The sequence below is a fragment of the Chroococcus sp. FPU101 genome, assembly GCF_017312365.1.
Lineage (GTDB): Bacteria > Cyanobacteriota > Cyanobacteriia > Cyanobacteriales > Microcystaceae > Chroococcus.
Genome location: NZ_BLJI01000013.1, coordinates 1 through 115,343, shown reverse-complemented (window position 1 = coordinate 115,343; position 115,343 = coordinate 1). Strand labels below are relative to the sequence as shown.

Sequence of the window (115,343 nt, the reverse complement as noted above, 5' to 3'; positions counted from 1 at the left end):
CATCAGGTGTAGAAATTATCACCTCGGTTTCTTTGATTTGCATATTGCACCCTAATCGGTTCACTATGGGTATTAGGGTAGAATTATACAGTCTTTCTAAATCATAACCGAACGAGCCTCATCGACTTTAATCGTTGTTCTCGTGATAAACTTAGCCTCATCAGAAATCGACAGTAAATCGGGTCGAGGTGGGTCGCCAAAACTATTGACAACCCTATCTCAACTCGTAAGTATCTTCGTAGTCTACCAGTTCGATTTCTGTACCATCTGGATCATTAACATAGATACGGGTTTTTGTCTCAGGAGACTTAAACACGGTGTATTCAATCCCTTCTTCATCCAAGAGTGCTTTCATCGTTTCCCCATCTTTAATGACAAAACCGATATGCTCTAAATGTCCAGTGGATTGAGTGACTTCAATATTTTTAGGTGGTTGATTCAAGGCGAGATAGAATTGATGATCGCCAAAATGTTGCCAACGCCAGCCTCCCTCTACACCTTCAGCCCGTACTGTCCAGTCGGGGAATAGGGTTTGGTAAAACTCGCGTGTCTCGTCTAGATTACGACAGGTTTGATTGATATGTTCAAAGCGTCGGAATTGCATGATCTTTTACCTCGTCACTTTATAAATAATTTTCTTTATAAACTAGGATAAAGGATCAGTCTTGACTTTGTAAAGATTTTTCTTTAATTTGTTAATATGACTACACAATTTTCAAAAAAAGCAACTAACACTAAAACACGACGAGCGATCTTGAATCTGCTTAAACAAGAGGGCGCAATGGATTCACAAGCCTTAGCCTCGCGTTTAAAGATTTCGGCGATGGCAGTCCGACAACACTTGTATGCGATGCAGGATGAAAATTTAATTACCTATACTGAAGAATCACGCGCTATGGGCCGTCCTGCTAAATTGTGGCAGTTGACGAAAGAGGCTGATCGCTTTTTCCCCGATGGCTATGCGGAGTTAACTTTAGGATTGATGAATTCAGTCGTAGAAGCCTTCGGAGAGGAAGGGTTAGAGCGATTGCTGGATGTGAGAACTCGCCATCAAATCGGGGTGTATCAGTCAACAATTGAGGGACAAAATTTAGCAGAAAAATTAGAAGCTTTAGCGGATGTACGAACAGAAGAAGGCTATATGGCTGAGGTACAATCCCTTGATGACGGTTCTTTCATTTTGGTTGAAAATCATTGCCCTATCTGTGCGGCGGCTACAGCTTGTACGGGACTCTGTGCAAGAGAACTTGAAGTTTTTCAAACGGTTTTAGGGGAAGATGTGAAGGTGGAACGCACAGAACATATTGTGGCAGGGGCAAGGCGTTGTGCTTATCGAGTTGATTGCTCAGTAAACGGACAACAGCCATAAAGATTTTTCTTTCAAATATTCTTGAGACTCATTGCTCAAGGAATTAGTTTTGAGTAGTGTTAATGGTTATGTAAAGTTTTTGAGGTTTTTGCTCCATACTTTTGGCAACTGATTCTCGTACCAAATTTTGGAGTTCAAGCACCGTTATTTTCGAGTTGGGTAATTGCTCAAAATAGACCGTGATTTCAATGACACCATTGTTGTTATTGTAAGAAACCAAAGGACTAACCCCCAGCTTTTTCTCGACTGTTGTACCGATCGCTTCAGTTTGTTCGAGTAATTGCTGAATCATCTTAACCATAGTACAGGAAGGCAAAGCAAATAATAAGAGCAAACTAATCAGTAAATTAGAGAGATTAAGTCTTTTCATTAGATTTTCTCGATAATTTAAAGGAGCAAGTTTTAAAAATAATTTCTTTACTGATCAATCAGGCAATTAAAAACAAATTATGATAGCTTTTAACAAACTCTAATCTATCTAGCCATTTAAACCTCAAAAATCTTGAGTTAGCAAAAAATAAAGTAATGGTATAGCTAAACACAATCGTAAATCCTCACAGCTTTTTTACTCGATTCACTTACCATAAGTTATCTTTTAAGTATAAATTCCCTATCCAACAAAACTTTATATTCTTGTCAAATAGGGATACTACCTAGTTTTTTCGATTTAATGGGGCTTTAATTCCCTTAATCATCGAAGCGCAATGTACTATTTGCACATTTAGCTGCAAAATTAACATCTGGAGGAAAAGATAAAGCCGCTTGATTAAGACAAAGCCGATATTGATATAGATGCAAAGAACAGTTTCTAGCATATATCTGCAAATTTGCGTCGTTAGGATTTGCTTGTGCCATGTTTATCACTTGATTACAGGTTTGTACGAATTGCATTGCTTGTGGGCCTATTGTTTCTACTTCTGGAATAGAAAATTGTTGTGCGTTAGCTGCTGTTGTGAAGCAAAAAACTGTGATTGGACTGATACAACAAGCAACTAAACTGTTAATTAATTGAGGTTTTTTCATAATAGTTTTGTAAGCTAAAGATAAATTTAATTTATTTTCTACAAAACTATCTATTTCCAAAGTGGAGAAGGTGATGCAAAAATAAAAAACAATACTAATTTTGGCGTAGTTTTTCTTGGGGGTGCTTATCTAATTATTTCAACGATATTTATGTTAAATGTTTATAAAATAATAAAAGCTCCATAGGCACATTATACCTATAAACTTTTATATAAATTATTTAGTAATTTCGATAAATTTTTATATAGAAGTGAGCTAATTTTAAAAACCAACTTATTTTCTAGTTTGGCTAAAGCAAATTAAACACGGCTGTCAATTCGCTCAAAGATTTTAAACACATTTTTATCCTCAATATCAGATACATCTACTCCGAAAACTTCTTGAATCTTTTCTTCCAATTTAGTCACGTCGTTAAGAGCCTCAAAATCATAGAGAGTTGATTCATCGGAAATAAACGCCCAGCCCACCTCAAGTACTAATTCAACAAATTGATCGGCTGTTTCGCTATGTGACTGAATCCCCTCTTCTAAGGCAAATACAAGAGGTTTATGGTTAAGATCCTCTATAATTTTTGTAATCTCATCTTGATCTTTAACCTGTTTCCAATGGCGAGGGATTGTCATTTGTTTCTCTTTTTTCTTTGAGTTGTGGTAGTTTAATGAATTCTCTGTCTTAAATCGGTTATGGATTATAATCTAACAGAGTGACTTAGGGTGTGAAAATAATTTTATGTAACTAATAACGTCGATTTTTGAGAATTACTTGTTTTAATTGGCTGTTAGATATCTCAGTACTCGTGCCTCTCTTCCATTCCCAAAATTAATTAATTTGTACATATACATTGAAGTATCAGAGCCTTCGTATGTAAGCGTAATCACTGAACCAACTTTTGCATCAATTTTATTTTCGTACCACACGTAGTATTGATTGCCGTTATTAAATTGAATTAAGATTTTGTATGCTGCATATGTAGCATCCCAATTAAATCCTCGAATGACCGTTACAGACATTGTTTCTACAGCATACGCCGCAGAAGAAGTCAGTAAGACAGAAGAGGTTAGCAGTAGCGTAGCAGGAATTGAAACTTGCCAAGTTCCTATAGCAAGAAGTAGTGCTAGTAAATTGCGAACTTTTTTAGAAAATCGACCCATCCGTTTGGTAGAATTTAATTCAGATTCGGCTGTAGCTTCGAGCGAATGATGATTAGTATTGATTGGCTGAAAGTTCATTTTAATTATTCCTAATGAGATTAATTGCTATTGCTAGTAAATTTTGCATTTCTCCTTAACTGCTATTACTTACTTCTTGGAAAAACAAGGTTATGCAATTACTCAAAAATTCAGCAAAACAATAATCTTTTTAATCTATAAGTACAAGTGCATTACTCTTTGATGCGAATGGTAATGCTTTGGGTGCTATACAAATTGCTACACTCAGTACAGGTTTAAGTAATAACTAATCAAAATATATTTGTTACGGCTTGTTTTTCATCACAGCAGACTAAAATTCTAACCTAATTCATTTACTAACAAACACACGGTGAACATTGTCCCAAGTAAATCACCATGATCTTGAATAGGACTTTTGACCTTAATTTCTCCCCCCATTTGTTCGATTAATTCTTTGGCAATGGCTAACCCTAAACCAGTTCCTGGGATGTCTCCTTGTGCTTGTACTCCTCGATAATGACGTTCAAAAAGATGTGTTTGATCCTCTACTGGAATTCCATAACCCGTATCACTAATAATGATTTCTAGAGTAGTTGGCGAAACTTGTGCAGAGATGGTAACTACTTCCCCTTGTGGTGTGTATTTCAAAGCATTATCAATTAAATTACTTATAACCTCTCGCAAAGCTTTAGAATTAGCTTGAACAAGAGGCAATTTCTCTGGAATATTCGAGTTTAAAGTAATTTTCTTCTCTTGTGCGATCGCTTTTCCTGAACTGACTAAGGGTTCTAAAATATCAGTCACAGAAACAGATTCTAGTGTAACCGACGAACTTGGCAATAGAAAGCGCACCGATGATTCATGTTTATCTTCTTCTGTCAATCCTTCGGTTAAAGAACTTAATTCAATAATCGGTGTTTCTGAGGTGCGTTGTTCGATTTCTGCTTCAAACTCTTGTAATAGTTCCTGAAGCCGATCGCTTTCTCTTAAAATACCTTGAATAATCGGTTGATTGGTATCATCGGCTAAAAAACGCTTTAACAACAACTTTCCAAAGGTTTTCAAAGCAGTCAACGGATTACGGAGTTGATGCAATAAATTATCAAGACGATCTCGTTCTAATTCCCGTTGTTCTTGTTGTTCTTTTAACTGTTCGTGATACCATTTCTGTCGTTGCTCCAAAAAACAGGCTATAGCTAGAGTTTCGGCGATTTTTTCAATTTGGTCTAATTCTTGCTGATTCCATTTTCGTTCATTGCGTCGCGTTACCAACAAACCCATCATTCTCTGTTCATACACTAACGGTAAAATAATTTGTCTTTCCTGTTCTAAATCTTTTTCCCAAACTGCCAGCGATTCTGATTCTATTGCTAATGGTAGATTCGGTGAACCCGCTAGAGGTAACGCCAAGGGTGAAGTACTTTTTAGCCAAATTTTCGGTAATTCCTGAAAATATTCATTTTGCACCGTAATTGACTCTCTTGACGGATAGACCACAACTGGGATAAGCTGAGTTTCCCGACTGTTCACCCACCCCTTAGTCAGATAAACAATTCCCCAAGTAGCTTGTAACTCTTGTGTCAGTAAGACCATTTGCGCTTGACACAGCGCAATAAATTCTGGACTGGGACTGAGGGAGTGAGGAAGCGAATGAGACATATCTTAAGAAATTTTTAATATTGTTAAGTTTTGTATCAAGTTTGCGTAAAGCCTAAAAAATCGTTGTTGTATTTAGTCTATACTCAGTCTACATTCTAGCCAACTTTCCTAATTCAGTTTAAGCTTAAAGAGGCGGTTGATTTTCTAAAATAGAACGGATATAATTGCAACGGCTTTTGTAACTATGATTACAGAGATTAGCCGAAATAGGAGGTAATAGGGTTGGCAAGAAAACGGAAACGCAAGAGTCGCCGCCGTCAAGAAGGACGCAAAATATTGGAACTCGTACCCCAATATAGTATTGAAAGTGGCGAAGATAAACCAGTAACTGCCGCAAGAAAATATATACAATCAGTAGGTATAAGTCCACCAGCTTTATTGGTAGTTAAGCGGAATGAGCATACTACAGACCGCTACTTCTGGGCTGAAAAGGGTTTATTTGGAGCGCAGTATGTCGAGGAAAACCACTTCCTCTTCCCCAGTCTGCGTGATCTCCAACCTCAACCTCAAGCTAAAACACCAGTAGCAACTGTCTTAAAAGTATAATTCATCACCCGCTAGGGAAAATAATTATATCATAATGAGAGGACTTACGAATTTTCTAGATATTCTAGAATAAATCTCGTAAGTCCTTAAAATTTTTCATGAAAAATCAATCATTACTTTAATCAATCATCGCGGCATATAAACTAGCCCCAATCAGACCGACTTTAGGATTAAGCACAACAAATACAGGTATCTTTTCCATTAAGGGGCGCAACCGTCCTTTATGTTTGAAAGTTTTCATAAAGTCCCCGTTTTGCAAAAGAGGTAAAATCTTTGGTGCGATGCCACCTGCTACATAAAGCCCACCATAGGGAAGTAATTTAAGGGCTAAATTCCCTGCTTCTGCGCCATAAGCTTCAACAAATAGCCGCATCGTTTGTTCACAGAGATGATCATTTTGAGCTAATGCTGCTTTTGATACCTCCGCCGCTAAATCAATTGTGGCCTCACTGTCGGGTAACCCAAGTTCACGTTCCCAGATTGCGTAAATTTTCTTCATTTCGGGGGTTTCGCTCATGCCGTCCTGACTTCTTAAAAATTGATAAATCGCCGTAATTCCTAACCCAGAAACCACCCGTTCTACAGAAACACGGTCAATATTATATAGGGAGCGAAGATAAGTCAGAAGGCGAAATTCTAAGGATGAACGCGGGGGAAAATCAGCATGAGATCCTTCACTACTATAAACTTGATAGCGTCCATTGGGTAAAGGAATTAAAAACCCTTCACCAAGTCCTGTACCTGCCCCAAGAACAGCGATCGGAGCCTTAGAATCGCGTGGTACATTTTGTAGAGTATAGATATCGTCATCCACTAATCCTAAAACACCATAACCAATTGCAGCAAAATCATTAATCAGATGCACAACTCGAATATCTAATGTTTGTTGTAAGCGTGTTCCACTCAAAGACCAATCAATATTTGTCAGTTCAGATGTATTATTGACGACTGGCCCTGCAATACCAAAACAAGCTTTTTCAATTTTAGGAAAACTACCAATTTTAGCTAAGGCTTGGGCTAAAAATTGCTTGACCATCGGAGCTAAATCGGGATAATCTTGGCTAGGATATCGCTCCTCATACAAAGTCGTTTGAATCGGTAACTGAGATGGTTCTGAGGTTGTTTCAGATTGAACTAGACGTAAAATCGTTTTTGTTCCACCGATATCGCCCGCTAACAAAATCGACATAACTCAATTATCCTATTACTCTATCCTTATTTTAATTAACGCTGATTTAAGGTTAGAGATAGCAAATTCTCCGAATAATCTTAATATTTATGATGTGCGTTCGCGGAGCGTGCCTACGGCATCGCCAATTGCCGTTAATTCTCGACCCCCAAAAATCGCTTCACCATGCCGATAAAACTTAAATTCCAAAAAGTTATAAAAAGGATCTTCGAGAAAAAAGCTACGATGTTCTGTTAATTGACCCAAAAACCGTAATTTAGGCTCTATATAAAACGATAAAGCTTTTTCCCTTGCTCGGTGTAACAGATTTTCCCAGTCTGTTTCGTCACTAAAAATTAAACCAAAATGGCGCGGATAAATTCCTTGTTGCGGGGTAAGAGGTTCGTCGGTCACATGGGCTACTACCTGATGACCATAAAACTCTAAAATAAGTGCGTGATGATTTTCCCGTCCCACTTTACAGCCTAGCCCATCGCAATAAAAAGCTTTTGCACTTGGGATATTATTAATCGGAATTGCTAAATGAAAGATGACTTGATTATCCATTGCCTTAAATTGCCGTGACAAATTTATTTTCGCCAAATATGATTAATCTATATCAATCGATTGGGGACTATTGCCATTATTATTTGAGCTATGATCGGGAGAACTCATCATGCCCTGTTGTCCTAGCCAAGACTTTAACGGTTCGTCAGTAATTTTTAAACGGAGTAAACCAGAGAAAAAACCGCCAGCAAAAGCGATCGGCTGTTGAATTAATTCTTTCATGAGGGGCTGCAATTCATCTAGAAACATAAAAACGACTCCTAAAGCTTAATTTTTTTATCTTAGCAATTTATTTCTCAGTGTGAGGCAACATCTATAAAATAACACTTTTGTAGAAAGCGGTGAGGTAGATTGTTTGATAAAATTAAGTTGATTATAGCCCTCCAAACTTCAAAATGACTCAATTGCGTTTTTTAAAATCTTGTATTTGTTTTATTTTAATTATTTTTATTTTATCAAGTTGCAGTTTTAAACAAGCCGAGCAAAAACAACCGCTTAAATTGACATTTTGGCATGGCATCAACCCCCCACCTAACCGAGAAGTCTTTCAAAAACTTTTAGACCAATTTAATCAACAAAATTCAGATATTCAAGTTGAGGCTTTTTATGTAGGACAGAGCGATCAACAACTTCCTAAAATTTTAACGGCTGTTGTCGGGAAACAACCACCTGATCTGCTTTGGTACACTCCGCAATTAACTAGCCAACTTGTAGAATTAGATGCTATTGTTCCTCTAGAAAATTGGTTAAATAACTCACCACTAAAAGCAGAAATTATTCCGAGTTTATTTGAAACAATGGAACTTGATCAGAAAATTTATTCCATTCCATTCGCCACAAATAATACAGCCATTTTTTACCGACCGAGTTTATTTGAAAAAGCAGGAATTAAAACTATACCGCAAACGTGGAAAGACCTTCAACAAGCAGCCGAAAAATTAACTAAAGATTTAGATGGGGATGGTAAAATTGATCAGCATGGGATGTTATTATCTTTAGGAAAAGAAGAATGGGTGGTTTTTGTTTGGTTACCGTTGATGTATAGTGCAGGTGCAGAATTATTACAAAACAATCGACCTAATTTAGTTCAAACTGGAATTATTGAAACTTTAGAATTTGTCTCTAATTTAGTGAAAAATAATCTAGCGATTTTATCATCTCCAGAACGAGGATATGAATTAGATAATTTTATCAATGGGAAAGTAGCAATGCAAATCACAGGGCCTTGGACATTAGGGCAATTAAATCAAACCACAGTCGATTATAGTGCTTTTCCTATTCCTAAACAAAGAAAACTGTCGGCTGTATTAGGAGGAGAAAACTTATTTGTCTTGAAAACAACACCCCAAAGAGAAAAAGCTTGTTTAAAATTTTTAGAATATATTTTAAGTGAAAAATTTCAAACTTCTTGGGCAATTGAAACAGGATACCTACCTATTAATCTTAAATCACAACAGAGTGAAGAGTATCAAAAATTTGTCGAAGAAAATCCAGTTTTAAAAATATTTATAGACCAAATGGCATGGGTTCGCTCACGCCCAATTATGTTAGGATATAATCATCTATCAGAAAACTTAGGGAGAGCAATCGAATCATCACTGCTAGGTGAACAAACTCCTCAAGAAGCCTTAGAAACCGCCCAAAAACGCTTAGAATTGATCCTACAAGACTTACCCTAAAAAACGCTTTTTCACCACTGAATGACTATTGATTTTCGCAACATTAATATCCTTTGGGGATCAGTTTTAGTCGAAACCTTGCATCGTCTAGGACTCAAAACAGCCGTAATTTGTCCAGGTTCTCGTTCAACTCCTTTGGCGATCGCATTTGCCCAACATCCCGAAATTGATGCTATTCCTATTTTAGACGAAAGATCAGCCGCTTTTTTTGCTTTAGGACTGGCTAAACAACAGGGAATACCCGTCGCATTGGTTTGTACTTCAGGTACAGCAGGGGCGAATTTTTATCCCGCAGTCATCGAAGCAAAAGAAAGTCGAGTTCCCTTATTGGTATTAACCGCAGACCGTCCCTCAGAATTGCGTTATTGTCATGCAGGACAAACGATCGATCAGCTTAGGCTCTTTGGTCATTTTCCCACATGGCAAGCCGAATTAGCCACCCCAGAAGCGAATTTAGAAAAATTATCTTATCTACGTCAGACGATTATACACGCTTGGGGACGATCGCTTGATCCAACTCCTGGTGTAGTCCATCTAAACATACCTTTTCGAGATCCTTTACCTCCGATCCCGCAACAGATAACCCAAACTATCCAAGCGCAATGGGATGAAACAACATTTTTTTCACATCTAGAGCAAAGCGTCAAGCTTTCTCAGATTTTTTCGACAATTCCTTACAGTACATGGCAATCTATAGAAAAAGGAATTATTATTGCAGGAGTTGATCAATCGAATCATCCTCAACAGTATTGTCAAGCGATCGCAACTTTAGCCCAATACTTACAATATCCCGTTTTAGCTGAAGCATTATCACCCATCCGAAATTATTCTGATCTTAATCCTTATCTCATTTCTACCTACGATCTGATTTTAAGAAATTCTGAAATTGCCGAAAAACTAACACCCGATATCGTTATCCAAATTGGTGAACTTCCTACCAGCAAAGAGTTAAGAACGTGGTTAGAAAAAATTAATCCTACTCGTTATGTCATTACTCCTTCTCCTGATAATTTAGATGCTTTGCACGGACGAACAATTCATCTACATACTAACATTAAACAATTTACAGAATTACTACAGATCGAACCAATTCTAACCCCATCTCTTTATTTTAAACAATGGTCTGATTTAGACCGACAAATTCAATCTAAAATGACTCATAAGATGAATGAAGTCAATCATTTAGTTGAAGGAAAAGTAGCTTGGTTATTACCTCAAATCTTACCAGAACAAACACCGATTTTTATTGCGAATAGTATGCCCGTTAGAGATGTAGAATTTTTTTGGATGCCGAATTCTAAAAATTTCTATCCCTATTTTAATCGAGGTGCCAATGGGATTGATGGAACGTTATCAACCGCTTTAGGAATTAGTTATAAAAATAAAAGTAGTGTTCTCTTAACTGGGGATTTAGCTTTATTACATGACACTAATGGCTTTTTAATCAAACGAAAGATGATTGGCTCATTAACAATTATTTTAATTAATAATAATGGTGGTGGAATTTTTGAAATGTTGCCTATTGCTAAATTTGAGCCGCCCTTTGAAGATTTTTTCGCTACTCCACAAAATATTGATTTTAAACTTTTATGTCGGACTTATGATGTTCAGCATTATTTAATTAAAAAATGGTCAGAGTTAATTGATTTACTTAACCCTTTACCCTCTGAAGGATTCAGAGTTATAGAAATTCCAACCCATCGAAAAGAAAACGCTCAATGGCTAAATGAAACACTAAGTAATCTAGCTAAAAATCTTGACTATTAATTTAAAAACGTCTGGTTTTTTCAATACCATAAAAAATCCCTGATAAAATTGATAAAGCAAGTAAAACTAAAATAACTCCACCAGGAATAAACGTTAATATACCTAACCCTCTGAGTAAATAAGTAATCAACGTAAGTGCTATCAAACTGATGAATAAACGAGCGAGTATAGACATATCAATAAAAATTTTTAGTTTTGTAATCATCTTTATTTTATCCTGTTTTATGACATTTCCTGCTCATGCTTCTTTTTGCCGAAATTATAATAATCAGTTGGTGTGTATTATTTCAATTAAACGAAGTGCAAAGAACTACTGGGAATATCGCGCATCAATTAGTGTTAATGGTAAAGTTAGACCAATAGAAGTTTATAACTGTCGGCAAAAAATTAGAATACAAAATAATCAAACAATCATTCCTTTTAAAGAGAATGACGCAGGTGAATTCATTTGTAGCTTTTTTAAAAAATAAATTAAAGATTAATGCCCATGATACTATTAGATAAACTACGCCATAAATACCAAGAAGCAATGGTACGATAAGGATGCCAACTTTCTCCGATTTTCATTACTGTTTCAGGTGAGGGAATCTTTTCTAATTCATATAAATTTTGTACAGCGCGACGGATTCCTAAATCACCTGATGGTAAAATATCCAAACGTTGTAGCCAAAAAATTAAAATCATTTGTGCTGTCCATTGTCCAATCCCTTTAACTTGAATTAGAATTTCAATAACTTGCTCATCATCTAGTTTTTCTAATTCATCAAAGATTAAAGGATTGTCTGATAGATATTGCGCTAAACTTCTTAAATAACGAATTTTATATCGAGAAAGTCCAATTTTGCGTAAGTCTTCATCAGATGCTTGTAATAATGTTGTTACCTGAAGCGGTTCTACTGAAGCATATTGAAGAATTAATCGATCGTAAATTTTATTAGCCGCAACTGTTGAAATCTGTTGTGCAATAATCGCCCAAACTAAAGCAGAAAGCAAATTTGTTTTAGGAGTAGCACTTGCAAAATGACATTCACCAACTTGAGTAATTAATTGGCTTAATTTCGGGTCTTTTTCTTGTAAATAGCGAACTGCTTCTTTATACTTCATATTTAGACCAAAATTGATGTAAACAGATGTCATTTATTAAATCGTTATGTTATTTTCTCCTCGCAGGTTTTTGTGAAATTGGTGGCGGTTATTTAGTTTGGTTATGGTTGCGCGAGGGTAAAAGTTTTTTTGTTGCTATTGCAGGATGGCTTCTTTTAATCCTATACGGAATTGTCCCTGCTTTGCAACCTGCTAACTTTGGGCGTATTTATGCTGCTTATGGTGGGGTTTTTGTCATTTTATCTTTACTTTGGGGTTGGAAAATCGATAGAATACCGCCAGATTTTCCCGATTTAATTGGTTGTTTTTTAGTCGCTTTAGGTGTCGTAATTATGATGTATTATCCAAGAGGATAGCTTGCAGAATTCCTAAAAACTCGATTAGAGTAAGAAAAGAAACGATTAAAATTATTTTCTTTTGCTTGTTATGACCATTTCTCCCATTGCATCGGATATCATACCTAAAACTTGGCTCTGGAAAGGCTATTCTATTACTTATCAGCAGACTGGAGAAATTGGCCCCGCAGTCATTTTAATACATGGTTTTGGTGCATCTTGGGGACATTGGCGAAAAAATCTCCCAGTATTGGGTGAAAACTGTCGCTGTTATGCAATAGATTTAATAGGGTTTGGAGGATCAGCGAAACCAACCCCAAATCAAGAGATTAGTTATACATTTGAAACATGGGCGCAACAAATATCTGATTTTTGTCGAGAAATCGTCAAAAGTCCCGTTTTTTTAGTCGGTAATTCCATTGGATGTATTGTAGCGATGCAAACAGCCGTCGATTATCCAGATTTAGTGACAGGAGTAACCGCACTGAACTGTTCACTTCGATTATTACACGAAAAGAAACGAGCTTCAATTCCTTGGTATCGAAATATTGGTGCGTCTTTTGCTCAAAAAATTCTTAAAAATCGTGCCATTGCTCAATATTTCTTTCAACAAATCGCTAAACCTAAAACGATTAAAAAAATCCTTCTACAAGCTTATAAAAATGCCGAAGCAATTACCGATGAGTTGATTGATATAATCTTAAAACCTGCTCAAGACACTGGCGCAGTTGATGTATTTATCGCATTTACAGGCTATTCTCAAGGCCCCTTAGCAGAAGATTTATTACCTCTAATTTCTTGTCCGACTTATCTATTGTGGGGAACTGAAGATCCTTGGGAACCCATTGAATTAGGAAAAAAATTAGCAGACTATCCATCTGTAAAACAGTTTATCCCACTCGAAGGATTAGGACATTGCCCGCAAGACGAAGATCCAGCTAGAATCAATCAGATTTTACAAGAATTAATCAGAAAAACCTATGATACTGCTAAAATATGAGCCACTTGCCAATTTACCAACGGCTGAGGATTTGCCCGACTCAGACGATACACCAGTGGATAACGAATTACAGGATCTAGTACCTGGTCTATTAAAATTAATTTTAGCCTCACTGTGGGCCGAGCGCATGGATTGGTTTTTTGGCGTGGATCTGGGAATATACTATGATCCGAATGAACCTGCAATTGTACCTGATGGTTTCTTGAGTATTGGCGTTCCTCGTATTATTAACGAAAATCTACGACTGAGTTATGTTTTATGGATCGAACAAAAATTACCTACCTTAGTTATTGAGGTTGTTTCTCATAAGCGTCGCGGGGAATATTCCAAAAAGAAAGACTTCTACGCAGAAATGGGCGTATTGTATTATGTCGTCTATAACCCTCTCAGAAAAAGAAAACCGCGTCTAGAAGTTTATCGCTTAGAAAATGGGCAATATCAACGTCTAGACGGTGAACCTGTGTGGTTAGCAGACATTGGACTCGGTATCGGACGACAAAAAGTCACCCATCAAGGCGTAAATCGAGAATGGTTACTCTGGTATGATATCAATGGTCAACCCTATCCCACTCCCGAAGAACAAGTAGAAATTAGTAGACAACAAGGAATACAACAAGGGCGACAAGAACTGATTTTACGACAAATTAATTTAAAACTCGGCGAAATCAATTCTATTCAAGAAGCAAGAATCAGACAGCTAACCATATCTCAGCTAGATGAATTGGGAGTCCAATTATTTAACTTTTCTAATCTAAATGAGCTAGACGAGTGGTTGCGGCAGTTATAATATTCGCTATAAAAATTAGACATGAAATTATTACCCTCGACACTCATCAAAGTCTTGAAATTTATAACATTACGCCGAAAATTCAAGACCTCTTAGCAACTACCGATATTCAAAACGGTCAAGTTCTGGTTTTCTCGCGCCATACTACCACTGCAATAGTCATTAACGAAGACGAAGAGAGACTGCTAGAAGATATTAAAACTTATTTGAGAAAACTCGCCCCCGAAACCGACAAATATTTACACAACGACTTACACTTACGCATTGTTCCAGAAGATGAACCTATCAATGCACATTCGCATCTGATGGCAATGACCCTCAGTACCAGTGAAGATATAAGTTCTACACTTGTGTTACACTAAACCAAGAGAAATCAAGGTTTTAAGGTTTTAAGACGCTTTATCATTATCAATAAAGCCTATTGGGTTGGTCACTGTTGGTCATCTTTGAACAATTAGTGACTAGAAAATGAGTAGAAAAAACCAAGAACTAAACCCACCAAAAAGAAGAAAAACCTCTAAAGGCGATGTTAGTGTTCAAGTGGACAAAGATCGCCTGAGACTCTATTGGAGGTTTCAAGGAAAGCCTTGCTTTCTATATTTAGGACTTCCTGATTCTAAAATTAATCGCTCAGTAGCTCAAGCCAAAGCTCATCAGATTACAATCGATCTGGCCACTGGGAATTATGACCCAACCTTAGAGAAGTATTTACCTCAATCTGTATACAGTCCTAACAAGTCAACAATCTGGGAGTTATACGAGAAGTTTTGGGCATGGAAAAGTAAAACTGAGTCGATTACGACACAGCGATCCTCGGGTAATTACAGGTATGCGATTAAGCTTGTCCTCAGATATCAAAAAGTTGATGATTTAGCAGTATCTGGTGTATCACAAGATTTTGTTTATGGTTTTGTTAAATGGGCAAAAACTAAAATATCTCATGCTACTTTGACAACTTATTTATGTCTGCTAAAAGCCATCTGGGATTATGCCAAGCTTAACCCTAACCCTTGGAATGTAACAACAAAAGCCCAAAAGCTAAAAACCCCACCATCGCCTTTTACTCTAGATGAAGTTCATCGAATTATAGACGCTTTCCATAATCACACTACATTGTTTTTCTATGGCGATTTTGTCGAGTTCTTGCTGTGTTCTGGAATGAGGATCGGTGAAGTAGCTGGTTTGAAGTGGAATCATGTACGAGAAGACTGTACACAGATCTGGGTGTCGGAATGCTTGACTAAAGGACAAACCAGACCTGCTAAATCAAATAGCGATCGTACTATTAATTTATCCCCTAGATTAACAAATATGCTTCTTAAAAGGCGTTCTGATTATTCTCATCTATCAGAATATGTTTTTCTATCAAGTCGAGGTTTGGCTATTGATTCTGCCAATTTTAGACAACGATGGAGAAAAGTTTTAGACAGCTTAGGTATCACTTATCGAAAACCTTACCTAACCAGAAAAACTTTTATTAGTCATTGTCTAGCAAAAGGAATGAACCCTGTAGATATAGCCAAAATGACAGGCCATGATGTGGCTGTTTTGTTCAAACACTATTCAGGTGTGATTGAAAATTTAAGCTTACCAGATGTTTTTTGAGGTTATTTAATAAGCTTTAAAATTGATTAAGTTATCATTTTTTAAAACAAACAAGCTAACATTATTAATAGCAGTTTATATATATGTTTTTATATAAATTAATCTGTTTTTCAGTAACTTGTTAAGTTAAGGAATGATACAAAACGCCCATATCTAGAAAAATATTTTTTGCAAATATGGAGAGTTAAAGTTATTATTTATTAGTCAATTAAACGAGCATAGTGCATTAATGAGTACACCAACAAGAATAGGAAGACCTAAAGTTATTCACGAGGAGCTAGTCCCTCTGTACATACGAATGACAAAAGGTGAAAGACAAGCCATAAAATTAGCGGCCTCTCAAAAAGGAATGACGATTAAAGAGCTAGTTTTAAGTCTTGGTAAAAACGTTAATCTCTAAAAAATTACCTAAAATGCTAATTGAACATCAGAAAAACTTGTTGCCACTTCCTGAAATAGAGCAACCTTACCATTATGAGTTTACAGGATGTACGAATCCTTTTTTGTTAGTCATGTTGGCCAGTCATCAAGGTTGTATTTATCGTTCAGACTCTGCGATTTTTGTAGAGCGAGTTTGTGTCATTCATTGGGTGATAAAGTTACGGTTTAACAGCAAATATAAGCTACCTATGAATCGAGAAGTAGCTAATTTTTATAAGCCTGCTGGGATACTATATTCTGACATTTTAAGAGCCAGTGAACGGCTTCATAGTTTCACGGGAGATGAGTATCAAAATGCGGCTCACTGGTTTCGATTAATTTTATGCGAGCAACGCTTAGGAGGGTTGAATTTAGGCACTAAAACTAATATATTACGAGGGATTAGAAAAGATAATCAACTACTTAGCAAATACCAAAACCCATTTGAGGAAGAATTTCCCCATACAAAAAGGCTTTTTGATTTGCTACTAGCCAAATCTGAACTACACGACATCATAAGAAAAGAAGTTTTAGAGCCGATTAAAAAATCACGTAAGGCTTACGCTACTGACTACCATCGAAACGGAGAGTGTCAACCGTGTACCTTTATTCAAGGAAAAGAATATCGCCAGATGTCAGGCAGTGGTTCAGGTAGACATGAGCTACAAATTCTCTGCACTTTTGAACAACTTCAAAAAGAAATGATTTCTAGAAACCTTATCTAGCAAGCATTACAAGCCTTAAATGTAAGTTGTTTTCGATTTCTATTTTCGTGATAGTTTTAGATTACTGAAAAAAAGGTGAAATATCTATGCAATTTGTTGTTTTGTCCTGTCAAAACGTTAATCTCTAAAACTTTGGCTAACCTACTAAAACCTAAAAAACCAAATGTCTGATTTCTCTTTTATCAAACGAACCGAACTGACTCAATATGTTAGTCTGTCTCGTTCCAAAATTAAATCTATTATCGTTCTGGACAATGGATCGAAGGTGTTCACTTTACCCGTTACTCTAGTCGAATGAATCTATTCAATCTCCAGTTAATACAAGATTGGTTAGTTAATAAATCAGACCCAACGGCTCATCAACGAGCAATAGACAACTATCTGGCTAATCTCCCATCTAACCAGAATAAAACCAACAGAAAACAGACAAGCGATGGTAGTGCTGGTCTAAGAAATATTCAAGTAACTAAAAAGGAAACAGTTGGAATACTTTAGGTTTTAAGGTCTTCTCAACGAATTTAGCTTAGTAGTAGTTTTTACTCGTCAAGTAGAACGCGCTCAAAACAGCCAAGCACCCAAACTTTTATAATTTCTATTTTTTATTCTACTTGACAACTAAATCCGTTGAGAAGTTTTTAAGCCTAAGAGTCCGACACAGATAAAACTCTTATGGTCAGCACTAGAAATAAACGTGACACTCTACAAATCAGTGTCACCCCAGAATTAGCAACTATTACTCGCTGTTGCTGGGGTGATTGCCCTGACGAGCCAACTTGGTTTAGCCCTTCAAACCAAGCGTTTTGTTTCAAACATACACCTAACAATGTATACAAGCGATGAATAATTCAATTTTACAACAGTTAACCAATTTACCTCAATCATGGCGTTTCACCCCAGTAAATAGCAAAAAACAGCCTATAGTATCTAAATGGCAAGAAACGCCCCTGACTACTCAAGATATCATCGACAAATATCAGTTTAATAATAATGTTAAAGCTGTCGGAATACTGACGGGTGAGTTATCAGGCGGTGTAGTTGCAGTCGATCATGATGGTGAAAGTTGCGATCCATTAATCGAAGAATTATCAGGTTTAAGTCTCGCTCAAGCCCTACCTAAGACTGTAGGTTTTACCAGTGGTAAAACAGGACGCTACCAGTTACTTTATCAGATTCCTGAATTGTTCTGGCCATACATCGATAACAAAAAAATCGACACAAAGGTTAAGGATTTAAACGGTAAAGATGAACAGTTAGATTTTCGATGGAATGGACATCAAAGCGTTATTATCGGTGTTCATCCCGAAAAGAGATCTTATAGCTGGCTGCCCAATCAATCCCCTTCAGATATCGAGGTTGCCGATTGCCCACACTGGATTATTAGAGAAATGTTGAGTTTTTCACGGAACACCCCTACTAATAATCGAGAAAAAACGATCGCGTGTTTAGATGTCATCAAAAACAAAGATCTTGGGTGGTATGGATGGAGAGATGTTTTACTAGCCCTTCATTATGAAGGTGTAGATCAAGAAATAGCCTATATTTGGTCATCCTGTAGCGAAAAACATACGGATAAAGGCTTTGATGATGTCTGGGAACATATTCGGGATAACAAACCAGATGGTAAAAATCTAACACTTGGAACCTTAATCCATGAAGCACAAAAAATAGATCCATATTTTAAGCCTAATTGGAATGGTATTAGCCAGAACGCAACACCTAAACAGAAAGACGATGGCTTGGAAGAAATTAAAGACGATTTAACCCCATTATTATCATCAGAAAATCGATGTGATGTTCATCTTTTAAAAGATGAGATCCTAAATCCGATTAGAGCCATTTCAAAGCGATATAACAAACCGCCCCAATCTTTGGAAATGTCTATATTAACTGCATCTGCTGGTCAATTACCAACTAGAACTAGACTCAGAATTGATGATCACGAAACTATACCGCCTGTTCTTTGGACGGTTTTAAGTGGTGTAACGGGCTGTGGAAAATCCCCAATCATTGACACTGCAATATCGGCTTTAAAAGATCTACAAACTGAGGCAGCTATCGAATACCAAAATGAAAAGGATCAATATGATCTCGATCTAAAAGCCTACAAAAAAGCTGAGAAGGATAAAGAAGCTGATGTTTTTGAGATCCCTAAACCACCTATATTTAAGGATATTTTCATTAATGACACGACCATCGAAGCTTTAGCAAGATCAATATCATCTAATCCACAAAACGGGTCGTTGATCACGATTGATGAGTTTGTTTCGTTTATGGGAAGTTTTGAAGCTTATAAGAAAGCTGGCTCAGATCGAGGGAAATGGTTGACCTTGTACAACGCTGGGTGTTTAAAAATTAACAGGGCATCTCTTGAAAATCCGATCTTCATCCCTGACACCAGTGTGAGTCTTCTAAGTAGCGTTCAACCTGAAACACTTTCACACTTGATCAAAAAAGATAACAACCCCTTTGACGGTCTATGGAGTCGTTTTAGTTTCGTTCGTGTTCCTTGGTCTAGAAAAAATAAAGATAGCGCAAGCTATGATATGAAACCTTTGTTGAAAGATCTATACAGTAGATGCCGATCATCCCTAGCGAGGGAATTAAGATTAAGTTCAATAGCAAAGAAACGATGGGATCTATGGAGCGATGAAATTGATGATTTGATGTTCGACTCGACAAATTCGATGATCTGCGGTCTATACCCAAAATATCGAGATCGAGCCGCTAGACTAGCCTTGATTGCTCACGAAGTTAACGATATAACCAGTGATTTTGTTGAGGTTGACGAACTAGAAAGAGCAATAAACTACACTCGGTTTCTACTCAATGAAGCCTTACAAGTTTATGGCTCAATTGGACTAACCCTCGATGAAGTTCCCAATCAGATACTAAATTTTGTGAAACGTTTCAGTGATCAAGGATGGTTAACCACTAAACGGGTTAGACAATGGATCTCAGCAAAGGAAAAACCAAGCTATCAAAAGACTAGAACTTTCATGGCTCAAGTAGTTCAGCTTGGATATGCTGAAAATAATGGTAAATCTGTTGATTCTAGTGACTACCAAATTAGAATTATTTCTAAAAACGTAGTCACTGTAGTCACTAATGACCCCAAACCTAATGACGGTAAGGGTTTAAACAGTGACTACAATTTAGTCACTTTTAGTCACTCCGTAGTCACTGATAATAACAAAAATGGACATTCTGAAAATGGAACTAATGGAAAATCAATAGTTTTAGCGAGTGACTACAGTTTAGTCACTAATGATCAATCCATAGTCACTGGTAGTCACTCATCAGTGACTAACGGAAAATCAATAGTTTCAGCGAGTGACTACAGTTTAGTCACTCTCGAAAACAACGAAAATACGTTAGATGAGCTTAAATCGAGTGACTACAGAGTGACTAAAAGTGACTACAGTTTAGTCACTAACCAAACCCATACACATCAAGACTTACAGTCTATGAGTGACTACAATGACTACGATTTAGAAAAAAATGAAATTACAATCTATGTTTCTCCACAAACCAATCGCTCAAATGAAGCTTTTGTAAATGAAAAAACGAGCAATCTGGAGAGCCATCCAGATATAACCAGTAAAAAAAATGAAGGTTTACTAGCTAAAATTGAAAATAAAAACCTTGAATATGATGTTTTACCTGAAAATAAAAGCGAAAATGCAACATTACGAAGATTAGATATCTACAAACTCGATACAACACCGATACCAGACTGGAAACCTAAGAAGACTCTTAAACCTTACAAAGATCTCAGTATCACCTATCTTGATATTGAAACGACTGGGTTAGATTCAAAAAAAGAGCGCGTGATTTTCATAGGCTGTAAACAAAATGGTCAGTATCAAACCTTTACCAACCCGTCAGAAGCTCAAATCTTGACTGATTTTTCTAATTGGTTCAATCAATCTGGTAGTGACGTTCTAGTGACGTTTAACGGATATAAGTTTGATATCCCGTTTCTGATCGAACGCTTCAAGGTTAATGGTTTACAAAATGCGTGTCCTTTCCAACAAGCATCACCAGATGATAAATGGGGTAAGAAGATCGTTGATAAAGCACAAGAGAATGGTAAGCCCTTTGAATTCTTAAACGTCACTTGTAAAAACAGATCGATCAGCATCATCGACAACTACCTTCTGGTGCTTCTCTGGGATTATGTTGCTATGAAGTTAACTAGCCACACTCTTAAACAGTCAGTTTTACAAATGGGCTTAAGAGAAGAACAGAGATTGGAATTATCCCACAATCAGATAATGGATGCTTGGAATAATGGAGATAGCGATCGCCTTGTTGAATATCTCAAATACGATTTAGATGATACTGAATTACTAACCAATAAGCTTTTACCCTCTTACTACTACCAACTAGCCTTACTAGATGGTGTATCACTGCAAGGTGTAACCATAATGGGACAAGCTGGTAAATGGTCTATAATTCTGGGCCAACATTACGGGAAATCTTATAAGAATTCACTAACGGCTGATGAACCTATCAAGTTTGAAGGTGGTAGCGTTTTGGTTAATGCTGGTTTGTACAAAAATGCAGCCAAGATAGATGTAGCAAGCCTTTATCCTTCAATCATGCTTAATTATGGGATAACGAGCCGTAAGGATAAAGATCGATTCCAGTTACAGGTTTTGAAGTATTTAACCAGTGAAAGGCTACAGTTAAAAGCATTAGGAAAACAGGGAGATACAGAAGCTCATCATTTCTCAGATGCTATGAAAGTTTTGATTAACTCTGGTTACGGATTTCTAGGTACATCCAAAATACCGTTCAATGATTATGAATCAGCGTCTAAAGTAACAGCTATGGGGCGTGAAATCCTCGCCGTAATGCTATCCAAAATGAAAGAATTAGGAGCAGTAGTAATAGAGGCTGATACTGATGGTGTAATCTTTAGCTCAGATGACCCTAGAGCCATTTATGAGGCTGTACAAAGTGTTTTACCAGATGGTATCAACATTGAGCTTGAATGGTCAAACTATCGCGTATATGTTCCAAAAGCCAAATCATATCTAATCTTTGGTGAAGATGGTAAAGCGACAGCAAAAGGATTATTCAGAAAACGCGATCAGAACTGGATAAACAAGGGGTTTGTTGTTGAGTATTTAAAACATTATCTAGAATCTCCAGAACAATCTCAAGATTATTTTCTAAAAATATTCGATGAAATCCGAGAGCGAAAAATTGATATTGAGAAATTACAGGTTACTAAACGAATTCCTAAAAACAATAAAAGTTTGGCTCATTTAGGTAGTCTTGGTGATAAAGTAACGTACTGGATAGCTGAACAATCTAAATACCACAAAACAACAGGTCAAAAGCTGAAATCAGCCTTGATCCCAACTACTGAACAACCTTACTTTATTGATTATTATTTAGGTGAATTAGAAGATGTAAGATTGGAAATTAATAAGGTGATTGAACAGACTTTATTAACTTGATTTAATCTTTATTTGCTAACATTAATATAGCTGTTAGGTATTCCTAACAGCTACTTTCCAAAATCTTCTTTATCGTATGAACAATTCTAGCATGACTAATCAAATATCGCTTAATGAATCAGACCCAAAAGATTTAGATTGTTATGATCCGATTCTTGATGGAGAACCGCTAAGACATTTTGACTATTATGAAAATGAATCCGAAAAAACAGGGATTAATATTTTAACCTTAATAAGGATAGATCAATGGGGTGAAAAGATGAGAAATCCCGAATATCGAAAAATATGGGAAGAAAAAGCTAAGAGAAAAAGAGCAAGAAAACCCAAAGAAAAAGACAAATAAAAAAACGAAATGAAACGAAATGGAACAGAAAACCTAACCCCGCTACAAGAAAAAGCCGTTAACCTGCTTCTTGCAGGAAAGACTTTAACGGCTGTAGCGTCTGAATTAAAAATAGGTAGAGTGACTTTAAATCGATGGCTGAACCATCCTATGTTTAAAGGTGAATTAGAAGCCAGACAATTAGAAATTAGCCAAGAGGTGCAGCATAAAATTTTGTCTCTAGCTGCCAAAAGCATCGATAAATTAGAAGCATTATTAGATTCGGGAGATCCTAACGTCGTCTTCAAAACAGCTACATTTTTCCTATCAAGAATCCCTGTTCAAAGCCATGATGTGGATGATTCCCCCAACTGGGAAAAGGAACTAAAAAAAGAAGCCGAAGCAATGGCTAAAATAGAACTAGATAAGCTTTATATGGCTGATTATGGAAATTATGAGGCTTATCTTAGGTTAGAGAAATCAGTCGATATGCTGTCAATTAGACGAGAGAGAATCGAGTTAGAACAAATGTATTTTGAGCAGTTAAAGAAGGAAAAGTTAGCTGATTTGTAAGATGCGCTGTTGAGCAACTGTAAACCCTGAGAAAACAACGGAATCAGTAGGGGTTATATCGGTTCGTTTAAGAATTAAGCCTTGACTATTGAATTAAATCATTCAATCCCCTGAAGTTTAGATATTCATTAAAATCCTTAACGGCTGTAGGATGATAACCCCCGTGATTTAGCCATGCTAAAGGGGAATACATTACCTGATAGGAAAGAGATTCATTAGTTACCACTAAACGGGAATAATGTTCACAATTCCAGCCTAATAAGCCATAGTGCCAGTTTTTGAAACAATCCAAAGCATAAATTAAACGTTGAATGACAATCGTAGGCGGTAATGATGGAGTAGGAGTTAATTTAATGGTTTTTCCCTCTGTCTTGATGACCGAGAAAATTTCTCCTGTACTGAACAGATACTCATTACTTAATCCTATTCCATAATGATTAGTCAAAAAATCCTGCCATTCTAAAAGTCTTCCATAGTATAGGCTAGTTGAATCGACTGAGGCTCGGAGATCATCTCTTAACTTGATAATGTCTTCATTGGTTAATGTCATAATTCTTGTTATCAGAGTCAGTTTTTACTCTGTCATTGAAGAAAAAATGGTTTTAATTAATTGATTACTCATCATCGAGTTAGCAATCACTTTTTTACTAGCAGGAAAAGCCGATAAACCGAATAACTCAATCGGATATTTGACCCCTAAATCTAATCCACTGTCGTTGAACGTAGTTTCATACTCTTTGGGAACTCGAATGTTCTCTATCCAATATTCTCCATAGATTGAGTTATTGTCAAAAACGGCTATTCCCAACTGTTTATCCTGATCTTTAAAAAACTTAATTTGTCTGGCGTAACGGTCTTTTGAATGAGATAAATCTTCAATCACATCTTTTCCTTTGAACACAAGATTAAAAAAATCCATTCTCGTTGCCTAACCTTCTTTCTACCTAAATATCGCTTTAATAATTCCTGCACCCAATCAAGTATTATTGATGGGACACAGCATAATTTATTAAACCTAGATTCTATGTGTACAGCTAAATTAACGCTTGTTCATCTAATTACGCTGTGATGTAGATCAATTAGATGGAGTGATTTCGTCCCGCTTCTCGTTCTCCTCGTTCATTTTTTTGACTGGGGCGATGTTTTTGTAGTAATACTCAATCATTTGTTCTCTAAGACGTGCGATAGCTGCATTACGACTGTATTTAGATGATTTAGAGGACATTATTTTATTTCCTTTAAAAAGCTGTAAGTTTTTCAATCCCCCAGAGTTCGCACCTCTAGGGGATTAACTATATTATGGGGGTTAAACCTCACTTATTGTTTTTTAGACTATGCGTCTCATCTCTGAATAAAAAGACTCACCTACCGATAAAAAGACTGCATCGTAAATAGGTTGATCACCCAATGAGTAAACAATCAGTTTATCCTCTGGAATATTTTCAGCGATTGCCAAATACTCAGTACAGAGTTTTTCTAGGGTTTGGATGTTTTCTAGGATTTGTTGCTTGTAGTTAAGAATTTGAGGATTCATGATTTTCACTTCCTGTATTTATGAGTGTTTGTAAGGTAGTGTCTGAGGTTGAAGCGGTTATTAGAAATTGTTCAAGGTAGCGACAGAAGGCAGCATCAGCGCGTGTCTGATTTTGTCGGCTTGTTCTGTTATGCCTTGAACGTAGCCTTTGTTAAATCCTGAGTTATAGCCATTGATAAAATCGTATAATCTTCTGATTTTCTCAGTATCATCTAGATCAACAGGTACACCGAAATAAATGCGATCGCCGATCATAAAACGGGTATATTGATCATCATCAATTATTAAGAAATCGGTAGCTTGTATCATGTTTTGTGTCCTAATTGAAGTGTTGTGTAGCGTAGTCTGGTGAGATTGATTGAAGCGGTTTTAGAAGTGATACGAGATAATCTGAATTAACGCTTGTGATAGGTGACAAGCTTGATAAGTCGCATTACGGCTGACTGATAGGTGATTGGGTTCGTAACAGATAACGCCTGAGTAGTTCACCCAAATACGACCTAATTTAAACCCATCGAATGCGCGGTAAATATAGGCTGATTTTTGGATTCGGTTCTCTAGCTGCACACGGCATCTTAAATCAGTCGCTTTGGTAAGAAGTACAGTAAACCAGCTTTCAACCTCGATGATGACTCGTTCTCTGGCTAATTGTTCGGGATGAGTGAGTGTGTTTGATATCATGTGGATAAACTCCTTTGAGGGTTAGGCAGTTGTCTTGATGTCCAGTCTGTCAACTGCCTTGTTGTTTGTATAGATGTCAGTATAGACTTATTTCTAGACTACTGTCTATCGGTTTAGTATAGACATAATTTATAGACAAACTATCAACACATAATCTAGATGTATAGATTAAACTCTAGACAAATGTCTATAATATAGAAGTACATCTAGATATATAGATAGACAATGGGTAAAACACTTGCCACTTTTAGGATTGACGAATCACTCTGGGGTGAATTCAAACAATTGATGGATGAAGAAGGGACTAACGCTAGTGCCGAACTGGTTAAATTCGTCTCAACAAGATTAGGTAAGCTAGATAATCTAGAGACTGTCAATACAACTAATCTAGATGAACGTATAGCGGAATATCTTGATAAAGCACTAGATAGTCATCTCGATAAGTATCTATTCAACTTCCTGACTAAAGATGAAGCCGTCACGATGAATCAGCTTGACCACCGCGCCCAATCAATCATTGAACGGATTAGCCCTCTTGAAAAGAAGTTAGATGATTTCGATAAAGCTTTTCAGGGATTGGGTTCTACAGTATACGACCATGATCGATTACTCAGTCAGCCACTAGCTACACTTGATGAGTTATCTAACGCGATCGCTACCCTGAAAACGGAAATTGAAGACTTGAGGAACACCTTTAACTCATCTCAAACCGACGACAATCATGATGATTCGTCATCACAAAGAATCACCAAGGCATCTCTAGACCCCATTTTTAATGACGATGGGTTATCAGTAGATCTTTTAGTAGAACAACTTGGAATGACCCGTCAAGGCATTGAGTACAAGCGAGATAAAGGAACGCTAGAGCAATTAGGTTATAGAGCCGAAAAAGAAGGTAAACGATGGAAATATTACAAGCTTGAATAAATTGTTGCATCTTTGCTCTACAGCAGTAGAATTTTGTTAGTAGATCCATTAATTACTAGAGAATATTCAGACTGTTCTATATGGAAGTGTCTATAACTCTTGTATATAATGGTGTTTGACGACAACGACCGACTCAGTACCAGTGAAGTAATTCCGTGCGCGAAGCGTGCCTGCGGCATCGTTGATGGTAAACTAGCTTTAGGAACATGGCAATCTGTATGATTTTTAGAATTAGATGGGCCTAGAACGAGAACCCTTTCTCTTCAGTTTTGGGGAGAGTAATTGTATTAAAATTTATGGATAGAATCATCATAAAATAAAGATTCATGCTCTCCAAAATTAAAGATATCGCCGAAAACTTAGCCCCTAGACTGATTGAAATTCGTCGTCATATTCATGCCCATCCCGAACTAAGCGGACAAGAATACCAAACAGCGGCCTATGTGGCAGGTGTATTATCGTCCTGTGGTCTTCAAGTACAAGAAACCATTGGAAAAACAGGAGTTATGGGAGATTTAGTTGGAAAAACACCCAGTCAGAACGTTTTAGCAATCCGAACCGATATGGATGCGCTACCCATCCAAGAACGAGCAAATTTGGATTTTGCTTCCCGTAAACCAGGAATTATGCACGCTTGCGGACATGATGTTCATACCACCGTCGGTTTAGGAACGGCAATGGTTCTATCGCAATTACCCGAAGCAATACAGGGAACCACTCGCTTTATCTTCCAACCCGCCGAAGAAATAGCCCAAGGAGCCGCTTGGATGGTGCAAGATGGCGTGATGAGGGATGTAAACGCGATTTTTGGGGTTCATGTGTTCCCGTCGATTGTAGCGCGAAATATTGGCATTAGGTACGGCTGTTTAACCGCCGCCGCCGATGATTTAGAAATATATATTTATGGAGAGTCGGGACACGGGGCCAGACCTCACGAAGCGATCGATGCTATTTGGATCGCGTCACAAGTCATGACCACCCTACAACAGGCCATTAGTCGAACTCAAAACCCCCTACGTCCCATTGTTTTAACCATTGGTCAAATTAATGGGGGACGCGCTTCAAATGTGATCGCGGATCAAGTTTGGTTGTCGGGAACAGTGCGATCGCTACACCCCGAAACTCATGCCAACCTACCCGAATGGATCGAAGGTATTGTCGCTAATATCTGTCAAGCATATGGGGCAACCTATGAGATCAAATATAGTCGTGGTGTTCCTGCGGTGATCAATGATTCTTATTTAACCCAAATTTTAGAAGAAGCAGGCCGAGAAGCTTGGGGGAATGATCATATCGAAATATTGAACGAACCCTCATTAGGGGCAGAAGATTTTTCAGTCTATCTCCAACACGCCCCCGGTAGTATGTTTCGTTTAGGAGTTGGCTACTCGGATCAATATAATTTTCCCCTACATCATCCTGAATTTGAAGTCAATGAGTCTGCAATAGTTACAGGTGTTGTCACTCTCGCTTACGCCACTTACAAATACTGGAATCAATCATTATTATGAGTCAGCCCATACCTTTAAATTCTCTCTATGAGACTGATTTTTATGCTTGGACGCAAAAACAAGCTGAACTCCTGCGTCATCAGAAATGGAGTGAACTGGATCTCCCTAATTTAGTTGAGGAAATAGAATCTTTGGGAAAACAGCAACGATCGGAACTACGAAATCGTCTTAGTATCTTAGTGGGTCATTTACTCAAATGGGAGTATCAACCCCAAAAACGTACCCGTAGTTGGTTTAGTACGATTCGGGTTCAAAGAATCGATATTTTAGAATTATTAGCCGAAAATCCGAGTTTAAAACCTTATTTAAGTGAAGGGCTTAAACAAGCTTATCAAAAAGGAGTCATTTTAGCCGCAGGAGAAACAAATTTATCAGAACGAACGTTCCAAAAAGAATGTCCATATACAATAGAACAAGTGTTAGATGAGCATTTTTTCCCTGGTGAATCCTGCGACTGGTTAGACTAAATCATTTGTTGGCTAATTTTCGTCTTAATTCTCGGATGGCTGTACTTGTATTACGTTCATTCGCTATCTGCAAACATTCCTCAATGATTTCTAAAATATTTAGACCTAGAAAATAGCGGCTACTGGTTTTAAGTGTATATCGATTATTCTCTAAACCATAAATTAAAAGCTGATTTCTTTTAAAGATCCACGCTTCGGGAACTTGGTAGGGTAAATAGTCGTTAACATCAGTGTAACTTGTCACATCGATTTCTATGATTAAATCAGGAGACGGATCAACACCCCATTTAATTCGATCTTTACCCGCAACGGCCGCCCAATGATCGATATAAAAACAATAATCAGGCTCAATCCCTCTAATTTCAGGTAAATCCATTGTAATCGGTGTAAAAGCTTCGTAATCTTGTTCTAGATGATCTAACAAAACTTTTACAACATCTGCCAAAATATTAGCTTGACGACCATGTACGGGTAAAGGTGACATTAATAAAATTTCTCCAGGACGATATTTAACACGCGGGATCGAGCGATCGCCTAATTGTTCTACAATGGCTTGATAATCGTCCCAAGTGCCAAGAAGTCGAACAACAGTACCAGGGGGTAACTCAATGGTTTCAGGTGTAATAACAGCAAACATTTTTAAATATGACTACTTTTAAACTGCCAATTAATCGTTTAGAGCGTCCCAATCTAACAACTCAGTTGATGAGAATTGGATTAGTTCTCACGATTAGTTTTATTTTAATCGCTTTATTCGCTCCTCTGTTACAAACAATTGGTTTACTAAAAGATCCAACTGATTTACTTAGCTATCCCATTCAAGCTCCCCCATCTGCTAATCATTGGTTTGGGACAAATGTTAGAGGATATGATGTTTTTTCTCGAACGCTATTCGGTACACAGGCAGCATTACAAGTTGTTTTTTTAGCGACTTTGATATCGATGTTTGTCGGAGTACCTTTAGGTTTAATTAGTGGATATTTAGGGGGAAGACTGGATAGAATTTTGCTCTTTTTGATGGATACAATTTATACTTTACCTGGATTATTGCTATCGATTACCTTAGCTTTTATTTTAGGTCGAGGGATTTTAAATGTTGCGATCGCGGTCAGTATTTCCTATATTCCGCAATATTTCCGTATTGTTCGCAATCAAACCGTTAGTGTCAAAAATGAATTATTTGTTGAAGCAGCACAAGCATTAGGGGCTACACCGATTCGTGTTTTATCCAAATATCTTTTCTTTAATGTAATTCAAAGTGTCCCCGTAATTTTTACCCTCAATGCGGCTGATGCTATTTTAGTATTAGGAGGTTTAGGATTTTTAGGATTAGGATTACCCGAAGAAATACCCGAATGGGGACACGATTTAAAGGAAGCATTAGCCGATTTATCAACTGGAATCTGGTGGACAACGCTTTATCCCGGTCTAGCTTTGACTACGATGGTTGTCGGTTTATCATTACTCGGAGAAGGATTAAGCGAGGTCTTGAATCCTCGATTAAAGAACAAAAATTGATTATTGTTGATCCGATAGAATTTCTTTCTCAAAATCTTTGATTAAAGAATAAAAATTGATTATTGTTGATCCGATAGAATTTCTTTCTCAAAATCTTTCTCGGGAGTTTGTTTAATGAAATTGGGATAAACAAAATCTTTGGCTAATTCTTGAATAATTGGCCATGTATCAGGCAAGAAATGATCGTAATCGCGCTTTAATGCTTGTTCTCGTTTGTGTTGACGTTCCTGCTCATCTCCTTCAGAATAAAGGCTTTCTATCCACGTTGTATGTAAAGTCAGGGCAATATTTAAAGGTTGTTTGGGATCTGGAGAACGGAGACGATAGATCGGTTTATTGTTGAGATCGTCAGCATGAAAAATCCAGAATTCATCTTGAGGTTGTTCTACATTTTCTGGATTATCTTTAAGAATTAGACAAACAATATAACCATGAGTTGAGGGATCTTGACCTTCTGGTGTGGGATCAGAACTGGGAATAAACTGAGGTGAACAAGGAAAATAATTGTTAGGAAAATGGTACTGATCCTCAATTGTCATCGTTTCTGTATTTAAACGAAGTAAAACAGTTGGACGACGATCGCTTGGTAAATCTGTACTTTGAACCGTTCGATTAAGATCATTTTTATAAGCATTATAGATGCGCTCAGGAATCAATTCCCAAGAAAATCCCCACGATACCCAATAAATATTTTTAACTGTTTGTGCCGTTTCTTGTGAGTTATCGCGTTTCAGTTCCCGATGGGTATACACAGATAATGACCAAGTAGCAGGTTCTTCTGATACTCGTTGATACTGAAGAATTTTACCCGTTTCGCCATCAATTACATAGCGTCCGAGAGAACCTAAATCTGTGGTTCCCGTCATCATCCCTTCTAAATCTTTCCGTAGATAGGGAAATTGGGCAACAGGACGATCGTAACGGGTAATTCCTTCAGTGACATCCCAACCGTTATTATGACCGATATGAATGGTAATTTTGTGATTTGGATTGGTATAATCGGCGGCAAAATGGGAAATCTCTGTCGGAACGATCGCTCTTTGTGCCACTAATTCTGTTGTATTTTTCTCCAAATCAGCACGTTTAATAATATACAAAGCCCCATAGGGTAAGGGTCTAAGTTGTTTCAAAAATACACCATAAATCCACGCTCCCAACCAATCTATTTTAAGATTCTTAAAAATCATGAATTTCAAAAATCCTGTAAAGAAGGGGGAAAAAATCTGAGTAAATTCCATCTTGAAGGTAATATCAGACATAATAATATACTCTTCGGTGATGGCTAATTGATGTAGAGATTGTTCGACTAAAACGGGTTCACCATTGGGTAACAGCATCCGCCAACGTTTGAGGGGTTTTTCTTCGCCAAATCGATAGCGAATTAAATAGGTATAACGACCAAAATCATCGGGATCGGCTGGCTTACCAAGTACTTTTTGAAATAACGGCCCTAATACATGATCAAACAATTTATTAACAGGTTTTCTATATTTTCCGTTGTATCCTGTTGAGTAGTTAGTTGTATAAAATTCATCGGGTGAATCATTATTGATGATGGTACTTAGATCAGTCAGAGGATGGGCTGAATTAATATAAGTATCAAAAAGATTGTTTTTCTGTAGTTTTGGGACAAAAGGGAAAATTCCTTTCCAGTCTGAAGTCTCTCCAGTGGGTTCGATCAGTTCTAAAGTAATTGGATCTACAATATGAGGACGACCAGCATCGATCGTCACTAATAGATGATCTCTTGTTCGTAAAAAGGCTGTATTGAGTTGGTTTCTCGCGCCTAAAATAATACTAAATCTACTTTGACCCCCATCTCGAAAACCTGCAAAATAAGAAAAAATTCGATGCTTGAGATCTTTAGTTGCAAATTTAGATTTAGGGACTGAACGAAAAGACTCTGCTAGATAATATTGAGTGGGTCGATCTGCATAATAACAAGGCGTTTTAGCAATACGGGTTTTTAGACTGGCTGTTCCGTTTTCAAACCCCAAACGATACATCATCCCATCCCCTGTATATAACAGAGTTCCATCCTCTTGAGGTCGGTTTTGTGCTTGAAATAAGGCCCCAACCGTAAACGCATAACCCTTTAGATCACTAGGAAGTGTTTCTACTGGTTCGGGGGTTGCGGTACTATTTTCTTGTTTATAGATCGCTAAAGAGGGTAGATCGATTTCGTCGCGTGATGTTTTAATCAGTGATTTGGGTATGTCTCTTTGAGGATTACTCATATAATATATTTGTACTATTCTAGGAAGTTTAAGATGCACCGAGAACTTTTAACATCGTTGTTTGAGCCAGTGTTAGACCAGTAACTTGATCAAACTGCATCCCCTCATAAGGTTGTTTTGCTCTCAGTACACTGACACAAGTTTCGGTCTGAGTCTGCCACATCTTGATTGTTTCATCTTCACTAGCACTAGCCAAATAGGAACCATCTGGACTAATGGCAAGACCCCAAATCCAATTTTTGTGACCGTCTAAAGTGTTAATACAATATCCCGTACTCACATTCCAGATTTTTATTGTCTGATCACAACTGGCACTAGCGATTTTTTGACCGTCGGGAAAAAAGACTACCGACATGACCCATCCCTGATGACCTGTAAAACTACGAATACATTGACCTGACGGTATTTCCCATAAACGAATCGTCTGATCTAAACTAGCACTAACTAACCATTGACCATCGGGACTAAATGCGATCGCTCCAACTCTTGCCGAATGTCCAGAGAGCGTTTTCAGATGACCTTGATTAATGTCCCACAATTTAATCGTATGATCATCACTACCACTCGCTAGTAACGTTCCCTGTGGATTAAAAGTAACCGTGGGAATGCGATCGCTATGTCCAGTGAGGGTTTTAATACATTGACCTGATTGGATCTCCCAGAGTTTAATCGTTTGATCATGACTACTACTGGCTAGGATTTTTCCATCTGGATGAAAAGACACCGACCAAACTTCATCAGTATGACCTTTTAGAGTCTGTACATTGATGCGATTTTTGATATTCCACAGTTTAACGGTTTTATCTTCGCTACCACTAGCCAAAATCTGTCCATCTGGATGAAAAGCGATTGCAGGGATACCTCTAGTATGGGCTTTAATTTCCCAAATGGTTTGATGATCTTCGACACTCCAAACCCGAAGCATCCGATCTTTGTGACCTGTGGCTAAGATCCGACCACAGGGACTAAATGCGATCGCTTTTACCCAATTGGTATAACCTTGAATACTCGCACTACAATGACCTGTACTGACTTGCCAAAAACGAATGGTTTGATCTTCACTCGCACTTACTAGAGTCTGGCTATCTGGACTAAAATCGAGACTCCACACTCTACTTTTATGACCTTGAAGGATGTGTAGACAATCACCTGTTCTACTATCCCAGATGCGAATCGTCTGATCTTCCCCACCACTAGCAATTTTAGTACCGTCGGGACTCCAGACTGCTTTCCAAACCCATTGACTATGATCGCTGAGGATGGCTAGACACTCACCTGTATCGACTTGCCAAACTCTTACGGTGTTATCACAGCTTGCACTGACCAAGCGTTTACCATCTGGACTAAATTGCACACCACCGACCCAATGTCTATGTTCTGTAATAATTCTTATACATTGCTGATGGGCGACATCCCAAAGACGGATTGTATTATCAAAGCCGCTACTAGCGAGGAATTGACCATCTGGACTAAAGTTAACCGTCAGTATGCCTGCGGTGTGTCCCGTCAAGATCCCCTGACAAGTTCCATTATTGATTTGCCAAATTCTAATCGTACAGTCATTGCCACAGCTAGCGAGGAATTGACCATCAGGGCTAAAATCTAGACCGTAGGTACTATCCGTATGTTCAGTAAATGTGTAAAGACATTGACCATCTGACATCCGCCACAGTTTAATTGTTTGGTCTTCACTGCTACTAGCAAGGAATTGACCATCGGGACTAAAAACAACTTTCCGCACCCAACCCGTATGACCTGACAGGGTTAAAAGACGTTGGCGATCGCTAACTTGCCAGCAATGCACCTCACAGTTAGCGTTACCCGTTGCTGCGATTTTACCATCTGGACTAAAAGCCACCGCTAAAACCCCACTAAAGGATTGAGCAAAAACCGAGCGTGAAAAGTCACATTGAGTAAAGTTGACATGATGCAATTTCGCATCTTGTAGATGAGCTTGCCAAATAGACAACCCTGAAAAGTCATCATGACTGAGATCGAGTTGCATTTGTAACAGCAGATTTAGAATATTACCACCCGCATAGCCTGGTTGACGTAAACCAGATTGTTGTAAGGAACGAACGATCGTTTTTAGATGTTGTGCGATGGTTTCATAGTTACCCAGAGCCATCAGTAATCGATTAATAACAGGTTCAACGATAAAATAAATTTGTGCTTGTCGGATATAGTCTTTGGTATGAGCCTTCATCAGAGCATAATTTTGTAACAATTCGGCTCGGTTCTGGATAATTTCTTGGGTGATCGCAATAACTAAACGAGTCGTCGTATATTCCATCACCACAGGTTGTAACAGCCATTGTTTGTCCTGTCGTTCAATTAAAGAGCGTTGTTTGAGAGATTGCAGCGCACCGAATAACTGTTGAGCAATAACGGGAGAAACCAGATCGTTTTCGAGTTCTTTTGCGGTAACAGGTTCTCGATTAATCGATAGCCAGTACATGACTTGTTGTTCCACATCCGAAAGTCGTTCAAACTGACGTTCTAATAATTCATGAATATCAGCAAAATTGAGTCTTCCTGCTCGCATACAAGATAGTAATTCACTTGTATCACCATCAAATAATTCTTGTACTGCGGCTGCCACCATTTTTAAAGCCAGTGGATTTCCAGCATAATGTTCAAAAATATCCTGCCAATCTCGTTGATCGTAACTAAAGCAACCTTTGGCAAAAAATAATTCTTGTCCTTCGGCAACGCTAAGCCCTTGTAATTGCAGAGAACGAACGGGAAGCGATACACCTTCATGGATGCGAACTTCTTGAGGTTTTTCTCGACTGGTGAGTAAGACACAACTCTGATGACGAGTTTGTGCGATCGCTTGTAACCAGTTTTGATATCCTAAATAATGGTCTTGATACTGTCCCGTTTGACTACCACTTTGCAAAATCGATTCAAAATTATCCAGAATTAGCAGACAGCGAGATTGACGTAGATAGTTTAGTAAACGAGTGGTTTTTCCCTCGGTTGTTGGGGGAATTTGGATTTCTTTTTGACGCGAGAGAAATAAAATTAATTCCGTGGCTAGTTCATCAAAGGATGGTGCATGACGTAGCGAGCGCCAGATGAGAAACTGAAAATTTTTTTGGACAAGTTCAGCTACTTTGACTGATAGGGTTGTTTTGCCAATCCCACCCATTCCCAAAATCGCAATCAGACGACATTGATCATCGACGATCCATTGACTGAGGGTGGTTAATTCTAAATTTCGTCCATAAAAAATCGAAGTATCGATCGCTTCTCCCCAATCTTGAATCAAACGTTGCGAAGATGGGGAAATAAGCGAAACAACTTTCGATGATACTTGCTGTTTTTTGTAATAATATTGAACCGTTAACTGAAGATTTTGTTTAGTGACTTTCTTGCCAAAAACATCGGACAAGGTTTGCCAGAGTTTCGCACCTGTATCTTTAAGATAGCCTTCATCATAATCGGTAATATTAGCAATCTCTCCATAAGAAAGCCCCTGCCAAGAGTGTTCTAAGACAATCTGCTGAACTTTATTTAAGGATCGAGGTGCCAAAACCTGATCAACGATCGCTAGTGCATCTTCAAAATTCATCTTTAGAAAGCAAGAAGAGAAAATTTGTTCCCGATTATTAATCAAATTTTAACTGATCTGCTTCCCCAAAGGAATCAATGATCTGACTTTAGCTATTTTTTGGGGAATGTGTTTCTTAACCTTGTTCAGTCAGATAAACAGCTTCAGCAACTCGTTTGAGTCGTCTGAGTTGAGCTTTCATATCATTTTTGGTCAAGTTAGCGGCAAACGTATTAAAACCCCATTTCACAATCGGATTAGATATCTTAAATTCAAAGCGGTTATATAACTTTGTTCCTTGAGCATTGGGTTGACACTCCCAGCGATCGCATCCTTGAAAAAATCCTTCAAATTGCCAGACAATTAAACCAGGTTCGCGTTCAATTACGACACTTTTTAAAGTCGGCTTAATCAGTGGAATTGAAATCAAAAAACGACTGCGACCGCCGATATTTGTTGTCCATTCTCCTATTGGTTCACACTTAAGAGCAGGATTTAACCAACGGTGCATTAATTCTAAATCAGTTAAACACTTTTCGACAGCTGTCGCACTAGCCTTAATCTGGATCGCTTGTTCAAAAGTTTGATGAAGTGACATTGAGCAATGTTAATTTTTATGTATCTTTATTTATTCTAGTCAAAATGAGGTAGTAATTGTAGAACCCCTAGATCTAAATCCTTACTCTTCATTACTTGAGCTTCAAACAAACCCAACATATCCGATAATTGAGGATTACCACGAGATGATCCAGTAACTCCCATCGCAATAATTAAGCCACAATAACCCTTGGATTTTTGAGAACGATTTTCCCAGTTTTTGCGAGCCTTCATGTGTTCGGGGTCATCGCCAATAAATTCACCAAAAAGATACAAATCACCATTATTAAGTTGTAGGATACCCAGATCATAAGTCGCATCTGTAAAAGGATCTTCACCAGGATTAAAACAAATAGCTTTTAACCCGCCGCCCTCTTTAATTCTTTGAATAATTTCTTTAGCTTTGGGGCGACTCGTTTGTACCATAATAATTGGCAATCCATCGCCTTTTTGTGGACAATTTTGATTTTGATAATAAATCTGAGGACGTGTTCTAATTTGTTCGTGCATTTCCCAAGATATCATCCCTAGACTCAAAAAAGAATTATCTGGAATTAAATCTTCCTTGAGTGAGAAAGAATTTTCATCATCGTCATCATCGTCAAAATCATCATCATCATCATCATCTTCCACTTGTTCGACCATAGCTAAAAACTCACCCGATAATTCAGGTAGCGTTGTCACCGTTGTCGATATGGTTTCTTGATCCGACTCAGACGTTAGAGAGATCCGAAAACGCTTACTAATGGGTTGTAGGGTTTCTTCGGCTAATTCAGCTTGGGTATTGCGGAAAAAACGGTAGAGCGATTGTAAAGCAACATTAACCGCGATCGCTTCTTCTTCATCTAAATAGGGTCTAATGCCTTCATAGGGATGAACACTACCAAAAACAGGACGAATTTGAGAAACGTCTAAGTTTGATAAATCAACTCCCTCGTCATCGTCATCGTCATCAGATTCGCTTGTTTCAATAGCTTCATAACTGAGAAACCAACAATCTTGAGACAAAAAAGCTTTTTCTAACTGTTCAAGGGATTTTTTTTCTAATGCAGCGAGACGGAACTGTTTTAGAGAGTCGAGCGATCGATATAAAATCACTCCATATTCTTGCCCTAACATTCCCATCACACAAGCATAGAGGGTATCTACACCCCATTGATTGATTTTGATGGATAAAATATCATAATCTGCCAAAACATACCAAGGTGCCTCTTGCCAGATCTCTAGGGCGGTTTTTTTCAAGGCTGCTTCTTGTGTTTCTGGTAATGCAGGGGGTCGAGAATGGTTCATTTCCTCGAATCCTCTGAACAATTCATCAATCAGAGGTAATTCTGGGATCAGTTCAATATCAATATCGAGGTTTTGTAAGACACCGCGTAAAAAAAAGTGAATTTCTTTATTACGCACGACAATTTTCTGAGGACGTGCAGGTTTAGCGGGACGATGGGGTGTTTCAATTGCCCGTAAAAAGGTTCTGACGATCGCTTCTGGCCCTGCATCGACCGAAACCACATCCATTGCTCTAACAAAACCTTCTGAACCATCAACCCAGATCACGCACTCTTCGGCTCCCTCATGTTCAGGCTCCATCGACGTTTTTAAGCCTAATAACGAACGTCGATCACCTTCCCACACAACACCAGGAATTTGAGGAATTTTTTTGAGGCGACGTTGGGTCGTTTGAGGAAGAATGCTCATTATTAATGTTTAGCCTTTAATGTTTAATATGATATTGAGAATGCGACCACTCTTCAACCTATTAAAATATTCTATCTAGTTTCACCAACGACTTGATAAATAAAGGACAATGTTACCCATGCGTTTACATCTAAAGCATAATAGTCGGCTGAATTATTAACAAGTTCGCTCTTGACGGCACTTGAAAGAGCTAAATCTTCTAAAATGGATTGGGCTACCTCAAGGGGTTGAGCAAGGGTAAAAATCGGGTTACGCTCATGGTTAAACACTTGACTGGTTTCTAGCACTTTTAAGGTTTTTTTAAAGGGATAACGAGAACAGATCACAAAAATTTCGGTTAAACCCACAGGCCCCACTACTCGCCAAGTTGGTAGATTTTGATTGGGTAAAATCAGGGTTTCTCTCGATGCAATTACTTGATCTTGAAGTTGTGCCGTTTCAGGATGGGCTAGACTCAGGGTAAATGCGTTGCCACTCGCATCAATTCCGATTAATAGACAATAAATTGGCTCTTGTCCATCATTGGTCAGACGATATTGTATTTCTGTGCCGATCGCAATTTTTGGAACGGCTGCTAGTGGTTCTGTAACAAACAATTTGGGTTTTGTCTCACTTGTTAATCGCGTCTTTTTTTGGAGTAGGTGTTGGGGAGTCGGTGCGAGTTGGTCTAAATTTGCCGTGACTAACAAACGCGATGAGCCTTCATTACCAGTCAGTCGCCAGAGTTTGGCAGCTAACAGGGTTTTAAATTGGGGTATTAAACGTTGTACGGCTCCTTTGACGGCTTCGTTGTCTTGACCTACAGTACTCGAAATCGGTGTCCCTGCAACCGATAATAGTCGATAACTTCCCATCCCTAAAGACGCATCAGCAGCCGTTGATGGTGAAATGACCGAATCAGAATCCTTAACGGTTTCAGAGGGTTTAGAATCGATTTTACTTAAGATACAATCGATTTTTTGTTCCCCCTTGGTAGCTAGAGAATGCGCGATCGCAATTGTGGCTAAGGCACTGGTCGCATCAACCCGTTCAATGCGCGATAGACTACTATCTAAGGCAATGACTAAACTGATTTGTCGCGATAAAACTCGTATCCATTCTTGAACGGTTTGTCCAACTTCTAAAGATGAAGTTAAAGAAAGTCGTTGTGCTTTAGCGGTTAATCCTTGTCGGGAGATGATTTGTAACACTTCTTCGGGTGACGAGGCAAGAACAAAACAGGAAGATATGCCCAGTTCATCAACTAAATTAGCGTTCAAACCAGTTAAACTCAGTTCCACGATTTTTTCACTTTTTACACTGGTAATCACTCCTTCGGCACCGTCTAGCTGTTCTGGAATTAAATGATAAGTCAGACGAGATTTTGGATTTTTTAGGAGTTGGGGCTGTTGTTGTAATCCTGTCAGTTGTGCTACTTGTTGACTGGTGTGATTAAAAATTGTAAAAATTTGACTCGTGTCGGTGGTTTGCCAAAGATATTGAGTTAAAGCATAGGTAAATAGTCCCGCACTCCAATCATTATCGATAATCTCAGTAGCCATTTGATTTTGTCCACTAGCAGCTAAAATCGTTGCAGGAGTTGCCCCACGTTTGGCTTTAGTACGGTTGCGGAGATCGGTTAATAAGCTTAATTCTTCTGAATTGATTTTACTTGATGTTGCAGGAAACGATCTCGAAGAGATCTGCTTCGCGGCGCGCACTTTTAGATTACCTTGTCGCGGCTTGCCATCGGTGGTATGACTGGTATCTAAAACCATTGTCACTTGATCAGTAGCCAGCGAGCGAGCTAATAAAAAAATCGTTTCTTCAACAATTTCATTTTTTGTTTTTTCTTTCAATAGTCCATTACAGGGTAAAAAACTATTAATTTCTTGTATATTACCTGTGTCAGTTGTGAGCTTAATTTGATTGCCGTAACCACTAAAATGAAAAATGACCACATCTCCCGATTGCGCTTGGGTGACTAGATGTTCACGAAAAGCCGTTTCGATATTGTCTCGTGTTGCTTGTTGATCGGTTAAAGTAACGATATCACTCAGATTAAAGCCAAAACGATAGACTAATAATTCCTGTTGTCGTTCAACATCGGTCAAGCAGCCTTGTAAATGGCTATTTCCTTCACCATAATCATTAATCCCAACGAGTAACGCTAATTTTCGTGGTGTGACAGCAGCAAGGCTGTGAGTTGTGCGAATTAATTCACTTGGACTAACACCCAACGTCAGTAAGCCAAATGCGGTCTGGGATAAAAATGAACGTCGATTTGTACTCATTGGGGAAAGTCTCCTAGAGTTAGAAAACAGAAGATAGCCTGCTTTTGCTTTTCTCCTGTTTTCTAGTAATCTTGTTTTATTCTGGCTGACTTTGTGCAGCACGAATCAATTCTGCTGCAACTTCAGGACGAGAGAATTCTGGAGGAGGTAATTCACCCCGTCGTAACATTTCCCGAACTTTAGTCCCCGATAAATGAATCCGTTCTTCTTTACGACTCGGACTGGTTTTAGTCGTTGCCATTTGCTGAGTACGAGTACAGTAGAAAGCGTGTTCAAACATCATCGGTGTAATGCCCAATTCTTCGGGTTTAAACTCATCGAAAATATATTGAGCATCATAGGTTCCGTAATAGTCGCCGACTCCTGCGTGATCTCGACCGACAATAAAATGAGTACAGCCGTAATTTTTGCGGATCAGGGCATGAAAAATCGCTTCTCTGGGCCCCGCATAACGCATCGCACTCGGATTAATTGCTAAGATTACCCGATCTTGAGGAAAATATTGATCAATCATGATCTCATAGCAACGCATCCGCACATCGGCAGGAATATCATCGCTTTTGGTTGCACCAACTAAAGGATGTAAAAATAAGCCATCGACAATTTCAAGGGCGCATTTTTGGATATACTCATGGGCGCGGTGAATGGGATTTCGAGTTTGGAATCCTACTACGGTTTTCCATCCTTTTTCTTTAAACCGTTGTCGAGATTCAACGGGATCGACTTGATAGCTAGGAAAATCAGGATGAGCATCGCGTTGTAATAACCAGATTGGCCCCGCTAAATTAATGGGGCCTTGATCATAAACGACTTTGACACCTGGATGTTTAATATCATCAGTACGATAGACGTTAACGGCTTCATGTGCTTTGTTATAACGATATTTTTGCGTTAGTTCCAGAACTCCCACAAATCGTCCTGTAGGATCATCTAACCGTATCCAGCTTCCCTCTTTTAAAGGTTCAGCGACTTCTTCAGTTACGGATAATGTAATGGGTATACTCCAAGGAAGACCGTTAACGAATCGCATATCTTCAACAACGGATTCATAGTCGGCTTGTTCCATAAAACCATTAATCGGACTGAATCCACCAATGGCAATCATAACTAGATCAGATGTTGCCCGTTCATCAAGTTGAATTCGGGGTAAATGATCTTGTTGCTCTAAAAACTCGTCTCGTTCTGCTGAGGTCGCAATACGATTAATTAAATGTCCGCCGTGTGGCGCAATCCCATCTGTCTGTATGCTCATAGTGATTCATCTTGTCGTCACGATTAATCCTACCAAGCAAAGGAAATTATTCAAAGGGTGCAATGAACGAATTTTCTTAACACGCGCCTTTTTGTTTTAAAACAACCTTGATGGTTTGCAGCAAAAGGGATAGATCATACAGAACAGACCATTTTTCTTGATAGTCTAAATCTAAACGCACGATCGCTTCAAAATCTTTGACACTCGAACGCCCTCTAATTTGCCATTCTCCAGTAATTCCTGGTTTGACTCTCAAGCGTTGCCAGTGATGAGGTTTATATTTTTCGACTTCATCAAGGGTTGGGGGACGGGTTCCGACTAAACTCATCTCACCTTTTAAGACATTCCAAAACTGAGGAAATTCATCAAGACTGGTACGACGCAGGAAATGACCGATTTTGGTGATTCGTGGATCGTTTTCGTTTTTGAAAATGTGACCGCTTGCTTCATTTTTAACGAGGTGTTTTAGCTGTTCAGCATTCACTACCATGGAACGAAATTTCCAAATTCGAAAAGGACGACCTCGATAGCCACAACGAATTTGACTGTAAAATAGAGGCCCTGGATCATGGAAAAACATTGCGATCGCAATGGGAATCGCCATTAATCCCAAGATGGCTAAACCGACTAATGCCCCTAGTAGATCAAACAAACGTTTAGCTTTACTGGTAATGGATGGATGAACCGATCGAGGTTTACAAGGTATCGATTTAAGATGGAAAGATGTATCAGCATCGGGATGTAAGGCAAAAATTTTAGAGTATGCGATCATCTGATTACACGTTTCGGACATGAGTGTGATTAATCTATTTCACAATCATAAGCAAGTCATGTTTGTTCTAACGTATAAGTAAGCGTCGCACTTTGTATAACTAGATGTATAAGATTTTTGGTAAATGTTATAGATTAGAAAAAATTAAATTGATGTTCCTCGATTTGGTCTTATTTGTTTTGACGAATCAGATGCTTAATTTAGAGTTAGCCTGCTCAAGAAAAGCTTTAAGTTTTATCAAATTTGCTCTGCAGCAATATCTTCTTTAAAATAATTGTTTATTAAATTAGATCTAATAAAACTTGATGAACTCTTTGAGCAACAGCTTGACTGGAAAGTCTATTTTTGAAATCAACCGTCGCTTGTGTGGCTATGCTATCACGTAACTGAGGATTAATGAGTAGTTGCTCAATTTTTTCGACCCATTCGTCACGATGAGCAGCTAACATTCCATTTTGACCATCTTCAAAAAAATTAGGATAATCAATCCGATTATGAACAACAATTGGTACACCACACTGCATATAAGAATTCACTTTTCCAAAAGATTTACCCAAGCTGTAGGGATGAATATCCATAACCGCGTGAAGCCCTACAGCTACTTTTTCTAAAGAGTCATGATATTGCTCTAATGATAAAAGAGAAAACAGTTTTGTAGGAATCTGATTCTGTTTTAGTTGTTCAAGATCATTTTCGATGGCTTGAGCATTTTTAAGACCATAAATCCAAAACTCAAAATCTATTTTTTTTCGTAGTTCTATGACTACTTCAAGTAAAAACTTTCGCTCTTGAGCATATCCAATTGCATCACTGGTACCCCAAGCTACGATCCGTTTGCGTTGACTAGATGGTAGATATTTTCTATTCTCTAAATTCATCCCACTCCAAATAATATGTGTATTCGGATTGTACTGATGACAATAGTTAGCAATATATTGACTTCCACAAATTACTAATTTACTACCTTGACAGCAATCAATAATTTGTTGTGTTTGATTTGGATCTAAAAAATCAGCATCATCTAAATCGAAGACAATCTGAGAAGCCTGATAAAGTTGTGGATAATTCAGAGGATGACGACCTTTTTGAATATAAAGAATATCAGGTTTTTCTAGAGCTAAAATACGTCTTCGTTGAGGCAATTCTAGCTGAAAAGGAACAATAATAACTCGCCAGCCTAATTGTCTCAAATATTTACTTAAATTGTAGGCTCTTTCACGAGATGAAGCTAATGTCTTATCGCTACAAGGAAAGATTAAAATTGATTTATTTTTTCTAGGCAAGATAGATCTTTGGCAATGCAGAATTACTTCTCGTAAATAGTGACCAATTTTAGATTTTAAAAAAATTTTATCAGACATATTATTCTTGCTCTTTTTTAGAAGTTGCTTTATAAAACAACAATTTTATGACTCAATTATGATGCTCAAAGAAAAAACTTAAATTGTTATTTTTTAAATAGTCTAGGCATCAAATTACAATAATTTTGATGTCAATTTACATTAAGTTAACTCAACAAAATGTTTTTTGATTAATTTTAATACTTTTCTTAACTAAAAAACTGATTACTCAATAAAACGTTATCAATAATTAGTAGTTTCTTTAATCAGTTAAGTTAAAATTTTTCGTAATAATTAAGGTACTATTCCATTAAACTTTTAATCTTATCTATAAATTTTTTCTCTTGAAAATATTCTGTATAAGCTTGACGAGCATTTTTGACAATTGTAGCTGATTCATCAGGATGGTTCAAAAAATAACGACATTTTTCTTCTAAATCAGAAAAATCCCATTTAACAGGAACATAAGTTTTTCCCTCAACAAAAATATTGGGTTCAGTTTTAATATGACTCATTGAAGGTTTAATCAGTAAGCAATCATAACAAATTGCTTCAAAATCACGCCAACAGGTTTCTCCCCAACCAAAAGGACTAAACACAATACGACTTTTTTTGATCTCTTGTAAATACTGACGACGAGAAACTAAACTTTCTTCAGTTCTTCCACTAAAAACAACTTTATAATCCGAGTCTAGTGGTTTGATCGCTTCTAAAGCCGTTTGTCTATAGTGATAATACCATTCTTTTTTTTGAGAAGATGCCAAAGAAAGACGACAGAAAATATCTAATTCTTTATTAAAAGAGTTTTTCCTAAATAAAGGAGGTTTAAGGCTTTTGATAAATTGCTCTGAAGTTCCAAGATTCCAACCTGATTGAATTCGCTCTAAATACTTGGCGTTGACTTCTGAACCGACAAACCAATTACTAAAGTCAAATTGCCATTGTTTAGCTAAAAAATCTGTAAATTGTGAACCCCCAATATAACTTTGTTGATAATCATCTAAGTTTTTGTAGCATTGGCGTTTTAAGAAAACATCTACATAAGGCAGCAACCGAAAATAATTTGAGCTTGTTTGAGCAAATGGATCAATAAAAATTAGCTTTTTTGAGCCGAGATGTTCTCTCAAGTCTAGTAAAACTTTTTCGGCTATTATTAAACCTTCTTCTTGCAAACTAGCCTGCCAGGAAGGCATCAAAAAAATTAGATCACCTTGAAAAGTCTTAGAAATATTTCCTAAAGTGACAAAATCTGTCGCTTCAGCTTGACTAACTTTTAATTTTAGCTGCTGATTTAGATGTCTACGATTATAAATAAAGGGATCTAGTTGTGCTTTCGCAATGGAGTCGTTGAAAGAACCAACCACTAAAGCTCTAACGGTATTTTCTACCATAAAATCATCCTTAAATATTTTATTTATATCTCTTTATAATAAAAATTAATAATATCATCTATTTTATGTAAAATTAAAAATTTTTACATAATTTAAAAATAAAAATCATTTAATTTATAGTTTTTAAAAGGATTCAGCTAAATCTAGCAAGAACACAACATTATATCTCATCATACATAATTTCAATCAGCTTGAGCTAGAGAAAAGGAAATTGAATTTTTTTAAGATGAATACTTATCCTAAGCAGAAAATTAAATAATTTTTTAAAAATTTACGAAATTACAATGCTAGAAGTTGTTGATTATAACATCGGGAGCAGGAATTTGGGAAGATGCAAAGACCGCAGGAAAAACAGCGACGTAAACGAGGAGTTATTCTAACAGTTCAAGGGTTAGAAAAACTACAGCAAGCTAAGGAAAAGTCAGAATTTGAAGAAAACGCAGGGAATCGATACACCTTGGAAACTTTGAGCGAAAAAACAGGGTTAGCGGTTGATACACTGATGAAAATCCTGAAATGTGAAGAAAAAGTAGATAAGCAGACCCTTAAATGTTGTTTTCGAGCTTTTAAGTTGATTTTAGAAACCAAAGATTATTTTTATCCTGAGCTTCCTCTTGAATTTCCTCAAATGGTGTTTTGGAATAATGCTGAATCCCAAGAACCTGAATTACCAGAAGGTGCCATCTCTCTTAGTTCACCATTTTATATCGAACGCTCGCCAATTGAAACAGATAGTTATAAAGCAATTACCCAACCTGGTAGCTTAATTCGTATCAAAGCACCAAAACGCATGGGTAAAACGTCTTTGATGATGAGAATTCTAAATTATGCTGATCAAAAAGGCTATCACACGGTATCTTTAAACTTACAATTAGCACAAAAAGAAGCACTACAGAATATAGATACATTTCTACAATGGTTTTGTGCTTATATTAGTGCTGAAATGAAGTTATCGCAACGACTTAATGAGTATTGGGATGATTTGTGCGGTAGCAATATTAGCTGTAAACTCTATTTAGAACAATATTTATTAGCCAATACTGAACATCCTTTAGTCATTGGATTAGATGATATAGATCGATTATTTCTTTATCCTGAGATAGCTGATAATTTTTTCGCTTTACTAAGAGTTTGGCACGAAGAAGCTAGAAATAAAGCGATTTGGCAAAAACTACGCTTAATTGTTGTCCATTCTACAGAAGTTTATCTACCTCTCAATCTTAACCAGTCTCCGTTTAACGTTGGTGTACCGATTTCGTTAACTGAATTTACCTTATCTCAAATTAAGGATTTAGCCAATCGCTATCAATTATTTTGGTCAAATTACGAATGCGATAATTTAATGAAATTGGTGGCAGGTAATCCTTATCTAGTTCATCTAGCTATTTATTATATTTCCTGTAAAAAAATCAGTCTAGAGCAAATTCTAGCAACTCCTTTACATTCAGAGCATTCTATCTATAAAGAGCATCTTTTGCGTCAATTGTATTGTCTACAACAAACGAATCCTGATTTACTCAAAAATTTTGCTAGAGTAGTCATGTCTGAGCATCCAATTGAGTTAGATATAGTTAAAGCGTTTAAGCTCCAAAGTCTAGGTTTAATTCACCTGTATAATACTAAAGCGACAGTCAGTTGTCATCTATATCAACAATATTTTCAAGACTATTATGAGAGGTTTTCTCAAGCAATTTAAACAATGACCACTAATTTTTTCTATGCTTTCCCACCACTGATTACAGGAAAACTTATTAAACGGTACAAACGTTTTTTTGCAGATATTGAATTAGAAACGGGTGAAATCATTACTGCACATTGTCCAAATACAGGCCCGATGACAGGTGTTTCTACATCAGGAAGTTTAGTACAAGTTTCTCAATCAAATAATCCTAAACGTAAGCTTAAATATACGTGGGAAACCATACAAGTTAATCAAACTTGGGTCGGTATTAATACAGCACTTCCTAATAAAATCATTAAAATAATGTTAGAAAAAAGAATTTTTTTTAAGGAATTAGGAAATTATCAATATATTTATTCTGAAGTTGCGTATGGTAAAGAAAATAAAAGCCGCATTGATTTTTTATTAACGTCTGATGACCCTCTTGATAAACCGATTTATTTAGAGGTTAAAAATACAACTTGGACTGATGGTGAAGTTGCTGTATTTCCTGATACAGTGACCACTAGAGGGCAAAAACATTTACAAGATTTGATGAATTTGTTACCCTATGCTCAACCCATTATGTTGTATTTTATAAATCGTAGTGATTGTACAGATTTTGCTCCTGGTGATCAAACAGACCCGCTCTACGGTAAACTTTTTAGAGAAGCGGTTGCTAGAGGGATTTTAGTTTTACCATGTCGATTTGAGGTTACTTTTGAGGGAATTCGTTATTTAGGTTTAGCAGACTATTTACTCTATCAACCTAGTTTTAAACTATTATAATAAAGCTCTCAAAAGGGCTTGAAATTTAAGTTGTATTTCTCCTAATTCTTTTTCTGGATCTGAACCCGCTACAATTCCCGCACCTGCATACAGTCGAGCGTGATTATCTTGAATTAATGCTGAACGAATTCCTACGATAAATTCACTATTTCCTTGGCAGTCTACCCAACCAATTGGTGCAGCATACAATAAACGATTAAAAGTTTCATATTGTTGGATTAATTCACAAGAAATCTTAGTAGGAACGCCCGCTACTGCTGGTGTTGGATGTAGTTGTGATACAATTTCTAAAGGATGAATATCAGATTTTAATTGAGCATAAATCGGTGTCCAAAGGTGTTGTATATTCGATAACTTTAACAGTTTTAAGGGAGACTGATGAGGACATAAACCCAAATTAATTAACTTTTGTGTAATAAATTCACTGACCGCTTGATGCTCCCTACGTTCTTTCTCGCTTCTTAATAAATTTTGTGCTAAGATTGCATCTTCGGTCGGTGTTTTACCTCGTGGTGCTGAACCTGCTAAAGCATCGGTTTCTAGCTGATTATTTTCAATACTAATTAATCGTTCGGGACTAGCACCAATAAAATAGCATCCATCACCATTACTAACTGAAAAAATATAGCAGTCGGGATGACGTTGACGCAGATTTTTTAGACAATTTACAATCTGAAATGATTGTGGCGAAATGACATCTAAAGCATGAGCAAGCACAATCTTACTAAACTTATTAAGTTCAATTGATTTAAGGGCGGATGCAACTGAATTTTTAAAGTTAGTCGAAGGATAAATTTTATAGTTAGCTGAATTCAAATCAGTATATTTTGATAGAGCTAAATCTGGCTCTTTGTCAAGTTTTTGTAAAAATTTTTGATGCTTAACAATGAGGTCTAAGATAGGAAAAAGATTTTGCTCAGGTTGAATAGCTATATTAATATTTAAGAAATATTTACTCTGCTTTTTAATAATTTGAAATTGTGGTAGGACGACGTTAGCACTGGGAAAAACTTGAGTATAGCGATCGGTCGATTCAAAAAAGGTAAAATAGCAGAGTAATAAAGGAGTTGCTTCAACCGCTTCACCAACTTTTGTAATTCTTTGTTGACAACGTTCGATAAATTGTTGTGCTTTCGTAAATCGCTCCGTTCCATTAAATTTTAAAGATGTTGCGATGCCATAACTTAAAATTGCTTCATCTTTGCGGCTGCTCTCCCAATAAAAATGAAAGGGGTAAGAAGCGGAAATAGCTTTTAAAACTCTCAATGGATCGATCGGATCAATTTTTTGAGTAACACTGATAATTGGAGGAGTTCCATTACCTGTTGATCTCTCCTGACAAGCGTGGAGAAATAGATACAGTTCTTTCTCATCTTGTACGAGATTCACAGGATAAGGGGTAACTGGCACAGCAATAGACATTGTTAAGTTATCGTAAAGTTATTTATAATTTTTTACTCAAAAAACCAAAATAGTGATATGGATTTTTTGAAGTTATTTGTCTAAACGATTATTGGCTGTCGGGAATGCCTTTAAAAAAGCTTTTCTCCTCAAACCCTTCTTAACTATGGTATCGAAGAAAGGGAAGATAGTCAGCTACTTAAAAAACATTTACTTATTCTCAAAGGCGATAAAGAGACTGATACAATCAATAGAAGATAATTTTAGCGTGACTTCTAGTTTGTGTAGTAATGACTATGACAAGTTTGGTTGAATCGTCTCAAAAAAAGTTATGGCTTGCTGCTATCAAACCCCCAATGTATAGTGTAGCGATTATGCCGATTCTAGTGGGGTCACTGATTGCTTTTAGTGAGACAAAACAATTTAATACAATCATTTTTTTAATTTTTTTGGGAGCCGCTATTTTAATTTTAGCATGGGAAAATTTAAGTAATGATGTTTTTGATTCTGAAACAGGAATTGATAAAAATAAAACTCATTCTGTCGTTAACTTAACGGGAAATAAATCTTTAGTTTTTTGGTTGAGTAACTTGTGTCTAGGTTCGGGTATCCTGGGCATTTTAGCAATAACAGGATGGCAACAAGATCCAACTGTATTAGAACTTATTCTCTTATGTTGTCTGTTAGGTTATACTTATCAAGGGCCACCGTTTCGCCTTGGTTATCAAGGATTGGGCGAAATTATTTGCTTTTTTGCTTTTGGCCCGCTTGCCATTGCTGCGGCTTATTATTCCCAAACTCAAAGCTTTTCTATCACCAGTTTAGCGGCTTCAATCATCATTGGCATTACTACTTCAATTATTCTTTTTTGTTCTCATTTTCATCAAGCAGAAGATGATTTAGCAGCAGGAAAACGATCGCCAATTGTTCGTTTAGGAACGGCTAAAGGCTCACTTGTGTTAACCTGGTCTACTTATAGTGTCTTTCTTTTCACTGTCTTATTTGTCATTCTGAAAATCTATCCCGTCGCTACCCGCTGATTTTTGGAAGTTTACCTTTTGCCCTAAAACTCATTAATCACGTCAAACAATATCACGCCGAACCCGAAAAAGTAAGTAACTGTAAATTTTTAGCAGTTAACTTTCATTTTGTCAGTGGTTTATTATTTGTTTTAGGATTTGTCGTTTAGGGATAAAAAATCAACTAATTATTGACCTATTTGTTCTAAAAGTTGCCGAATCGCATTTGCGTCTTGTGCTTGGGGAAACAAAGCCAAATACATCTCCAAATCTTCACGCGCTTTAAGCCAGTTCTGTAACTGATAATAGATTAAGCCGCGTTCTCGCAATTCTAGAGGATCATTGGGTGATAAGATTAAAATCAAATCTAAAATTTGAGCCGCTTTTTTTAATTGCTGACGCTGAATATAAATTTGCTTAAGATTATTTAGCATCCTAAACAAAATTTGCTGTTTAGTGACAGGTTCTAAAAAGTGAGGCTGTAATTTCAAAGATTGTTGATAAATCTGTTGTAAACGTTCCTCACAATCTTGCTCAAACAAGATTTCTCCTTGATTAAAAGAATCAACAAAAATTCCAACTTCTTCAAATTCTGGACGAATTAAAAAATGACCAGGCATCCCAATACCAACCATTGGAAAAGCCAAGCGATCGGCAATTTCTAGATAAATCACCGACAAAGTAATTGGAATGCCGACCCGTCGTTCAATTACATGATTAAGATAACTATTTTGCGGATCGTAATAATCTTCTGTATTGCCGTGAAAGCCTAAATCTTGAAACAAATATTGATTAATCGTTTGAATAATTTTTAGAGGATAACTCGCTTTTGGTAAACGCTCTTTTACCTCCAATGCCATTGTATCCAAAGCATTCAAATAAGCTTTCAGATCTAGATCTAGCTCATTGAGTTGAGCAATATATAAACTAGCTTTTGCTAAATTAAGATTCGTCTGAGCTTGATTCACTTCCTGCTCAAACAATTGATAAATCTGATGAGACTCCATTGATTGAAAAAAAATTGAGGCTTAAAAACATTATAAGTTGGATAGTGACAAAAAATTTTGAGAGATTGTTCATTTTTTAAAGAATTTCGGGAACTCTATAACTGAGACACCTTATTTAGCTCACGTAGATGGAAGTTGCGATGACGACTGCCAAATATCCTTCATATAACCCGATTTCAATTCGGGAATTTACAGCTTCAAAGCAAGCTAGTTTTTTTGAAAGCCTAAAACAGCCTAGGTTTAGTGGTCAAGTGGTGTTGACGGGAGTCAAGGGACAGAAATGGTTTTTCTATCTCTATCTAGGACGAATTATGTATGCTACGGGTGGTTTACATCCCGTGAGAAGATGGCGGCGTAGTCTAGCCCTCTATTTTCCGCAAATGCTGGCTCAAGGTTCATCACTAGACCTAGATCTAGCCAGTCTTGGCGCATCTGATCCTCAAATTTGTTGGGAATATCGCTTATTATGCTTATGGGTTGAACAACAAAAAATCAACCGTGAACAAGCAGCGAGAATGATTCGCGGTACGGTGGTTGAGGTGCTTTTTGATATTACACAAAGCATGGAAATTACCTGCGAACTCAGACAGGATGATTTACTCACAGCGCGACTGGTTCTCATTGATGCAGAACAAGTTGTTGCTGAAGCTCAACAACTTTGGAATGCGTGGCAAGGTGCGAAAATTGCCGATCGCTCTCCAAATTGGGCCCCAGTCATTCGACAACCCGAACAACTCCAGCAACGAACCTCACCCCAAGTTTACGGAACCCTCAAACAACTCCTTGATGGACATCAAACCCTCAGAGACTTATCAGTACGGATGAGACGAGATGTTTTAGCGGTGACGAGTTCTTTGTTACCCTACATCCAAATGGGTTTAGTGGAATTAACTACGATCACTGATTTACCGTCTCCCATTGCCGCACCACCGTTTAACTCTCTTGAGGTTGAATCACCCGCCACAGGTGCCTTAATTGCCTGTGTTGATGATAGTCCTTTAATGTGTCAAACCCTTGAAAAAATTGTTACCAGTGCGAGTTATCAATTTATTGGGATAAATGATCCCCTCAGAGCGATCGCCATTCTGTTAGCCCGCAAACCAGAATTAATTTTCCTTGATTTAGTGATGCCTAATGCGAATGGATATGAAATATGTTCTCAACTCCGTAAATTATCGTTTTTCCGCAATACCCCGATCGTAATTTTGACGGGTAATGACGGACTAATTGATCGAGTTCGAGCCAAAATGGTTGGTTCATCTGACTTTATCAGTAAACCCGTTAATCCTGAAATGGTTTTAAATACCATCCGAAAACATCTTCGGCAAGATGTCGCCCTTTAAATCATTTTTTGCGTCATTCGTTTAAAAATCACCTTTTATTGTTGAGGACATTATTATGAGTACCGCTTTAGTCATCGAAGATTCTCTAACAGAAAGAGAAATTATTACACATTATCTAAAATCAGCAGGTGTCACCGTTTTAACCGTTAATAGCGGCGAAGAAGCCCTAGAAAAACTGGCTAAATTAAGTCCCGATCTGATTATTTTAGATGTTGTTTTACCAGGACGCAGTGGCTTTGAAATTTGTCGAGTTCTTAAAGCAGAATCAAATACAAAAAAAATTCCTGTCATCATGTGTTCTACCAAAGATAGCGAAATGGATAAATTTTGGGGCATGAAACAAGGGGCAGATGCTTATCTTCCTAAACCCATCGATCAAGAATTATTGGTACGCACAGTCAAAAACTTGTTACGCTCTTAAAGAATCAGGTGAACAAAATGACATTTGAGCTATTTTCTCCCGCATCTTCAAACTTACAAAAATCCTTCCAAGAACAATTTTTGCGGTTTAATCTCATTCCAGATACGACCGTCATTTTACCTGTTGCTCAACTGATCGAAGTTTTAACCATTCCCATCAATCAAATTATCCCCATTCCTCAGATGCCCTCTTGGGTGATGGGGGTCTATAATTGGCGCGGTGAAGTCCTCTGGATCGTTGATTTAGGAAATCTTTTAGGGTTAACACCCGTTCATCAACAAGCCTTGATTATTTCTAACTATCGAGCGATCGTCATTCATGAGGGAAAAGATAAGCCGAATCAAACTCGTTCTAGTACTCCCATGCTTGGTCTTGTGGTGAGTCAAGTCGAGGACATCGAATCAATTAACCCAGATGAGATCCAGTCTCCACTCGCGTCGGCTGTTTCTGCAAGCATTACTCCTTTTTTACGTGGCTATTGGCTCAAAAACAATGGAGATTTGTTAATCGCTCTTGATAGTGCAGCAATTTTAGCCGCTATGCCAAAAGCTTAAAAAATCTTAATTTTCCATGTTTTTGGCGATCGCTGGTAACTGTAAATAAGTTGGATACGTTCCCTCACTTTTGATCCGCTTAATTTCTCCTTCGGTAATCGGTAAATTTTGCTTCGATGCGATCGCTTTGACTAGATCACCTCGGTCGATCACACCCGAAACCGCACCCGCAGGCGATAAAACAGTAATATATCGGTCTTGAGAAGCTTCTAGAGCTTTAATCACACCAACAATTGATGTATTTTCCGATACAGAGGGAATAATAGTCAAAGGATGAACCAGATCTAAGAGTGTTTTTTCCTCCCATTGACTTCTTTCGCTCTGCTGTATTTCATCAAGCTTGAGCATTCCGCGATATCTTCCCTCACTCGCTGCATAATAGGCCATCGATGTCGGCAAACCAGCTAAAAGATAAGTATCAATAAACTCTTTTAGACTTAGATGAGCATTAACGACTCTAAAATCCTTGGTCATCGCATCTTGAGCCGACAAATTGAGTAAGCTTTCTTGTAGAACCGTCAGACGATCATAAGCTGTTGCATTGCGGAGAATAAACCAACCGACAAAAGAGATCCATAAACCCCCTAAATCGCCAACTAAGATCACCACAAAAACCCCTAAAAGAACGCCAGACCAACCGATCAGCCGACCACTCGCCGAAGCCCAACGCATTCCCATTAAGCGATCGCCTGTTACTTTCCAGACCAATGCTTTTAAGATTTGACCCCCATCAAGAGGTAAACCAGGAATCAGATTAAACATCGCCAACACTAAATTAAGATTGGCTAAATCTTCGACTAAAAATCCAGCCAGCGTCGTATCTGGCCAAATCTGAGTCAGTCCTAAAAAGACACCAAAAAGGGTTAAACTCACCATCGGCCCAGCAATGGCAACTGCTAAAGCTTCTCTTGGACTTTGAGACTCTCGGTCAATTGAAGCCAGTCCACCAAAGAGAAATAAGGTAATCGAATTAACTTTAATCCCTTGGGAACGAGCGACTAAACTGTGGCCCAATTCATGGAGTAGAACCGAACTAAATAATAATAGAGACATGATTAAGCCCACACCTCCACCCATGAGAGGATTATTGTGAGTTAGTCCTGCTGCTGTAACGTTTCCCGCATTGATCAGCGTCACAAAGACTAAAATCAATAACCAAGACTGATCTACATGAAAAGGAATACCAAATAATGTACCGATTCGCCAACTTGACCGCATAATGATTTGTTGTGCTACTCGTGTGATGAACAGCCCTCCTATCTCTAGGATAAACAAGCCATCACTATCTTGCTTCTATACGAGCGATAAATTTTGCCCTGCTGCTTGATCGAGTAGCCACCAGAGTTCCTCTTGAGGTTGAATCAGACGCGATGGATAAGTCATCGCATCACCCTCGGAGGCGAACACCTCAGCTAGAGCAACTTGTTTATTCGATCCTGCGACTAGAAAGATGACACAACGGGCTTGATTAATTAAAGGCGCGGTAAAGGTTAAACGGGGTTGTCCGTCTTTTTGACCAACTGTGATCAGGTGATTGCTCACGTGTAAAGCCTCTGTGTGGGGAAACAGGGATGCAGTATGACCATCATCACCCATGCCTAAGAGAATAATATCGAAAGCTGGAAAGTCACCAGGGTTAATCTTAAAAAACTCTTGCAGCATCGTTTCATATTTTTGAGCATCCAGGGCGGGATCATGACTCCCCGTCGGCATGGCATAAATATTAGTAGAGGGGATTTCAATTCGATCTAACAAAGCTTGTCGTGTCATGTGTTGATTACTGTCGGGATGATCTGAACTTACATAACGTTCATCGCCCCAAAAAATATAAATTTTTTCCCAAGGTAAAGATTGTTGGGCCAAAGCTTCATAAAGCGGTTTTGGTGTACTGCCACCCGATAAAACGAGTGTACATTTTCCTCGTTGTTGGATAGCTTGTTCAATCTTTTCAAGGACTAACGTTAATCCTTGTTTAACCAAAGAGGGTTGATCGTTTAAGATAATGACTTTTTTTTTCATATATTTTCAATCGCTGTAAAAAAATGTATCGCTTATGGGCTAGGATTTAAGATTAGTTAAACAAGCTTAAAAACTTAATTGGTGGTTAATTCCATTTTGTTTATATTATATTGGGGTAATCTAATGTGATTTCTTAGCTGGCTATCACTAAGCTTAGTGTGATCTAGAATCTATCTTGCTTTCAAACTTAGCCTACTAAAAAGTAGAATAAACCAAGCGAGGGCGATTTGACTTTTTTTTTAGGTTTTTCTAAGGTTTGGCTATTTCAGTCATCGATAATGCCCTCTCACGGAGAAGCCTGCGATGACTTTATTAAGGTAGCTCTTGGGTAGAAAGAGATTACTAGATTAACTCTAATTGATTCACAAAAGGTCTAACCAATATTCTTTAACTCAATTGACATACAAGCGATGAACATTTCAAAATACACGACCCTTTGTCTTAAATTAGCTGGGTTAATTTTTATTCTCTCCTTTTTACTGGATACGCTTACCTTTGCGATTCCATTCCAGTGGCAAAATTCTCAATGGCAGATCGGTTTCGTTACGGCGATCGTTGATCGTGGCATTGTGCCGATGGTGGGAATGGTTTTAATTGTACTAGCTAGTTGGATTGATAGTACTCTTAATACTCCAGCAGCTACGGCTAAAGCTTCGACGTTTTTAAAAATTTTTACGTTTATTTTGGCGAGTTTGCTCGGATTACTCTTTCTGTTGCTGATTCCCATTCATTTTAACAATATCAATCAAGTTAAAACTAACGCTTTAGAGCAAATTCAAAAAGGGGCAGATCAAGGAGAGGAGCAAATTAAACAATTTTTAGCGAATTTAAACAATTTATCTCAAAATCCTCAGTTATTGAATCAAGAAATAGCTCAACGGACACAAGTAATTGAAAGTGGTCAATTTCAAGGTAGACCTTTGACCGAACAACAATTAGTACAACTTCGTCAACAAAAAGATCAACTACAAAATCTTAGAGATTTGGCGAGAAAACCAGGCGACTTTAAGAAAAGACTCGATGAGATTAGAAATCAACTACAAACTCAATTGCTCGATCGCAGAAGAGATGCAGAAAGTCAGGCTAATACTGAAGCTCTCAAACAATGGTTACGAATTTGTTTGAGTAGTTTAATGTTAGCGATCGGTTATAGTGTGATTGGTTGGTTGGGTTTACGCGGTGTAGGACTTCTTTCAGGAAAACTTAAAGAATCGAAACGCTAAAAATTATGTCTCATCACCCGCGTCTTTAGTTGATGCGGGATTTTTTTAGGTATTTGTATTGCATTGATACTATAATTATCATTTGTTTATGTCTATTTTGCTAATCGAGTCTTTGAGCTAAAAAATCGTTGAAACCCAGTAAAATCAATACTATTAATCCAAACTTATCAATAAAATTAAAATTTTCTTTAAAAATCTTTTAGAAAAATCAATAATTTTTTAGAAAATCATGTAATATACTCTATATAACTCAGTGAGTAGTTCAACAAGCTGAAGTTACCCAATCTTACAAAAGCTGACTAGAAGAGGCATCTAGCCCAAACTCTAGCCAAATCGAGAAAGCTTTTATTAAACATCTATATACACGCTTATTCTGCTTACAAAGTAATTTCCAGCAGGGAGGGAATTTATGTCCAATTTTTCAAGAAGACGATTTTTAACGACAACTGCAACATCTGCTGTTGGGGCTGTATTACTCAAAGGGTGTTTAGGAAATCCTCCAGAACCTTCTGGCACAGCTAGTTCACCAACAACGACAACACCGTCAACAAGCTCACCTGCTTCACCAACTGCCCAAACTGCAGGAGCCGCACCAGAAACAACCCAAGCTAAGTTAGGTTTTCTTCCCATCTTTGAAGCCGCACCTCTGATTATTGCCCAAGAAAAAGGGTTTTTTGCTAAATACGGGATGACGGGTGTTGATGTCTCCAAGCAGGCAAACTGGGGTTCTGCTAGGGATAACGTTGAGATTGGGGCAGCAGGCGGTGGTATTGATGGTGGACAATGGCAAATGCCGATGCCTTACCTCATATCAGAAGGGTTGATCACCAAGAATAATACCAAGATTCCGATGTATGTTCTGGCGATGTTAAATACTCAAGGCAATGGCATTGCGATCGCTCAAAGCCAAGTAGGTAAAAATATTGGTTTAGATTCGAGCAAAGCAAAAGATTATATTGTTGGATTAAAACAAGCAGGCAACCCGTTCAGAGCCGCTTATACCTTCCCTAAAGCGAATCAAGATTTTTGGATTCGTTATTGGTTTGCTGCAGGTGGCATTAACCCCGATACAGATGTCAGTCTACTGACAGTTCCTACTGCCCAAACCGTCGCCAATATGAAAACGGGAACAATGGAAGCATTTAGTACAGGTGATCCTTGGCCGGCTCGAATTGTCGGTGATGGCATTGGCTTTATCGCCGCCTTAACATCTCAGATTTGGCCGTTTCACCCAGAAGAATATTTTGCCATGCGTGCTGATTGGGTAGACAAAAATCCAAACGCAACCAAAGCTCTGCTCAAAGGAATTATGGAAGCCCAACAATGGTGCGACAAAAAAGAAAATAGAGCAGAAATGGGGCAAATTCTTTCGGGTGCTAAATACTTGAACATTCCAGCGACTGTTCTTGAACCCATGTTGCTCGGAAATTACACGATGGGCGATAACCAGCCCAATATTAATAATTTCCAAGAAGCGGCTATGTACTGGAAGTCGCCTCGCGGCAGTGTTTCTTATCCCTATAAGAGTTTAGATTTATGGTTCTTAACTGAAAGCGTTCGTTGGGGCTTTTTACCCAAAGACACCTTAACGAATGCCAAAACTTTAATCGATAAAGTAAATCGGGAGGATATTTGGAAAGCCGCAGCAAAAGAAGCTGGTGTTCCTGATGCTGATATCCCAACCAGTACCTCCCGAGGAGTTGAAAAGTTTTTTGATGGTAAAGTATTCGACCCAGAAAATCCCCAGGCCTACCTCGATAGTTTAGCAATAAAAAAAGCTTAAGTCACTTGAGTCAAATTACCTAAAGGAGCAAATCTTATCATGACTACAACTCTGAGAAATCGTAACAGTGCTAGTTCGTCTAATGCTTTCGCTAAGTTTTGGAAAAAGAATGGCAAAAATATTTTTCCTCCAATCATTGGTATTTTAAGTTTTCTAGCAATTTGGCAACTTTGTTCAATGACTGGATTAATTAAATTACCCCCTCCAACTGATCTAATTACTAATGAGAGAACCCGCACTTATTTACTGTATCCCTTTTTTGATCGTGGCGGCACAGATGTCGGTCTATTTTGGCAAGTCTTAGCCAGCTTACAACGTGTTTTAATTGGTTATTTTTTTGCAGCCGTTGTGGGTATTAGTGTAGGAATTGTGATTGGACTCAATTCTTTTTGGAATAAAGCTTTAGATCCCCTCTTTCAATTCTTAAGAACGGTTCCGCCTTTAGCTTGGGTTCCTCTAGCTTTAGCCGCTTTACAACAAAACCAACCTGCAGCATTATTCGTCATCTTTATTACTGCTGTTTGGCCAATTTTGATTAACACTGCTGTTGGTGTACAACAAATTCCTCAAGACTATATCAACGTTAAAAAAGTCCTCAAACTCTCCAAACAGAAATTCTTTTTCAAGATTCTGATTCCTTCAGCCCTTCCTTATATTTTCACTGGTTTAAGAATTGCGATCGGTCTTGCTTGGTTAGCGATTATTGCAGCAGAAATCGTAATGTCTGGTATCGTCGGAATCGGCTTTTTTATCTGGGACTCTTATCAAAATAACTACATCTCTGACATCATTTTAGCTCTGGTTTATATCGGTGCAGTTGGTTTACTCCTAGATCGACTTGTCGCTTTTATCCAAACAAAAATTCTTCCAGACAACTAATCTAAGTGTGGGTTTGTCAATCAAACCCCAAAAATTCAACACACATTAAATAGGAAAAAAACAATGAGTGTCTTTGTCGCCGTTGATAATATAGATAAAGTGTTTCCCCTCTCTGGTGGGAGTGAATATATCGCCCTCAAAGGAATTAATTTAGAAGTCAAAAAAGGCGAATTTATCTCCCTAATTGGTCACTCTGGTTGTGGTAAATCGACCCTATTAAACATGATGGCAGGTTTAGATTTACCCAGTGAAGGAATCGTAACCCTAGAAGGACAACGGATCAAAGAACCAGGCCCAGAAAGAATGGTCGTTTTCCAAAACTATTCTTTACTTCCCTGGTTAACTGTTCGTCAAAATATCGCCTTGGCTGTTGATGAAGTGATGACGGGTTTACCCATCAGTGAACGCAATCAAATTATTGAAGAACATATTGATCTCGTTGGGTTGCGTCATGCAGTAGACAAACAACCAGGACAACTTTCTGGGGGAATGAGACAACGGGTAGCGATCGCACGTGCTTTAGCCATCCGTCCTAAACTACTATTATTAGATGAACCCTTTGGCGCGTTGGATGCACTCACCAGAGGGAATTTACAAGAACAGTTGATGCGAATTTGTGAGGAATATCATGTAACTTCAGTCATGGTGACTCACGATGTTGATGAAGCAGTATTATTATCCGATCGGATTGTCATGCTCACCAATGGGCCTGGCTCGAAAATTGGTGGTATTCTAGAAGTCGATATCCCCCGTCCTCGGAAACGGATGGAAGTGGTAAACCATCCGAGTTATTACAGTCTTCGCAGTGAAATTATCTATTTCCTCAATCAACAAAAACGCATCAAAAAACTTCGGGCGCAAAAAACGGCTGTAGTTACCCGTCATGGACTCGAAAAAGTTAATCTAGAAATCGGTTTTGTTCCTCTAACAGCTTGTGCGCCGTTAGTCGTTGCCAAAGAGAAGGGGTTATTCACTAAACATGGTCTAGATGAGGTAAATTTAGTCCGTGAAACCAGTTGGCGGGGGATCGTCGATGGAATGATCGGAGGTTACTTAGATGCGGCTCAAATGCCCTCTGGTATGCCAACTTGGTTAACGGCGGGTGGACAGGATGAGCAATCTGTACCGATTGTTACCTCTTTAACGATGACCCGCAACGGTAACGCGATTACTTTGGGTAAAAAGTTTTATGAAGCAGGCATTTTGAACAGTAATGCCTTAAAACGCTATTTACTCGAATCTGCGGACGAACGCCACACATTCGGTATGGTTCACCCGTCATCAATGCACAATTTATTATTACGTTATTGGTTAGCATCTGGTGGTATTAATCCCGATCAAGATGTTCATCTGGAGACCATTCCTCCCGCGCAAATGGTAGCAGATCTTAAAGCGGGTACCATTGATGGTTATTGTGTGAGTGAACCTTGGAATTTGCGGGCAGCCATGGAAGGTGTCGGGTTTACGGTAGCCACTGATCTTGAAATCTGGCAAAACCACCCTGGAAAGGTCTTAGGTGTGCGTGAAGATTGGGCGAATGCGTATCCTAATACCCATGTTGCTTTAGTAAAAGCCCTTTTAGAAGCTTGTGCTTATTGTGCAGATCCTTCTAATCGAGAAGAGATCAGACATTTATTGGCTAGTCGTCAGTATCTTAGTACTAAAGTAGACTACATCCAACTCTCAGATCCAAATGATCAATCTTGTAGTTTAGAACATCCCATGTGGGAATCAGCCCATCATTTATTTTATGGCGAAGGCGTAAATCGTCCCAGTCGTACCGAACATCTTTGGATGATGACACAAATGGCAAGATGGGGGCATATTCCTTTCCCTCGTAACTGGGTAGAAATTCTAGAAAGAGTATGTAAAGTGAGTGTCTTTAGTACGGCAGCCCGTGAATTAGGTTTAGGGGATATTAAATATCGCCGCTCACCGATTATATTGTTTGATGGGATTGAATTTGATGCAGAAGATCCGATCGGCTATCTGAATGAGCAAACGATTAAACAGAATGTGACGATGGCTGAGGTGGCTGTTAATCATCGATCTTCAGTCGGTCAAAGCTTAATCGCGGCCTAAATGATTGTCGGGGTTTGGTCGCCAAACCCTTCTATTTTCCCTGAATTGGACATCAAAACCCTCCCTTTTCCCCCATCAAATGTAAGGAGTAACTATCATGGCATATACGACCACACAAACAATCAATCCATACGAGCAAACTTCACTCAATGAAGCTTTTTTGAAAATTGATAATGTCTCAAAAATTTATCCGACTCCGAAAGGGCCTTATACGGTTCTTGATGGTGTTAATCTGACGGTTAATGAGGGTGAATTTATCTGTGTTATTGGTCACTCTGGCTGTGGAAAATCAACTTTATTAAATATGGTTTCGGGTTTTGCTGATGCGACTCATGGAACAGTTCGTCTTAAAGGTAAGGATATTGTTGAACCGGGGCCCGATCGTATGGTGGTTTTTCAAGGTTACGCCCTATTACCTTGGTTAACGGTTTTTGAAAATGTTTATTTAGCAGTTGATTCGGTTTATCCTAATAAACTAGAAGCAGAAAAAAGAGCAATTGTCAAGGAACATTTAGCTTTAGTGGGATTAAGTGAGGCAGCCGAAAAGAAACCCCCACAAATTTCAGGGGGGATGAAACAACGGGTATCTATTGCGCGGGCTTTATCGATCCGTCCTGAAGTGTTAATCTTAGATGAACCGTTTGGGGCATTAGACGCAATTACTAAAGAAGAATTGCAAGAAGAATTACTCAAAATTTGGCAAGATCATCGTTGTACGGTTTTGATGATTACCCATGATATTGATGAAGCTTTGTTTTTAGCCGATCGTTTAGTGATGATGACGAATGGCCCATCTGCTAATATTGGAGAAATTCTCAATATTCCTTTTCCTCGTCCGAGAGATCGCGATCGGATTATGGAAGATCCAGAATATTATAATCTGCGTAACTATGCGTTAGACTTCCTCTATAATCGTTTTGCTCATGATGATGATGCTGCGTAATTAGAGCAGTCATTAAAATTTAAGTTATTATTTGATATAAGGTGGTATGCTTGTACTCACCTTATTTGATTTTTTATGGGTTGAATTGATTAACTTTTTTTGGTATTTCCATGTATAGAGAAAATTATTATGCAAACTGTAGAACAACAATACTTTACACCCGAAGAATATTTAGAACGCGAAGCAATAGCTAAAGACAAAAGTGAATATATTAATGGCCAGATAATTCCGATGGCAGGTGGTTCAACTAATCATAATCGATTAATGTTCAATTTTGGCACTCAATTAAACATTGCTTTTGATGCTCATCTTGATTATGAAGTTTTTATTGCTGATGTTCGTCTGTGGATACCTCAGTGTAATGTTTACACCTATCCCGATATTATGATTATTTTTGGTGAGGCTGAATATCATGAAGAAAATCGAACGGATACGATTAATAATCCTCAAATTATTATAGAAATTCTCTCACCTTCAACAGGAGGATATGACAAAGACAAAAAATTTAAAAACTCTCAAACTATTCCAAGTTTTCAAGAATGTATTCTAGTCACTCAAATACAGAAACACGTTGATCAATATGTCAAAGTTGATCATAAACAATGGTCTTTATGCGAATATAACGAAGATGACGAAAAAATCACCTTACAAACAGTACCTATTGAAATTACTCTAGCTGATCTTTACAAAAGAGTAAAATTATCAGATAACTAATCTAAGCATAAAATTTTTAAAATTTCTTCTATCTTATAGGGGATGTAATCAAGCGACTAGATCAGGCTAGATAAACTAGGAGAGTATCAATAAAGCTAATTATACAGATTGAGCCTTGTAACATTTATTATTTTTTATCCTTGCCAATAATGGAAAAAACCTTAACTTATCTATCCAATAGCCCACTTGTTGCTTTTACAATTCTACTTTTAGTTATTTTAACACTACCACCCATTTTTGAGCGAATCAAATTACCAGGGCTAGTTGGTCTACTTTTTGCAGGAGTTGTGTTAGGAAAAAACGGGTTAAATTTACTCGATGGTGAATCTGAAACCATGCACCTACTAGAGGATATTGGAAAAATTTATCTAATGTTTGTTGCAGGTTTAGAAATTGATTTAGGAGAATTTCGCAAAACGAAAGATCGCTCTCTGGGTTTTGGTTTTGCAACTTTTATTATTCCGCTAATTATCGGAACTGCTATCGGTAGATTTTTTGATTATGGTTGGAATGGTGCTATTTTAATCGGTTCTTTATTTGCTTCGCATACACTTTTAGGCTATCCAATTGCACAACGTTTAGGTGTTGTTAGAAATGAAGCTGTAATGGTAACAATTGGGGCAACAATATTTACAGATATTTCAGCTTTAGTAGTTCTTGCAGTATGTCTTTCGATTCATCAAGGTGAGTTTTCTGCGGCAAGTCTCATCTTTCAATTGGTCGCGTTAGGAATTTATTGTCTAATAGTTCTTTTTGGTTTAGATTGGGCAGGTAAAAAGTATTTTGAACGCACAGGTGATGAAGAAAGTAATCAATTTCTTTTTGTGCTATTTGCCGTATTCCTAGCAGCTTTAGGCGCGCAGGTTATTAATGTAGAAAAGATTATTGGTGCTTTTTTAGCTGGATTAGCAGTTAATGATGTACTTGGTCGAAGTCCCGTTAAAGAAAAAATTGAGTTTATGGGAAGTACTTTATTTATACCGATGTTTTTTGTGGCAATGGGTTTATTAATAGATATTCCCATTTTTATTAAAACCATTACTACTCAATTTCCTTTAATGCTGGCTATTGTTTTAGGATTAATTGTCGCCAAATTTTTAGCTGCTTTTATTAGTAAATTTATTTATCGTTATAATTTCAATGAAGGGATGACGATGTGGTCACTTTCATTACCACAAGTTGCCGCCACATTAGCCGCCGCTTTAGCTGCCTATCAAGCGAAAAATGTCGCAGGAGAAAGACTTTTAAATGAAGCGACTTTTAATAGTGTTATTGTTTTAATGTTGGTAACTTCTATTTTAGGCCCTTTATTAACGGCGAGATTTGCCAGAAATCTTGCTGTACCTAAAGCCAAGCTAGAAGATACTTCTGAAAAAAGAGATATTATTCTTTCTGAATTACTTCCTAAAGCCGAACCTTTTGCCCCAAATCATCCTTTTACAATTGTCGTTCCAATTTATAATCCCACAACACAACGTAATTTAATTGAAATGGCGGCGTTAATTGCGCGTCATGAGTCTGGTATTGTCATTCCCCTGTCGGTGACAACCTCTCATGTTCATATGGACTCACCGCAACTGAATACACGTCTTTATCGAAGTCGAGAAATGTTAGGACAAGCAGTTCAATTGAGTCAAGAATTTGAAGTAGAATCCCAACCCGCGATCCGTATTGATGATAAGATTTCTCATGGCATTAGTCGGGCAGCCCGTGAAAAAAATGCCGATTTAATTATTATGGGTTGGAGTAAAACCTTTGGCTTGCGGGCGCGTCTTTTTGGTACAGTTATTGATAGTGTATTCCGTTCGGCACATTGTCCTGTCGCTGTGATGCGTCTATTAGATGAACCTATTAACATTCATCATCTTTTGGTACCTGTCAAAAATATTACACCAGAAATGATCAGGGTCATTCGATTTGCTCATCTTTTAGCCGATACAAATCAGGGTTCTGTAACATTGTTGCACGTTTGCCGTCGTTATACCTCTTCTAGTCAAATTGCTACTTTTAAAGAAGATTTATTAAATTTAGTCAATCAATTAGGGTTTCCTGTAACATCCGAAATTAAGACGCTCACCAATGATAACATTTCCCATGTCATTACAAAAGAATCTAAGTCCTATGATTTAACGGTTTTGCGTTCCGTTCGTCGTCAAACCGCAGGGGGCGGGCTTGCTGTCAGTGACTTGACGACAGAACTTTTAAAAAGGTTAACAGGTTCTTTGGTTTTATTCGGTGAACCTGAAAATAATACTTAATTGCTATCTTGGTCTTTACAAAACGAAATAATTTATATTATTACAAGATATTAACTTTTTCAGTAAACAAAATCATTCTAATTGAGGCAATAAACAGAAAATAAAAAAATTATCAATAAAGGTGAACAAAAATGGATATTTCTCCATTTGAATTATTATTGAAATCGATTGCGCCTCGTACAGCAACGGCTTCTACTGTTAATGTATTAAGTCGAGTGATTGTTCAAGGCTATTTTTTGACCATTTCTAACTTAGAAAAAAGAGATCGAGAATTAAAATTATTCTTCACAATTAGTGAACCTTCTGATCCGCCAATTGGTTCTCCAGCCAATGAAACCAGAGTTTTAGATAATAAAACTGTTTTGTTGTATGATGTTGCTGCTAAAAATGTTCCGATCAATTTCCGACGAACTGAAGTAGTCAACGAAAAATTTATTAGATATGAAAGCGATAGTTTTATCTTACCCAGTTGGGCTACTGTCTCATTGCAGCTATTACCAGATGTTCAACAATTTTTAAATAATCAGCAATCTCTTTTAGAGGTACGAGGGTTTGCTTCATTAACTTCTGATGATGCGGTGTCTCCAGGTGAACTATTCTTTAATCCTGAAATTCGAGGTACTTTTATTCCAGATAACTTAAGTGATCCAGTTAAAGATATTGATTTCGATCAAATCGCTTATTCTTTAGGAACGACACGGACTAAAGTTTAATTACCAAAAAAATGGGTTGAACTGATGATGATCAACCCATCCTATCATTAACGTCCAAAACCGGGTATTAAAGATTTTTTGAGCCTCTGCATTGCTTGTTCAACCACATCACTATATCGCAGTTTTCCACAAAGGATTTTACCCATAATTTCCCCTGCTGCGGGACGTTTGACCCCAACTTTGTAGGCAATCTGGGTAAACTGATAGAATAAGCCCGCTAGACGTTGCGCTAAAACCATGTCTACACCCCATTCATCATCAATAATATTGGTGTATCTAGCTAAGGCATTTGCATCACCCGATAAAGCTTGATCGATCGCTTCTGCTGCCCTGACTCCTGTTAGAATAGAAGGCCTAATCCCTTCACCAATGAGCGGATCTAGAATTCCTGCTGCTTCACCTGCGATTAATGCTTGACGGGTGTGTAGGATTGGTTTTTCTGTCCAAACTGCTAGAGGATATTCGTAATATTGCGCGTTAGATGTATCAATACCTGATGCTGACGCATAATTAAACAGTTGTTTTTTCAATTCCTCAGATTTAATTTTCCCTTTGAAACATCCTGCGCTAATAGTATAGCCATCTGCTTTGGGAAAGTTCCAGATATAGCCATTTTTTAGGGAACCAAAGTCAAATGATGCGGTATGAAGTTTAGTATTAGGGATAGCCGTTTTAATTTCTAGTGTTGCCCCTAAACTATTTTCTCTTGACGAAAACCCTAACCATTGCCCGGTTTTTCCAGTTACTCCATCAGCAGCAATAAGATATTTAGCTTGATAAGTTCCGTTAGAAGTGGTGACATCCCAGTGATCTTGTAGAAATGCGATCGCTGTTACTTCTGTATTATCTTTGATCTGTGCGCCTTTCTTTTGAGCTTGCTGACACAAAAAATCGTCAAACTGATCTCGTTTTACCATCCACATGGGATCTAGCATACTCAAATCGGATTCCACTGGATCACCATGTTTCCAAGTGTAGCGAACTGTATTGATTGTATTGCTAATAACGGGCGTAAAATCAAAGTCAAACCATTTTTTGATCGCGGGAGAAACACCCCCACCACAAGGTTTATAACGGGGTAGACTTGCTTTGTCTAAGACGACGACAGAACGTCCTTTTTTCGCCAAGTGATAGGCGGCGGTTGCTCCAGCAGGGCCAGCACCAATAATAATACAATCTAGCATAGGGTACTTTTTTGACAAAGATTTGGATTATTATACGCACAATTACGATGATTTGGCTAGGAAAGTCTGCACCGATTTAATAAAGAACGCTTTGTTACGATCGCGATCAAATTAAGATCAATTCTTGTGGCTTTTCATGAGTACACTATCTCTGAGGGTGTTTGCTACGGTTACGAAGATTGCCAACAAAGAACCCTAAAAATCTTTATAATCGTTCTAAATAGCTTAACAAATCGGACATATCTTGCGAAGTTGGCTGAAATTTCGGCATTGGTGGCGTTTTACCGCTAATGACTTGATTAATCAGACTAACTCTCGATTTTCGTTTTGAGACATGGTGTAAACTAGGGCCAACACTGCCATCAGCTTTGATTCCATGACAAACTGCACAATTAATCTGAAAAATCTCCGAACCTCGTTTTAGATCTCCCGATAACGATAACACTTCTCGAATATAAGGATCGGAAATTTGATGAAAATATAAGCCTATCGTAATGGTAAAGATGATCAACAAAGCTGCCATCACCCCGATTAGAAGACGATGCAGTGCTACTTTAGATCCCGTTAGCTGACTATCCACAGATTATTTTAAAGTTTAATGATTATATCTTTACATTTTGCAACGATATGGGCTAAAAAAACTACTTTTGTTAATTTGACTTAATAGTTTTGTTGAGATTCGTCACAAAATTGTTACCTTAAAACTTTGTTTCGGAGTCGTTGTCGCTGTAGGATAAGATACAGGACTGTCTTTCAAAGCACAAGGAAACACGATCATGATTGAACCCTTAACTTTAGGGATTGCGTTAGGTTGCATCTTTATTACCCTTGCTGGCTTATTTTTTGCTGCATATATGCAGTACAAACGCGGTAAGCAACTCGGAATCGACTAATTATAATTATCCCACACTCTGAGATCTGTCTTCAGTGTGGGTAATTGACAATATTTCGTATCTCAAAAAAAAACGCGCCTTAGCACGTCTTTTGTATTTTGTCAAGGTTTTAGTACCACCTTTGTACAGTTTTCTTTTTTATTCTTAAAAATGTCATAAGCTCTTGGGGCGTCTTCAAGGGGCAGACGATGGGAAATAATATAAGATGGATCGATTTCGCCGTTTTGAATCCGTTCAAGTAGAGGACGTAGATACTTGTGAACATGGGTTTGTCCCATCTTCATCGTTAAACCTTTATTAAACGCTGCACCCATCGGCACTTTGTCGATAAATCCACCGTAAACCCCAGCTAGAGAAACAGTTCCACCCTTACGACAGCTAACGATCGCTTGACGTAAGACATTCGGGCGATCGGTTTCCATGCGTACAGCCTGCATGACTTTATCGTAAAATCCTTCTAGACCCATGCCATGAGCTTCTAGACCGACGGCATCTAAACAAGCATCGGGCCCGCGTCCTCCCGTCATCTCTTTTAAGGCTTCCCCGACATCGATTTCCTCATAGTTGAGAATTTCTGCGCCACTCATTTCGTGAGCCATTTTCAGGCGTTCGGGAAAACGGTCAATTGCAATAACCCGTTCTGCACCGAGTAGAAATGCACTTTTAATCGCAAACTGTCCGACAGGGCCACACCCCCAAATTGCGACAATATCCCCAGGCTGAATATTACAATTTTCCGCCGCCATATAACCTGTTGGTAAAATATCGCTGAGGAAAAGTACTTGATCATCCGTCAGTCCATCAGGAACCTTAATCGGGCCAACATCGGCAAAGGGGACACGTGCATACTCAGCCTGTCCACCCGCATAGCCCCCAAAAAAGTGAGAATAGCCAAAAAGGGCAGCAGGAGAATGACCATATAACTTTTCAATTAATCCCGCATTCTCAGAAGGATTAGAATTATCGCACAATGACCATAATTCTCGGTTGCAGAAGAAACACTGACCACAGGAGATGGGAAAAGGAACCACGACGCGATCACCTTTTTTCAGTTTTTGGACTGAAGGCCCCACTTCTACCACCTCCCCCATAAACTCGTGACCCATAATATCACCCGCTTTCATCGTGGGGATAAAGCCATCGTAGATATGTAAATCTGAGCCACAAATAGCGGTAGACGTAATTTTAATAATGGCATCTCGTGGGTTAAGAATAGTTGGGTCGGGTACAGTTTCGACCCGCATATCCATCGCGCCATGCCAGCATACAGCTTTCATTTTCTATTTATCTCCTTGGCGAGCCGAGGGTTGTCCCTCAGTTGTTGCAATTTCTCCTGCTTCCATCAGCATTTTGAAATGTCGTAAAGATGATCCAATTAATTGCTCTGGTTCTTTACCAAATAATTTAGCCAAGGCTGCACCAACCGCACCACCAGGGGGGTTATATTCCATGACCACTTTGACTTCAGTTCCCCGACCTTCTGGGCCTTTCTGGAATCGAACAAACCCCGAATTTTCAACGTCTGCTCCTTCTATAGAAGACCAAGCAATTAATTGATTTGGCCGATCTTCGATCATTTCAGCATCCCATTCGACACTTTCACCTAGAGGGGCATCAGCGACCCAGTGGGAACGGGTTTTATCGATCACCTTAACTGATTTCAGATATTTCATAAAATTGGGTAGGTTCTCAAAGTTATGCCAAACCTGATATAGTTCTTCGGGCGATTTATTGAAGATGGTTACAGTTTTTTCAACTTTAATACTTCCAGACGCATCGACTTTATTTACAATTTGATCTTTGATGCTTTCTTGTCCAGCCGTACCATGATAAACTAAACCTCCGCCTGCCAGTGCCATCAATGCGCCTTTTAAAGAGCCTTTTTTTAATCCAAGTAGTACAAGACTACCACCTGTAATTAAAGAACTCCAGCGTTCGGCCTCCCCCATTTGTTCCACTTTTTCGGGTACAGGTGAATTGTCTTTATTGGTCGTAATTTCCATGATCAAAGACTCCTTAATTTATTTCGCATACAAACTATTTTCAATGTCGAAACAGTCTAGCTGCGATAGTCCGTACGGCTTGCCGTTGTTGCATCAACATAATTGCGTCGATTATCATCAGATTTACCTTTAAGTCCAGCTAAACCAATTAATCCCAATAAACCTAACCAACCCCAGTCAAAACCGTCATCTTGGCGATAGGTATCTGTAGTCGTGGTAGTATCTGTAGTGCTATCGTTTGTTGTGCCTGGTGTATTGCTATCGGGTACCGTAGGGGAAGTTTGAGCCGATACAGGTAAAATCATTGGTAAAGTTGAAATAGCAGTAGCAATTAAACCAATGCGTAAGGATTTGCCTAATTTTGGAGATTTCATAATAAGTTACCTCATCTAAAAGTTTTCGGTTAGTCGTTTTCGTACTTACTATTAAGTTTGAGCGATCATTTAGAAATAAGGCTCTCACTTTGGTTTGATTAGTGTGTAGTTCTTTTAGATGAGATTTGTTGAGGGGCAAGAAGAGGTTTAGTTCAATATAACAGTAATCAGTAAACAGTCAAATCAACTTTCATACTGATCACTGGTCACTGATGACTGTAAAAGGTTATTCTATAAATTTTCCACTAACCGTTTTTTAGCAGTGGCTAAAGCTTCTGATAACTTACTGGGATCTCGTCCACCTGCTTGTGCTAAATTGGGACGACCACCGCCACCACCACCGCAAATTTTAGCGATTTCACCGATAAATTTACCCGCTTGTAGTTTTTTCTCTTTGACTAATTTTGGACTAAAAGCAGCGACTAAACTCACTTTGCCATCGGCAGCCGAACCCAGAATAACACCGCCTTCGCCGATTTTTTGTTGTAATCTTTCAGCCGCACTCATCAACGCATTAGCATCTGCCCCTTCGATGTGAGAAACTAAAACTTTAAATTGGCCTACTGTTTCCGCTTGATCTAAAAGTTGAGCAGATTTTGCGATCGCTAATTCTTGTTTGAGGGTTTCGACTTGCTTTTGTGTGGTTTTGAGGTCAGACTGTAAGCTAGTAATTCGATCGCTAATTTCTTCAGGTTTGACTTTAAAGCGATCGCACAAATCTTTAACCACTGCCTCTCTGACATTTAAGTATTCTAGTACAGCAGGCCCCGCAACTGCTTCGATGCGACGAACGCCTGATGAAATACCAGCTTCTGACATAATCTTAAATAGTCCAATCTCCGCCGTATTTCTGACGTGAGTTCCGCCACACAATTCCATTGATACACCAGGTACATCAATCACCCGAACTTCGGCACTATATTTTTCACCAAACATAGCGACTGCACCTTTAGCTTTGGCTTCCTCTAGTGCCATCGTGGAAATTAGGGTATCATGGGCTTCGGCAATCCAATTATTGATCTGTTCTTCAATTTGTTGTAACTCTTGTGCTGTCACGGGACGCGGACAGTTAAAATCAAACCGTAGACGCTCAAAATCAACTAAAGACCCCGCTTGGGAAATAGATTCATCTACAATTTTTTTCAGTGCTGCCTGTAAAAGATGGGTTGCGGTATGATGGGCTTGTAAGCGACGACGACAAGAGCGATCAATTTGTGCGCTAACGGTATCATCTTTACTCACGGTTCCTCTTTCTACCCGTCCAAAATGCACAAAAAAGCTGGATTCTTTTTTCACATCATCAACGCGAATTAAAAGATTATCTCCCGTTAAATAACCCTTATCACCAATTTGTCCGCCAGATTCAGCATAAAACGGCGTTTGATTGAGGATAATTTGTACATTATCTCCCGAAGAAGCTGATTCAACCGTTTGACCCTCAACTAAAATGGCTTCGATTTTAGCTTGAGATTGTGCGATATCATATCCTAAAAATTCAGTAGCTTGAATCTGATCTGCCAGTTGATCCAAGCTACCTTGTACAGTCAAATCAATCGTCTCGTGAGCCGCTTTCGATCTTTCCTGCTGTTTTTTCATTTCTTCTTCAAAAGCGACCGTATCGACCGTTACATCCTGTTCTGAAGCGATTTCTTGGGTCAGTTCTAGGGGAAACCCATAGGTATCATAGAGGGTAAAGGCATCAATTCCAGAAATCTGTTGATTTTGGCTTTTTGCGAGTAATTCGGTCAGAAGTTTTTCACCGCGTTCGAGGGTTTTTAAGAAAGCTTCTTCTTCCCGTTGTAATTCTGCAATAATGTTAGCCTCTCTAATTCTGACATTAGGATAGACGGAGGCTGCTAATGCGATCGCAGTTTCGGCGACTTTGGGCGTAAAAACTCCTTCTATTCCAAGTAAACGTCCATGACGAATGACACGACGAATTAGACGACGCAAGACATAACCCCGTCCGAAGTTAGAGGCGGTAATTTCATCCGAGATCATATGAACGACTGCACGAACATGATCTCCAATGACTTTAAGAGAGATTTTGGTATTTTCGTTGGCTGTGTTGTAGTCTAAACCCGCTATTTCGGCTGCTGTTTTAATAATCGGGAAGATCAGGTCAGTTTCATAGTTATTCGGAACTTTTTGGAGAATTTGCGCCATCCGTTCTAAACCCATCCCTGTATCAATATTTTGACTCGCCAAGGGGGTTAAATTGCCGTCAATATCTCGGTTATACTGCATGAAAACCAAGTTATAGAACTCGATAAAGCGGCTATCATCTTCTAAATCTATTTTTTCGTCTCCGAGTTCGGGATGGAAATCATAGTATAATTCCGAACAAGGGCCACAGGGGCCAGTCGGGCCAGATACCCAAAAGTTATCATCTGCACCCATTCGTTGTATGCGATGAGCAGGGATACCCATTTGATCCCGCCAAATCGCAAACGCTTCGTCATCATCTTCAAACACACTAACGATAATGCGTTCTGGGGGTAGTCCAAAGGTTTTCGTCGAAAGTTCCCACGCCCAGGCGATCGCTTGTTCTTTAAAATAGTCTCCAAAGCTAAAGTTACCCAACATCTCGAAAAAGGTATGATGTCTCGCGGTGCGTCCGACATTTTCAATATCATTGGTACGGATACATTTTTGGGATGTGGTGGCGCGAGGATAGTCGGCTTTTTTCTGTCCGAGGAAAATGGGTTTAAAGGGTAGCATTCCCGCAATGGTTAGCAGTACAGTCAGATCATCGGGAACAAGCGAGGCACTGGGTAGGATTTGATGTTGTCGTTGATTAAAGAATTCTAAGAATGTTTGGCGTATTTCGTCTCCGCTTAAGGATGTCGGCTGATATGACATAGAAGGTTCCATAAATTGCGATCGTCTTTCTTCTTATTCTGGCATTTTAAAGAGTTTACCGCGAGTCACAGAGATTAAAATCAATGCTAACAGACTGAGAAAACGTTTGGAGCCATGAAAAATGTCTAAGCCATGAAGGAGTGAGCAAGAATTAGCTAATTTTAAAGAACTCTTGGAACTCGCCAAAGAACCTGAACGGAAGGCGGAAGAATTGGCACAGCTAACTTTAAAGATTGAGCCAAAACCTGAAAAGTGTATTGCTGAAATTCGCTTTAAAAGAAAAATACAAGAGGCTAACAAGCCATAACTTGTTTTTAAGGACAAAATAATTATTTAGCGATCGTCTCTCTTTTTATTCTGGCATTTTTAGGATTAACAGAGGAGTTTGTCTTGTAATTAAAGCATCTCAGTGACTAAATTGGAATTTTTATTGAATTATTAAAACCTAATTTTAAAAGTTTTTTATTTATAGATGATGCCTGACTTTACTATTTTTGGAATTAATCTAATTTAAAAAAATATTCAACCATTTTTTAAGTAAAAAATTGTCATGGATTGATGAAACTTAATTAAATCTTTATTTTTTTCACAAAAACTTTATATTTTTTTATTGAAGTAGCATCTTAATAGCTCTCCAAAAACACTTGATCTTCAACACTTGAAAATGTCTTGGTTGATACAATAATTTGTTATTGTTACTCAAATACAAAGCTTGTAGCATTAAAAAACAAATATGTTTAGTAAATATATTGCATTTTTAGAAAGACAAAGTTATTCTATTAGCAGTTTGCTTTAAAAGCTGATTTTAAAGCAAACTAGCTTAAAAAACTAAAAATGATGTAAGTGAGCGCGTCTAGAAAACATGAAAACGTTAAAAACATTGGCCTCAGTAGCTATTGCGGCGACTATCGTCCCTTTAGTTGCTGGAGTAGCTGAAGCGGCTTTAATCAAAACTATTGACCCTTTGTCCAATTTCCAATTAGCTGATCAGACGGCAGTTACCTCCACGGGAATCTCTTCTCAGTTACTAGGTGGTGTTAGCAGAAGTCTTGATGTTGATGCAGTTAAACAACCTTCTACTTCACCTTTTCCCTTAAGTTCGCAAGTAGCTATTGCAGGTGGCGAACTCGCTTTCAGTAATGGCGTTGGTACCAATGGTATTGTCACTGTTGACTACGGCACTTTTGCTCCCGTAGATTTCACAATGGGTGGTGCAGACAGCATTATTGTCGGTCTCACTTCTGCTGACTTAGCAGGTACAACCATTAAAGTAACGATTAACGGTATTTCTGTCACTCAAGGGCCTGTCGGTGTAGCTCCTCCCGTAATGGATTTAGAGTTTGATTTTGATGCTTTTACGGGTCTCGATGAAACTGCGGTAACTTCTTTCAACATTATGATCGATCCCGTGACCGCCGGTGATGTCACCATTAATTTACTTGGAACATCTGGTACTCCTACACCTCCCACAACTCCTGAACCCGCTACCATGCTAGGTTTACTAGCTGTTGCTGGCTTTGGGGCTTCTGCTCTTAAGAAAAAAAATGCTAAACTTTAAGTAAAGCTTTAAAAATCAAGGGGTAGGCTTCATTTGCCTACCTTTTTGGTCTTTAAGCCGCAAAGATAGCAATCTCTGATTCTGATTCTTCTGCTAATGCAGCAACCCTCTTTCTAAATTTAGAATTATCTTTAAGAAAAAAGTCGGGATGGTCACAAAAATCATCTAACCATTGTACTAAATGCTGATTTAATAAAGAGGCTAGTTGTGTACTATTGATCGTTTCAGGTAAATCCCATGCACTGATTAAATTTTCCGCCGCTTCAACCAGTACAGTCTGTTCAATCACAAGATCACGGCTACGAACCTTAGAACCCGAACCATACATAGCATTATCTCCTTCTTAATCTCTTCTACTATTATAGTACATTTGAACCTAAATAGATCAAGAGGAGATAGTACGATTTTAAAAGGAGGAATACCGTAAAGAGAGGTAAAGACGCACCCTAGCACGTCTCTACAGCTATCACACCAAATTAAACAGAGATGTCGCTAAACTCGCGGGTCATGTGATCAAAAGGTGCATCAATAAAAGAAGTATCTGAAACACCCGTTTCAGCAACCATGTTTTTGACCATCTCTTTCATAATTTGGATGCCGCGCACTGTCGGGCCGATGGGAACACATAATGAGTTGTAGGTTTCCCGTAACCCCTGTAGTACCCGTTCATCAAGAACGTTGTTATCACCAGCGACTAGAGCGTAACTCGCGTAACGTAGATAATAATCCATATCCCGTAGACAAGCCGAATAACGACGAGTAGTATAAGCATTGCCACCGGGACGAATTAATTCTGGTACTTCCTCAAATAACTGAAGTCCAGCCTGTTTAACGATCGTTGATGAATTCCCATTAATCACCCCAGCAGCAGCAATGCGAGCAGTACCCGACTGAAAATAAGATTTCAGGGTCTCCATTGCGTCGCGGTCAAGATAACGGCCTGAAACATCGTAGTTTCTTATTAGACTGGTAACAGCGTCTCTCATTTAAAGTTTTCTCCCAACAGCAGTTTTTGAGTAATTTGGCTTAGTAATAGCCTTATTGTAAGCTTCTTTTACCTATAATCCCATAGGGTTGAACAGCAAGCACTTAAGATATTTTAAGTCTCTAATGTCTCTAACAATTCGTTAATTTTTTGATACATTTCTTAATATCATCATTCATTTTTTTGGCTAAATGTATTTTTCGGCACAATTTTTCAAAAAATAAAGATTTGTCTAGCCTTTTGACAGGAATAATGTATCAAATAATACAAAAACAGATGGAAGCACTCCCTACGATGAAGAATTTGAGATAGCAAAAATCATGACCTAGCCTTTAAGGAGTTCTTCATGTTTCAATCGCCCGATGAGGTCTTAAAGTACATTAAAGACGAGAATATTGAGCTAATTGACTTAAAATTTATTGATACACCTGGAATCTGGCAACACTGTACATTCTATACCGATCTCATTGATGCAAGTTCTTTTGATGAAGGTGTCGCTTTCGACGGATCGAGTATTCGAGGTTGGAAAGCAATTAACGAGTCTGATATGGCAATGGTACCCGATCCCGCTACAGCATGGATCGATCCTTTCTACAAAGACAAAACCCTCAGCATGATTTGTAGCATTAAAGAACCTCGAACTGGGGAATGGTACAATCGTGATCCGCGTACGATCGCAGCCAAAGCCGTAGAATACGTTAAAAACACCGGCATCGGTGATAACGTCTTTGTTGGGCCTGAAGCAGAATTTTTCATGTTTGACGATGTTCGTTTCGACCAAAACGAAAACGAAGGCTATTACTACGTTGATAGTGTAGAAGGTCGTTGGAATACTGGAAGAAAAGAAGAAGGCGGAAATTTAGGCTATAAACCCCGTTACAAAGAAGGTTATTTCCCCGTTGCACCCACCGACACCGCACAGGATATCCGTAGCGAAATGCTATTAACGATGGGTAAATGTGGCGTTCCTATTGAAAAACATCACCATGAAGTCGCCACAGGTGGACAAATGGAATTAGGGATCAAATATCAAACCCTAGTTAATGCGGCTGACTCTTTGATGACCTACAAATACTGTATCAAGAACGTCGCCAAAAAATACGGCAAAACCGTCACCTTTATGCCGAAACCCTTGTTTAATGACAACGGTTCGGGGATGCACACTCATATGTCCATCTGGAATCAAGGGAATCCTTTATTCTGGGGTGACGGCTATGCTAACTTAAGTAAACTAGCTTTAAACTTCATTGGTGGATTGATCAAACACGCGCCCTCACTACTTGCGATCACCAACCCCACAACTAACTCTTATAAGCGTCTGGTACCTGGTTTTGAAGCACCAGTAAACCTTGCTTACTCTCAGGGAAACCGTTCTGCATCCATTCGTATTCCGTTAACAGGAACCAACCCTAAAGCAAAACGTTTAGAGTTCCGTTGTCCTGATGCAACCTGTAACCCTTATCTCGCCTTTGCTGCGATGGTTTGTGCTGGACTTGATGGTATCAAAAACGAAATCGATCCTGGTGAACCCTTAGACGTAGATATCTACGATCTCTCTCCCGAAGAATTAAGCAAAATTCCTTCAACTCCTGGATCTTTAGAAGCGGCATTAGAAGCACTACAAAAAGATCATGCCTTCTTAACCGATGGTGGTGTCTTCACTGAAGATTTTATCCAATCTTGGATTAACTACAAACTCGATGTTGAAGTTAACCCCATGCGTTTACGTCCTCATCCTTATGAGTTTGCGCTTTATTATGATTGCTAAATTTAGAGAAGAGTAAATTTAAAGGGGGTTTCGGCCTCCTTTTTTGCTTTGTTTCTTATAGGATGAATTTAATGAGCATTTAACCCACTCTAAACTCCTCCTGGTGAAACATGATTAAAATACTGCATCTTTCAGACATTCATATGGGTAGCGGTTTTTCTCATGGAAAAATCAACCCCAAAACAGGATTGAATACACGTTTAGAGGATTTTGTCAATAGTTTAAGCCTTTGTATTGATAAAGCCATTGATGAATCTGTAGACTTAGTGTTATTTGGAGGTGATGCTTTTCCCGATGCGACTCCTCCGCCTTTTATTCATGAAGCGTTTGCCAGTCAATTTCGTCGTCTAGCCGATGCTAACATTCCCACAGTTTTATTAGTTGGCAATCATGATCAACATTCTCAAGGAAATGGCGGGGCCAGTCTTTGTATCTATCGTACCCTAGCCGTTCCTAAATTTATTGTCGGCGATCGCATTTCTACCCATCGCATTACGACACCCAATGGCGATATTCAAGTTCTGACCCTTCCTTGGTTAACCCGTTCTGTACTATTAACCAATCCTGAAACCGAAGGATTATCCCTTGCTGAAACTCACTCACTTCTCATTAGCAAATTAGAACCTATTTTAGAATCCGAGATCCGCAAACTTGATCCCGATCTTCCGACTATTTTACTCGCTCATCTAATGGCTGATCGCGCTAATTTAGGTGCAGAACGTTTTTTAGCCGTCGGAAAAGGGTTCACTGTTCCTATTGCCTTATTACATCGCCCTGAATTTGAATACGTTGCATTAGGACACGTCCATAAACACCAAAACCTAAATCCAGCGAATGATCCGCCAATCGTTTACCCTGGAAGTATCGATCGCGTTGATTTTAGCGAAGAAAAAGAAGAAAAAGGCTATGTCATAATCAACGTCGAAAAAGGTCAAGTGAATTGGGAGTTTTGTTCTTTACCCGTCAGAAAATTTTGTACCATTGAGGTCGATCTTTCAGAAAAAGAAAATCCTCAACAAGTACTCATTAAAGCAATTGAGAAAAAAGACATTGAGGATGCAGTAGTCAGAATTATCTATAAAATTCGTTCTGAACAAATCGAATCAATCGAGATGAGTGCCATTAATGAAGCCTTAAAACCCGCACATACTTATAGCATAAAAGCCGAATTAATCAGTCAATTAGCCCGCCCTCGACTTCCAGAACTAGGACTAGGAAATACTTTAGATCCATTAGAAGCACTAAAAACCTATCTCAATAATCGTGAAGATTTAAGAGATTTAGTCGGTGATATGGTTGAAGCAGCACAAAATTTACTCAATCAACAAGAAGAAATCATGATCGAAGTCAATCCCGAAGAACCCGAAACGGTCGTTGTCTCGTCTCCTAAATCACCTAAAACCCAACTCAGATTATTATAAGTTCTACAATATCAAAAACATTAATGATATTAATTGAAAATTAGCAAGCTCATCTTCATCGAAGCTGTCTTCTTTTGCGCTAATCTGTAAAAGAAGTCATCAGTCTACCCAAAACTCACATGAAACCCAGAGATGTACAAGTTAGTCCCGTCGCAGCAAATACCATCGTGCTTCGTTCAAGGACATGGGATAGACTAAAATTTGAGATCGAATACGGTCTACAAAAAGGAACAACCGCTAATAGCTATCTGATTCAAGCTCAAAAGATTGCTTTAATTGATCCCCCTGGTGAATCTTTTACATCGATTTTTATCAATGCTTTAAAAGAAAGAATTGACCCTAAAGCAATTGATTATGTCATTCTCGGTCATATTAATCCCAATCGGGGTGTTACGCTAAATGCTTTATTAGATATTGCCCCACAAATTACATTTATTTGTTCTAATTTGGGTTCTATTTCTTTAAATAAAATCTTAGAAGACAGACCCCTAAAGATTCAAGTTGTTAAAGGTGAAGAAACAATTGAAATAGGGTTAGATCATCAACTCGAATTTATCCCCACTCCTAACCCGCGTTTTCCTGATCAACTCTGTACCTTTGACCGAAAAACACAAGTTTTATATACCGATAAACTATTTGGGGCCCATGTTTGCGGGGATCAGATTTTTGATGAAGGTTGGAAAATATATACAGAAGATCGTCGTTATTATTTTGATTGTTTACTCGCCCCTTATGCTAAACAAGTGACAACAGCATTAGAAAAATTAAGTGATAAACCCGCTAAAATCTATGCTACAGGACATGGGCCACTGGTGAGATATGGGTTAGCCGAATTGACCCTATCCTATCAAGAATGGCTGAATGCTCAAAAATCCCAAGAATTCTCCGTAGCCCTGATTTATGCTTCAGCTTATGGCAATACAGCAACTTTAGCCCAAGCGATCGCACGAGGCATTACTAAAGCGGGGGTTGCAGTAGAATCGATTAATGCAGAATCGGCCGATCCAGATGAAATTAAAACCGTAGTGCAAAAAGCAGATGGTTTTATCTTCGGTTCTCCTACTCTAGCAGGACACGCCCCCACCCAAATTCAAACTGCTTTAGGAATTACTTTAGCCAACGCGGATAAGAATAAACTAGCGGGGGTGTTTGGTTCCTTTGGTTGGAGTGGTGAAGCGATCGATTATCTCGAAACAAAACTTAAAGATGGGGGTTACCGTTTAGGGTTTGAACCCATTCGGGCTAAATTTAAACCCACCGACGCAACCCTAAAAACCTGTGAAGAAGCGGGAACCGATTTTGCTCAAGCTATCAAAAAAATGCAAAAAGCGCGTAAACCTAAAGCATCGGTGAGTGAATCACAGTCAGCGAGAACCGAACAAGCATTAGGGCGGATTGTTGGGTCATTATGCGTTGTTACCACCCATCAAGGGGAATTAGGCGGGGCGATGTTAGCCTCTTGGGTATCTCAAGCAACTTTTAACCCACCAGGTTTAACCATTGCTGTTGCCAAAGAACGCGCGATCGAATCTTTACTTTATTCTGGAAATACCTTTGTACTGAATGTTTTAGAAGAAGGAAATCACATCGGTTTGATGAAACATTTCCTTAAACCCTTTGCCCCTGGAGAAGAAAGATTTGGTGATTTAGCAGTAGAAATAGCCGATAATGGTTCTCCCATCCTTAAAGACGCTTTAGCTTACGTTGAATGTCGTGTTGAAAGTCGGATGGAATGCGGTGATCATTGGGTGGTATATGCAATCGCACAAAAAGGCAAAGTTCAACACGAGGGACTCACTGCGGTTCACCATCGTAAGTCTGGAAGCCATTATTAATGACTGAATCTAGAACGCGATATACTGATAGGCTAATCATGAACTTTTAAAGTGATCCAATCATCTATATTAAAAGCTAGATTATGATGGATGATTGACAAGCGACGGAGGCAAACAAGAACCGTGAATTTACCCGAATTAATTACTAAAGGTGGCCCAGCAATGTGGCCGTTAATTTTTCTTTCTATTCTTGCTTTGAGTACTATTATCGAACGGATTTGGTTTTGGACTAAAACATTACTCAATGAAAGAAAAATTTTAACGCAAATTATGGAAACAGCATCCCGTAACTGGGAAATTGCCGCAAAAGTCGCTAGAGACTATCGGGAACATCCGATCGCTAAATTTCTCTACGCACCCTTAAAATTAAATAATCCAGAACCCGATGTTTTTCATTTTGCTTTAGAATCCGCCGCCGATGATGCTCTATCTTCAATGAGAAGGGGTGATAAAATCCTAGAAGCCGTGATTGCGCTTTCTCCCTTACTCGGACTCCTTGGCACGGTATTAGGGTTGATTCGTTCTTTAGCGAATATTCAAATTAGTGATTTAGGAACTTCTTCGACCACTGGAGTTACTCTCGGAATCAGTGAATCATTAATTTCTACAGCAGCAGGATTAATTGTTGCAATTGTCAGTTTAGCGTTCTATCGTTTATTTCAAGCACTCTGGTTTAATCAAGTTCGCATTTTTCGTAAAGCAGGAAGTGATCTAGAAGTGATTTATCGTCAAAAATGGCTAGACCCTGATGACAGTCATTATGCTTTACGGAGTAACCGCGACCCCATCGAAAAAATAGAGCAATAAACCCTTTTTAAGCTCGTTGAGACTATAAAAAATTTTCTATGTCTAATTCAACACGTCAACCCAAAAATTCTTCTAAAAAGTCTTTTTCTTCGCGTCCTCTCAGATTTTGGCAAGATGAACAATCTAATCAGAGTGAAGTGAGGATAGAAATCATACCCTTAATTGACGTTATTTTTTGTATTTTAACTTTTTTTATTTTAGGGGCAGTGGGTTTATCTCGTCAGCAAGCGATTAGTTTAGATTTACCGAAAGCGAGTACGGGAACGGCTCAAATGCGGGAAATGTTAGTGGTTAGCTTGGATGATTTTGGACAAGTGTATGTCGAACAACAACTGGTGACGCGTAATCAACTGTATGAAGCGATCAAAAACTATCATCAGTTTAATCCTGGGGGGTTAATGGTACTGAATGCTTCAAGAACAGCCAGTTACAATGAAGTGATTCAGGTATTAGATCTGCTCAGACAAGTCGGAGGCGATCGCGTAGCTTTAGCGACACTGCCTGGCGATAATACCTCGGGGGGGATAACACCCTATACCAATACAAATCCAATTCCAAACATGAATAACCAGCAACCTTTCCCCTCTAGTCCTAATCCTTCATTTAATCCCGCCGCGCCTTCGGTGCCAATTCCTCCAGCTATAAACAATACTCCGCAAACAACACAAAAGGCACTACCAGGGAATTAATTAAGAGTGAATTCGATGAGATAGTAGCTGCTCTTCTAGTGCAGCAATTCGATGATAAGCAGCCGTTAATTGGGCCGTTAAACGCCTAATCTGAATATCAGTTGACCAATTTGCGTCATTACCGCTATTGGTCATACTATTTTGGTGCGTCTCATCTTGTAAAATATCCTTGTGATCCATCATGCCCAGAGAATATGAACCACTGTTAGAATCAGAAATCATCCAAGTGTCTGTTTCTGCGCGATATTGCTGTTTTTCTTCACGTGACGCTTGTTTAGTAGACATCAGTGCCGTTATTTGATAATTCATTCTCTCAACCATGTCATAAAGTTGCTCTACTTTACGGTTGAGGTTGATCAGTTGTTGTTGTGTACCATCCATAGCAAACCTGACTATAAAAGTTATTTTTTCCATGCTAGGCTTAAATTAGTAAATCTTTAAACAAATCCCGATTCATTAACGATTCGCTGAATAGTCTTAAGCAAAATTTAAGATTTATCTTTCAAAAATAAATATTTTTAATAGCTGACCCTGCATTGTCTATGCTAACTCGTCGTTCTTTTTTATTAGGTGCTGGAACATTAACACTATCGGCTTTAAATTCAGGTTGTAATGCTACAACAACTGATTCTTTACGAGTTTCATTGCTACAAGGGTCAATTCCGCCACAATTAATCCAGCAATTTCGTCAAAAACTGACTAAACAAACCCAGATTTCGATTATACCCGAAGCACAATTACAAGATGTTTTAGACTTATTACAAAAATGGCAAAAACAAGCCAATCAACCTACACAAACACAAAGATGGTCAATTCCTTTCATTTCTCCTCAAAAATCTCCTGTAGCTGATTTAGTCACTCTTGGGGATGCTTGGTTAGAGACAGCAATTCGAGAAAAACTGATTGAACCCCTCTCACTCAAACAATTATCGGGTTGGAAGAATTTACCCCCTAGCTGGCAAGAAATTGTACAAAGAGATGCAACGGGAAAACTCAGTTTAACGGGACAAGTTTGGGGGGCACCCTATCGATGGGGTACCACGATGATCGCCTATCGTCAGGATAAAATTAAATCTATGGGATGGGAACCGAAAGACTGGTCAGATTTATGGCGACCAGAGTTAAAAAATCGTATTTCTTTAATTGATCAACCTAGAGAAATTATCGGTTTAACGCTTAAAAAACTCGGTTACTCTTACAATACTACTGATTTAGCTGCTATCCCTCAATTGAGTTCAGAATTAAACGATTTACAACAGCAAGTTAAGTTTTATAGCTCTGAACATTACTTACAGCCTTTACTCTTAGGTGATACTTGGTTAGCAGTGGGTTGGTCTAGTGATATTCTATCAATACTATCGCGTAATCCTTCTATTAAAGCCGTTGTTCCCCAATCAGGTACATCATTATGGGCTGATTTATGGGTTAAACCTGCATCAGTGATGAATCGTGATGATTTGTCCCTGATTGATCAATGGATTGATTTTTGTTGGCTTCCTCAAGCCGCTTCTTTAATTTCTTTATTTACAAAAGGGCTATCCCCTGTACTTTTAACTCAACAAAACGAGAAATTACCAAAAGAGATTAAGCAAAATTCCCTTTTATTTGTTAAGCCAGAAATTTTGGAAAAGAGTGAATTTATATTGCCATTATCGGCAAAAAATCAGCAAATATACTTAGATTTATGGAAGCAGATGCGTCAATCTTGAGATAGCTTCAGTAATTTTACGGATTTCATGAACACCGTTAAATGATTAAATTTTTCTAAACAATAAATCTGAACTTTATGAAGTTTTTTAAATAAAAATTCATTAAATTCTCTCTTGACAGGATAAATTCTTCGTAAGTTATACTGAAATAACAAGTATGTCTTGATTCAAGACAATACTTGAATAATTTTTGTTTCGTAATATAAAAATCAAGTAGTGTTGATTTGAAAAAAATTAATTTTAAACATTAAAAAAAAGAATTGTTCAGAGAATTTTTTGAGAAAAGGATGTGAGTAGTGAGAAAAGTCACAAAACAATTAGGATGGATTTTTGGCGCGATACTCGGACAATTGTTATTGAACAATCTCCCAGTACAAGCAGTTTCATTGAACAGAGTCGATCAAATCTCGCAACTATTTGTATTTGGTGATAGTTTGGTTGATGATGGCAATCTTTATGAGCTTACAGGTGGTCAATTTCCCTCTTCTGAAGATGGCTACTATCAAGGGCGTTTTTCCAATGGTAGAGTTTTTGTTGAAGATCTGCCAGATGATCTTAGAATAAATGGCTATGGAAGATCAACGCTAACGTATAACTCAGATAATAATTATGCGATCGCTGGGGCGGGAACAACCTATAATTATTTTTTAGAAAATGATCTGGGATTAGATCATCAAATAAATCATTTTTTAAGTGGTCAATTCCCAGTATCTGCACAAGCTCTAAATCAAACGGTTTCGACTCCATCAGTTGATGAAAATGCTTTATACCTGATTGCCGCAGGAGCAAATGATTATCTACCGTATGATAATCAATGTAATTTTTCTTATGACGAAAATGAAGCAGGAGCAGTTATTAATATAGTGACTCAGAATCTAGCTCAAAGTGTCACTCAACTAAGTAATGCAGGGGCTAGAAATTTTGCTGTAACGGGTTTAGCTGATTTGTCGATCGCACCAGAATACGCTGGATGTAGTCAAGAGAAAAGAGAATTTTTAAAAAACATCTCTCTACAACATAACTTGATTTTAGAAGCAGCATTACAAGTTTTAGAAGAACAACAAGGAATAGACGTTACTTTCCTCGATCTCAATAACATTTTACAAAGAAGTATTCAAAATTTTTCTAATACACATGATGCCTGTATGGCTCATCCTCAAGAATGTACTAATCCCGATCAATACTTGTTTTGGGATGAAGTACATTTGACCGCCCAAGCTCACACCATTCTAGCTCAACAGGCAGTCGAGTCATATCGCGAGAGAAATGGACAAGAGGCATCAATTCCCGAACCCGATCTGATTTTAGGCTTATTCGTCGTTGTTGGATTAGGTAAATTCCTCAAACGCTAACCCTTTTGTGATTTTTTTGTGCTGATGGCTAAGGTAATAACTCAACTCGCTTGTAACGCAACAATAAAGCGAGAAATTTTTATTTTAAAAACTTATCAATGTGATTAGTAAAATTAATTAAATAGTATCAAATTATAATGATTGATTTAATATTTTAAAAACTTATCAGTATCATTACTTAAATTAATTTAGTTAATTTGAGCTTCAATAATCGACTTTTTAACCTTTGCTCTGTACTCTGACTATGAACTAAATACACATTTCTTAATCACTCCTTAGAAAGAAAGTCGTCAAAAAATGTAGCTCAACCCTAATTATTATTAAAACATTTCCTATAAAAACAGTACAATATCAAGCTTTTACAAAATGTAGAACAGCTAGCAAGGGGTTTTTGTTGCTTTTTTTAAGGCTTTCTAAAAAAAAACTTAAACAGAGAGCAATCTATGTATCAATTAAAACATTCCCTAAACCAGAACAGTGAAAATCTAGTTGATTTGCTACGTCAAAGAGCCGTGACCCAATCAAATGCGATCGCATATACATTTTTAGGAGATGGCGAAAACATTACACTAGAACTAACTTACAAAGAACTTGATCAAAAAGCTCGCTCGTTGGGTGCCTTGTTTCAAAACTTAGGCTTGAAAGGAAAAAGAGCCTTATTAATGTACTCACCAGGCATTGAATTTATTACTGCTTTTTTAGGCTGTTTGTATGCAGGAGTCGTTGCAGTCCCCGCCTATCCACCGCGTCGTAACCAATCTCTACAACGGTTACAAGCTATTATCGAAGACTGTCAAGCCGAAGATGTCCTAACCACCAGTTCAGTTTTAGAAAATATTGAACATAACCTCGAACAACATCCCCAACTAACCTCTCTACGTTGGTTAGCCACCGATAAACTGGTGAGTCGTCTAGCCACCACTTGGCAACCCTCACCCATTGATGAAAATTCTCTAGCCTTTCTTCAATACACCTCTGGTTCTACAGGAAACCCCAAAGGAGTCATGTTAACTCATGGCAACTTAATTCATAATCTATCGCTGATTCATCAAAATTTCGGACACAACGCCAACAGTAAAGGAGTCATTTGGCTACCTCCCTATCACGACATGGGTTTAATTGGTGGTGTACTACAACCCCTTTATGGTGGTTTTCCAGTTTCCTTGATGTCTCCAGTTGATTTTCTACAAAAACCCGTCCGTTGGTTAGAAGCCATTTCACGTTATGGTGGCACCACAAGCGGCGGCCCGAATTTTGCTTATGAATTATGTGTGAATAAAGTTACTCCCGAACAGATGGCGAATTTAGATCTCAGTAGTTGGGAAGTGGCTTTTACAGGGGCCGAACCTGTACGCGCTCAAACTTTAGAACAATTTAGTGAAAAATTTGAACAGGTGGGTTTTCGTCGTGAAGCTTTTTATCCTTGCTACGGCATGGCAGAAGCAACACTCTTTATCACAGGTGGTAAAAAAAGTCAAGCTCTAGTTTTGGAAACAGTAGAAGAAAAAGCTTTAGAACACAATCAAATCGTTAGAAGTATTGCAGTCGGTTCGGGAACCAAAACCCTTGTAGGTTGCGGTCGTGCCTCGGCTCAGTGTAAAGTTGCGATCGTTGATCCTGAAACAAAAACCCTATGTACAGCTAACCAAGTCGGTGAAATTTGGGTGCAAAGTGAAAGTATTGCGGCAGGTTATTGGCAACAAATTGAGAAAACAGCAGAAACGTTTTATGCAGAATTACCGACAGAAAAAGGTTATTTTCTACGGACTGGTGACTTAGGATTTATGCGAGAAGATGGCGAATTATTTGTGACAGGACGACTCAAAGATGTGATGATTATTCGCGGTCGCAACCACTACCCGCAAGATATCGAACACACGATCGCGTCCGTTCATCCCGCTTTAAAAAGTAGTTATGGTGCAGCCTTTGGGGTAGAAATTGCTGAGGAAGAAAAATTAGTGATTGTTCATGAAATTGAACGGACTTATTTAAAGAAAATTGATTTTAAACAAATCAGATGGGATATTCGGCAAGCTTTGACCGCGCAACATGGTTTACAAGTCCATGATATAGTTTTGTTAAAACCAGGTAGTATTCCTAAAACATCTAGTGGTAAAATCCAACGTTTTCGGTGTCGGGAAAAGTTTTTAGCTGGAACATTTGAACCCTTAGAAAACAAAGCCGCGACTCATGAACAAACCGCTAAATCTAAAGTTCAATCAATGTGGGGTGTGACGCAAGCCGTTTAGTTTTTTATGATTAAAATATGACCAATTCATCAGAAAAACAACTTACTTCTATCCCCATTTCGGTTAAACCGACAATGATAGCGGCTAGTGACTCAATTAGAGCCATTAAACGCCGTTTTATTTTATCTTTATGCTCAATCTCCCTCTTAGGCTTAGGTGTCGCAATTTATCAAATTTTTAGCTTAGAGGTAACACGTCTGAGCGTAATTATTTTTCTTGTGATGTATATTTTATGTGGTCTAGGAATTACTGTAGGCTTTCATCGTTATTTTGCTCACAGAACTTTTAAAACAACTCGTTTCATTGAGATTTGTTTAGCAATTTTAGGATCAATGAGCGCACAAGGCTCGGTGGTAGCTTGGGTCTCGGTTCATCGCTGCCATCATCAGTACAGTGACTTAGAAGGTGATCCTCATTCTCCTCATCTAAAAGGTGAAGGTATTAAAGAACGTTGGCAAGGTTTATGGCATTCTCATTTAGGGTGGCTACTTGATGACAAATTACCAAATTCAATGATTTTTGCTAAAGACTTAATACAAGATTCAATAATTGTTCAAATTAATCGTTTATATATATTCTGGATTGTTTTAGGCGTACTAATTCCCTCCGTACTAGAAGGGATTTTAACTTGGAGTTGGTACGGGGCTTTTCAAGGTTTTATTTGGGGCGGAATTGCTCGTTTATTTTTTTCTTTTCATGGTGGTTATACGATCAATTCTATTGCTCATCTTTTTGGACAGCGTCCCTTTGTGAGTAAAGATCAAAGCAGAAATAATTTTTGGTTAGCTCTACCTACTTTGGGCGAAGGATGGCATAATAATCACCATGCTTTTCCCAACTCGGCTCGATTTGGGTTGCAGTGGTGGCAAATTGATTTAGGTTATGGATTAATTTGGATACTCAAACGATGCGGTTTAATATGGGAAGTAAAAGTACCTAATATAGGCATGATAGAAGCCAAACTCGTCAAAGTTTCCTAAAATATTATTTATGAATAGTTTTTCTACTTCTAATTCGGAAAATACAGTTTCTTCCTCTATTCAAGATTGGCTAATTGCTTATCTGGCACAACTTTTAGAGGTTGAGCCACAAGAAATAGATCCTCAAACCCCTTTTGAACGTTATGGACTTGATTCATCAGCGATGGTTGTGCTAAGTGGAGATTTACAAGAATGGTTAAAATGTAAGTTAGATCCGACCTTATTGTATGATTATCCAACCATTGAAGCTTTAGCGGAACATCTAGCTCAGAGTTAATATTTTTAAAGTCTGACTTTTTAGCTCAATTTATAATGACACCTATTGCTATTATCGGTATCGGTTGTCGCTTTAAGAGCGCAAATAACCCAGAGGCATTCTGGGAACTTTTGAAAAATGGAATAGATACCATTACTGAAATAGAGCAGACTCGATGGGATATTAATCAGTATTATGCGCCAACTGCAACCCCTGGGATGATGACTACTCGTTGGGGTAGTTTTTTGGAAAATATTGACCAATTTGAGCCAGAATTCTTTCAAATCTCCCCCAGAGAAGCCGAACACCTTGATCCTCAGCAACGATTACTCTTAGAGGTATCGTGGGAAGCTTTAGAGAATGCAGGTATCGTTCCCCATCAACTGAAAAAAAGTCTTACTGGTGTTTTTGTGGGGATTAGTCATGGAGATTATCAACGGCTCATTGAACGAAATCTGAGTAATATTAATGCTTATAGTGGCACAGGGACAGGTTTTTGTATTGCGGCCAATCGTTTATCCTATTTATTGGATTTAAAAGGGCCTTCTTTGTCGGTAGATACAGCGTGTTCATCTTCTTTAGTAGCACTTCATTTAGCCTGTCAAAGTTTAAATGTTCATGAATCAAATCTTTGTTTGGTTGGGGGTGTTAATTTAATTCTGTCTCCTGAAACAACGATCGCATTTTCTCAAGCTAAAATGATGGCATCGGATGGACGGTGTAAAACTTTTGATGCGTCAGCCGATGGTTATGTCAGAGGCGAAGGCTGTGGGGTTGTCATTCTCAAACGTTTGGAAGATGCTCTTAGAGATGGGGATAATATTCAAGCTATGATTCGTGGGACAGCCATTAATCAAGATGGTTTAACCAATGGATTAACGGCACCCAATGGAATATCACAACAAGCGGTGATCCGTCAAGCTCTACAGAATGCTGATGTTTTACCCTCGGATATTACTTACGTGGAAACACATGGGACGGGAACTGTTTTAGGTGATCCGATTGAAATTAAAGCATTAAAAGCGGTGTTGATAGAAGGGCGAGTGCAAGATCAATCCTGTTGGTTTGGTTCAGTAAAAACTAACATTGGTCATCTAGAATCAGCCGCAGGAATGGCAAGTCTGATTAAAGTTATTTTATCCCTACAACATCAGCAAATTCCCCCTCATCTGCATCTTAATCAACTCAATCCCTATATTTCCTTTGCAGATACTCCTTTTTCTATCCCGACACAACTTCAAGCGTGGCAAACAAATAATCAAACTCGTTTTGCGGGAGTTAGTTCATTTGGTTTCGGTGGTACAAATGCTCATCTAATTTTAGAAGAAGCCCCAAAACCAACAACAAACCCAAAATTATCGCGCCCTTGGCATCTATTTACGCTTTCGGCTAAAAGTGAACCCGCTTTACAAGATTTAGTGAAACGGTATCTGGATTATTTATCAGAACCGTCTATTAATTTAGCGAATCTTTGTTTTAGTGTTAATACAGGTCGCACTCATTTTAATCATCGTCTAGCCGTTTTGACGCAATCTACACAACAATTACAACAAAAGCTAGAAGCTCATTTTAATAAAGAACATCCGCCGAAAGTTTTTTATAGTGAAATTACTCGTCAAAAAAAGCCTAAAATAGCTTTTCTCTTCACTGGGCAAGGTTCGCAATCTTGGGGAATGGCTAGGCAATTATATGAAACCAATTTTATTTTTAAACAGACTTTTGATCTGTGTGATGAAATCCTCAAACCCTATTTAGAGCAATCTTTAAAAGACGTTTTATATACTGCTAGTGAGCATCAACTGATTCATCAAACCCTTTATACGCAGCCCGCTTTGTTTACCATAGAATACGCTTTATGTCAAGTTTGGCAAGCTTGGGGAATTAAACCAACCGCAGTCATGGGACATAGTGTTGGAGAATATGTTGCAGCAACGGTAGCAGGTGTATTCAGTTTAGAAGATGGATTAAAATTAATCGCTCAACGGGCTTTCTTTGTGCAAAATCTGCCTTCAAATGGTGCAATGTTGGCTATTATGGCAGATGAAACCACTGTTAGACAATTTATTGAGCAAGATTTATTACAGATTGATATTGCAGCAATTAATCATCAAAGAAATACCGTTGTATCTGGAGAAAAAAATGCTCTAGAAGTCTTGAAAGAACTTTTAGAAAAGCAAAACATCCGCACTCAGTATTTAACCGTTTCTCATGCGTTCCATTCCCGCTTGATGGCACCTATTTTAGAAGAATTTGAACAAGTAGCCAGACAAATCACATATCATACACCTCAAATTCCTTTGATTTCTAACTTAACAGGTGATGTAGCAACAGAAGAAATTGCTACGGCTAGTTATTGGTGTCGTCATCTGTTAGAACCAGTACGCTTTGCTAATAGTATAAATATACTACAAGAACAGAGCATGAAAATTTTTCTTGAAATTGGAGCTAAACCGATTTTACTGGGAATGGGACGACAATGTTTACCAACACATGATGGATACTGGCTACCGAGTTTACGACCTGAACAAGATGACTGGCTACAATTATTAGAAAGTCTTGCTATGTTATATACAGCAGGAGTACCTATTAATTGGAATGCGGTTGATCAAGATTATGCGTTGTGTCGTCTTCCTCTACCAACCTATCCTTTTCAACGCAAGCGGTACTGGTTTAGCGAAAATGTTCCACAAACGCGATCGTCAGCCTCCAATTCGATTAATTATCTTATTGAGCAAGGGAAAACAGAAGAATTATTATCTTTTCTTCAAAAAAATCATCAATTTTCCACAGAAGAGTTACAGGTATTACCCAAACTACTAGAAATTCTTAAACAGCTTCAACAACATCAACCACCGTTTCATCTTCCACCATTAGAAGACTGGTTATATCAAATTCAATGGCAAGAACAAACCTTACAAAATAACAATATTGTAGCTACACCAAAAACCTATCTTATTTTAGCTGACACTCAAGGATGGGGAAAACAACTAGCAGAAGTTTTACAAATTCAAGGAAATATTTGTATTTTAGTTTATCCTGAGCAAGTTTGGCTCGAAACAACCGTCAAAATTGATGTAGTTATTTATCTTTGGGGTTTAGAAGCATCTAATGAACAGATGAATCTTGATTTATTAGAACAAGCACAAATTTTCACTTGTCGAAAACTTTTGGAGGTAATTCAAACTCTATTTAAATATCAAACTCCTCAACTTTGGCTAGTGACGAAAGGAAGTGTATCGATTAATGATTCTATTCCTAATTTAGCTCAATCTTTCTTGTGGGGAATGGGAAAAGTTATTGCTTGGGAATACCCAAAATTGTGGCGAGGTTTAATTGATTTGGACGGCAATTCATCCTCAGAACAAATTAGCCAATTAGTCACAGAAATTACCACCCAGTCAAATGAAAATCAAATTGCTTTCCGTAATAGTAAACGCTTCGTAGCGCGTCTTGCTAAAGCTAAATATTCGGTTCCTCAAACGATTCCTTTAAAATCAGAAAGGACTTATCTTATTACGGGTGGTTTAGGTGCATTAGGAATAAAAACGGCTCAATGGATGATTAGTAAAGGTGTTTGTCATTTAGTTTTAATGGGAAGAAATAAACCTTCATTAGATGTCATCTCGCTACTCTCTCAGTATCAACAACAAGGGAGCAATATTCAAGTTATTCAAGGGGATGTATCTAGACGAGAAGATGTATCTAGAGTTTTAGAAATCATTAAAAAAACAATGCCATCTTTAGCGGGTATTATTCATACAGCAGGGGTTTTAGATGATGGAATTCTAGCCGAACAAACTTGGGAAAAGTTTCAGCGAGTGATGTTACCCAAAGTACAAGGCATTTGGAATTTACATGAGTTAACTAAAGATATAAATTTAGATTTTTTTGTTGCTTTTTCTTCTCTAACATCGGTATTAGGTTCACCTGGACAAAGTAATTATGCAGCAGCTAATGTATTCATGGATACTCTAATGCAATATCGTCAGATTTTGGGTTTATCTGGATTAAGCATTAATTGGGGTTTGTGGAATATTTTAGGAATGAGTGCATCATTAACAACTTATCAGCAAAAACGTTTAGCAGAAACAGGAATTCAAGCAATTTCAACTGAACATAGTTTGTATATATTAGAACAGCTTTTAGGTAAAGTGTCTGGACAAATCGGTGTATTTTCTATCGATTGGTCGATTTTTAAAAACCAATTATCGGAAATTCATCAAGCATTTTTAGCAAACTTTATAGCGGCACCACTTGAAGCTCAAAAATCGATTTTATTCAAATTAGAGGAAGCTAAGAAAGATGAAGTATTTGATGTATTATTAGTCTATCTGCGAGAACAAGTAGCCAAAGTGTTAAAACTTGATTCTGAGGTTAAAAATAATGATACTCTAAATAGTCTTGGTTTTGATTCTTTGATGGCTGTTGAGCTTCGTAATCAAATCATTAAAGAATTAGATGTACAATTTTCAGTCGAACAAATTTTAGCTGGAATAACCTTAAGTGAATTAACGCAATTAATTTTAAATAAAATGGTTTTGGCACAAATGACTGCTCAAAAAGTAGAGAAAAATGAGGAAGAAATAGAGGAAATTATTATATGAGTTTACAAGAATTACTAAGAGAACTTTCAGAAAAAGGGGTACAACTCTCGTTAGAAAATAATAATCTACGAATTCGTGCTGCTAAAAACATTTTATCAGAAAGTAATCGACTTCAACTGACCGAATATAAAGCAGAAATTATTAAACTTTTAGAACAAGAATCTATCAAAGAAAAACCGATTCAACCGATTTCTAGAGATTTACCTTTATCAGTATCACTAGAACAAGAAAGATTATGGCTGGCTAATCAATTAGTTACCAAAAATGTTGCTTATAATTTAATACAAGCTATTCGAATTCAAGGTAAGCTAGACATTAGTATTTTAGAAAAAAGTATTAATAGTATCTTACAACGTCATGAAATTTTACAAAGTACTTTTGGTATTAGAGAAGGTAGAATTAGTCAAATTATTAATCAGTTTTTTGTAAATTTAGTTGTAGAAAATGGACAATTAAGTGATTTAAGTAAAATTGTTGATACCGAAGCTCATCAAGCTTTTGATTTAGAAAATAAACATTTATGGCGTTTTAGAGTTTTAAAAATTACTGAGGAAGAACATATTTTAATTATTGCTTTTCATCATATGATAGGCGATATTTTATCAACTGGTATTTTCATTAAAGAAATTGCTAACTTTTATCAACATTTTCTTAATGGTAAAGATTTAGTTTTATCAGACTTATCGATTCAATATGCTGATTTCGCTGCTTGGCAAAGACAAGAAATTGATACAGAAAATATTCAACAACAATTACAATACTGGAAAACAGAATTACAAGTAATTCCACCTAAATTAACACTTCCTTATGATTTTTCTGATTTAAATATTTCTGATGTTCAAGGAGAGCATCAAACATTTACTTTATCTAGAGAACTTTGGTCAGAGTTAAAACGATTTAGTCAAGTACATAATGTTACTCCTGCCATTATTCTTTTAGCTACATTTGAGATTTTACTTTATCGAATTTCTCAACAAAAAGATATTATTATTGGGTTTCCAACGTCAGGACGTTTTCATTCTCAAGTAGAACCTTTAATTGGTTTTTTCGCTTACCCTTTACCTTTTAGAATCAATTTATTTAATCATTTAACTTTTCAAAATCTATTAGAGCAAATCAAAAATAAAAATCTAGAAATTACTAGAAATGATACTATACCGTTTAGTAAAATTATTGAACAAATTAAAAGTAAATCAGGTGTATTTCAAGTTTTATTTAGTACTTTTTTAGGAAAACAATTAGACCCAATTTCAACGACAGAATTAACTTTTAGATTATTACCAGAAGCAAGTCGCACACCAACAGATTTAGATTTACTTTGGTCGCTTTATGAAATAGAAGAAGAATTACATGGTGTGATTGGCTACAATAAAAATCTGTTTAGTGCAGAAACCATACAAGAATTTATTCAATCTTATAATCAGATAATTCAACAATGTTTAACTCAGCCAGAACTAGACATAAATAGCTTTAAATTAACGGAGAGATTAGAATCAAAAGTAAAAACCTTTCATGAGTCTAATCAAAATTCTAAATTAGTCATTGCTGCTACTTTTACTGCCGAACCAATTAGCGATTCAATTAATTTTTGGTTAAAGGAGTTAAATTTATCTTATCAATTAGAATTTGCTCCCTATAATCAAATTTTTCAACAATTATTAGACCCTGCGAGTTCATTGAATAAAAATAAAACTGGAATTAATTGTATTATAATCCGCTTTGATGATTGGCTAAGATTTCAGAAGCAATCAGATAATATTCTACAAAGTCTAGAGCGAAACTTACAAGATTTTATTTTAAGTTTACAAAAATTCTCTCAACAGAATACACTTCCTTTGTTAGCTTGTATTTGTCGATCTTCTCTTCAAAATCTTTCAGCAGACGTTTTACAGAGTTTAGAAAATGTATTAATTTCAGAACTATCTAAACTTAACAACGTTCATCTTGTTACTTTTTCTGATATAGCTAATTTGTATTCAGTTGAAGATTATTATAATACTATGGGTGATGAATTAGGACATATTCCCTATACAATCGATTTCTTTACTGCATTAGGTACAACAATCATTAGAAAAATTGATGCTTTAAAACGGTCGATTTATAAAGTAATAGCCTTAGATTGTGATGATACATTATGGCATGGTGTTTGTGGTGAACAGAGTGTAGATGAAATTATAATTAATCGTAATTGTATTAAGTTACAAAATTTTCTGATACAACAGAAAAATAATGGTATTTTACTTTGTATATGTAGCAAAAACACTGAAGAAGATGTTAAAAAAGTTTTTGACCAGCATTCGGAGATGAAGTTAAAATGGTCTGATTTTGTTGCTGTACGCATTAACTGGCAAGATAAATCAAGTAACTTAAAATCTTTAGCTAAAGAACTGAATTTAGGACTCGATAGCTTTATTTTTATTGATGATAACCCTGTAGAATGCGCCGAAGTTAATAATCATTGCTCTGAAGTTCTAACTTTGCAATTGCCAAAAAATAGTGAAAACTTGGAACAGTTTTTAAAGCATTATTGGATATTTGATGATGATAAAATTACGACAGAAGATGTACAAAGAAATACTTTTTATCGAGAAAATGTCCAACGTCAGCAAGTTTTAGAGAACGCTTTGACTTTGGCTGACTTTATCAATAGCTTAAATCTTCAAATCGATATTTCTCCATTAGAGAATGAACAACTTTCTAGAGTCTCGCAACTGACACAAAGAACAAATCAATTTAATGCGACAACCATTCGACGAACTGAAACTGAGATTCAAAATTTATTAAGTCAAGGTTATCAATGTTTAACTGTAAAAGTGCAAGATAAATTCGGTGATTATGGTTTAGTAGGAGTAATTATTTATTCTGAAATAGAAAACACTTTAAAGATAAATACTTTTTTACTAAGTTGTCGAACACTTGGACGCGGTGTCGAATATCGAATGTTAGCTGAATTAGGAAAAATAGCTTTAAACAGACAATTAGAATGCGTGGAAATTGTCTATCAAGCAACCGCTAAAAATCAGCCTATTTTAAACTTTTTACAAAAAATTGGTGCAATTTATCAAAATGAGTACATTTTTCGTTTTCCGACAGATTACGCAAGACAAATCACTTATCAACCCGATAGCGAGTTAACACCTGTAGCAACAGCAACAGAAAATCAAACCTTACCTAAAATATCAGCTAATTCAAGCTTGTATCAGAATATTGCAACAAATCTAACAACATTGGAACAAATTAAGCAAGCAATTTTATCTAAATCTAACAAGACTCAGACTAGACCAAATTATGTTTCTCCACGAAATGAAATAGAAATTTCTTTAGCTAGAATTTGGGAAGATTTTCTAAAAGTTGAAAAAGTTGGGATTGATGATAACTTTTATGAACTCGGTGGCGATTCGATATTAATGATTCAAATAGTCTCCCAAGCGAAACAAGACGGTTTAGAAATTACTCCCATTCAAATTTTTGAACATCAAACTATTGCTGAATTAGCTACAATTATCAAATATACAGAATCAGTTATTGCCAAACCCATTCAAAACACAATAGTAGATGAAAGTCAAGAATTAGACACAAATAGTTTTACCCCGTTAGATTTTCCTGATGTCGATTTAACTCAAGAGGAACTTGATAATCTTTTATCTTCTTTAGAATAGGATTGGAGACAATGGTAGAGTTACAGAGCAACAATAAAAATATTGAAACGATTTATTTTTTGTCACCTGTACAACAGGGTATGCTCTTTCATACTCTGATGATGCCTGATGCTGGTTTATATATTGAACAGTATAGTTGTCTTTTGCAAGGACAGTTAAATGTAAAAGCTTTTGAATATGCTTGGGATAAAGTGGTAAAACGCCATGCTATTTTAAGAACCTTGTTTGCTTGGGAAAACTTAAAACAACCTGTACAAGTTGTCTTAAAAACAGCAAAGTTTACGGTTCAATATCAAGACTGGCAAAATATTTCTAAAGAAGAACACTTAAAAAAGTTACAAGCTTATCTGAACTTTGATAAAACACAAATTTTTAATTTAAGTCAACCGCCTTTGATGCGTTGTACACTAATACAAATAGAACAGGAAAGCTTTTATTTAATTTGGAGTTTTCATCATCTTTTATGTGATGCTTGGTCAGTTTCTTTGCTTTTCCAAGAAATTTTTGCTTATTACGATGCTTATTTAGAACAACGAGAACTACAATTAAAACCCACTATTCCCTATAAAAATTATATTGCTTGGTTACAAAAACAAGATTTAAACCAAGCTGAGAAATTTTGGCGAAATAGATTAACTAATTTTATTACACCAACACTTTTAGCGCAAAAAAATCATCAAAATAAAATTCAGTTTAAAAATAAAAACTATTTATTTTCAGCAGACACAACTACAAAAATAACTAATTTTGTTCGACAGAATCGGATTACGCTTAACACTTTATTTCAAGGTGCTTGCAGTATATTACTCAGTCGATACAGTGGTGAATCAGATATTGTTTTTGGCGTGACAGTATCAGGACGACCCCCATCTTTAGCGGGTATAGAGTCAATGATAGGGTTGTTTATTAATACTCTTCCCTTACGAGTGCAAATTTTAGAAAATACTCAATTAATTCCTTGGCTAAAACAAATCCAAGCTCAACAGATTGAACAAGAACAATACTCCTATACATCTTTAGTTGATATCCAGAAATGGAGTGAGGTCAAAAGCGAACAGTCTTTATTTGATAGTATTCTTGTTTTTGAAAATGCGCCGCTAGATTCATCTTTATTTAATCAAGAAAATGGCTTACAACTTAAAAACGTTCAAGGGATTAGCTGGACAAATTACCCTCTAACCTTAACGGTGATTCCTAGTGCCGAATTAACCCTTAATATTACTTATAATCAAAATTGCTTTGAAGATGACACCATTTCTCGAATGTTGGGGCATATAGAAACCTTGCTACTGGCAATGGTCACTCATCCAGAAACACCGATTATTCATTTACCCATTTTAAGCCAAGCAGAGCAAAAACAAATTTTGGTGGAATGGAATCAAACCGAAAAAGACTACCCAGAACAAGAACAGTGCATCCATCAGTTATTTACAAAACAAGTTGAAAAAACACCAGATGCTGTTGCTGTAGTTTATGAAAATCAATATCTAACTTATCGACAATTAGACGAAAAAGCTAACTCTATCGCACATTATCTTATTTCAAAAGGAGTCAAACCTGAAACTAAAGTTGGTATCTGCGTTGAACGTTCCTTAGAAATAATAATTGGTTTGTTCGGCATTCTTAAAGCGGGTGGTGCATATGTACCGTTAGATGCTGAATATCCATTACAACGACTGGCATACATGATAGCTGATGCCGACTGTCCGATTATTCTTACCCAAGAACATCTTAAAAACAACTTTAGCGATTATCATGGTCATCTAATTATCTTAGACCAAGATTGGGCGGACATTGAGCAACAACCAACCACTCAACCGATAGACCTCGTTAATTCAGACAACGCTATCTATCTAATTTATACATCGGGTTCGACGGGACAACCCAAGGGAGTCATCAATACTCATCGCGGAGTGACCAACCGTTTGCTATGGATGCAAGAAACCTATCCTTTAACAGCAGATGACCGCATTTTACAAAAAACCCCCTTTAGTTTTGATGTCTCAGTTTGGGAATTTTTCTGGCCCTTAATCACAGGTGCTAAACTTATTTTTGCAAAACCAGAAGGACATCGGGATAGTGCATATTTGGTTCAACTGATTCAAACACAGCAAATTAGTACAATTCACTTTGTCCCATCGATGCTACGGCAATTTCTTGCGGAAATAGATGTCGAAAAATGTATTAGTCTAAAACGTGTAATTTGTAGTGGGGAGGCTCTCAGTTATGATTTAGTAGAACAGTTTTTCCAGAAATTAAGTTGTAATTTAGAGAATTTGTATGGCCCGACCGAAGCCGCGATCGATGTTAGTTATTGGTCATGTAAGATATTAGATAATCGTACTACTGTTCCCATTGGTCGCCCAGTAGCCAATACACAACTGTATATATTAGATTCAGACTTGCAACCCGTACCAGTGGGTGTAGCAGGAGAATTACACATAGGCGGAGTACAATTAGCTAGAGGTTATCTGAATCGTCCTGAATTAACACAACAGAAATTTATTGCTAACCCTTTTAGTGAGAATCGTGATGCTTTACTCTACAAAACAGGTGATTTAGCGCGTTATCTAAGTGATGGCAACATCGAATACATTGGACGCATCGATCATCAAGTTAAATTGCGGGGTTTACGCATTGAACTAGGCGAAATTGAAGCCGTCCTCAACCAACATCCACAAATACAAGAAAGTGTCGTTGTCAAAAGAGAAAGTGCAACAGGAGAACAACTTGTTGCGTACTTAGTTTCTCATGTAGAACATCTACCGCAGAAAGAATTAATAGAACATCTACTTTCACAACTCCCCGCATACATGATACCCGTTGCTTTCGTGTTTTTAAAGCGTTTACCTTTAACACCGAATGGTAAAATCAATCGTAAGGCATTACCCGAACCGAATTTAAAGACAGAAGTTAAAACACTACCCCAAACGCCGACACAAGAACTATTAGCTCAAATCTGGTCAGATATCCTCAAAATCGAACAGATTAGTTTAGAAGATAATTTTTTTGCTCTAGGGGGACACTCTCTATTAGCCACACAAATCGTCTCAAGAATTCGCCAAAGCTTAAAAATTGAATTGCCTTTATCGAGTCTATTTTCTTATCCGACTCTAGAACAACTCGCACAACACATTACTACATCTGTGCAACCAGAAATTATCTTACCCCCTATTGTCCCAGTAGCCAACCGCGAGAACTTACCTTTATCTTTTGCACAGACTAGACTTTGGTTTCTTGACCAATTAGAAGGGACTTCTAGCACTTATCATATGCCATTTGTCTTAGAACTTTCTGGACAATTAAACAAAGATGCTTTACAACAAAGTTGGTCAACTGTTGTGTCTCGTCACGAAGTCTTACGCACGAACTTTATTAATGATGATGGTATTCCCGTACAAGTTATACATAACAGCATCGATACTCAGATTAACTACATTTATTTAGAAGATTTTGCAGACGTTGAACATCTTATCCAGACAGAAACAGAAAAACCCTTCAACTTAGCACAAGACCGTTTAGTACGCATAACCTTGATTCAGGCAGGTCAAGATAACTACATTTTGGTACTCACTCTACATCATATTATCTGTGATGGCTGGTCAATCAATGTTTTAATCTCTGAACTCTCCACTCTCTATCAAGCATATCTACAAAATCAACCCTCACCTTTATCTGACCTATCAATTCAATATGCTGACTTTGCAATATGGCAACGACAAAGCTTAACTGGTGAATACTTAGACCAACAACTACAATACTGGAGACAACAACTAAAGAATTGTCCTACCACTTTAAATCTACCTAAAAAAACGACTGCATCAACATTGACTAATAAAAGCCATACCATTTCGAGAGAACTTGACGCAGAACTAACTCAACAACTCAAAATCCTTAGTCAAAAAAACGGGGTGACTCTGTTCATGTTGCTGTTAGCGGCGTTTGGAGTGTTGTTATCGCGCTACAGTGGACAAAACGACATCATTATCGGTTCACCCATCGCCAACCGAAACCGCACTGAAATAGAATCCTTAATTGGCTTTTTTGTCAATAGCCTTCCCTTAAGAATTAACTTAGAAGATAATCCGAGTTTTGAAAAGTTACTGACACAAGTTAAACAAACCTGTTTAGATGCTTATGCACATCAAGATATTCCGTTTGAAAAACTGGTTGATGAACTGCAAATTGAACGTAATTTGTCGCAAAATCCTTTATTTCAGGTGATGTTCGACTTACAAAAAATGCCGTTTGACCAACTCAAGTTAGATAATCTAAATTTAAAACCATTAATCAGAACATCAGAAACAGCTAAATTTGATTTAACTTTATCCTTTGAAGAAACGGAAAACCAATTAAAAGGAACATGGGAATTTAATAGTAATCTTTATGAAAGCTCAATAATACAACGCATGATGGGGCATTTTGAAACCCTACTGCAAAATCTGATTACTCATCCCGCACAACCGATAAAACAAATCAATATCTTAACCCAAGCTGAACTTGACACAATCCTTATTGAGTGGAATCAAACTGAACAAGACTATCCATCTCAATGTATCCATCAGTTATTTGAAACACAAGTTACTAAAACACCCGATGATGTTGCTGTAGTTTATCAAAATCTACATCTTACCTATCGTCAGTTAAACGAAAAAGCAAATTCTATCGCACATTATCTGATTTCACAGGGAGTCAAACCAGAAACCTTAGTGGGTATCTGTGTCGAACGTTCCTTAGAAATGATAATCGGTGTTCTAGCCATTCTTAAAGCGGGTGGTGCATATGTACCGATTGATGCCAATTATCCCACTTCACGACTCGACTATATCTTTAATGAAACACAAATCAACATCTTACTGACACAGCATCATCTACAACAGCAATTTATCGATAAAGTCACTCACATCTATTGTCTCGACACAGATGTATTTTCTGATTCCATTACGAACCCAATTACTTCCATAGAATCCCATCATCTAGCCTATATTATCTATACATCTGGCTCAACTGGACAACCCAAAGGCGTAATGATAGAACATCAAGGGTTAGTCAATATTTATCACGCTTGGGAAAGTGCCTATCAACTCAAAACCAATTGTCAGAGTTATTTACAAATGGCTAGTTTTTCCTTTGATGTTTTCACTGGAGACTGGGTAAGATGTTTGTGTTCAGGAGGTAAATTAGTCATTTGTCCGAAAGAAAAATTACTAGAACCTGAGCAACTGTATCAATTAATACAACAAGAAAAGATAGATTGTGGTGACTTTGTGCCAGCGGTTGTCCGAAACTTGATGCAATATTTGATTGATACCCAACAAAAATTAGAATCAATGAAATTGCTGATTGTCGGTTCAGATACCTGGTATTGGAGTGAACATCAAACCCTTAAACAGTTGTGTGGACAACAGACTCGCATCATTAACGCTTATGGAGTGACTGAAGTAACTATTGATAGTTCATATTTTCACTCTACTACCGTTGAGTATTCTTCAGATAAAATCGTCCCCATCGGAAAACCCTTTGCTAATACAAAACTATATATATTAGATTCAGACTTACAACCCGTACCAGTGGGTGTGGCAGGAGAATTACACATAGGCGGAGTACAATTAGCTAGAGGTTATCTGAACCGCACAGAATTAACACAACAGAAATTTATTCCTCACCCTTTTAGTGAAAGTGATACAGCGCGTCTTTACAAAACAGGAGACTTGGCACGATATTTAAGTGATGGCAACATCGAATATATTGGACGCATCGATCATCAAGTTAAATTGCGGGGTTTACGCATTGAACTAGGCGAAATTGAAGCAGTATTGAATCAATATCCACAAATTCAAGAATGTGTAGTCATCAAGAGAGAAAATTCTACAGGAAATCAGCAATTAGTCGCTTATCTCGTTTCTAACCCAGAATTGTCCTCGCTTGCAGAACTTCAAGTATATTTGCAAGATAAACTCCCGGCATACATGATACCCGTTGCTTTCGTGTTTTTAAAGCGTTTACCTTTAACACCGAATGGTAAAATCAATCGTAAGGCATTACCCGAACCGAATTTAAAGACAGAAGTTAAAACACTACCCCAAACGCCGACACAAGAACTATTAGCTCAAATCTGGTCAGATATCCTCAAAATCGAACAGATTAGTTTAGAAGACAATTTCTTTGCACTGGGGGGACACTCTCTCTTAGCCACACAAATCATCTCAAGAATTCGACAAAGCTTAAACGTTGAATTGCCTTTATCGAGTCTATTTTCTTATCCGACTCTAGAACAACTCGCACAACACATTACTACATCTGTGCAACCAGAAATTATCTTACCCCCTATTGTCCCAGTTACTAGAGGAGAAAATTTACCTTTATCCTTTGCACAGACGAGACTCTGGTTTCTTGACCAATTAGAGGGACTTAGCAGTATTTATAATATGCCATTTGTCTTAGAAGTGTCTGGACAATTGAACAAAGATGCTTTACAACAAAGTTGGTCAACTGTTGTGTCTCGTCACGAAGTCTTACGCACGAACTTTATTAATGATGATGGTGTTCCCGTACAAGTTATACACAAAGAAGTCGATACTCAAATCAAAGAGATTAATGTTACAGATATATCAAAAATCCCACATTTAATCAGCACACAAATTGAAACACCATTTAACCTGGCACAAAACCCATTAGGAAGAATCAGTTTAATTAAGAAAGACGAAAATAACTACCTTTTGGTACTCACTTTACATCATATTATCTGTGATGGCTGGTCACTTGGCGTTTTAATCCAAGAACTCTCTACCCTCTATCAAGCTTATATCAACAATCAACCCTCACCTTTATCTGACCTATTCATTCAATATGCTGACTTTGCAATATGGCAACGACAAAGCTTAACAGGAGACTATTTAGACCAACAACTACAATACTGGAGACAACAACTAAGAGATTGTCCTACTACTTTAAATCTACCTAAAAAGCTAACACCTACTACAGCATCGATTGAAGGTGAGAATATCACAAAAATACTGGACGTAGAATTAACTCAACAACTCAAAACCCTGAGTCAAAAAAATGGGGTTACGCTGTTCATGTTGCTGTTAGCGGCGTTTGGAGTCTTGTTATCGCGCTACAGTGGACAAAATGACATCATCATCGGTTCACCCATTGCCAACCGTAACCGCACTGAAATAGAATCCTTAATTGGCTTTTTTGTCAATAGCCTTCCCTTAAGAATTAACTTAGAAGATAATCCGAGTTTTGAAAAGTTACTGATACAAGTTCGTCAAACTTGTTTAGAGGGTTATGCACATCAAGATATCCCGTTTGAAAAACTGGTTGATGAATTGCAAATTGAACGTAATTTGTCGCAAAATCCTTTATTTCAGGTGATGTTCGACTTACAAAAAATGCCGTTTGACCAACTCAAGTTAGACGAGATAACTTTAAGTCCTTTAAAAATCGAATCTCAGACAGCTAAATTTGATTTAACTTTATCCTTTGAAGAAACAGAAAACCAATTAATCGGGAAATGGGAATATAAGACAAAGCTTTTTGAATCAGCAATGATTCACCGCATGATAGAACATTTTGAAACCCTATTACAAAATCTGATTACTCATCCCACACAACCGATAAAACAAATCAACATCTTAACCCAAGCTGAACTTAACAAAATCCTCATTGAATGGAACCAAACTGAAAAAGACTATCCACCTCAATGTATCCATCAGTTATTTGAAACACAAGTTACTAAAACACCCGATGCTGTTGCTGTAGTTTATCAAAATCAACATCTCACCTATCGGCAATTAAACACAAAAGCGAATCAACTTGCTCATTATCTCCAAAAACAGGGAGTTAAATCAGAAACCTTAGTTGGAATATGTGTCGAACGTTCCTTAGAAATGATAGTTGGACTTTTGGCAATTCTCAAAGCTGGGGGGGTGTATCTTCCACTTGACCCAACTTACCCACAAGAACGACTCGACTATATCATACAAGATGCTCAAATATCGCTCCTACTGACTCAATCGGGAGTCGGGATAGATGGAGTTAGTAAAATAATTTATCTAGATAGAGAATGGGAATTTATTAACCAAGAAAATCCCGAAAATCCACAGAATCAGGTTACTCCAGAAAATTTAGCATATATTATTTATACATCTGGTTCGACAGGGAGACCGAAAGGTGTAGAAATTCTGCAAAGTGCTTTAGTCAATTTTCTCTGTTCCATGCAGGATGCTTTACAGCTCTCTTCTGACGATACTCTATTAGGAGTCACCACCCTATCTTTTGATATTGCAGCATTAGAACTCTATTTACCTTTAATAGTCGGTGCAAAAGTCGTATTAGTAAGTCGGGAAGTTGCAAGTGATGCATATCAACTACTTGACAAGATGAACGAGATAACCATCATGCAAGCAACCCCCGCAACTTGGCGATTATTATTATCCGTCGGATGGTCTGGAAATGAAACATTAAAAATTCTTTGCGGTGGGGAAGCTTTAGACTCCCAACTCGCACAACAATTATTAGAACGGGGTCAAACAGTTTGGAACCTATACGGGCCAACAGAAACAACGATTTGGTCATCAATCTATCACGTGAATAGTTCATCTATTCTGATTGGTCGTCCCATTGCCAATACACAGTTTTATGTTCTTGATACACACCTGCAACCTGTACCGCTAGGGGTTTCAGGAGAATTATACATCGGTGGTATGGGACTTGCTAGAGGTTATGTCAATCGTTCCGAACTTACCGCAGAAAGATTTCTCCCTCATCAAAATAGTCGTCTTTATAAAACAGGGGATTTGGTACGCTATCTAAGTGATGGAAATCTAGAGTATTTGGGTCGTTTGGACTCTCAGGTCAAAATTCGGGGTTTCCGTATCGAATTAGGAGAAATTGAAGCAGTATTAAATCAACATCCCGAAATTGAAAAAGCAGTTGTCATTGTACGAGAAGATGACAAAAATGATAAACGGTTAGTTGCCTACTTAATCAGTAAGACATCATTAGATATTAAAAAGTACCTCAGAGATAAGCTTCCTCAGTACATGATTCCTACATCTTTTGTCTGGTTGGATGCGTTTCCCCTGACACCGAATGGTAAGATTGACCGAAAAGCATTACCCGAACCTCATCAAACTCGAGAAAGTCAAACTCTTTTCAAAAACCCAACACAAGAGCTTTTAGCCCAAATCTGGTCAGATATCCTCAAAATTGACAACATTAATCTAAAAGACAATTTCTTTGAACTGGGGGGACACTCTCTCTTAGCCACACAAATCGTATCGAGAATTCGCCAAAGCTTAAAAGTTGAACTTCCCATCAAAAGCTTATTTTCTTATCCGACTCTAGAACAACTTGCACAACACATTACTACATTTGAGCAACCAGAAGCTATCTTACATCCAATTGTTCGAGTAGCCAACCGCGACAATTTACCGCTATCCTTTGCACAGACGAGACTTTGGTTTCTTGACCAATTAGAAGGTAGTTCGAGTATTTATAATATGCCATTTGTCTTAGAAGTGTCTGGACAATTGAACCAAGATGCTTTACAGCAAAGTTGGTCAACACTGGTGTCTCGTCACGAAGTCTCACGCACGAACTTTATTAATGATAATGGTGTTCCCGTACAAGTCATCCATCAAGAAGTCGATTCTCAAATCAAAGAAATTCTAGTTACAGATATATCAGAAATCTTTAATCTAATTAATACAGAAATCGAAACACCATTCAACCTAGCACAAGACCATTTAGCAAGAATTACTTTAATTAAGAAAGACGAAGAAAGCTATATTCTTGTACTAACACTACATCATATTATCTGTGATGGTTGGTCAATGGGTGTTTTAATCTCTGAACTCTCCACTCTTTATCAAGCTTATATCAATAATCAACCTTCACCATTATCTGACTTATCAATTCAATATGCTGACTTTGCTGTATGGCAACGACAAAGCTTAACTGGTGAATACTTAGACCAACAACTGCAATACTGGTCAAATCAACTAAAAAATTGTCCAACCACTTTAACCTTACCATACGATCGCCTTGTTGCCCTACTACCAAATCCTCAACGCGAAATCATACAAATTCAACTCGACTCTGATATCACTCAAAAGCTAAAAACCCTCAGTCAACAAAATGGGGTTACGCTGTTCATGCTACTGTTAACATCTTTTAGTGTGTTGCTATCGCGTTACAGTGGACAAAACGACCTCATCATCGGTTCACCCATCGCTAACCGAAATCGCGCCGAACTAGAACCATTAATTGGCTTTTTTGTCAATAGTTTACCTATCAGAATTAATCTAGAAAACAACCCTAGTTTTTCTGACCTTCTCCAACAAGTTAAACAAACCTGTTTAGATGCGTATGCACATCAAGATATTCCGTTTGAGAAACTTGTCGATGAACTGCAAATTGAACGAAATCTTAAACAAAATCCTTTATTTCAGGTAATGTTTGATTTACAAAATGAGTCAATGAGTCAGTTCAATTTAGAATCATTAAACCTAACACCTCTCCCTATCCAGACACAAACCGCTAAATTTAATCTATCCTTATCATTTAAAGAAACAGAACAAGGACTGTTAGGGGAATGGGAATATGATTTCAATCTATTTCATCCTGACACCATCCAACGGCTTAATCAACATTTGCATAATTTATTACAAGCCATTATTTCCAATCCTACAGAATCTATTCAAAATCTGCCGCTACTGAGTGAACAAGAACAACAGCAAATTCTTTTTGAGTGGAACCCTACAGAAAGTAACCTTACAACCACTCAATGCTTACATCAATTATTTGAATCCCAAGTCGAAAAAACACCTGATGCTATTGCTGTCGTTTTTGAGAATCAACACTTAACCTATCGTCAATTAAACGAAAAAGCTAACTCTATCGCGCATTATCTACAATCATTGGGTGTACAACCTGAAACTTGCGTGGGACTATTTATCGAACGTTCAATCGAAATGCTGATTGGACTTTTAGGTATTCTTAAAGCGGGGGGTGCTTATCTTCCACTTGACCCCATGTATTCATTACTAAGACTCGACTATATTCTAGAAGATGCTCAAATTAATACTGTTCTCACTTTATCCAAATTTCAAGCAAATTTTAGTGATAAACCAGTAAACATCCTCTATTTAGATACAGATTGGTCAATCATTGCCTCTTATCCCACAAATAACCCAATTTCTCCAGTAAAAGCCGAAAATTTAGCCTATATTATCTACACTTCTGGGTCAACAGGACAGCCTAAAGGTGTCATGATACCTCATCAAGCAGTCGTTAACTTTATTCAAACTGCAATTGAGATATATGATTTTAGTCCTGTCGATAAAGTCTTACAGTTTGCAACCATTAGTTTTGATGCTGCGGTCGAAGAAATTTATTGTACTCTGTGTACAGGTGCCACATTATATTTACGAAGTGAACATCTACTAGATTCCTACGATTTTTTAGAAAAGAGTGAACAATGGGGATTAACCGTTTGGGATTTACCAACCGCTTATTGGCACCAATTAACCCATCATTTAACAACAAATCACCTCAAATTACCAACCTCACTTAGATTAGTCATCATCGGTGGTGAAGCTGCATCAGTACAAACCGTTAATCTTTGGTTAGACCAAGTAGGTCATTATCCTTTATTACTAAATACCTACGGGCCAACAGAAGGAACTGTTGTCGCTACCGTCTATCCCATCACACAACCACTTAACTCTAATTCTGTTCCCATTGGTTATCCGATTAACACTACACAAATCTACATATTAGATAATTATCAGCAACCCGTACCCATTGGAGTAACGGGAGAATTACACATCGGGGGAATACAATTAGCTAGAGGTTACTTAAATAGTCCAGAACTGACACAAGAAAAATTTATCCCAAATCCCTTTAGTAGAGACTCTTTACATTGCGTCTGTACAAGATTATACAAAACAGGAGACAAAGCGCGTTATTTACCCAATGGTCTTATCGAATACATCGGACGCATCGACAATCAAATTAAATTACGAGGTTTACGGATTGAAATTAGCGAAATAGAAGCGGTTATCTTGCAAAATCACGATATTACCGATGCGGTTATTATCTGTCGAGAAAATACAACAGGAGATACACAATTAATCGCTTATCTCGTGACCCACTCAGAACATTTATCACCCAGTACAATTCGGCAATTTTTACAAAACAAACTACCGAGTTACATGATTCCGACTCGCTTTGTTTTCCTAAAATCACTTCCTCTAACACCCAACGGCAAAATCGACAGGAAAGCTTTACCCGAACCTGAGACAAACATCGACGATGCTAATTTTGTTGCGCCACGAGATATGATCGAAAAACAACTTTCTATTATCTGGTCAGAAATTTTAGGGATTAAATCGGTTAGCATTCAAGATAATTTCTTTGAAATCGGTGGACATTCTCTCTTAGCTGTGCGTCTCATGTCTTCGATTAAACAACAGCTTGGACAATCTTTACCGTTAGCGACACTTTTTGGTTCACCCACCATTGAACAATTAGCAAATCTTTTACGCCAAAATCATTCATTTTTAGATTCTCCCTTAGTTTCAATTCAACCCAAAGGAACTCAATCACCCTTATTTTTTGTCCATCCAGTCGGGGGAATGGTCTTATGCTATTTTGATTTAGCACAACAATTAGGCACAGATAGACCTTTTTACGGATTGCAAGCAGCTAATTTAGATAAGATGAATCGTGTTGAAGAAATGGCGCAATACTATTTAGAGGCAATTCAAACTCAACAACCGCAAGGCCCTTACTTACTCGGTGGTTGGTCTTTTGGTGGTTTAATCGCTTATGAAATGGCGCAACAACTCCAACAACAAGGGCAAACGGTGGCTTTTGTTGGTTTAGTTGATACGTATGTTCTAAAAACTGAAACGATAGAATTTGATAATCCGCTTAATTTATTAGCTGATTTATTTAATATTGACCTTCCTGCGTTTGAAATCGATATTTCTGAGTTGAATCAAGAACAACAATTTATTCTAGCGTTTGAAACGGCTCAAAAAATGAATTTAATTACTGACGATTTTGACGTAGAACAAGCAAACTATTTTTGGCAAGTGTATCAAAAAAGTATTAATGCTTTAAATGCTTATCAACCTCAACCCTATACAGGACAAGTGACTTTATTCCAAGCGACGGGAGATAATTTAACCCAAGACATGATTGATAATTTAAACAAATGGTCTGACTTAGCGACGGGTGGCATTAATATTTACTCAGTAACCAGTGATCATTACACGATAGTCCGTCCTCCTTTTGTAACAGATTTAGCCTCCTGTATCAAACAGTGTTTAGAAAAAATTGGGCAATAATACTAAATCTGATTTAATCAAAATTTTAATAAGGGCGTAGGGGTTTGGTTGCCAAACCCTCTTTAGTCCTACACCATTTGATAGGGGTCTCTACAAGATTAATATTCCATTTCTTCAACAGATTTAGGTGTAGCAGATGTTAAAACCTCATGTCCTGTTGGAGTCACCAAAATATCATCTTCAATGCGAATACCAATCCCTCGCCATCTTTCGGGTACTTCGGGTTGCCCTTCAACGGGTTTAATATCAGGTGAAATATAAATCCCTGGTTCAACGGTCAAAACATGACCCGCTTGTAAGGTTTGCCATGTTTCCTCATTACATTTATAACCCCCCGCATCATGCACATCTAATCCTAACCAATGTCCAGTTCTGTGCATATAAAAAGGCTTATATTTTTCCTCTTTAATAATCTCTTCAATATCCCCCACTAATAACCCTAAATCCATTAATCCTTCGACTAAAACCCTAACGGCGGTGTCATGAAAACAATTATATGGCTGACCTGGTTGTACAGCTTCAATCGCTTTTAATTGGGCATCTAAAACCAGTTCATACATGATTTTTTGTTCGGGTGTAAATTTACCATTAACGGGAAAAGTACGAGTAATATCGCCGTTGTAATAGCCATAGGAACAACCCGCATCAATGAGGAGTAAATCATTATCCTGTAACCGACAGTTATTTTCAATGTAATGCAAGATACAAGAATTTTTACCAGATGCGACAATTGACGGATAAGCAGGGCCAATTCCACCCTCGATACGGAAAGTATGTTCAATCTCAGCTTGGATTTGATATTCATATTTTCCCACTTTTGCAAACTCTCTGGCTCGATTATGTGCCGTTGCAGAAATGGCCGTTGCTTGACGAATCATTTCTAATTCAGTCGGACTTTTAACCAGTCGCATCGGATGGAGAATAAAGTTAGTATCTTCGATGGCTACAGGGGCACATCCTCGTTTGGGATAGCCCGCAATCAAACGCTGCCAGTGTGAAAGAATGGTATCATTGAATTTACGATCGCGTCCTAAATGATAGAAAATACGATCGGCTTTTTCAAGATACTGGGGTAATTTTTCATCTAATTCATGTATCGGATATGCTTCATCGGCCCCAAAATACTCCTTAACCCCTTCAACACCCCAACGGTAGCCCGTCCAAGTTTCTTTCTCTAGGTCTTTGGGCTGTACAAACAGAATAAAACGATGTTCGGCATGATGGGGGGCTAAAACTGCAACTGCTTCAGGTTCATTAAACCCTGTCAAATAGAAAAAATCACTATCTTGGCGATAAACATACTCTACATCATTGTGCATTACGGCATGGGGCGCACTCCGAAAAATCGCGGTACCATTGCCTACTTTTTCCATCAACTTTTCTCGACGTTGACGACATTCTGTTTGAGTAATATCTATCATAAAAGCGATCGTATCCAAAAATAAAGATTCATTTTCTATTATGGAAAAAAAGTATTAAGACGGCTGAAGGTTTCAACGACAAGCTATGATCAAGATAAACGCTACTATTGTAAGGCTATGGGTGAATCAAAACGTCGCAAAACAGCACTAGGCGAAAAATACGGACAAGAAGAAAAATTTATCTCTTGGCTTCCTTTGACTAAAAAACAAGCCGATGATGCTTATAAAATAACCACTAAAGGTGCATGGTTTGGCATCGGTGCATTAGCCGCCGTTTGGTTTACCATTCGCTTTATTGGGCCTGCTTTTGGCTGGTGGATGGTCGAATAATTTAATTTTAGTGGGCAGTAAATTTATACTTTTTGGTGCTTCCCTTGTGATGGCACCAGTTTTTATTTAGAACGGGTACGCCAAGAACCAAGAAGCCAAAATTTTTTCAATAATAACATTTTTTACTTAAAACCATTATTCCATCATTAAGACGAAAAAACCCTGATGGCTCCTCAATTTTTGCAGGAGATGAGTTAGGGATTGTTTCAACTGTTCCCGTCGGATAGGGGGATGATAGATGATTGTTAGGACGAGTGGGTAATTCATCAGGGCCAGTTAGAATATATGTACTTGGTTTTTCTTGATTGGGAACGACACAGCTAGACGCAATTAAATTATCTGTATTGATTAAGGTTTCTGGTAATTCAAACAGGCTATTTTGAATAAAGGTTAAATCAGGGACGCTAATCACACCCGAGACGGCACCACTAGCATTAAGATCGACTCGGTTATTATGATTTAAAGTATTAGGATTTTGATTGACCTTATCAGTTGCCTGATAGCCATTGCCGAAGAAAACGGGAGTATTGAGGATAATATTACCGCCGATTCCATCTTGAGCAAAAGCGAGAATATCACTATCGTTGAAAGCCAAAATCGAATTAGCACTCAGAGTAATATCACCACCTCCACCAACACCACTTAAAACATTGGTACGGAGATCGCTATCATTTTGTAAACGGATGTCTTGTGCAGAGATAGTGATGTTACCGCCATTAGCGTTAATTAAAGCGATCGCAGAAATTGTACTTTCGTTGTTCATGAGCAACACGTCTGATACTTGTAGCTTAATCTTCGCTCCTCCCTGTTCATCTTGACTTTGACCAGTTTCAGCAGAAATTGTACCTCGGTTCATCGATAAAGAATTAGCGGTAATATCTATATTGCCTGCTTGTCCTTGAGGACTGCTAACGGAGACTTGCGCTCCATTTTCAATAATCATCTTTCCTGTTGTAACCGTCAAATTGCCTGCTCTACCCCCTTCAGTTGCTGCCACAGACAGACCTCCTTCACCACTCAACTCGATTTCTTCAGCATTAATCTTGATGTTGCCTGCTTGATCCTTTTTAGCGGTGCTGGCAAGGATTTGAGCCTCGTTAGTTATTGAGAGGGTTCGGGTCTGAATGTTAATATTACCGCCCTGTCTTTGTGCATTCCCACTTGCTCTAGGGTTGACAGCAGCAGAAATCAAGCCATTGTCGAAAAGTGAGATAGAATCAGCTTTAATATAGATACTTCCAGGTTTGCCACCACCAGAAGTAAAAGTAGTTATTCGTGCTACATCCCCGCTTAAAACTCCTCCTACAATCAATTCCCCTGTTTTAATTGTTATGTTTCCAGCATTTCCACCAGTTATAGTGGAAGTGGTTACCCGCCCACCATTAAGAACAGATAATCGTTTTGTCTCAATGATTATGTCTCCGCCGTCTCCAGTCTCCGCCGTAAAATTTTCCTGAGCCGCAGCAGACAAGCGACTGTTATAACCATCAGTTCCTCTTCCACTCACTTCTACCGACTCGGTAGCTTCAACTATCAAAGTTCCAGCCTGTCCTCGCTCAAGGGTATCCGTTTGTAAGCGTCCTCCATCTTTGGCTATTAACTGCCTAGTCTTTATAGTTAGGTTTCCAGCATCTCCACTACCGTCACTCTGAGTAACTAACTTGCTGTCTTTACCTACAACTTCTACTAATTCTGTGGCAGTCACGGTCATAAGACCAGCGTTTCCCTGACTTCTGTTATTAGCTCTAGTTGATATTTCCGCCCCATTCTGAACACTTAAATGTCCAGTTTTAATGAGCATCTCACCACTATTTCCAGAACCATTAGTTTGAGTAAACAAACCGCTTTCTATTGTTCTTGTTTGTATTTCTCTTCTGTTTATTCTCAATTGCACTGGTTTTAGTTTCGCTTCGGCATTTATTTCCATTGATTCTGTAGCATTTACAGTTAAAGAACCAGCATTTCCCGTCATTCGGCTATTAGGATCGCCAGCAATAGTTGAGATGCGTGATCCAGAGATAATTAATTGTGAGGCTCTAATGATGATATCTCCAGCTTTTTGCGATGTTTGGGTATCTGTAACAATTTGCGTTCCATTAGTAATTTCGACGCGCCCACCTTGTAACTGAATGCCATTTCCAACCGTGCTAAGGTTAGGATTAGTAGCTCTGGCATCGATCAAAGCTCGATTGGTGAGTAACATATTCGCTCGTGCTAAATTGTCGGGAAAACTTAAATGTAATAGATTACCTTGATCATCTAGAAAATCTAGTCCTACTATTCCTGGCTCTGCTACGCCTCCTAATTCTATTCGTCCTCCTAAAGCATGCAATCCAGCATTAACAACTTCTTTAACTTGATCTCGATTTATCTCTATGACTGTGTGAACTCCACCACCACCATCTATAACTATCTCCCCACCCACAAAAAGTAAGCTTCGACCATCGGGAACCCTCAAACCAGATAGTGGAGATTTAAAACTGTCGAGTCCTGCTGGTGCAATTGACCGATTTTCAATTCGTTGAGCGTTTAGTTGATTGAATAATAATGCAGAAGGATTAACGGTCAATAACGGAGGAGCTTGAGGCTCAGAAACACTGAAAAATCCCTGGTTGCCAAACTGAACAGCATTGGCTGTTGTTGTGACAAATGAACCCCCTACATCAAGACTAGCCTTCGCCCCGAAAATAATCCCATTAGGATTAATCAAAAATAAATTGGCATTTCCTAAAACACCAAGTGTTCCGAAAATCTGAGAAATATTTCCCCCAGTCACTCGTGAAAAGATATTTTGAATCGCTCCAGAATTAGCAAAATAAGCTCCACTACCTTCGTTGACGTTAAATTCACGAAAACTGTGAAATAAGTTGCTACCGCGTGTTGCTCCGCCTTCTATCACATCACTGGGCAAATTTTTAATGGTATCTGGTCGAGTTCTTGAGCTTTCTGCACCGAGGCTAGAGTCGGGGATGATTTGAGCAATCGTTATTCGACCATCAATTAAATTGTTCAGTAAAGTTAGGATTATTCCAAAAGTAAGACGGAAGGATAGCTGAGTCATTTTTTGATAAGAAAATAATCAGATGTTGTTTAAATATTATTATTGAACTTTAATGATCAATATTAATTAATGTCAAAAATAGTATTAAAATACTACTTAGATTTGCAAGATAAACTGTTGAGCGTCTAAAT

Annotated in this window: 92 protein-coding genes and 2 pseudogenes (1 of these 94 running past the window's edge); 51 read left to right on the top strand and 43 right to left on the bottom strand. The window is 37.8% G+C overall.

The features are described 5' to 3' along the window. A protein-coding gene (locus tag CFPU101_RS13515) for a dienelactone hydrolase family protein (protein ID WP_206815862.1) crosses the window boundary here: on the bottom strand, positions 1 to 43 show its 5' portion. Its footprint begins 692 nt before the window's first position; 43 of the gene's 735 nt are visible here — the first part of the coding sequence; its start codon is at positions 41 to 43; its stop codon lies off the left edge, out of view. Between the two features lie 171 nt (positions 44 to 214). Continuing rightward, on the bottom strand, positions 215 to 604 hold the full coding sequence (locus CFPU101_RS13510; RefSeq protein WP_206815861.1) for a VOC family protein: 390 nt from the start codon (positions 602 to 604) through the stop codon (positions 215 to 217). Positions 605 to 700: 96 nt separating this feature from the next. On the opposite strand from CFPU101_RS13510, the gene CFPU101_RS13505 reads away from it, so the two are divergent. Next, complete coding sequence (locus CFPU101_RS13505; RefSeq protein WP_206815860.1) at positions 701 to 1,369, top strand: metalloregulator ArsR/SmtB family transcription factor; 669 nt, start codon at positions 701 to 703, stop codon at positions 1,367 to 1,369. Between the two features lie 43 nt (positions 1,370 to 1,412). Here CFPU101_RS13505 and CFPU101_RS13500 read toward each other — a convergent pair whose 3' ends face one another. From CFPU101_RS13500 to CFPU101_RS13480, 5 genes are all read right to left on the bottom strand, one after another. Next, a complete protein-coding gene (locus CFPU101_RS13500) occupies positions 1,413 to 1,739 on the bottom strand; it encodes a hypothetical protein (RefSeq protein ID WP_206815859.1) in 327 nt (108 codons plus the stop codon). A gap of 317 nt (positions 1,740 to 2,056) precedes the next feature. Then, complete coding sequence (locus tag CFPU101_RS13495; protein ID WP_206815858.1) at positions 2,057 to 2,392, bottom strand: hypothetical protein; 336 nt, start codon at positions 2,390 to 2,392, stop codon at positions 2,057 to 2,059. A gap of 299 nt (positions 2,393 to 2,691) precedes the next feature. Beyond that, entirely contained in the window at positions 2,692 to 3,015 is a 324-nt protein-coding gene (locus tag CFPU101_RS13490; protein ID WP_206815857.1) for a hypothetical protein, read from the bottom strand. A gap of 144 nt (positions 3,016 to 3,159) precedes the next feature. Next, complete coding sequence (locus CFPU101_RS13485; RefSeq protein ID WP_206815856.1) at positions 3,160 to 3,621, bottom strand: hypothetical protein; 462 nt, start codon at positions 3,619 to 3,621, stop codon at positions 3,160 to 3,162. A gap of 279 nt (positions 3,622 to 3,900) precedes the next feature. Beyond that, the gene (locus CFPU101_RS13480) at positions 3,901 to 5,220 is read right to left on the bottom strand and encodes a sensor histidine kinase KdpD (protein ID WP_206815855.1); all 1,320 of its coding nucleotides are present in this window, start codon (positions 5,218 to 5,220) and stop codon (positions 3,901 to 3,903) included. A gap of 222 nt (positions 5,221 to 5,442) precedes the next feature. Between CFPU101_RS13480 and CFPU101_RS13475 the strand changes: the two genes are divergently transcribed. Then, a complete protein-coding gene (locus tag CFPU101_RS13475) occupies positions 5,443 to 5,766 on the top strand; it encodes a DUF3155 domain-containing protein (protein WP_206815854.1) in 324 nt (107 codons plus the stop codon). Positions 5,767 to 5,884: 118 nt separating this feature from the next. Here the strand turns inward: CFPU101_RS13475 and CFPU101_RS13470 are convergent, their stop codons facing one another. The 3 genes from CFPU101_RS13470 to CFPU101_RS13460 all read right to left on the bottom strand — a co-directional run bounded on the left by CFPU101_RS13470 (position 5,885) and on the right by CFPU101_RS13460 (position 7,750). Beyond that, entirely contained in the window at positions 5,885 to 6,955 is a 1,071-nt protein-coding gene (locus CFPU101_RS13470) for a glucokinase (protein ID WP_206815853.1), read from the bottom strand. An 87-nt stretch (positions 6,956 to 7,042) separates the two neighbouring features. After that, on the bottom strand, positions 7,043 to 7,501 hold the full coding sequence (locus CFPU101_RS13465; RefSeq protein WP_206815875.1) for a VOC family protein: 459 nt from the start codon (positions 7,499 to 7,501) through the stop codon (positions 7,043 to 7,045). 42 nt (positions 7,502 to 7,543) lie between these two features. Next, a complete protein-coding gene (locus CFPU101_RS13460; RefSeq protein ID WP_206815852.1) occupies positions 7,544 to 7,750 on the bottom strand; it encodes a hypothetical protein in 207 nt (68 codons plus the stop codon). Positions 7,751 to 7,896: 146 nt separating this feature from the next. On the opposite strand from CFPU101_RS13460, the gene CFPU101_RS13455 reads away from it, so the two are divergent. Then, a complete protein-coding gene (locus CFPU101_RS13455) occupies positions 7,897 to 9,180 on the top strand; it encodes an ABC transporter substrate-binding protein (protein WP_206815851.1) in 1,284 nt (427 codons plus the stop codon). A 21-nt stretch (positions 9,181 to 9,201) separates the two neighbouring features. Beyond that, complete coding sequence (gene menD / locus CFPU101_RS13450; protein ID WP_206815850.1) at positions 9,202 to 10,947, top strand: 2-succinyl-5-enolpyruvyl-6-hydroxy-3-cyclohexene-1-carboxylic-acid synthase; 1,746 nt, start codon at positions 9,202 to 9,204, stop codon at positions 10,945 to 10,947. Between the two features lies 1 nt (position 10,948). On the opposite strand, the gene CFPU101_RS13445 is transcribed toward menD, so the two are convergent. Together CFPU101_RS13445 and CFPU101_RS13440 are read right to left on the bottom strand one after the other, a co-directional pair. Continuing rightward, positions 10,949 to 11,152 carry a hypothetical protein gene (locus tag CFPU101_RS13445; protein ID WP_206815876.1) on the bottom strand — a complete coding sequence of 68 codons (204 nt, stop codon included), beginning with the start codon at positions 11,150 to 11,152 and terminating at the stop codon, positions 10,949 to 10,951. Between the two features lie 266 nt (positions 11,153 to 11,418). Then, positions 11,419 to 12,051 (bottom strand): DNA-3-methyladenine glycosylase, encoded by a 633-nt coding sequence (locus CFPU101_RS13440; protein WP_206815849.1) that lies wholly within the window; start codon positions 12,049 to 12,051, stop codon positions 11,419 to 11,421. Positions 12,052 to 12,077: 26 nt separating this feature from the next. Here CFPU101_RS13440 and CFPU101_RS13435 point away from each other — a divergent pair, with 26 nt between their 5' ends. The 12 genes from CFPU101_RS13435 to CFPU101_RS13385 all read left to right on the top strand — a co-directional run bounded on the left by CFPU101_RS13435 (position 12,078) and on the right by CFPU101_RS13385 (position 23,286). Further along, entirely contained in the window at positions 12,078 to 12,407 is a 330-nt protein-coding gene (locus CFPU101_RS13435; protein WP_206815848.1) for a YnfA family protein, read from the top strand. Between the two features lie 70 nt (positions 12,408 to 12,477). Further along, entirely contained in the window at positions 12,478 to 13,386 is a 909-nt protein-coding gene (locus CFPU101_RS13430) for an alpha/beta fold hydrolase (RefSeq protein WP_206815847.1), read from the top strand. Further along, positions 13,370 to 14,173: a DUF4351 domain-containing protein gene (locus tag CFPU101_RS13425; RefSeq protein WP_206815874.1), complete on the top strand. Its 804-nt coding sequence runs from the start codon at positions 13,370 to 13,372 to the stop codon at positions 14,171 to 14,173. Before CFPU101_RS13430 ends, CFPU101_RS13425 begins: the two co-directional genes overlap by 17 nt. After that, the gene (locus tag CFPU101_RS13420; RefSeq protein WP_242577959.1) at positions 14,155 to 14,535 is read left to right on the top strand and encodes a YjbQ family protein; all 381 of its coding nucleotides are present in this window, start codon (positions 14,155 to 14,157) and stop codon (positions 14,533 to 14,535) included. Before CFPU101_RS13425 ends, CFPU101_RS13420 begins: the two co-directional genes overlap by 19 nt. Positions 14,536 to 14,641: 106 nt before the next feature. Further along, positions 14,642 to 15,778 carry a tyrosine-type recombinase/integrase gene (locus tag CFPU101_RS13415; RefSeq protein WP_206815846.1) on the top strand — a complete coding sequence of 379 codons (1,137 nt, stop codon included), beginning with the start codon at positions 14,642 to 14,644 and terminating at the stop codon, positions 15,776 to 15,778. 229 nt (positions 15,779 to 16,007) lie between these two features. Further along, entirely contained in the window at positions 16,008 to 16,178 is a 171-nt protein-coding gene (locus CFPU101_RS13410) for a hypothetical protein (protein ID WP_206815845.1), read from the top strand. A 13-nt stretch (positions 16,179 to 16,191) separates the two neighbouring features. Beyond that, on the top strand, positions 16,192 to 16,923 hold the full coding sequence (locus CFPU101_RS13405; protein WP_206815844.1) for a hypothetical protein: 732 nt from the start codon (positions 16,192 to 16,194) through the stop codon (positions 16,921 to 16,923). 163 nt (positions 16,924 to 17,086) lie between these two features. Beyond that, positions 17,087 to 17,221: a hypothetical protein gene (locus tag CFPU101_RS26005; RefSeq protein WP_277988752.1), complete on the top strand. Its 135-nt coding sequence runs from the start codon at positions 17,087 to 17,089 to the stop codon at positions 17,219 to 17,221. Further along, entirely contained in the window at positions 17,218 to 17,418 is a 201-nt protein-coding gene (locus CFPU101_RS13400; RefSeq protein ID WP_206815843.1) for a hypothetical protein, read from the top strand. The genes CFPU101_RS26005 and CFPU101_RS13400 overlap by 4 nt, the downstream gene beginning before the upstream one ends. A gap of 341 nt (positions 17,419 to 17,759) precedes the next feature. Continuing rightward, positions 17,760 to 22,391 (top strand): DUF3987 domain-containing protein, encoded by a 4,632-nt coding sequence (locus tag CFPU101_RS13395; RefSeq protein WP_206815842.1) that lies wholly within the window; start codon positions 17,760 to 17,762, stop codon positions 22,389 to 22,391. 91 nt (positions 22,392 to 22,482) lie between these two features. Further along, the gene (locus CFPU101_RS13390) at positions 22,483 to 22,734 is read left to right on the top strand and encodes a hypothetical protein (RefSeq protein WP_206815841.1); all 252 of its coding nucleotides are present in this window, start codon (positions 22,483 to 22,485) and stop codon (positions 22,732 to 22,734) included. 9 nt (positions 22,735 to 22,743) lie between these two features. After that, positions 22,744 to 23,286: a hypothetical protein gene (locus CFPU101_RS13385; protein WP_206815840.1), complete on the top strand. Its 543-nt coding sequence runs from the start codon at positions 22,744 to 22,746 to the stop codon at positions 23,284 to 23,286. Positions 23,287 to 23,371: 85 nt separating this feature from the next. Here CFPU101_RS13385 and CFPU101_RS13380 read toward each other — a convergent pair whose 3' ends face one another. From CFPU101_RS13380 to CFPU101_RS13355, 6 genes are all read right to left on the bottom strand, one after another. Further along, positions 23,372 to 23,836, bottom strand: a complete 465-nt coding sequence (locus CFPU101_RS13380; RefSeq protein WP_206815839.1) for a hypothetical protein — start codon at positions 23,834 to 23,836, stop codon at positions 23,372 to 23,374. A gap of 24 nt (positions 23,837 to 23,860) precedes the next feature. Further along, entirely contained in the window at positions 23,861 to 24,205 is a 345-nt protein-coding gene (locus CFPU101_RS13375; protein WP_206815838.1) for a hypothetical protein, read from the bottom strand. Positions 24,206 to 24,361: 156 nt separating this feature from the next. Then, a complete protein-coding gene (locus tag CFPU101_RS13370; protein ID WP_206815837.1) occupies positions 24,362 to 24,511 on the bottom strand; it encodes a hypothetical protein in 150 nt (49 codons plus the stop codon). Between the two features lie 102 nt (positions 24,512 to 24,613). Then, a complete protein-coding gene (locus CFPU101_RS13365; RefSeq protein WP_206815836.1) occupies positions 24,614 to 24,820 on the bottom strand; it encodes a hypothetical protein in 207 nt (68 codons plus the stop codon). A 60-nt stretch (positions 24,821 to 24,880) separates the two neighbouring features. Further along, on the bottom strand, positions 24,881 to 25,129 hold the full coding sequence (locus tag CFPU101_RS13360) for a hypothetical protein (protein ID WP_206815835.1): 249 nt from the start codon (positions 25,127 to 25,129) through the stop codon (positions 24,881 to 24,883). Positions 25,130 to 25,189: 60 nt separating this feature from the next. Next, a complete protein-coding gene (locus CFPU101_RS13355) occupies positions 25,190 to 25,501 on the bottom strand; it encodes a hypothetical protein (protein ID WP_206815834.1) in 312 nt (103 codons plus the stop codon). A gap of 225 nt (positions 25,502 to 25,726) precedes the next feature. Between CFPU101_RS13355 and CFPU101_RS13350 the strand changes: the two genes are divergently transcribed. From CFPU101_RS13350 to CFPU101_RS13340, 3 genes are all read left to right on the top strand, one after another. Continuing rightward, entirely contained in the window at positions 25,727 to 26,428 is a 702-nt protein-coding gene (locus tag CFPU101_RS13350; protein ID WP_206815833.1) for a hypothetical protein, read from the top strand. A 326-nt stretch (positions 26,429 to 26,754) separates the two neighbouring features. Continuing rightward, positions 26,755 to 27,939, top strand: coding sequence for a M20 family metallopeptidase (locus CFPU101_RS13345; RefSeq protein ID WP_206815832.1), 1,185 nt, complete (start codon positions 26,755 to 26,757; stop codon positions 27,937 to 27,939). Continuing rightward, positions 27,936 to 28,406, top strand: coding sequence for a DUF29 domain-containing protein (locus tag CFPU101_RS13340; RefSeq protein ID WP_206815831.1), 471 nt, complete (start codon positions 27,936 to 27,938; stop codon positions 28,404 to 28,406). The genes CFPU101_RS13345 and CFPU101_RS13340 overlap by 4 nt, the downstream gene beginning before the upstream one ends. 1 nt (position 28,407) lies before the next feature. Here the strand turns inward: CFPU101_RS13340 and CFPU101_RS13335 are convergent, their stop codons facing one another. Beyond that, complete coding sequence (locus CFPU101_RS13335; protein ID WP_206815830.1) at positions 28,408 to 29,043, bottom strand: Uma2 family endonuclease; 636 nt, start codon at positions 29,041 to 29,043, stop codon at positions 28,408 to 28,410. An 8-nt stretch (positions 29,044 to 29,051) separates the two neighbouring features. On the opposite strand from CFPU101_RS13335, the gene CFPU101_RS13330 reads away from it, so the two are divergent. Beyond that, on the top strand, positions 29,052 to 29,924 hold the full coding sequence (locus CFPU101_RS13330) for an ABC transporter permease (RefSeq protein ID WP_206815829.1): 873 nt from the start codon (positions 29,052 to 29,054) through the stop codon (positions 29,922 to 29,924). A 59-nt stretch (positions 29,925 to 29,983) separates the two neighbouring features. On the opposite strand, the gene CFPU101_RS13325 is transcribed toward CFPU101_RS13330, so the two are convergent. From CFPU101_RS13325 to CFPU101_RS13285, 9 genes are all read right to left on the bottom strand, one after another. Next, on the bottom strand, positions 29,984 to 32,161 hold the full coding sequence (locus CFPU101_RS13325; RefSeq protein ID WP_206815828.1) for a carotenoid oxygenase family protein: 2,178 nt from the start codon (positions 32,159 to 32,161) through the stop codon (positions 29,984 to 29,986). Positions 32,162 to 32,189: 28 nt separating this feature from the next. Beyond that, on the bottom strand, positions 32,190 to 35,738 hold the full coding sequence (locus tag CFPU101_RS13320) for an NB-ARC domain-containing protein (RefSeq protein ID WP_206815827.1): 3,549 nt from the start codon (positions 35,736 to 35,738) through the stop codon (positions 32,190 to 32,192). A gap of 115 nt (positions 35,739 to 35,853) precedes the next feature. Further along, positions 35,854 to 36,315 (bottom strand): SRPBCC family protein, encoded by a 462-nt coding sequence (locus tag CFPU101_RS13315; RefSeq protein WP_206815826.1) that lies wholly within the window; start codon positions 36,313 to 36,315, stop codon positions 35,854 to 35,856. Positions 36,316 to 36,350: 35 nt separating this feature from the next. After that, entirely contained in the window at positions 36,351 to 38,012 is a 1,662-nt protein-coding gene (locus tag CFPU101_RS13310; RefSeq protein WP_206815825.1) for a hypothetical protein, read from the bottom strand. A gap of 71 nt (positions 38,013 to 38,083) precedes the next feature. Further along, positions 38,084 to 40,285: a caspase family protein gene (locus tag CFPU101_RS13305; RefSeq protein WP_206815824.1), complete on the bottom strand. Its 2,202-nt coding sequence runs from the start codon at positions 40,283 to 40,285 to the stop codon at positions 38,084 to 38,086. Positions 40,286 to 40,361: 76 nt separating this feature from the next. After that, on the bottom strand, positions 40,362 to 41,537 hold the full coding sequence (gene sat, locus CFPU101_RS13300; RefSeq protein ID WP_206815823.1) for a sulfate adenylyltransferase: 1,176 nt from the start codon (positions 41,535 to 41,537) through the stop codon (positions 40,362 to 40,364). Positions 41,538 to 41,613: 76 nt separating this feature from the next. Then, entirely contained in the window at positions 41,614 to 42,330 is a 717-nt protein-coding gene (locus tag CFPU101_RS13295; RefSeq protein WP_242577958.1) for a sugar transferase, read from the bottom strand. Between the two features lie 260 nt (positions 42,331 to 42,590). Then, entirely contained in the window at positions 42,591 to 43,670 is a 1,080-nt protein-coding gene (locus CFPU101_RS13290) for a glycosyltransferase (protein WP_206815822.1), read from the bottom strand. Between the two features lie 281 nt (positions 43,671 to 43,951). Then, entirely contained in the window at positions 43,952 to 45,040 is a 1,089-nt protein-coding gene (locus CFPU101_RS13285) for a glycosyltransferase (RefSeq protein ID WP_206815821.1), read from the bottom strand. Between the two features lie 331 nt (positions 45,041 to 45,371). On the opposite strand from CFPU101_RS13285, the gene CFPU101_RS13280 reads away from it, so the two are divergent. Then, positions 45,372 to 46,736, top strand: a complete 1,365-nt coding sequence (locus CFPU101_RS13280) for an AAA-like domain-containing protein (RefSeq protein ID WP_206815820.1) — start codon at positions 45,372 to 45,374, stop codon at positions 46,734 to 46,736. 3 nt (positions 46,737 to 46,739) lie between these two features. After that, positions 46,740 to 47,489 carry a DNA/RNA nuclease SfsA gene (sfsA, locus tag CFPU101_RS13275; RefSeq protein WP_206815819.1) on the top strand — a complete coding sequence of 250 codons (750 nt, stop codon included), beginning with the start codon at positions 46,740 to 46,742 and terminating at the stop codon, positions 47,487 to 47,489. On the opposite strand, the gene CFPU101_RS13270 is transcribed toward sfsA, so the two are convergent. Continuing rightward, a complete protein-coding gene (locus tag CFPU101_RS13270) occupies positions 47,484 to 48,911 on the bottom strand; it encodes an isochorismate synthase MenF (RefSeq protein WP_206815818.1) in 1,428 nt (475 codons plus the stop codon). The two genes, sfsA and CFPU101_RS13270, sit on opposite strands and share 6 nt — an antisense overlap. A 269-nt stretch (positions 48,912 to 49,180) precedes the next feature. Here CFPU101_RS13270 and menA point away from each other — a divergent pair. After that, positions 49,181 to 50,079 (top strand): annotated as a pseudogene (gene menA / locus CFPU101_RS13265) (2-carboxy-1,4-naphthoquinone phytyltransferase). A gap of 18 nt (positions 50,080 to 50,097) precedes the next feature. On the opposite strand, the gene CFPU101_RS13260 reads toward menA, so the two are convergent. Then, the gene (locus tag CFPU101_RS13260; RefSeq protein WP_206815817.1) at positions 50,098 to 50,916 is read right to left on the bottom strand and encodes a SirB1 family protein; all 819 of its coding nucleotides are present in this window, start codon (positions 50,914 to 50,916) and stop codon (positions 50,098 to 50,100) included. 140 nt (positions 50,917 to 51,056) lie between these two features. On the opposite strand from CFPU101_RS13260, the gene CFPU101_RS13255 reads away from it, so the two are divergent. From CFPU101_RS13255 to CFPU101_RS13245, 3 genes are read left to right on the top strand one after another with little or no spacing between them, the layout of a single operon-like run. After that, complete coding sequence (locus CFPU101_RS13255) at positions 51,057 to 52,259, top strand: response regulator (protein WP_206815816.1); 1,203 nt, start codon at positions 51,057 to 51,059, stop codon at positions 52,257 to 52,259. Between the two features lie 55 nt (positions 52,260 to 52,314). Beyond that, entirely contained in the window at positions 52,315 to 52,680 is a 366-nt protein-coding gene (locus tag CFPU101_RS13250; RefSeq protein ID WP_206815815.1) for a response regulator transcription factor, read from the top strand. Positions 52,681 to 52,697: 17 nt separating this feature from the next. Beyond that, positions 52,698 to 53,234: a CheW domain-containing protein gene (locus CFPU101_RS13245; RefSeq protein WP_206815814.1), complete on the top strand. Its 537-nt coding sequence runs from the start codon at positions 52,698 to 52,700 to the stop codon at positions 53,232 to 53,234. Between the two features lie 6 nt (positions 53,235 to 53,240). Here the strand turns inward: CFPU101_RS13245 and CFPU101_RS13240 are convergent, their stop codons facing one another. Together CFPU101_RS13240 and pgl are read right to left on the bottom strand one after the other, a co-directional pair. After that, on the bottom strand, positions 53,241 to 54,452 hold the full coding sequence (locus CFPU101_RS13240) for a site-2 protease family protein (RefSeq protein WP_206815813.1): 1,212 nt from the start codon (positions 54,450 to 54,452) through the stop codon (positions 53,241 to 53,243). Positions 54,453 to 54,527: 75 nt separating this feature from the next. Next, positions 54,528 to 55,253 carry a 6-phosphogluconolactonase gene (pgl, locus tag CFPU101_RS13235; RefSeq protein ID WP_206815812.1) on the bottom strand — a complete coding sequence of 242 codons (726 nt, stop codon included), beginning with the start codon at positions 55,251 to 55,253 and terminating at the stop codon, positions 54,528 to 54,530. A 416-nt stretch (positions 55,254 to 55,669) separates the two neighbouring features. Here pgl and CFPU101_RS13230 point away from each other — a divergent pair, with 416 nt between their 5' ends. The 8 genes and pseudogenes from CFPU101_RS13230 (at position 55,670) to CFPU101_RS13195 (ending at position 65,848) form a co-directional block, all read left to right on the top strand. Continuing rightward, entirely contained in the window at positions 55,670 to 56,476 is an 807-nt protein-coding gene (locus CFPU101_RS13230) for an HpsJ family protein (protein ID WP_206815871.1), read from the top strand. A 409-nt stretch (positions 56,477 to 56,885) separates the two neighbouring features. Next, a complete protein-coding gene (locus tag CFPU101_RS13225) occupies positions 56,886 to 58,259 on the top strand; it encodes a CmpA/NrtA family ABC transporter substrate-binding protein (protein WP_206815811.1) in 1,374 nt (457 codons plus the stop codon). A gap of 39 nt (positions 58,260 to 58,298) precedes the next feature. Beyond that, positions 58,299 to 59,138 carry a nitrate ABC transporter permease gene (gene ntrB, locus CFPU101_RS13220; protein ID WP_206815810.1) on the top strand — a complete coding sequence of 280 codons (840 nt, stop codon included), beginning with the start codon at positions 58,299 to 58,301 and terminating at the stop codon, positions 59,136 to 59,138. Positions 59,139 to 59,201: 63 nt separating this feature from the next. Next, positions 59,202 to 61,220, top strand: a complete 2,019-nt coding sequence (locus CFPU101_RS13215) for a nitrate ABC transporter ATP-binding protein (protein WP_206815809.1) — start codon at positions 59,202 to 59,204, stop codon at positions 61,218 to 61,220. Between the two features lie 229 nt (positions 61,221 to 61,449). Then, a pseudogene (locus CFPU101_RS13210) lies at positions 61,450 to 62,163 on the top strand (nitrate ABC transporter ATP-binding protein); the annotation flags it as partial. Positions 62,164 to 62,292: 129 nt separating this feature from the next. After that, complete coding sequence (locus tag CFPU101_RS13205) at positions 62,293 to 62,877, top strand: Uma2 family endonuclease (protein ID WP_206815807.1); 585 nt, start codon at positions 62,293 to 62,295, stop codon at positions 62,875 to 62,877. A gap of 149 nt (positions 62,878 to 63,026) precedes the next feature. Then, a complete protein-coding gene (locus tag CFPU101_RS13200; protein ID WP_206815806.1) occupies positions 63,027 to 65,135 on the top strand; it encodes a cation:proton antiporter in 2,109 nt (702 codons plus the stop codon). A 131-nt stretch (positions 65,136 to 65,266) separates the two neighbouring features. Continuing rightward, positions 65,267 to 65,848: a hypothetical protein gene (locus tag CFPU101_RS13195; protein ID WP_206815805.1), complete on the top strand. Its 582-nt coding sequence runs from the start codon at positions 65,267 to 65,269 to the stop codon at positions 65,846 to 65,848. Positions 65,849 to 65,895: 47 nt separating this feature from the next. Here the strand turns inward: CFPU101_RS13195 and CFPU101_RS13190 are convergent, their stop codons facing one another. Together CFPU101_RS13190 and CFPU101_RS13185 are read right to left on the bottom strand one after the other, a co-directional pair. After that, positions 65,896 to 67,032: a geranylgeranyl reductase family protein gene (locus CFPU101_RS13190; RefSeq protein WP_206815804.1), complete on the bottom strand. Its 1,137-nt coding sequence runs from the start codon at positions 67,030 to 67,032 to the stop codon at positions 65,896 to 65,898. Positions 67,033 to 67,237: 205 nt separating this feature from the next. Next, positions 67,238 to 67,612 carry a cytochrome c gene (locus CFPU101_RS13185; RefSeq protein WP_242577957.1) on the bottom strand — a complete coding sequence of 125 codons (375 nt, stop codon included), beginning with the start codon at positions 67,610 to 67,612 and terminating at the stop codon, positions 67,238 to 67,240. A 196-nt stretch (positions 67,613 to 67,808) separates the two neighbouring features. On the opposite strand from CFPU101_RS13185, the gene petG reads away from it, so the two are divergent. After that, positions 67,809 to 67,925: a cytochrome b6-f complex subunit V gene (gene petG / locus CFPU101_RS13180; RefSeq protein ID WP_206815803.1), complete on the top strand. Its 117-nt coding sequence runs from the start codon at positions 67,809 to 67,811 to the stop codon at positions 67,923 to 67,925. Between the two features lie 101 nt (positions 67,926 to 68,026). Here petG and CFPU101_RS13175 read toward each other — a convergent pair whose 3' ends face one another. The 4 genes from CFPU101_RS13175 to alaS all read right to left on the bottom strand — a co-directional run bounded on the left by CFPU101_RS13175 (position 68,027) and on the right by alaS (position 73,164). After that, positions 68,027 to 69,202: a zinc-dependent alcohol dehydrogenase gene (locus tag CFPU101_RS13175; RefSeq protein WP_206815802.1), complete on the bottom strand. Its 1,176-nt coding sequence runs from the start codon at positions 69,200 to 69,202 to the stop codon at positions 68,027 to 68,029. Between the two features lie 3 nt (positions 69,203 to 69,205). Next, a complete protein-coding gene (locus CFPU101_RS13170; protein WP_206815801.1) occupies positions 69,206 to 69,928 on the bottom strand; it encodes an SRPBCC family protein in 723 nt (240 codons plus the stop codon). Between the two features lie 56 nt (positions 69,929 to 69,984). Then, positions 69,985 to 70,302, bottom strand: coding sequence for a WGxxGxxG family protein (locus CFPU101_RS13165; RefSeq protein WP_242577956.1), 318 nt, complete (start codon positions 70,300 to 70,302; stop codon positions 69,985 to 69,987). Between the two features lie 231 nt (positions 70,303 to 70,533). Further along, positions 70,534 to 73,164, bottom strand: coding sequence for an alanine--tRNA ligase (alaS, locus tag CFPU101_RS13160; protein WP_206815800.1), 2,631 nt, complete (start codon positions 73,162 to 73,164; stop codon positions 70,534 to 70,536). A 172-nt stretch (positions 73,165 to 73,336) separates the two neighbouring features. On the opposite strand from alaS, the gene CFPU101_RS26000 reads away from it, so the two are divergent. Beyond that, positions 73,337 to 73,471: a hypothetical protein gene (locus CFPU101_RS26000; protein WP_277988751.1), complete on the top strand. Its 135-nt coding sequence runs from the start codon at positions 73,337 to 73,339 to the stop codon at positions 73,469 to 73,471. Positions 73,472 to 74,026: 555 nt separating this feature from the next. Continuing rightward, complete coding sequence (locus CFPU101_RS13155; RefSeq protein ID WP_206815799.1) at positions 74,027 to 74,722, top strand: PEP-CTERM sorting domain-containing protein; 696 nt, start codon at positions 74,027 to 74,029, stop codon at positions 74,720 to 74,722. A 52-nt stretch (positions 74,723 to 74,774) separates the two neighbouring features. Here CFPU101_RS13155 and CFPU101_RS13150 read toward each other — a convergent pair whose 3' ends face one another. Together CFPU101_RS13150 and apcB are read right to left on the bottom strand one after the other, a co-directional pair. Next, entirely contained in the window at positions 74,775 to 75,050 is a 276-nt protein-coding gene (locus tag CFPU101_RS13150; protein ID WP_206815798.1) for a hypothetical protein, read from the bottom strand. Positions 75,051 to 75,198: 148 nt separating this feature from the next. Beyond that, a complete protein-coding gene (gene apcB / locus CFPU101_RS13145) occupies positions 75,199 to 75,708 on the bottom strand; it encodes an allophycocyanin subunit beta (RefSeq protein ID WP_206815797.1) in 510 nt (169 codons plus the stop codon). Between the two features lie 345 nt (positions 75,709 to 76,053). On the opposite strand from apcB, the gene glnA reads away from it, so the two are divergent. The 5 genes from glnA (at position 76,054) to CFPU101_RS13120 (ending at position 82,227) form a co-directional block, all read left to right on the top strand. Further along, a complete protein-coding gene (glnA, locus tag CFPU101_RS13140) occupies positions 76,054 to 77,475 on the top strand; it encodes a type I glutamate--ammonia ligase (protein ID WP_206815796.1) in 1,422 nt (473 codons plus the stop codon). Between the two features lie 110 nt (positions 77,476 to 77,585). Beyond that, positions 77,586 to 78,896, top strand: a complete 1,311-nt coding sequence (gene sbcD / locus CFPU101_RS13135; protein WP_206815795.1) for an exonuclease subunit SbcD — start codon at positions 77,586 to 77,588, stop codon at positions 78,894 to 78,896. A gap of 119 nt (positions 78,897 to 79,015) precedes the next feature. After that, positions 79,016 to 80,731, top strand: coding sequence for a diflavin flavoprotein (locus CFPU101_RS13130; protein ID WP_206815794.1), 1,716 nt, complete (start codon positions 79,016 to 79,018; stop codon positions 80,729 to 80,731). 162 nt (positions 80,732 to 80,893) lie between these two features. Next, on the top strand, positions 80,894 to 81,538 hold the full coding sequence (locus CFPU101_RS13125) for a MotA/TolQ/ExbB proton channel family protein (RefSeq protein WP_206815868.1): 645 nt from the start codon (positions 80,894 to 80,896) through the stop codon (positions 81,536 to 81,538). A 38-nt stretch (positions 81,539 to 81,576) separates the two neighbouring features. Then, positions 81,577 to 82,227, top strand: a complete 651-nt coding sequence (locus CFPU101_RS13120) for a biopolymer transporter ExbD (protein ID WP_206815793.1) — start codon at positions 81,577 to 81,579, stop codon at positions 82,225 to 82,227. Here CFPU101_RS13120 and CFPU101_RS13115 read toward each other — a convergent pair whose 3' ends face one another. Beyond that, positions 82,228 to 82,608, bottom strand: coding sequence for a hypothetical protein (locus CFPU101_RS13115; protein ID WP_206815792.1), 381 nt, complete (start codon positions 82,606 to 82,608; stop codon positions 82,228 to 82,230). Positions 82,609 to 82,769: 161 nt separating this feature from the next. Here CFPU101_RS13115 and CFPU101_RS13110 point away from each other — a divergent pair, with 161 nt between their 5' ends. From CFPU101_RS13110 to CFPU101_RS13075, 8 genes are all read left to right on the top strand, one after another. Then, positions 82,770 to 83,936: an extracellular solute-binding protein gene (locus CFPU101_RS13110; protein ID WP_206815791.1), complete on the top strand. Its 1,167-nt coding sequence runs from the start codon at positions 82,770 to 82,772 to the stop codon at positions 83,934 to 83,936. Between the two features lie 296 nt (positions 83,937 to 84,232). Further along, on the top strand, positions 84,233 to 85,288 hold the full coding sequence (locus tag CFPU101_RS13105; RefSeq protein ID WP_206815790.1) for an SGNH/GDSL hydrolase family protein: 1,056 nt from the start codon (positions 84,233 to 84,235) through the stop codon (positions 85,286 to 85,288). 443 nt (positions 85,289 to 85,731) lie between these two features. Beyond that, positions 85,732 to 87,537, top strand: coding sequence for a fatty acyl-AMP ligase (locus CFPU101_RS13100; protein ID WP_206815789.1), 1,806 nt, complete (start codon positions 85,732 to 85,734; stop codon positions 87,535 to 87,537). Positions 87,538 to 87,554: 17 nt separating this feature from the next. Next, a complete protein-coding gene (locus tag CFPU101_RS13095; RefSeq protein WP_206815788.1) occupies positions 87,555 to 88,517 on the top strand; it encodes an acyl-CoA desaturase in 963 nt (320 codons plus the stop codon). Positions 88,518 to 88,527: 10 nt separating this feature from the next. Next, a complete protein-coding gene (locus tag CFPU101_RS13090; RefSeq protein WP_206815787.1) occupies positions 88,528 to 88,794 on the top strand; it encodes an acyl carrier protein in 267 nt (88 codons plus the stop codon). Between the two features lie 35 nt (positions 88,795 to 88,829). Continuing rightward, positions 88,830 to 93,377 (top strand): type I polyketide synthase, encoded by a 4,548-nt coding sequence (locus CFPU101_RS13085; protein WP_206815786.1) that lies wholly within the window; start codon positions 88,830 to 88,832, stop codon positions 93,375 to 93,377. Then, positions 93,374 to 97,036, top strand: a complete 3,663-nt coding sequence (locus CFPU101_RS13080; RefSeq protein WP_206815785.1) for an HAD-IIIC family phosphatase — start codon at positions 93,374 to 93,376, stop codon at positions 97,034 to 97,036. The genes CFPU101_RS13085 and CFPU101_RS13080 overlap by 4 nt, the downstream gene beginning before the upstream one ends. Before the next feature lie 11 nt (positions 97,037 to 97,047). Further along, a complete protein-coding gene (locus CFPU101_RS13075; protein WP_206815784.1) occupies positions 97,048 to 110,400 on the top strand; it encodes a non-ribosomal peptide synthetase in 13,353 nt (4,450 codons plus the stop codon). A gap of 98 nt (positions 110,401 to 110,498) precedes the next feature. Here the strand turns inward: CFPU101_RS13075 and CFPU101_RS13070 are convergent, their stop codons facing one another. Then, a complete protein-coding gene (locus CFPU101_RS13070; RefSeq protein ID WP_374191952.1) occupies positions 110,499 to 111,821 on the bottom strand; it encodes an aminopeptidase P N-terminal domain-containing protein in 1,323 nt (440 codons plus the stop codon). Between the two features lie 117 nt (positions 111,822 to 111,938). Between CFPU101_RS13070 and CFPU101_RS13065 the strand changes: the two genes are divergently transcribed. Then, complete coding sequence (locus CFPU101_RS13065; RefSeq protein ID WP_206815783.1) at positions 111,939 to 112,151, top strand: DUF2839 domain-containing protein; 213 nt, start codon at positions 111,939 to 111,941, stop codon at positions 112,149 to 112,151. A gap of 106 nt (positions 112,152 to 112,257) precedes the next feature. Here CFPU101_RS13065 and CFPU101_RS13060 read toward each other — a convergent pair whose 3' ends face one another. Next, positions 112,258 to 115,212 (bottom strand): filamentous hemagglutinin N-terminal domain-containing protein, encoded by a 2,955-nt coding sequence (locus CFPU101_RS13060; protein WP_206815782.1) that lies wholly within the window; start codon positions 115,210 to 115,212, stop codon positions 112,258 to 112,260. Positions 115,213 to 115,343 lie beyond the last annotated feature (131 nt).

Excerpts from the sequence above, each read along its gene's own strand:
- CFPU101_RS13510 (WP_206815861.1), bottom strand. The coding sequence starts at position 604 with ATGCAATTCCGACGCTTTGAACATATCAATCAAACCTGTCGTAATCTA.
- CFPU101_RS13505 (WP_206815860.1), top strand. The coding sequence starts at position 701 with ATGACTACACAATTTTCAAAAAAAGCAACTAACACTAAAACACGACGA.
- CFPU101_RS13500 (WP_206815859.1), bottom strand. The coding sequence starts at position 1,739 with ATGAAAAGACTTAATCTCTCTAATTTACTGATTAGTTTGCTCTTATTA.
- CFPU101_RS13495 (WP_206815858.1), bottom strand. The coding sequence starts at position 2,392 with ATGAAAAAACCTCAATTAATTAACAGTTTAGTTGCTTGTTGTATCAGT.
- CFPU101_RS13490 (WP_206815857.1), bottom strand. The coding sequence starts at position 3,015 with ATGACAATCCCTCGCCATTGGAAACAGGTTAAAGATCAAGATGAGATT.
- CFPU101_RS13485 (WP_206815856.1), bottom strand. The coding sequence starts at position 3,621 with ATGAACTTTCAGCCAATCAATACTAATCATCATTCGCTCGAAGCTACA.
- CFPU101_RS13480 (WP_206815855.1), bottom strand. The coding sequence starts at position 5,220 with ATGTCTCATTCGCTTCCTCACTCCCTCAGTCCCAGTCCAGAATTTATT.
- CFPU101_RS13470 (WP_206815853.1), bottom strand. The coding sequence starts at position 6,955 with ATGTCGATTTTGTTAGCGGGCGATATCGGTGGAACAAAAACGATTTTA.
- CFPU101_RS13465 (WP_206815875.1), bottom strand. The coding sequence starts at position 7,501 with ATGGATAATCAAGTCATCTTTCATTTAGCAATTCCGATTAATAATATC.
- CFPU101_RS13460 (WP_206815852.1), bottom strand. The coding sequence starts at position 7,750 with ATGTTTCTAGATGAATTGCAGCCCCTCATGAAAGAATTAATTCAACAG.
- CFPU101_RS13455 (WP_206815851.1), top strand. The coding sequence starts at position 7,897 with ATGACTCAATTGCGTTTTTTAAAATCTTGTATTTGTTTTATTTTAATT.
- menD (WP_206815850.1), top strand. The coding sequence starts at position 9,202 with ATGACTATTGATTTTCGCAACATTAATATCCTTTGGGGATCAGTTTTA.
- CFPU101_RS13445 (WP_206815876.1), bottom strand. The coding sequence starts at position 11,152 with ATGATTACAAAACTAAAAATTTTTATTGATATGTCTATACTCGCTCGT.
- CFPU101_RS13440 (WP_206815849.1), bottom strand. The coding sequence starts at position 12,051 with ATGAAGTATAAAGAAGCAGTTCGCTATTTACAAGAAAAAGACCCGAAA.
- CFPU101_RS13435 (WP_206815848.1), top strand. The coding sequence starts at position 12,078 with ATGTCATTTATTAAATCGTTATGTTATTTTCTCCTCGCAGGTTTTTGT.
- CFPU101_RS13430 (WP_206815847.1), top strand. The coding sequence starts at position 12,478 with ATGACCATTTCTCCCATTGCATCGGATATCATACCTAAAACTTGGCTC.
- CFPU101_RS13415 (WP_206815846.1), top strand. The coding sequence starts at position 14,642 with ATGAGTAGAAAAAACCAAGAACTAAACCCACCAAAAAGAAGAAAAACC.
- CFPU101_RS13410 (WP_206815845.1), top strand. The coding sequence starts at position 16,008 with ATGAGTACACCAACAAGAATAGGAAGACCTAAAGTTATTCACGAGGAG.
- CFPU101_RS13405 (WP_206815844.1), top strand. The coding sequence starts at position 16,192 with ATGCTAATTGAACATCAGAAAAACTTGTTGCCACTTCCTGAAATAGAG.
- CFPU101_RS26005 (WP_277988752.1), top strand. The coding sequence starts at position 17,087 with ATGTCTGATTTCTCTTTTATCAAACGAACCGAACTGACTCAATATGTT.
- CFPU101_RS13400 (WP_206815843.1), top strand. The coding sequence starts at position 17,218 with ATGAATCTATTCAATCTCCAGTTAATACAAGATTGGTTAGTTAATAAA.
- CFPU101_RS13395 (WP_206815842.1), top strand. The coding sequence starts at position 17,760 with ATGAATAATTCAATTTTACAACAGTTAACCAATTTACCTCAATCATGG.
- CFPU101_RS13390 (WP_206815841.1), top strand. The coding sequence starts at position 22,483 with ATGACTAATCAAATATCGCTTAATGAATCAGACCCAAAAGATTTAGAT.
- CFPU101_RS13385 (WP_206815840.1), top strand. The coding sequence starts at position 22,744 with ATGAAACGAAATGGAACAGAAAACCTAACCCCGCTACAAGAAAAAGCC.
- CFPU101_RS13380 (WP_206815839.1), bottom strand. The coding sequence starts at position 23,836 with ATGACATTAACCAATGAAGACATTATCAAGTTAAGAGATGATCTCCGA.
- CFPU101_RS13375 (WP_206815838.1), bottom strand. The coding sequence starts at position 24,205 with ATGGATTTTTTTAATCTTGTGTTCAAAGGAAAAGATGTGATTGAAGAT.
- CFPU101_RS13370 (WP_206815837.1), bottom strand. The coding sequence starts at position 24,511 with ATGTCCTCTAAATCATCTAAATACAGTCGTAATGCAGCTATCGCACGT.
- CFPU101_RS13365 (WP_206815836.1), bottom strand. The coding sequence starts at position 24,820 with ATGAATCCTCAAATTCTTAACTACAAGCAACAAATCCTAGAAAACATC.
- CFPU101_RS13360 (WP_206815835.1), bottom strand. The coding sequence starts at position 25,129 with ATGATACAAGCTACCGATTTCTTAATAATTGATGATGATCAATATACC.
- CFPU101_RS13355 (WP_206815834.1), bottom strand. The coding sequence starts at position 25,501 with ATGATATCAAACACACTCACTCATCCCGAACAATTAGCCAGAGAACGA.
- CFPU101_RS13350 (WP_206815833.1), top strand. The coding sequence starts at position 25,727 with ATGGGTAAAACACTTGCCACTTTTAGGATTGACGAATCACTCTGGGGT.
- CFPU101_RS13345 (WP_206815832.1), top strand. The coding sequence starts at position 26,755 with ATGCTCTCCAAAATTAAAGATATCGCCGAAAACTTAGCCCCTAGACTG.
- CFPU101_RS13340 (WP_206815831.1), top strand. The coding sequence starts at position 27,936 with ATGAGTCAGCCCATACCTTTAAATTCTCTCTATGAGACTGATTTTTAT.
- CFPU101_RS13335 (WP_206815830.1), bottom strand. The coding sequence starts at position 29,043 with ATGTTTGCTGTTATTACACCTGAAACCATTGAGTTACCCCCTGGTACT.
- CFPU101_RS13330 (WP_206815829.1), top strand. The coding sequence starts at position 29,052 with ATGACTACTTTTAAACTGCCAATTAATCGTTTAGAGCGTCCCAATCTA.
- CFPU101_RS13325 (WP_206815828.1), bottom strand. The coding sequence starts at position 32,161 with ATGAGTAATCCTCAAAGAGACATACCCAAATCACTGATTAAAACATCA.
- CFPU101_RS13320 (WP_206815827.1), bottom strand. The coding sequence starts at position 35,738 with ATGAATTTTGAAGATGCACTAGCGATCGTTGATCAGGTTTTGGCACCT.
- CFPU101_RS13315 (WP_206815826.1), bottom strand. The coding sequence starts at position 36,315 with ATGTCACTTCATCAAACTTTTGAACAAGCGATCCAGATTAAGGCTAGT.
- CFPU101_RS13310 (WP_206815825.1), bottom strand. The coding sequence starts at position 38,012 with ATGAGCATTCTTCCTCAAACGACCCAACGTCGCCTCAAAAAAATTCCT.
- CFPU101_RS13305 (WP_206815824.1), bottom strand. The coding sequence starts at position 40,285 with ATGAGTACAAATCGACGTTCATTTTTATCCCAGACCGCATTTGGCTTA.
- sat (WP_206815823.1), bottom strand. The coding sequence starts at position 41,537 with ATGAGCATACAGACAGATGGGATTGCGCCACACGGCGGACATTTAATT.
- CFPU101_RS13295 (WP_242577958.1), bottom strand. The coding sequence starts at position 42,330 with ATGTCCGAAACGTGTAATCAGATGATCGCATACTCTAAAATTTTTGCC.
- CFPU101_RS13290 (WP_206815822.1), bottom strand. The coding sequence starts at position 43,670 with ATGTCTGATAAAATTTTTTTAAAATCTAAAATTGGTCACTATTTACGA.
- CFPU101_RS13285 (WP_206815821.1), bottom strand. The coding sequence starts at position 45,040 with ATGGTAGAAAATACCGTTAGAGCTTTAGTGGTTGGTTCTTTCAACGAC.
- CFPU101_RS13280 (WP_206815820.1), top strand. The coding sequence starts at position 45,372 with ATGCAAAGACCGCAGGAAAAACAGCGACGTAAACGAGGAGTTATTCTA.
- sfsA (WP_206815819.1), top strand. The coding sequence starts at position 46,740 with ATGACCACTAATTTTTTCTATGCTTTCCCACCACTGATTACAGGAAAA.
- CFPU101_RS13270 (WP_206815818.1), bottom strand. The coding sequence starts at position 48,911 with ATGTCTATTGCTGTGCCAGTTACCCCTTATCCTGTGAATCTCGTACAA.
- CFPU101_RS13260 (WP_206815817.1), bottom strand. The coding sequence starts at position 50,916 with ATGGAGTCTCATCAGATTTATCAATTGTTTGAGCAGGAAGTGAATCAA.
- CFPU101_RS13255 (WP_206815816.1), top strand. The coding sequence starts at position 51,057 with ATGACGACTGCCAAATATCCTTCATATAACCCGATTTCAATTCGGGAA.
- CFPU101_RS13250 (WP_206815815.1), top strand. The coding sequence starts at position 52,315 with ATGAGTACCGCTTTAGTCATCGAAGATTCTCTAACAGAAAGAGAAATT.
- CFPU101_RS13245 (WP_206815814.1), top strand. The coding sequence starts at position 52,698 with ATGACATTTGAGCTATTTTCTCCCGCATCTTCAAACTTACAAAAATCC.
- CFPU101_RS13240 (WP_206815813.1), bottom strand. The coding sequence starts at position 54,452 with ATGCGGTCAAGTTGGCGAATCGGTACATTATTTGGTATTCCTTTTCAT.
- pgl (WP_206815812.1), bottom strand. The coding sequence starts at position 55,253 with ATGAAAAAAAAAGTCATTATCTTAAACGATCAACCCTCTTTGGTTAAA.
- CFPU101_RS13225 (WP_206815811.1), top strand. The coding sequence starts at position 56,886 with ATGTCCAATTTTTCAAGAAGACGATTTTTAACGACAACTGCAACATCT.
- ntrB (WP_206815810.1), top strand. The coding sequence starts at position 58,299 with ATGACTACAACTCTGAGAAATCGTAACAGTGCTAGTTCGTCTAATGCT.
- CFPU101_RS13215 (WP_206815809.1), top strand. The coding sequence starts at position 59,202 with ATGAGTGTCTTTGTCGCCGTTGATAATATAGATAAAGTGTTTCCCCTC.
- CFPU101_RS13205 (WP_206815807.1), top strand. The coding sequence starts at position 62,293 with ATGCAAACTGTAGAACAACAATACTTTACACCCGAAGAATATTTAGAA.
- CFPU101_RS13200 (WP_206815806.1), top strand. The coding sequence starts at position 63,027 with ATGGAAAAAACCTTAACTTATCTATCCAATAGCCCACTTGTTGCTTTT.
- CFPU101_RS13195 (WP_206815805.1), top strand. The coding sequence starts at position 65,267 with ATGGATATTTCTCCATTTGAATTATTATTGAAATCGATTGCGCCTCGT.
- CFPU101_RS13190 (WP_206815804.1), bottom strand. The coding sequence starts at position 67,032 with ATGCTAGATTGTATTATTATTGGTGCTGGCCCTGCTGGAGCAACCGCC.
- petG (WP_206815803.1), top strand. The coding sequence starts at position 67,809 with ATGATTGAACCCTTAACTTTAGGGATTGCGTTAGGTTGCATCTTTATT.
- CFPU101_RS13175 (WP_206815802.1), bottom strand. The coding sequence starts at position 69,202 with ATGAAAGCTGTATGCTGGCATGGCGCGATGGATATGCGGGTCGAAACT.
- CFPU101_RS13170 (WP_206815801.1), bottom strand. The coding sequence starts at position 69,928 with ATGGAAATTACGACCAATAAAGACAATTCACCTGTACCCGAAAAAGTG.
- CFPU101_RS13165 (WP_242577956.1), bottom strand. The coding sequence starts at position 70,302 with ATGAAATCTCCAAAATTAGGCAAATCCTTACGCATTGGTTTAATTGCT.
- alaS (WP_206815800.1), bottom strand. The coding sequence starts at position 73,164 with ATGTCATATCAGCCGACATCCTTAAGCGGAGACGAAATACGCCAAACA.
- CFPU101_RS13155 (WP_206815799.1), top strand. The coding sequence starts at position 74,027 with ATGAAAACGTTAAAAACATTGGCCTCAGTAGCTATTGCGGCGACTATC.
- CFPU101_RS13150 (WP_206815798.1), bottom strand. The coding sequence starts at position 75,050 with ATGTATGGTTCGGGTTCTAAGGTTCGTAGCCGTGATCTTGTGATTGAA.
- apcB (WP_206815797.1), bottom strand. The coding sequence starts at position 75,708 with ATGAGAGACGCTGTTACCAGTCTAATAAGAAACTACGATGTTTCAGGC.
- glnA (WP_206815796.1), top strand. The coding sequence starts at position 76,054 with ATGTTTCAATCGCCCGATGAGGTCTTAAAGTACATTAAAGACGAGAAT.
- sbcD (WP_206815795.1), top strand. The coding sequence starts at position 77,586 with ATGATTAAAATACTGCATCTTTCAGACATTCATATGGGTAGCGGTTTT.
- CFPU101_RS13130 (WP_206815794.1), top strand. The coding sequence starts at position 79,016 with ATGAAACCCAGAGATGTACAAGTTAGTCCCGTCGCAGCAAATACCATC.
- CFPU101_RS13125 (WP_206815868.1), top strand. The coding sequence starts at position 80,894 with ATGTGGCCGTTAATTTTTCTTTCTATTCTTGCTTTGAGTACTATTATC.
- CFPU101_RS13120 (WP_206815793.1), top strand. The coding sequence starts at position 81,577 with ATGTCTAATTCAACACGTCAACCCAAAAATTCTTCTAAAAAGTCTTTT.
- CFPU101_RS13115 (WP_206815792.1), bottom strand. The coding sequence starts at position 82,608 with ATGGATGGTACACAACAACAACTGATCAACCTCAACCGTAAAGTAGAG.
- CFPU101_RS13110 (WP_206815791.1), top strand. The coding sequence starts at position 82,770 with ATGCTAACTCGTCGTTCTTTTTTATTAGGTGCTGGAACATTAACACTA.
- CFPU101_RS13100 (WP_206815789.1), top strand. The coding sequence starts at position 85,732 with ATGTATCAATTAAAACATTCCCTAAACCAGAACAGTGAAAATCTAGTT.
- CFPU101_RS13095 (WP_206815788.1), top strand. The coding sequence starts at position 87,555 with ATGACCAATTCATCAGAAAAACAACTTACTTCTATCCCCATTTCGGTT.
- CFPU101_RS13090 (WP_206815787.1), top strand. The coding sequence starts at position 88,528 with ATGAATAGTTTTTCTACTTCTAATTCGGAAAATACAGTTTCTTCCTCT.
- CFPU101_RS13085 (WP_206815786.1), top strand. The coding sequence starts at position 88,830 with ATGACACCTATTGCTATTATCGGTATCGGTTGTCGCTTTAAGAGCGCA.
- CFPU101_RS13080 (WP_206815785.1), top strand. The coding sequence starts at position 93,374 with ATGAGTTTACAAGAATTACTAAGAGAACTTTCAGAAAAAGGGGTACAA.
- CFPU101_RS13075 (WP_206815784.1), top strand. The coding sequence starts at position 97,048 with ATGGTAGAGTTACAGAGCAACAATAAAAATATTGAAACGATTTATTTT.
- CFPU101_RS13070 (WP_374191952.1), bottom strand. The coding sequence starts at position 111,821 with ATGATAGATATTACTCAAACAGAATGTCGTCAACGTCGAGAAAAGTTG.
- CFPU101_RS13065 (WP_206815783.1), top strand. The coding sequence starts at position 111,939 with ATGGGTGAATCAAAACGTCGCAAAACAGCACTAGGCGAAAAATACGGA.
- CFPU101_RS13060 (WP_206815782.1), bottom strand. The coding sequence starts at position 115,212 with ATGACTCAGCTATCCTTCCGTCTTACTTTTGGAATAATCCTAACTTTA.